This is a genomic window from Hymenobacter sp. UV11 (assembly GCF_004684095.1).
Taxonomy (GTDB): domain Bacteria; phylum Bacteroidota; class Bacteroidia; order Cytophagales; family Hymenobacteraceae; genus Hymenobacter.
In genome coordinates, this window is sequence record NZ_SRII01000015.1 from 1 (window position 1) to 98,880 (window position 98,880).

Annotated in this window: 74 protein-coding genes, 3 pseudogenes and 1 CRISPR repeat array; of the genes and pseudogenes, 28 read left to right on the top strand and 49 right to left on the bottom strand. The window is 58.6% G+C overall.

What is annotated here, in order from left to right; translation table 11 throughout:
• The first annotated feature begins 1,212 nt into the window (after nt 1-1,212).
• Together E4631_RS22005 and E4631_RS22010 are read left to right on the top strand one after the other, a co-directional pair.
• Nucleotides 1,213-1,755, top strand: coding sequence for a hypothetical protein (locus E4631_RS22005; protein WP_133657192.1), 543 nt, complete (start codon nt 1,213-1,215; stop codon nt 1,753-1,755).
• Nucleotides 1,756-1,952: 197 nt separating this feature from the next.
• Complete coding sequence (locus E4631_RS22010; RefSeq protein WP_133657191.1) at nt 1,953-2,294, top strand: hypothetical protein; 342 nt, start codon at nt 1,953-1,955, stop codon at nt 2,292-2,294.
• 304 nt (nt 2,295-2,598) lie between these two features.
• On the opposite strand, the gene E4631_RS22015 is transcribed toward E4631_RS22010, so the two are convergent.
• The gene (locus tag E4631_RS22015) at nt 2,599-2,925 is read right to left on the bottom strand and encodes a hypothetical protein (RefSeq protein ID WP_133657190.1); all 327 of its coding nucleotides are present in this window, start codon (nt 2,923-2,925) and stop codon (nt 2,599-2,601) included.
• Between the two features lie 84 nt (nt 2,926-3,009).
• Here E4631_RS22015 and E4631_RS22020 point away from each other — a divergent pair, with 84 nt between their 5' ends.
• The 4 genes from E4631_RS22020 (at nt 3,010) to E4631_RS26320 (ending at nt 5,182) form a co-directional block, all read left to right on the top strand.
• The gene (locus E4631_RS22020; RefSeq protein ID WP_133657189.1) at nt 3,010-3,591 is read left to right on the top strand and encodes a recombinase family protein; all 582 of its coding nucleotides are present in this window, start codon (nt 3,010-3,012) and stop codon (nt 3,589-3,591) included.
• Between the two features lie 159 nt (nt 3,592-3,750).
• Nucleotides 3,751-4,221: a helix-turn-helix domain-containing protein gene (locus E4631_RS22025; RefSeq protein WP_133657188.1), complete on the top strand. Its 471-nt coding sequence runs from the start codon at nt 3,751-3,753 to the stop codon at nt 4,219-4,221.
• On the top strand, nt 4,218-4,916 hold the full coding sequence (locus tag E4631_RS22030) for an IS630 family transposase (protein WP_240735165.1): 699 nt from the start codon (nt 4,218-4,220) through the stop codon (nt 4,914-4,916). The genes E4631_RS22025 and E4631_RS22030 overlap by 4 nt, the downstream gene beginning before the upstream one ends.
• Complete coding sequence (locus E4631_RS26320) at nt 4,913-5,182, top strand: DUF5713 family protein (RefSeq protein ID WP_133657186.1); 270 nt, start codon at nt 4,913-4,915, stop codon at nt 5,180-5,182. Before E4631_RS22030 ends, E4631_RS26320 begins: the two co-directional genes overlap by 4 nt.
• 226 nt (nt 5,183-5,408) lie before the next feature.
• Here the strand turns inward: E4631_RS26320 and E4631_RS22040 are convergent, their stop codons facing one another.
• Complete coding sequence (locus E4631_RS22040) at nt 5,409-6,158, bottom strand: LytTR family DNA-binding domain-containing protein (protein ID WP_133657185.1); 750 nt, start codon at nt 6,156-6,158, stop codon at nt 5,409-5,411.
• On the bottom strand, nt 6,155-7,174 hold the full coding sequence (locus tag E4631_RS22045) for a sensor histidine kinase (protein WP_133657184.1): 1,020 nt from the start codon (nt 7,172-7,174) through the stop codon (nt 6,155-6,157). The genes E4631_RS22040 and E4631_RS22045 overlap by 4 nt, the downstream gene beginning before the upstream one ends.
• A gap of 311 nt (nt 7,175-7,485) precedes the next feature.
• On the opposite strand from E4631_RS22045, the gene E4631_RS22050 reads away from it, so the two are divergent.
• From E4631_RS22050 to E4631_RS22060, 3 genes are read left to right on the top strand one after another with little or no spacing between them, the layout of a single operon-like run.
• Nucleotides 7,486-8,454, top strand: coding sequence for a radical SAM protein (locus E4631_RS22050; protein ID WP_133657183.1), 969 nt, complete (start codon nt 7,486-7,488; stop codon nt 8,452-8,454).
• A complete protein-coding gene (locus E4631_RS22055; protein WP_166648046.1) occupies nt 8,454-9,179 on the top strand; it encodes a dolichyl-phosphate beta-glucosyltransferase in 726 nt (241 codons plus the stop codon). Before E4631_RS22050 ends, E4631_RS22055 begins: the two co-directional genes overlap by 1 nt.
• Nucleotides 9,180-9,232: 53 nt before the next feature.
• Nucleotides 9,233-14,371, top strand: coding sequence for a hypothetical protein (locus E4631_RS22060; protein ID WP_133657181.1), 5,139 nt, complete (start codon nt 9,233-9,235; stop codon nt 14,369-14,371).
• A 621-nt stretch (nt 14,372-14,992) separates the two neighbouring features.
• Here E4631_RS22060 and E4631_RS22065 read toward each other — a convergent pair.
• Complete coding sequence (locus tag E4631_RS22065; protein WP_133657180.1) at nt 14,993-15,436, bottom strand: IS1 family transposase; 444 nt, start codon at nt 15,434-15,436, stop codon at nt 14,993-14,995.
• Entirely contained in the window at nt 15,384-15,716 is a 333-nt protein-coding gene (locus E4631_RS26055) for an IS1 family transposase (RefSeq protein ID WP_133657179.1), read from the bottom strand. Before E4631_RS26055 ends, E4631_RS22065 begins: the two co-directional genes overlap by 53 nt.
• A gap of 294 nt (nt 15,717-16,010) precedes the next feature.
• Between E4631_RS26055 and E4631_RS22070 the strand changes: the two genes are divergently transcribed.
• Entirely contained in the window at nt 16,011-16,886 is an 876-nt protein-coding gene (locus E4631_RS22070) for a hypothetical protein (RefSeq protein WP_133657178.1), read from the top strand.
• 236 nt (nt 16,887-17,122) lie between these two features.
• On the opposite strand, the gene E4631_RS22075 is transcribed toward E4631_RS22070, so the two are convergent.
• From E4631_RS22075 to E4631_RS22105, 7 genes are all read right to left on the bottom strand, one after another.
• Nucleotides 17,123-18,004 (bottom strand): alpha/beta fold hydrolase, encoded by an 882-nt coding sequence (locus E4631_RS22075; protein ID WP_133657177.1) that lies wholly within the window; start codon nt 18,002-18,004, stop codon nt 17,123-17,125.
• A gap of 70 nt (nt 18,005-18,074) precedes the next feature.
• Nucleotides 18,075-18,647, bottom strand: coding sequence for a Crp/Fnr family transcriptional regulator (locus E4631_RS22080; protein ID WP_133657176.1), 573 nt, complete (start codon nt 18,645-18,647; stop codon nt 18,075-18,077).
• Between the two features lie 99 nt (nt 18,648-18,746).
• Complete coding sequence (locus E4631_RS22085; RefSeq protein WP_133657175.1) at nt 18,747-19,280, bottom strand: GNAT family N-acetyltransferase; 534 nt, start codon at nt 19,278-19,280, stop codon at nt 18,747-18,749.
• A gap of 463 nt (nt 19,281-19,743) precedes the next feature.
• The gene (locus tag E4631_RS22090; protein WP_133657174.1) at nt 19,744-20,445 is read right to left on the bottom strand and encodes a LytTR family DNA-binding domain-containing protein; all 702 of its coding nucleotides are present in this window, start codon (nt 20,443-20,445) and stop codon (nt 19,744-19,746) included.
• A complete protein-coding gene (locus tag E4631_RS22095) occupies nt 20,442-21,506 on the bottom strand; it encodes a sensor histidine kinase (protein WP_133657173.1) in 1,065 nt (354 codons plus the stop codon). The genes E4631_RS22090 and E4631_RS22095 overlap by 4 nt, the downstream gene beginning before the upstream one ends.
• On the bottom strand, nt 21,503-22,606 hold the full coding sequence (locus E4631_RS22100; RefSeq protein WP_133657172.1) for a DUF4932 domain-containing protein: 1,104 nt from the start codon (nt 22,604-22,606) through the stop codon (nt 21,503-21,505). The genes E4631_RS22095 and E4631_RS22100 overlap by 4 nt, the downstream gene beginning before the upstream one ends.
• 224 nt (nt 22,607-22,830) lie before the next feature.
• On the bottom strand, nt 22,831-23,520 hold the full coding sequence (locus E4631_RS22105; RefSeq protein WP_240735167.1) for a recombinase family protein: 690 nt from the start codon (nt 23,518-23,520) through the stop codon (nt 22,831-22,833).
• 98 nt (nt 23,521-23,618) lie between these two features.
• Between E4631_RS22105 and E4631_RS26655 the strand changes: the two are divergent.
• Nucleotides 23,619-23,975 (top strand): annotated as a pseudogene (locus E4631_RS26655) (recombinase family protein); the annotation flags it as partial.
• Nucleotides 23,976-24,278: 303 nt separating this feature from the next.
• Nucleotides 24,279-30,437: a CRISPR direct-repeat array (repeat unit 29 nt; unit sequence ATTTCAATTCCACCTGGTCCGATTGAAGC).
• Between the two features lie 204 nt (nt 30,438-30,641).
• Here the strand turns inward: E4631_RS26655 and cas2 are convergent.
• The 11 genes from cas2 to E4631_RS22165 form a co-directional block, all read right to left on the bottom strand.
• Nucleotides 30,642-30,902 carry a CRISPR-associated endonuclease Cas2 gene (gene cas2, locus E4631_RS22115; protein WP_133657195.1) on the bottom strand — a complete coding sequence of 87 codons (261 nt, stop codon included), beginning with the start codon at nt 30,900-30,902 and terminating at the stop codon, nt 30,642-30,644.
• Nucleotides 30,902-31,912, bottom strand: a complete 1,011-nt coding sequence (gene cas1b, locus E4631_RS22120; protein WP_133657196.1) for a type I-B CRISPR-associated endonuclease Cas1b — start codon at nt 31,910-31,912, stop codon at nt 30,902-30,904. The genes cas2 and cas1b overlap by 1 nt, the downstream gene beginning before the upstream one ends.
• A 75-nt stretch (nt 31,913-31,987) precedes the next feature.
• Complete coding sequence (gene cas4 / locus E4631_RS22125) at nt 31,988-32,533, bottom strand: CRISPR-associated protein Cas4 (protein ID WP_240735169.1); 546 nt, start codon at nt 32,531-32,533, stop codon at nt 31,988-31,990.
• Between the two features lie 28 nt (nt 32,534-32,561).
• Nucleotides 32,562-33,653, bottom strand: coding sequence for a CRISPR-associated protein Cas7 (locus E4631_RS22130; RefSeq protein ID WP_133657198.1), 1,092 nt, complete (start codon nt 33,651-33,653; stop codon nt 32,562-32,564).
• A 19-nt stretch (nt 33,654-33,672) separates the two neighbouring features.
• A complete protein-coding gene (locus E4631_RS22135; protein ID WP_133657199.1) occupies nt 33,673-35,109 on the bottom strand; it encodes a hypothetical protein in 1,437 nt (478 codons plus the stop codon).
• A 15-nt stretch (nt 35,110-35,124) separates the two neighbouring features.
• Nucleotides 35,125-37,287 (bottom strand): CRISPR-associated helicase Cas3', encoded by a 2,163-nt coding sequence (cas3, locus tag E4631_RS22140; RefSeq protein ID WP_133657200.1) that lies wholly within the window; start codon nt 37,285-37,287, stop codon nt 35,125-35,127.
• Nucleotides 37,284-37,850: a hypothetical protein gene (locus E4631_RS22145; protein ID WP_133657201.1), complete on the bottom strand. Its 567-nt coding sequence runs from the start codon at nt 37,848-37,850 to the stop codon at nt 37,284-37,286. Before E4631_RS22145 ends, cas3 begins: the two co-directional genes overlap by 4 nt.
• 312 nt (nt 37,851-38,162) lie before the next feature.
• Nucleotides 38,163-38,717, bottom strand: a complete 555-nt coding sequence (locus E4631_RS22150; protein ID WP_166648048.1) for a CRISPR-associated endoribonuclease Cas6 — start codon at nt 38,715-38,717, stop codon at nt 38,163-38,165.
• A 790-nt stretch (nt 38,718-39,507) separates the two neighbouring features.
• A complete protein-coding gene (locus E4631_RS22155; protein WP_133657203.1) occupies nt 39,508-40,482 on the bottom strand; it encodes a nucleotidyl transferase AbiEii/AbiGii toxin family protein in 975 nt (324 codons plus the stop codon).
• Nucleotides 40,479-41,222, bottom strand: a complete 744-nt coding sequence (locus E4631_RS22160; RefSeq protein WP_133657204.1) for a DUF6088 family protein — start codon at nt 41,220-41,222, stop codon at nt 40,479-40,481. Before E4631_RS22160 ends, E4631_RS22155 begins: the two co-directional genes overlap by 4 nt.
• 323 nt (nt 41,223-41,545) lie before the next feature.
• Nucleotides 41,546-42,136 carry a recombinase family protein gene (locus E4631_RS22165; protein WP_133657205.1) on the bottom strand — a complete coding sequence of 197 codons (591 nt, stop codon included), beginning with the start codon at nt 42,134-42,136 and terminating at the stop codon, nt 41,546-41,548.
• A gap of 289 nt (nt 42,137-42,425) precedes the next feature.
• On the opposite strand from E4631_RS22165, the gene E4631_RS22170 reads away from it, so the two are divergent.
• The 5 genes from E4631_RS22170 to E4631_RS22190 all read left to right on the top strand — a co-directional run bounded on the left by E4631_RS22170 (nt 42,426) and on the right by E4631_RS22190 (nt 47,297).
• A complete protein-coding gene (locus E4631_RS22170) occupies nt 42,426-43,040 on the top strand; it encodes an RNA polymerase sigma factor (protein ID WP_133657206.1) in 615 nt (204 codons plus the stop codon).
• On the top strand, nt 43,037-43,477 hold the full coding sequence (locus E4631_RS22175) for a hypothetical protein (RefSeq protein WP_133657207.1): 441 nt from the start codon (nt 43,037-43,039) through the stop codon (nt 43,475-43,477). The genes E4631_RS22170 and E4631_RS22175 overlap by 4 nt, the downstream gene beginning before the upstream one ends.
• Before the next feature lie 58 nt (nt 43,478-43,535).
• Nucleotides 43,536-43,967, top strand: coding sequence for a hypothetical protein (locus E4631_RS22180; protein ID WP_133657208.1), 432 nt, complete (start codon nt 43,536-43,538; stop codon nt 43,965-43,967).
• A gap of 221 nt (nt 43,968-44,188) precedes the next feature.
• Nucleotides 44,189-46,630 (top strand): TonB-dependent receptor, encoded by a 2,442-nt coding sequence (locus E4631_RS22185; protein ID WP_166648049.1) that lies wholly within the window; start codon nt 44,189-44,191, stop codon nt 46,628-46,630.
• A 235-nt stretch (nt 46,631-46,865) separates the two neighbouring features.
• The gene (locus tag E4631_RS22190; protein WP_133657210.1) at nt 46,866-47,297 is read left to right on the top strand and encodes a hypothetical protein; all 432 of its coding nucleotides are present in this window, start codon (nt 46,866-46,868) and stop codon (nt 47,295-47,297) included.
• Nucleotides 47,298-47,316: 19 nt separating this feature from the next.
• On the opposite strand, the gene E4631_RS22195 is transcribed toward E4631_RS22190, so the two are convergent.
• From E4631_RS22195 to E4631_RS22210, 4 genes are all read right to left on the bottom strand, one after another.
• Nucleotides 47,317-48,018, bottom strand: coding sequence for a LytTR family DNA-binding domain-containing protein (locus tag E4631_RS22195; RefSeq protein WP_133657211.1), 702 nt, complete (start codon nt 48,016-48,018; stop codon nt 47,317-47,319).
• On the bottom strand, nt 48,015-49,082 hold the full coding sequence (locus E4631_RS22200) for a sensor histidine kinase (RefSeq protein ID WP_133657212.1): 1,068 nt from the start codon (nt 49,080-49,082) through the stop codon (nt 48,015-48,017). The genes E4631_RS22195 and E4631_RS22200 overlap by 4 nt, the downstream gene beginning before the upstream one ends.
• Nucleotides 49,079-50,176 (bottom strand): DUF4932 domain-containing protein, encoded by a 1,098-nt coding sequence (locus E4631_RS22205; RefSeq protein ID WP_133657213.1) that lies wholly within the window; start codon nt 50,174-50,176, stop codon nt 49,079-49,081. Before E4631_RS22205 ends, E4631_RS22200 begins: the two co-directional genes overlap by 4 nt.
• Before the next feature lie 188 nt (nt 50,177-50,364).
• The gene (locus tag E4631_RS22210) at nt 50,365-50,862 is read right to left on the bottom strand and encodes a hypothetical protein (protein ID WP_133657214.1); all 498 of its coding nucleotides are present in this window, start codon (nt 50,860-50,862) and stop codon (nt 50,365-50,367) included.
• Between the two features lie 422 nt (nt 50,863-51,284).
• Here E4631_RS22210 and E4631_RS22215 point away from each other — a divergent pair, with 422 nt between their 5' ends.
• Together E4631_RS22215 and E4631_RS22220 are read left to right on the top strand one after the other, a co-directional pair.
• The gene (locus E4631_RS22215; RefSeq protein WP_133657215.1) at nt 51,285-52,868 is read left to right on the top strand and encodes a hypothetical protein; all 1,584 of its coding nucleotides are present in this window, start codon (nt 51,285-51,287) and stop codon (nt 52,866-52,868) included.
• Nucleotides 52,869-57,212 carry an ATP-binding protein gene (locus E4631_RS22220; protein ID WP_133657216.1) on the top strand — a complete coding sequence of 1,448 codons (4,344 nt, stop codon included), beginning with the start codon at nt 52,869-52,871 and terminating at the stop codon, nt 57,210-57,212.
• A gap of 108 nt (nt 57,213-57,320) precedes the next feature.
• Here E4631_RS22220 and E4631_RS22225 read toward each other — a convergent pair whose 3' ends face one another.
• From E4631_RS22225 to E4631_RS22255, 9 genes and pseudogenes are all read right to left on the bottom strand, one after another.
• On the bottom strand, nt 57,321-60,527 hold the full coding sequence (locus E4631_RS22225; RefSeq protein WP_166648050.1) for a T9SS type A sorting domain-containing protein: 3,207 nt from the start codon (nt 60,525-60,527) through the stop codon (nt 57,321-57,323).
• Nucleotides 60,528-60,875: 348 nt separating this feature from the next.
• On the bottom strand, nt 60,876-62,705 hold the full coding sequence (locus E4631_RS22230) for an SLATT domain-containing protein (RefSeq protein WP_133657218.1): 1,830 nt from the start codon (nt 62,703-62,705) through the stop codon (nt 60,876-60,878).
• Between the two features lie 349 nt (nt 62,706-63,054).
• Nucleotides 63,055-63,171 (bottom strand): annotated as a pseudogene (locus tag E4631_RS27095) (hypothetical protein); the annotation flags it as partial.
• A 607-nt stretch (nt 63,172-63,778) separates the two neighbouring features.
• Nucleotides 63,779-66,277, bottom strand: a complete 2,499-nt coding sequence (locus E4631_RS22235; protein ID WP_133657219.1) for an ATP-dependent Clp protease ATP-binding subunit — start codon at nt 66,275-66,277, stop codon at nt 63,779-63,781.
• A 48-nt stretch (nt 66,278-66,325) separates the two neighbouring features.
• Nucleotides 66,326-68,635: a type VI secretion system protein TssR domain-containing protein gene (gene tssR / locus E4631_RS22240; protein WP_317129143.1), complete on the bottom strand. Its 2,310-nt coding sequence runs from the start codon at nt 68,633-68,635 to the stop codon at nt 66,326-66,328.
• A complete protein-coding gene (locus E4631_RS26660; RefSeq protein ID WP_240735172.1) occupies nt 68,632-69,018 on the bottom strand; it encodes a hypothetical protein in 387 nt (128 codons plus the stop codon). Before E4631_RS26660 ends, tssR begins: the two co-directional genes overlap by 4 nt.
• 225 nt (nt 69,019-69,243) lie before the next feature.
• Nucleotides 69,244-69,558: pseudogene (locus E4631_RS27100) on the bottom strand (PKD domain-containing protein); the annotation flags it as partial.
• Nucleotides 69,558-70,037 carry a type VI secretion system TssO gene (tssO, locus tag E4631_RS22250; protein ID WP_133657222.1) on the bottom strand — a complete coding sequence of 160 codons (480 nt, stop codon included), beginning with the start codon at nt 70,035-70,037 and terminating at the stop codon, nt 69,558-69,560. The gene tssO and the pseudogene E4631_RS27100, both read right to left, overlap by 1 nt.
• A gap of 37 nt (nt 70,038-70,074) precedes the next feature.
• Nucleotides 70,075-70,533, bottom strand: coding sequence for a hypothetical protein (locus E4631_RS22255; RefSeq protein WP_133657223.1), 459 nt, complete (start codon nt 70,531-70,533; stop codon nt 70,075-70,077).
• A gap of 100 nt (nt 70,534-70,633) precedes the next feature.
• Here E4631_RS22255 and E4631_RS22260 point away from each other — a divergent pair, with 100 nt between their 5' ends.
• The gene (locus tag E4631_RS22260) at nt 70,634-71,563 is read left to right on the top strand and encodes a type VI secretion system baseplate subunit TssG (RefSeq protein ID WP_135318640.1); all 930 of its coding nucleotides are present in this window, start codon (nt 70,634-70,636) and stop codon (nt 71,561-71,563) included.
• Nucleotides 71,564-71,608: 45 nt separating this feature from the next.
• Here E4631_RS22260 and E4631_RS22265 read toward each other — a convergent pair whose 3' ends face one another.
• From E4631_RS22265 to E4631_RS22295, 7 genes are all read right to left on the bottom strand, one after another.
• The gene (locus tag E4631_RS22265; RefSeq protein WP_133657225.1) at nt 71,609-73,534 is read right to left on the bottom strand and encodes a hypothetical protein; all 1,926 of its coding nucleotides are present in this window, start codon (nt 73,532-73,534) and stop codon (nt 71,609-71,611) included.
• Between the two features lie 32 nt (nt 73,535-73,566).
• Nucleotides 73,567-74,016 (bottom strand): GPW/gp25 family protein, encoded by a 450-nt coding sequence (locus tag E4631_RS22270; protein WP_133657226.1) that lies wholly within the window; start codon nt 74,014-74,016, stop codon nt 73,567-73,569.
• Nucleotides 74,017-74,028: 12 nt separating this feature from the next.
• Nucleotides 74,029-75,309, bottom strand: coding sequence for a type VI secretion system baseplate subunit TssK (gene tssK / locus E4631_RS22275; RefSeq protein ID WP_133657227.1), 1,281 nt, complete (start codon nt 75,307-75,309; stop codon nt 74,029-74,031).
• Between the two features lie 12 nt (nt 75,310-75,321).
• Nucleotides 75,322-76,176 (bottom strand): TssN family type VI secretion system protein, encoded by an 855-nt coding sequence (locus tag E4631_RS22280; RefSeq protein ID WP_166648051.1) that lies wholly within the window; start codon nt 76,174-76,176, stop codon nt 75,322-75,324.
• A gap of 118 nt (nt 76,177-76,294) precedes the next feature.
• Nucleotides 76,295-76,597 (bottom strand): PAAR domain-containing protein, encoded by a 303-nt coding sequence (locus E4631_RS22285; RefSeq protein ID WP_133657229.1) that lies wholly within the window; start codon nt 76,595-76,597, stop codon nt 76,295-76,297.
• A gap of 52 nt (nt 76,598-76,649) precedes the next feature.
• Nucleotides 76,650-77,756: a hypothetical protein gene (locus E4631_RS22290; protein ID WP_133657230.1), complete on the bottom strand. Its 1,107-nt coding sequence runs from the start codon at nt 77,754-77,756 to the stop codon at nt 76,650-76,652.
• A 1-nt stretch (nt 77,757) separates the two neighbouring features.
• Nucleotides 77,758-79,458, bottom strand: a complete 1,701-nt coding sequence (locus E4631_RS22295; protein WP_133657231.1) for a type VI secretion system Vgr family protein — start codon at nt 79,456-79,458, stop codon at nt 77,758-77,760.
• Nucleotides 79,459-79,773: 315 nt separating this feature from the next.
• Here E4631_RS22295 and E4631_RS22300 point away from each other — a divergent pair, with 315 nt between their 5' ends.
• The 4 genes from E4631_RS22300 to E4631_RS22315 all read left to right on the top strand — a co-directional run bounded on the left by E4631_RS22300 (nt 79,774) and on the right by E4631_RS22315 (nt 82,013).
• Complete coding sequence (locus E4631_RS22300) at nt 79,774-80,190, top strand: DUF4157 domain-containing protein (protein WP_205704295.1); 417 nt, start codon at nt 79,774-79,776, stop codon at nt 80,188-80,190.
• Between the two features lie 109 nt (nt 80,191-80,299).
• Nucleotides 80,300-81,055: a hypothetical protein gene (locus E4631_RS22305; RefSeq protein ID WP_133657232.1), complete on the top strand. Its 756-nt coding sequence runs from the start codon at nt 80,300-80,302 to the stop codon at nt 81,053-81,055.
• An 86-nt stretch (nt 81,056-81,141) separates the two neighbouring features.
• Complete coding sequence (locus E4631_RS22310) at nt 81,142-81,555, top strand: HNH endonuclease (RefSeq protein WP_133657233.1); 414 nt, start codon at nt 81,142-81,144, stop codon at nt 81,553-81,555.
• 11 nt (nt 81,556-81,566) lie between these two features.
• Nucleotides 81,567-82,013 carry an SMI1/KNR4 family protein gene (locus E4631_RS22315; RefSeq protein ID WP_166648052.1) on the top strand — a complete coding sequence of 149 codons (447 nt, stop codon included), beginning with the start codon at nt 81,567-81,569 and terminating at the stop codon, nt 82,011-82,013.
• 122 nt (nt 82,014-82,135) lie between these two features.
• Here the strand turns inward: E4631_RS22315 and E4631_RS22320 are convergent, their stop codons facing one another.
• From E4631_RS22320 to E4631_RS22335, 4 genes are all read right to left on the bottom strand, one after another.
• The gene (locus tag E4631_RS22320) at nt 82,136-83,542 is read right to left on the bottom strand and encodes an ATP-binding protein (protein WP_133657235.1); all 1,407 of its coding nucleotides are present in this window, start codon (nt 83,540-83,542) and stop codon (nt 82,136-82,138) included.
• Between the two features lie 230 nt (nt 83,543-83,772).
• Complete coding sequence (gene tssD / locus E4631_RS22325; RefSeq protein WP_133657236.1) at nt 83,773-84,186, bottom strand: type VI secretion system tube protein TssD; 414 nt, start codon at nt 84,184-84,186, stop codon at nt 83,773-83,775.
• 52 nt (nt 84,187-84,238) lie between these two features.
• The gene (locus E4631_RS22330; protein ID WP_166648053.1) at nt 84,239-85,738 is read right to left on the bottom strand and encodes a type VI secretion system contractile sheath protein TssC; all 1,500 of its coding nucleotides are present in this window, start codon (nt 85,736-85,738) and stop codon (nt 84,239-84,241) included.
• Between the two features lie 56 nt (nt 85,739-85,794).
• Complete coding sequence (locus tag E4631_RS22335; RefSeq protein ID WP_133657237.1) at nt 85,795-86,262, bottom strand: hypothetical protein; 468 nt, start codon at nt 86,260-86,262, stop codon at nt 85,795-85,797.
• 1,584 nt (nt 86,263-87,846) lie between these two features.
• On the opposite strand from E4631_RS22335, the gene E4631_RS22340 reads away from it, so the two are divergent.
• The 5 genes from E4631_RS22340 to E4631_RS22360 all read left to right on the top strand — a co-directional run bounded on the left by E4631_RS22340 (nt 87,847) and on the right by E4631_RS22360 (nt 96,602).
• Entirely contained in the window at nt 87,847-88,398 is a 552-nt protein-coding gene (locus tag E4631_RS22340) for a hypothetical protein (RefSeq protein ID WP_133657238.1), read from the top strand.
• A 3,004-nt stretch (nt 88,399-91,402) separates the two neighbouring features.
• A complete protein-coding gene (locus tag E4631_RS22345) occupies nt 91,403-92,596 on the top strand; it encodes a DEAD/DEAH box helicase (protein ID WP_133657239.1) in 1,194 nt (397 codons plus the stop codon).
• A 763-nt stretch (nt 92,597-93,359) separates the two neighbouring features.
• On the top strand, nt 93,360-94,193 hold the full coding sequence (locus E4631_RS22350; protein WP_133657240.1) for a ParA family protein: 834 nt from the start codon (nt 93,360-93,362) through the stop codon (nt 94,191-94,193).
• Nucleotides 94,183-94,605: a hypothetical protein gene (locus tag E4631_RS22355; RefSeq protein WP_133657241.1), complete on the top strand. Its 423-nt coding sequence runs from the start codon at nt 94,183-94,185 to the stop codon at nt 94,603-94,605. The genes E4631_RS22350 and E4631_RS22355 overlap by 11 nt, the downstream gene beginning before the upstream one ends.
• A gap of 677 nt (nt 94,606-95,282) precedes the next feature.
• Complete coding sequence (locus tag E4631_RS22360; protein ID WP_133657242.1) at nt 95,283-96,602, top strand: replication initiation protein; 1,320 nt, start codon at nt 95,283-95,285, stop codon at nt 96,600-96,602.
• A gap of 263 nt (nt 96,603-96,865) precedes the next feature.
• On the opposite strand, the gene E4631_RS22365 is transcribed toward E4631_RS22360, so the two are convergent.
• Nucleotides 96,866-97,591 carry a hypothetical protein gene (locus E4631_RS22365; protein WP_133657243.1) on the bottom strand — a complete coding sequence of 242 codons (726 nt, stop codon included), beginning with the start codon at nt 97,589-97,591 and terminating at the stop codon, nt 96,866-96,868.
• 281 nt (nt 97,592-97,872) lie between these two features.
• Nucleotides 97,873-98,544, bottom strand: a complete 672-nt coding sequence (locus tag E4631_RS22370; RefSeq protein ID WP_133657244.1) for a carboxypeptidase-like regulatory domain-containing protein — start codon at nt 98,542-98,544, stop codon at nt 97,873-97,875.
• Nucleotides 98,545-98,880 lie beyond the last annotated feature (336 nt).

The following is a 98,880-nucleotide window of genomic DNA, read 5'->3' on the forward strand; positions in this document are numbered from 1 at the left end:
AAATGTGGCAGCGCGGGGACGTAGTAGCGGCTCGCCACTTAGAAATTAGTTATACCAGCACCGCGCCCTGCACGACGCGTGCCGTCGAGTATTTTCTAATTGAGAGTCACCGCTTGCATACTGCCTTGACCGCCTGTGAAACGCCCGGGCACTGAGGTAGCGTGCGCTTAACAGCAGGCGTGTTGCCCTGTCGGCTGCGGCCGACGCTGAGCTTCGAAGGTGGTATTTTTCCAGTGCCGGCTGCAGCGAGCAATTGAGGATGTTGAGCAAGAGCTTAGTTAAAAAATGAAGCCTGCCGGCTCAACAAGGGGCACCTTATTGACGCATCCTTTTTCGACTTCTTAAACCCCCGCCACGAGCCAGAAGCGCACTTGTTGCTGATTTTCTGAGCCACGATCATAGGGAGGGGCTTTCTGAGCTACCCTGATACCTCACGCTGCTACGCTACCTAACTAGCCAGTTCAGGGAAAGCACCGTTTTTATGAATGTCCTTAGCTTGTGGAATGAAAAGGAAGTACTTCACCTGGCTTGGGCTCTTGGCAGGGTTGAATGCCTGCACGCCAGCACCAGAGTCAGGTACCCACCCCGTTCGCTTAGAGGGCGTATGGGAAGGTCAAAACTGCTATAGCGTGGAAACCAATGGGGCGGGGCGGCGCGTGTTTGCTCGAACCGATCGTTACCTGGTTGGGCAACTGGTGTGTGAGATTACGCCCACCGAAGTGCGTCACTACCAAGATGGGCGGGCACAAGTGCGGGCCCGCTACACCCGCACGCCTGGTGGGTTTTGGCTGGCACAGGGGCGAGGAATGGGCGCGATTCAGGTCCCTGGCGACAGCGTGGAAGTGGTCATTGAGGAATTGACCGCCACGCGTTTAGTAGTGCAGCAGGCGCTGCCTTCCTCTGATACCACCACTCTAACCACGACGATTACCTATACGAGGAAGGCAATACCCTAAACACTAGAACTCTCGTTCTTCGAAGGCTTGAAAGCATTCGAAAAACCCTCTGGTAAAACAGCCCCAAAAACGTGGTTTTCGGGGCCATTGGTGGGGGTAGGATTGGCATTCGAAAAACAGTAGGTTTCGGAACAAGGCGATAGCAGTTCAGTTAGACGACCGTTTGGGTGAACCTATTGGCAGGTCATTTTTTCGTGTCGTCTGCTTACTTCGTGGTGCATAGTCAACTTCTGAACGCTGGCCCCATTCTTACCCCATGGACAGTCCTTTCTACCGCACTGAATTGAATGGGGAACGTGTGGGCGTGGAGTTTGCCGAAATTCATGCCTTACGCAAGGATATCCTGCTTTACTTCGATGACAACCTCGAAGAGGACATCTCCGTGCTGATGCCGGACGGGCAGTACCAGCTGGCTTATTGGCAGTACCTCTCCGTGTCATTCGAGCAGGAATGGGCCGAATCAGTTCGCTACCAAAAGCTGGTCGAAGAGGGGTGTTTGGCCTTGTTGAACGGCATCGCCATGGAACTGCTGGACCAGCCCATCACCTGCCTGCGCCCGGAATGGCCCGGCGTTAGTGTGTCCCAGTTGTTGGCGTATCTGCATCAGTATCGGCCCTCCTCGCCGCGGTTGGCGACCGGCAAGGGCCACCTGGTGCGAACCTACTTATTTATCGAGTCCCTCTCTCCGCAGGAAGTAGACGCCGATGGTATGCTCACCCGCTTTAACCTCGTGCTCGGTGGAGAATGGTTTAAGCAAGAGATTGTACGCGCTTATTTTCACTGGCAGAGCAGTCACTAAAAACCCTCGTTTTGCTGAACGACCACTTGCCGGAGAACTTCGCTCCCTCCAAAAATAGACCGTATAATGGAGAGCTAAATACTTGCCAGATGTGCTTTTAAACACGTTTTGTAACCTCCTGCTGCTCTACTGGGCTATTAAGTGATTGTTCAGCAAAACGCCCCTTTTGGTGAACAGTTTTTCAGACAACTAGAGCAATGCAACGCTTGACCGATTCATTTCTAATGCAGTGCCGGGAGAACTTTTTCCGAGGCATTACTCCCGCCGGCCCCGGCGCAGAAACCGCGAAACAAGCCCTTATGGAATTATTTCGCGGCCTCACTGCGGCCAACCAAATGGAAGCATTTATCGGCTTTTTACAAGAAGGCCATTATTACATCAATCTATGGGCCGCTCATCTGCTCGTTGAGCACTATCGCCCTGATGGGCCAACCAGGCAGCTGTGTATGGAAACGATTGAGAGCCATGCTAGGAGCACGATAAATCCAAAGGTCGCACAGGAGGAGCTAGAGTGGTTGAGGGGTCAGGCCCAATTTTAAACGCTCCTTTCGGTGAATGCCTGGCAGTTGGCCAGCACCAGGTGCCAGCGGGACGCTGCCTGTCCGGGGGAGTTTAAAAAACTTGTCTACGAATCAACGTTCGCAAAATATCCAATGGGAATGCGTTTCATAAGTTCTGGACCCTTCCAAAAGACGCCCGTTTCCTTGACTACTTTTCAAAGTGCTCCAACGGCTCGGAAACGCCAGTTTTTAGGTCACTTTTTCGACACCCTTTTTTGGATGGTGAAAATGCCTGCCGGAAGAGCTTTGCTGCCCGGCTTATCGAGCAGCATAGACTAACGGGTCACGCATCATAGATGGCATACTCCACGATTCGGTTGGCTTGCTCGAGCTTAGTCACCACGCCGGGCTCAGAAGCCCTCAGCAAGTCGATGGCTAAGTCTACTTCCAGCACATAGACGTAGTTAACCCCGGCCAGTTGAATGTTAATACGACCTTCGGTCTCTTCGAAGCTCAGTAAGCGAATGTCCGCGTCTAGCGTAATCGTGGAGCCCACCAGATAGATGGTGAGTCCCTCCTCCACAGCTGCTGGACTGAAGCCCTGTTGGCGATAGAAGTCGGCTAATTTAACCGGGTCCAGCAGGTAATCGACAAAGTCAAGCAGGTTCATGCGGGCAGCGGGGTTGGTAAGTGATGGAGGCCGCAATGATACTTACTGGGAAGGCGTGTGGCGGTCAAGCGCGTATTTTGGGGCATGAGAGTCGCCATTTATGCGCGCGTGTCGACCAAAGACAAGGGCCAGGACACGGAGAACCAGCTGCACCAGCTACGCGAGTTTGCCGAGCGGCACGGCACGATTTACCAGGTGTTCACCGACCAGGAGTCGGGAGGGAAGGCCGACCGCGCCGCATTCAAGCACCTGCTACTCGAAGCCTACCAGCAGAAGTTCGACCTGGTGGTATTCTGGCGCCTGGACCGCTTCAGCCGCGAGGGGGCCCTGGCCACGTTGCGCTACCTGAAGGAGCTAAAAGACCACGGGGTGCACTATAAGTCCTTCACCGAACCTTACCTCGACTCGCTGGGGCCCTTCGGCGACGTAATTGTCTCGATGCTGGCCACCATCGCCGCCCAGGACCTGATTAAGATTTCGGAAAACACCAAGGCCGCGCTAGCTAAGAAAAAGGCCGCTGGCGTCAAACTCGGTACGCCCGGCAAAAGCCAGGAGCAAATTGCGCAGATTCGCCGGCTCAAGGGCGGCGGCCTATCGAATTACGCCATTGGCAAGAGCATGGGTATTTCGGCCAGTACGGTGGCTAAATACCTAGCACAAGTGTAGCTTAGGTGCCCAAACATCTCTCGGATTACTCATGGATACACTAAAGCTTCCCAGTGACTTTGACTTTCTGCCCGATATGTATGCAGATTCATACTTTCCTGCTAGTGCTCAGTCAGGGAAGTTGACTAACAGAATGGAGGCGATTTAGGTTAGGCTGGTATGGCCCGACCAATCACCCTTTTTGCCCTACCGGCCGCCGACCAGGCCGCCCTGGAAAACTTCACCCGCACGGGCTGCCGCCCGGTGCGGGCCGTGCGCCGCGCCCAGGCCCTGCTGGCCTTGGCTACGGGCCTCGGCCAACAAGCGGCCGGTGAGACCGTCGGCCTGAGCCGGCAGACGGTCAGTGAGCTGCGCCGCCGTTACGAAGCCGGCGGCTGGCAGTTCGCCCTGACGGAGGCCCCGCGCAGCGGCACGCCGCCGCGTTTCGACGGCCCCCAGCGGGCGGCCCTCACCGCCCTGGCCTGTACGCCCGCCCCCACCGGGCACAGCCGCTGGCCCCTGCGCCTACTGGCCGATAAAGCCGTGGAACTGTGCCTGGTGGATACTATTTCCCACGAAACAGTGGCGCAGGTGCTTAAAAAAACGAACTGCACCCCCACCGCCAGCAGCATTGGTGCCTGGGGGCAGTGAACGCGGCCTTCGTAGCGCGGATGGAAGACGTGCTGGCCGTCTACGAGCGGCCTTACCACCCGCTTTTTCCCGTCGTCTGCTTCGATGAGCGGCCCTGCGTGCTCCACGGCCAGCCCACGCAGCCCCTACCGCCCGTGCCGGCCCAGCCGGCCATGGACGACCAACCGGCCAAGGCCGGGCGGCCCCGCCGCGAGAGCAGTACCTACGTGCGCCAGGGCACGGCCTGTCTGCTGGTAGCCTTCGAGCCGGGCCTGGGCCAGCGCCTGGTCGAGGTCTCGGCCCGCCGCACCGGGGCCGACTACTGCCGCTTTCTGCAGCAACTGAGTGCTGCCTACCCGCAGGCCGAGAAAATCGTGCTCGTGCAGGACAACCTCAACACGCATACCGACGCCGTTTTTTATCAACATCTGCCGGCGGCCGAGGCCCGCGCCCTGGCCGCCCGCTTCGAGCTGCATTACACGCCCAAAAATGCCTCCTGGCTCAACCTGGTCGAACTCGAACGCTCGGCCATCGCCCGCCAATGCCTGCACCAGCGCATCCCCACCCTGGACGAACTCACGGCCCACGTCGCCGCTTGCGTAGCCGAGCGCAATGCGGCGCGGGCTACCGTACACTGGCAGTTTACCCTGGAAAAAGCGCGCGTCAAATTCGACCGCCACTATCAGAAAATTAGGGCAACTAATTTGCCTGACTGAGCACTAGTGAAGTAGATAAGGTCAAGGCCGCTATTCAAAGAGTAGTTACCTACTTAGAGAAGGGCCCCGCGAGCACTAAAAAAGTCCAGAAGAAACTTGATGACATGACGATGACCATTAATGAGTTGCAAAATGATTTTGCCGACCACGATAGCGAAATCGAGACGGGCGCCCGCGAGTCAATAGCTGAAACGGTAGAACGTATTCTTACGCACTTCAAGGTGGACATTGATATTGAGGAGGCATTGAGAGAGCGAGACTGGTAGGTCATTATTAACGGAAGATTTGCGTCAATTCACGGCCGTTCTCTAGTTCATGTGCCACCCTTTTTGCCGCCTTTTTTAGAAAAAGTGCCTCTATTCGCTCAAAACGCTACTTATGTTCTCGCCGGGTGGCGCGACGCATTGTAAAAAATGCAGTCCGTGCGCTACACACAGGAAAGCCTGCTAGCCAAACAGGGTCCAAAACCGCGACTTTCAGCCTTCATAGTGATTAGTGGTCCAGCCAGTGCTTAAAGGCCGGGGCGCGGCCGGCGCTGACGACCAGGGCCTCCTCCGCTACCGGGGGCGCTACCTGTAGCACCAGGCGGCCCTTGAAGTACGGCCGGATTTCCCGCACCGCGCCGATACTCAGGATGAACTGGCGGTTGATGCGGAAGAAGTTCTGGGCGTCTAACTGGTCTTCCAACTGGTCGAGCGTCTCGGCAATGATAAATCGTTTGCCTAGGTGCGTGACGAGGAATACCACACCCTCTTCGGCCAAAAAATACGCCACCTGGTCCACCGGCACGGCTTTTAACGCCTGCCCGTGCTTTACCAGAAAGCGCGCGCGGGGCGTAGTGTGGACCAGGCGCTGCACGTTCTCCACGGCGGCAGGCAGCGTCGCGGGGTGCCGGGTTTCGTACTTCTGTAAGGCGCGTTCCACCTCCGCGGCTTGCAGGGGCTTGAGCAGGTAGTCTACACTGTTTACCTGAAAGGCCTGGATGGCGTACGCGTCGTAGGCGGTGGTAAAAATGACGGGCGCGGCCACCGCCACTTGCCGGAAGATGTCGAAGCTGTTGCCGTCCGACAAGTGGATGTCGCAGAAGAGCACGTCGGGGGCTGGCTGCGCGCGCAGCCACTCCACGGCTTCTTCCACCGAGCCTAGGGACGCCAGGATGCGCGTGGCGGGCCGCAGGCGGGTGAGCAGGGCGGCCAGCGCCTGGGCGGCCAGAGGCTCGTCTTCGATGACAACGACTCTCATAGGGTGGGGACGGTCAGCAGGGGTAGGCGGACGATGAAGGCCGCCGGCGTGGGCACAATTTCGACGGGGCGGGCCGTCAGGTGCTGGTAGCGGCGCTGGATGTTTTGCAGGCCTAGGTGGGTGGAGGCTACCGCGTCGGTGCGGGGTTGCCGGTTATTTTCAACCACCAGCAGGCCATCGGCGGCCGATACTTTGATGCATAAGGGCTTGCGGGTGGTAGAGCCGTTGTGCTTGATGGCGTTTTCCAGCAGCATTTGCACGGCGGTGGGGGGCACCAGGGCCTGCTCCCACGTCGGGGCCACGTCCCATTCCACGCGTAAAGCGTCGCCAAAGCGGGTTTCCATCAGGCTAGCGTAGGCGCGCACCAATTCCATTTCGGTGCGCAGCGGCACCAGCGGTTGCGCGCCAGAATCGAGCAAGGCGCGGTAGACGTTCGAGAGCTGGCCTAGAAACTGCACGGCCCGGTCGGCGTCGAGGTGAATCAGCGAGCCCAGCACATTGAGGCTGTTGAAGAGGAAATGGGGGTCCACCTGATTTTTCAGCGCTTCCAGCTGCGCCTGAAACGTTTCTTTTTGGAGTTGCGCCACCCGGTACCCTTCCTGCTGCAGCTTTTGGCGACTGTGCTCGCGCTCCACGAAGTAGTAGAAGAACAGGGAAAGCACCGCGCTCACCGCCAGCGAGAGACGCAGCGTCCGGGGCGTAATTTCCGCGGTGGGTACCAGGTAGTGCTGCGGGAAGGTGAAGAATACCAGCCAGAAAGCCACACTGACCAGCACCACGCACTGCCCTTCCAGCAGGGCTTTGACCGTGGCGGAAAAGTTGGCCAGACGGTCAGGACCAAAGAGGCGGGCAATGGGCGCATGAATTAAGAAGGTGGGCAGCAAAAAGGCAAACACCAGCAGCAGCTCCTGGTAGCCGGCCAGCGCGCCCACCCACAAGGTGCCATACTGGATAAACACCGCCACGTGGAACACCGCTGTGGCGGCCAGGGCCGCCAACGCAATTTTTCGAATCATGGGGCTTGGTTGAAGCGACGAATTGCGCAAAGGCAACGGTCGCGGAAAGAAGAAAGCGGAGGCAGCTGCCCCCTTCGTTGCCCTCGGGGCCTGATTACCAAACCCGAACGACCAGACAAAAATACCAGGCAGCCCGGCGAAAAGCCGACTTCGGCCGGCCAATTCACCCGGCTCCTGTCCCGATTCAGTGCCCCGGAATCCGCCATCGGCAGAAATCACTTTCGGACGGGCGAAAAGCGCGGGAGTATTGTCCCATCCTTCCCGCAGCCGGATGCTGCATTGGCCTCTTTTCACCCTCAACCCCCGTCCCCATGCGTTTATCCTCCTTTGATTCCTCGCTTCGCATTTCCCGACCCCGTGTCTTGTGGAAACTGGCCAAGGCTGCCCTAGACCAGGACCGGCCGGTGCTGGTGCAAATCGTGGTGACCCGCCGCTGCAACCTGGCTTGTGGCTATTGCTACGAGTACGACAAGGTGTCGAAGCCCGTCCCCCTACAGGAACTCAAAGCGCGAGTGGACGCCCTGCGGAAGCTGAAAGCCGTGTTTGTGACACTCAACGGGGGCGAACCCTTGCTCCATCCACACATCGCCGAGCTGGTCCGCTACATCACGGAAGCCGGCATGGTGCCGATGATAAACACCAACGGCCACGTGCTGAAAGCGCCCCTTATCCGGAGTTTGAACGAGGCCGGCTTGTTTGGGATGCAACTGAGTTGCGACAGCCTGGAAGACAACGAGGTAACCGAAAAAAGCATGCGCCGGCTGCGCCCCAAACTGGAATTGCTGCGCGAAAACGCGAAGTTCATGGTGCGGGTCAACGGGGTGCTCGGGTCCGGCAACCCGGCCGAAATGGAGGAAGTGGCCAAAGCGGTGGTCGGCTTCGGCTTCGGGTTCCAGTGCTCGCTGATGCGCGACAGCCAGGGGCAGGCACTGCCCTTGAGCGAGGAAGCCCTGCAATCCTACCTGCGCATTCGGGCCCTGAAAGGCCGCCTGCCGCAGATACTCAACGATAACTTCCAGCTGCCCCTGGCCCGCGGCGAACGCAAGCCCTGGAAATGCCGGGCAGGCGCCCGCCACTTCGAGGTCGACGGGGCGGGCCTGGTGCACCTGTGCCAGCCCAAAACCGGCACGCCAGCCAAGCCCCTAGCCGAGTACTCGGTGGAAGATATTCGGCGGCAGTTCGACTGTGGCAAATCGTGCTCGGCCCGCTGTCCCATTGCCTATGCCCACCTCGGCAGCCGGCTCGACGGCTTCCGGCGCCAGCAAAGCGCCCAAGCCTAATGGAGCTGAGCCTGATTATTCCCGCCTTCAACGAAGCGCAGCGCATCGGCCTCACGTTGCGGCGCGCGCATCGGTTTCTAGCCGCACGCCCGGCCAGCTTTGAAATCCTCGTGGTCGACGACGGGTCGACGGACGACACGGTAGCGCTGGTGACGGCACTGGCCTGCAAGCTGCCCGGCCTGCGCGTGCTGTGCTCCCCGGCCAATCGGGGCAAAGGCCATGCCGTGCGCCTGGGCATGCGGGCGGCCACGGGGGGCATCCGGCTATTCTCCGACGCAGACGGCTCCACCCCCATCGACGAGCTGGACCCGCTGCTTCAAGCACTGGCGGAGGGCGCGGACATTGCCATTGGCTCCCGCTACCTGGCCAGCTCCCAAATCACGCGGCCCCAGCCCTGGTTCCGCTGGGTCTGGAGCCGGCTCGTCAACCGGGTGGTGCAGCGCGTGCTGCTGCCCGGCATCGTGGACACCCATTGCGGCTTTAAGGCGTTCACGGCCGCGGCAGCCGCGCGCACCTTCGCGGCCTGCACCGTGGATGGCTGGTCGTTTGACCTGGAGGTACTGGCCCGTGCTCGCGGCCACGGGTTCAGCATCCGGGAAGTGCCCGTGCGCTGGGAAAATGACGAGCGCAGCAAAGCCCGCCTCCGGCAGCTCCCCCGGGAATTTCGGTACGTGTACTGCCTCCGACAGCAGCTTCGGCAAGTAGAGAAGAAACCAGCTAGTTAGCCAAGGGCGCAGCATCGCCTGAAATTGAATTACTTAACCTAATGCCCTCCCGCATGGATGCTTTCGTTTTAGCTTTAATTATTGCTGTAGTAGCTGCCTGGCGGGTGTGGGGCCTGCCCAAGCGTTTGCTGGAGCTGCAGGATGAGTTAAAAATTCACAAAGCGGAGCACAGCAAGCAGCAGGCTGAGCTGCAAACGGAGCTGCTGCGCCTGCGCGAACAGCTGGCCAGTCTGCTCGAAGTGGGTACGCTGCCCAAAGCGGCCCTGTCGGTGGTGCCCCTGGTGCGGCCGGGTGCCCTTGATATGTCCGCTCTCATGCCGGCCATTTCCTCAAAAACGAAAGCAGCTCCGGCGCTTTCGCCAGACGTCGCGCCGGTAACCCCGATGCCGGTGGCCGTGCCAGTTACCTCCGCACCTGCTCCAGTTAGGCCGGCGGTTGCGGAGCCCGTCGTGACCGTGCCAGTTCCGCCGCATAGGCCGGCTGAATCACCGTTTTTACCAGCGGCCCCGGCGGTTCCGGCTGCTCCGATCCCTGCGCCTACACCCGCGCCGGTTTCTCTTCCACCAGTCTCAGTATCCGCGCCCGTACTGCCAGCGCCATCGGTGGCGGTGCCCGTTCCATCGCCGGTTTTCACCCCGGCCCCGGTAGCTATTCCGGCCTCCATTCCAGCGGCAAGGCCCACGTCGGACCCTAGGCCCGTGGATGCGCCCGAGCCCGTATTGGCGGCGACCCCAGCTCCACCGCCCGCGCCACCAGTCCCGCCAAAGCCGCCCCAGCCGCGGCGCCCGCCCCCCCCGCCGGAGCCCACCGGGCCCACCTGGTGGGAGCGGGCTTCCACCCTTATCCTCGAAAACTGGACCGGTATTCTCGGGGCCGTGGTGCTGGTTACGGGCGTTGGCTTCCTGGGAATCTACGCGGCCCTGCGTGTGAGTCCACCGGTGCGGTTCCTGCTGATTTGCGCGTTCGCGGCCGGCCTGCTGGGGGTGCGGTTCGCGCTCCGCCAGAAAGGCTTTGCGCGGCAGCTCAACAGCTGGCTGCTGAGTAGCGCGGAGGCCATCTTTCTGTTTGCCTGCGTGGCGGCCGTGAGCATCGAGGGCCTGCGCTGGGCCACCCCACCCTGGGACTACCTGCTGCTGCTGGCCGGCGTGGGAGCCAACCTGCTGCTGGCCTGGCGCGCCCCCCGCGAGGAAGTGGCGACGCTGCACGGCGTGCTGAGCCTGGTGGCCCTGGCGGTGCTGCCGCCCTCGGTCCTTACGCTGGGCACGGCGGCCGCGGTCACGGCGTTCACCATTGCCATTACCTACCGCCAGCGGTGGAAGTACCAGCTGCTGCTCAGCATCGCCAGCTTCTTTGCCTTCCACCTCTACTGGCATCAGCAGCTGGCGGACATTCCCAACTCCCTACGCCTAACGGCCATGGGGCTGGTGGGCCTAGTAGGCGTGGCCGCGGCCGTGGTGCAGTATCGTCGCGTGTACGCCCAACGGCGGTTCGAACCGCTGCTTTTTACCGCCCACCTCCTCAACTGGACTTGCCTGGGCATCAATCTGTATCTGTACAGTACGGGCTCTATCTGGAAAACCATTCCCCTGGGCCTGGGCGCGCTGCTCACCTTCTGGGCCGGGCGACAAGCCAAAAAGCTTGGCATCGGCTGGCTGTTCCAGACCGACACCATCCTCTCGCTTATCCTGGCGCTGGCCACGGCCCTGTCGCTGCAGGGCTGGCACGCCACCAACTCGGTTATTCTGCTGTTCATGCTGCTCGAAGCGCTGCTGGTCGCCCTGGTAATGGCCCGGCAACGCGAAGCGCTCGTGTATCGGGTGGCGCTCTCCGGGGCCTGCCTGGCGGGGGGAGGCCTGCTGTTGTTCGCGGCTTTGAAAGCCGATTCCAGCCTGCCCCAGGCGCTGTACCGCGATGCCTTCGTACTGGCCCTGGCCGGCTGCGCGGGTCTGGCGTTCGCCCGGCTTACATATCAGCAGCCCCTGCTGCGAGCCGACGACGACGACGCGGAGGCCTGGTTTAGGGCTAACGCCACTGCCGCGTCCGCCCGCAACCTGCTGGCCGGCTTTGCCGTGCTGGCCGGGCTGTTGCAGGCCGGGGCTGGGCTGCTGCTGGCGTGGGTGCTGTTTAGTTGGCCGGATGCGCCGGTGATACTACTGGTGGGTGCCCTATTGGTCCTGGGCGGCTGTGCCCTGGCCCTGGCGGCCTGGGTACGCACGGCATCCCAAACCCCGGGCTGGGTGCGGCAGCAGCAACTGCTACTGGCGCAATTCTTTGCGGTGCTGGCCGGGCTGGGCCTGCACGAGCTGGGCCTGAGCTGGCCGGTGGTACTGGGCATCCTCTACGCCGAGAACGTGGCCGTGGCTTTGCTGGCCGCTCGGCGGCGCGAGCCTCTACTATACCACATTACCCAAGCCGGAGCCTTCCTGGCCGGTGGCGGCCTGTTGCTGACCGCCTGGGCTAAGGTAGACAGTGCCCTGCCCCGTGAACTTTACCGCGACGCCCTAGTGCTGACTCTGATCGGCTGGTTAAGTCTGGCATTCCTCCGCCTGGCTTTCCGGCAGCTCTTGGCTCATGTCTCACCGGACGCACCCACCGGGATTTCCGAAACCGACCAACGCCTGCTTAGTGGCTTTGCGGGGCTGGCCGCGCTGCTGCAAGCCAGCACGGGCTTACTACTGGCGCGCGTGCTGTTTGGCTGGCAGGATGCGCCGGCAACCGTGCTGCTGGCGGCGCTCCTGGTGATGGGCGGCGCAGCGCTGGGACTGGCCGCCTGGGTTCGCGCCGAGCTCCGGCTACCCGCCTGGGTGCGGCCGCTGCAGTTGTTGCTGGCTCAGTCATTTGCCATGCTCACCGTAGTCGGATTGCACGAGCTGGGAGTGCGCTGGCCGGTGGTGCTGGGGCTGCTTTTTGCCGAAAACCTGGCCGTGCTCCTGATTGCCGCCCGCAAGCGGGAGGTGTTCATCTACCGGGTTGCCTTGGGCGGCGCCTTTTCCGCTGGTTTAAGTTTGCTCCTAACGGCCGTAAATAACACCGGCCATAGCCTACCGCCTACGCTTTACCGCGACGCCTTGGTACTGGCATTGGCCGGCTGGGCTGGAATCATATTGGCGAATCTAACCCATAGGCAGTTGCTGCCCGTGCGGCATGCCGATGGGCTGGATACCGCCCAGACAGACCGCGACTTGTTGGGGGGCATCACCGGGCTGGCGGGCCTGCTGCAGGCTGGCAGCGGTCTGCTGCTGGGTCGGGCGCAGTTCGGCTGGCCCGGGGCGCCGGTGGCCCTGTTGCTGGTTGCGCTCCTGGGCATGGGGTTCATCGCGCTGGGACTGGCCGCGTGGGTGCACGCGCAGGGCCTGCTGCCCCTGTGGGTGCGGCGCCAGCAGCTCGTGTTGGGGCAGGCGTTTGTGGTGCTGGCCGTGTTTGGCTTGCACGAGGCGGGCCTGAGCTGGCCCGGAGTCATGCTGGTTTTGTATGCTGAGAATCTGGTGGCCGCCCTGCTGGTAAGTGGTCGCGACGAAGACGACCTGTTGCACCTGCAGACTTACCTGCTGCTGGTGCTGGCGGCCCTGTTGCCGCTGCTAGTGCGCTACACTTCGCCGGGAACCTTCGGGGCCGAGGTACGGGCGGCGTTGCTCGTCGGGGCAGCCCTGCTCACGGTAGGCTACCAGCTGAAGCACCGGTTGCTGTCGAAAGCGGGCGGGGAATACGCGGTGCTCGCGCTCGGCGGCACCCTGCGGCTGCCGGTCCTGGGGCTGGCCGTGGGCTGGCTGCTGCTCAGTGGCGGCGCGCTGGTGTACGACCGGGCCTGGGCCGCCTGGGCTATGGTAGGCTTGCTGGGCGGGCTGCTGTACCTGCAGTACCGAGTAGCGGCGCCGGGCGTTTGGGCGGGGCTGCTGCTCGCGGCCGTGGGCTACCTGGGTCTGCAGTGGAGCTACGCACTGTGGCCACCGGCCGGGCAGCTGGCCAGCGCGGGCGCCGTGCTACTTTACCTGCTGCCCACGCTGGCCGTGCCGCTGGTAGGCGCCCGGGTTTCGTGGTGGCCGCCGTCCCAACGGTTCATACGTGGGCCGTGGATGTACCTGCTTGGGCTGCACCTGGTGGTGACGCTGGTGGCCGCCGTGCCGGCGGGCCACCTGGCCTACCTCTCGCTGGGCTTTAGCGGGCTGGCAGGGGCAGCATTCGCCGCGGCTCAGGGGTGGCGCCGCCGCTTGCCCGACGAGCCGGCCGTGCAGCGAGACGGCCAGCCCGACCGCTACCTGCTGCACCTCAGCTACGGCCTATTGATTGCAGACCTGTTCACACATTTGCGGCTCCTTACGCTCGATGAGCGGTTCTTCGGCCAGCCCGCCGAATACACGACGGCGGCGCTGCTCTTCGCCACGCTGGCGGCCCTGGCTTTGGCGGCCCCGCCCACTACGGCCCCGGTGTACAATTCCTGGCGCCGGCTGCACCCCTGGCTACCCGAGGCGGCGTTGCTCTTTGGCACCGCCACGCTGGGCCACCACGTGCGCACGCCCTGGCTGCCACTGCTGTGGGCGGCCGCCGCGCTGGTGCTGACGTTCCTGGCCGCCAGAATCCCGGTGCGCTTCCGGCGGCTGGCCGTGTACAGCCACCTCTATTACTGGCTGGCCACCGGCACGGCCAGCCTGGCCTGCCTGCGCTACATCAGCCCAGAGCAGCTCCTCAGCCCCGAATGGTGGGGAATTACGGCGGCCGTGGCATTGCTATTTGCCTACGTGGCCCTGGCGCTGCAAGCTGGCAAGGCGCCTAATACCGGCCTCGCGCCCGCCTGGGACCGACTGGCCCGCCCGCCCCGCCGCTTGCTCGAAGCCTGGTTGCTCTACCCGGCTTTCCTAGCCCTCACACTGCTGCTCGTGCAGTCGTTTGACCGCTCGGTGCTCACCGTGCTGCTCATGTTGGAAGTGGTGGCCATTTTCAGCACCAGCCTGCTGCTGCGGCGCCAGGATTTGCGCTACCTCGCCCTGGCCGGCATGCTGGGCGCGCTGCTCCGGCTGGTGTTCTTCGACCTGAGTCGGAGCGGCACCATCACGCGGGCATTCGTCTTCATCTTCATGGGGCTGTTGCTGCTGGGCATGAACGCGCTTTATGCCCGCTTCAAAGCCCGCTTCGCTCCGGAGGAATCGGTGGAAGACGACGTAGCACCGGAAGGGCTACCCGAGCCGAACGTTTAGGTTTAGTAGCCGCTGCCTGCCCGCTTGCCAAACCTTGCAGGCAGGCAGGCAGGCAGGCAGCGGCTATTCAAGCTTGCAGGTGGTAAAGTAGCTGACCAAGATTTGCCAGTCCACTTTCCTTTATTATACGGCTGTACAACCGTCAAAGGGCCCCAAACCCGAACTGTGGGCCGTCCCTTCCGTGGATACCGCCGCACGCGGCGCCGCTCGGGCGCACCAAGCTGCCGAGCAGCAAAGCCACGCTCTTCCCCGCGTGCTGGGACAAGCGCCGGTCTCATCGCCTACGTTGTTCAACCGGGAGATGGCGGTCCAGAAAAAGGGCCATCTCTGGCTCGATTATACCCGCCGCCGAACGACGGTGGACACTGTGGCCAACGCACGCAGCTCGCCGGTAGCCTTGCTTTTTTGGCGGAACAAAATCATCGCCGGCAGCGATTGCGGGGACGGGTAAATCGTGCAGGAACACGGGCAACCCTTTTCCTGGTCCCGGTCCCCTGCTTGGCGCACGCGCTTTTGCTTTGGCAACGAGTACGTGGCCGATTCGATGCAGTACGCGAACGACGACTGCCTTTTGTTTGCCGTTCACAGCGACGGGTACTTAAAACAGAATAGGGCGGTGGTCTATTTGAGGGTGAGGTTGTAATTATCAATGACGAGTTTAATGCGCGCCATGTGCATGGCGAGCGACTTGCTAAAGGAACAGGACTTTCGCACCAGTACGCCACAGCGCTGGCGGAGCGAACAGTTGATGGCTTCCACGATGCTGGTCTGCCCTTGGCCTTTTGGGCAAGGTCGGTGCTGCCAGCGGGGTAAGACCTTAGCGTAAGCTTTCCAGAGGTCCGTGAAGTACCAGCAGTGGCGGCGGTAGCGCCGCGGTAAGGTTAACCACAAGCGTCGCAAGGGGGCTTCGCCTCGGCTACCCAACGTCCAGCCGACAATACGCCGACTGGCACGCTCCACGACCAGCCCGCGCCAGACTTTCCGCTTCTTACGCCCCACAAACGTCCACATCTCATCCAATTCCAGTGCCTCCCACCGCTTTTTTTGCGCCTTTTTGGGGCGCAAGCGGGGTAGTGGCGGTGGCGGCAGAGCCGCTTTTTTTTATACGCTTGGCAATGGTCATGCGCGCTACGCCGGTTACCCGCGCAATGCTCCGTTGCGAATTGCGCTCCAGCAGAAGGGCATCGACCTGGGCATATTGGGCGGTTTTGCGAACTGCAGCCGGCACGAACAACCCCTGGTAGCCGCAGGCTTTGCACTGATATTTCGGTTGCCCTTGCTTGCTGCCATTACGGCGAAGCTGGTCGCTGGTGCATTTTGCACAATAGTGAATTGTTGTGACCATCAACCCTGTACGAGAAACACCCTATAATAGACCACCGCCAATTGGTTGTATACTTGCCGAAACAAGTTATGATAATGTTTACTTAGCACAAGTTATTATTAATCAACAAAATAACCCGAATAAGCGGTGCTTTGAGAACCATGCGGGGCCGCATCTAGCCTAAACTGCCAAGTAGATTGACTCCAAAAAACATTCCCTTTTAAAGCTGCGCTGCTTCCGACAAGGGTACCTTAGCCTACCCTCCACTACCCGCCGCTGGCTGGAAATGGCTTTCGGTCAAGGCGAGTTTATGTTATGAACGCTCTTCCTCCTGCCGGTTCCGCCTGGGCCGCTGAGTTGCTCCCCCACAATACCGCGTCGCTAGCAGACTTCTGCGGGCTGAGCCCGGCCCAGATGCACGCGCTGCTTTACCAGCCGCTGGAACCGACTAGCGTGGTGCGGCTGCGCGCCGAGGTTCCGAACGACGTGCTGGACCACGTCCCTTTTCTGCGCCTGACGGAGGCCTTTCTGCACCTACTGGACCGAGAAGGGCAGCTGCGGCTTACCCCGCTGGGCGCGCTGCCGCGCAAATACCTGCGCGAACTCTATGCGCACGGCTTTATTCGGGAAGACGGGCTGGAAACGGGGCTGTTCACCCTGAGCCGGGAAATCGACTCGCTCGCCATTACGACCCTGCACCAGACCACCCGGCTGGCAGGCCTGGCCCGCCTGGTCCGGGGCCAGTTGCTACTGACCAAAAAAGGCCGGCAACTGCTCGACCCAGTCCAGCGCCCGGCCCTTTGGTCACTCGTCGTGCACACCTTTACCAGCCGCTTTGTCTGGGCCTCGCACGACGGCTACCCCGCGCCGGCGGTGGGGCAGACTGGCTGGGCCTATTCGGTGTATTTGCTGACTCGTTTTGGCCAGCAGCCCCGCCCGGCTTCCTTTTATGCCGACTACTACCAGCGCGCGTTTCCCTTCGTGCTGGCGGAGTTCACGGACCCGGCCTACCGGACGCCCCAGGCGCAATTCACGTCCTGCTATGTAGTGCGCACCTTCGAGCGGAGCCTGAACTGGCTGGGCCTCGTGGAAGCGGTTGCCCCACCCGCACGAGTGGCCCACGCTGACCAGCAGGTGCTCGCCTCTGCTTTGCTGGCCCAGCTAGTCGAGGTGAAGCAAGGACCCGCGTAAGTAGCCCGCCTTCCTGGCAACTGAATCTTCGGTGGTCTACCTGGCTCATCCGGAAACGGGCGGTTACCTAAAAATTTGCTTGGTCCCGCAGCGTGCCCCTCACTTGATAAGGACTGATAACACCCTATTATCAGCATTGGGTTTGACAACCCGCCGCCGAAGACTTTAGGTACGATAAGTAAGCAGAATCGTACCTACCCTCAATTTTGGCCTTGGTTAAAAGTTGGGGCCACATGTTACATCGTTTTTTCCACTAGAAACTGCCCCAGGTGTTGTAAGACCGCCGCCGCTTCCTCCTCTTGCGGCACATGGCCGCAGGTCTGGAACTCTACCACCTGGGCTTGGTGGAACGCTTGGGTAAAGCGATGCAAATAAGCGGGCGGGCAGAATTTGTCACGCATCCCCCAGAGCAGTAGCACCGGGTGGTCCTGCACGTGGGGAAGCTGTTGCGCCAGGGTGCCAAACCAAGGCTGCTCGTGGAGCAGCGCCCGCGCAAAGCCGACCGCCCCGTTTCGCTCCTTGGCGTTCTTGAACGGCGCGGTGTACTGCCGCCGCACGGCCGGGGCCAATGAGCGAGCGCCGAACGAGCCCGGCAGCAACACCCGTGGCGAGAAATTCAACCACCGGTAAACCCAGGGCAGGAGGGGGCTGGCTAGCACCGGCCGCAGTTTGACAAAGGCGGGTTCGTGCGAGGTGTCCCACAACCAGGAGTTGAGAATGACTAGGCGGCGCACGTTCGCGGCGTGCTGCAGGGCGTAGGATAGCCCAATCGGTCCCCCAAAATCGTGGACAATAAGGGTGAGGTCCTGCAAGTTCAGGTGCGCAATCAGGTGTTCGAGGTTGCGGGCGTGTTGTTGCGGCCGGTAGTCGTAGTGTTCGGGTTTGTCGGAAAGACCAAAGCCTACATGGTCCAGGGCTACGCACCTAAAAGAAGGAGATAACCCCTGGATTTGCTGCCGAAAATCAAATGACCACGCGGGGGTGCCGTGGACAAACAGCAGCACAGGCCCCTGGCCTTCATCCACGTAGTGCAACTGGGTCCCGTCGGGCAGCGACAGGTAATGGGGCGCGAATGGATACGCGTGCGTATCTAACCAGGGGAAGGCAGTAGGAGCCATTGAGCAGCAAGAGAGTACAGCTGCAAAAGTGGGGCGGGTGGATTCGCCCGATGTTGGTCTAAACCAACTTTTACCAACTCCCGGCGTTGTAGAGCTTGCTGAAATTGGTGGGACTAATATGCAGATAACTAGCCAGATATTTATGCGGCACAAGTTGGAACAAGTGGGGGCTGCGCTGGGCGAAGACCCGCAAACGTTCGGCAATCGGGAGGGTACGCAATTCCAGATGCCGGGCGATAATGCCGGCTAGCAAATGCTCCGTCAGCTTCCGAAAGGCCCGTTCCAGGGCCTGGCTTTCGTCGAGCAATGCCATCACTTCTGCGTACGGAACGGCTAGGAGCCGACTTTCGGTGAGCGCTTGCAGGTGATAGCGGGAAGGCTCCTGCAAGCAAAAGGATTCGGGAATGCCGCTCAGCGAGGGCGGGTAGGTAAAGGCGATGACGTGCGGGGTGCCGTCGTGGTCGAGGTAGGACATCTGGACTCCGGTTTCCACGAGCAGCAAGTCCCGCTGTACCTGCCCTTCGCGGGTAATCAGTTCGCCCCGGCTCACCACGCGTTTACGCCCGGCCTGCACCAGCCGCTCCATAATTCCACGTGGTACAGGACTAACCGCATTGAAGAAGGTGAAGTAATCAACAGTCATGCAGTTAAAAGTAGGTTGGGCGTGCGAATAGTAGAGGCAAGCAGGTCTGTTGATAACAGGGAGGCTGAGCGATGACCAGGTAACATCCGTACCAAACTTTTACTCAAGGCCTAACCCTTGCGCCAGCCATTCTGCTTTCAATATGGACATCACCAGTTTATCGTGAAAAATGCCTTGCCAACAAGCTGCCTGTCGTAGACGCCCTTCCAAGGTGAAGCCCGCTTTCGTGTAGGCTTTCAAACCGCCCGTGTTCAATTCAGAGACCGTGAGCATAATCCGATTGAGCTGGTGGCTGGTAAAACCCAAGTGGACGATTTGCTTTGTTACCGCCGTCCCGACGCCCTTGCCCCATGCTGCTTTCTCACCGATAAAGATGAAGTATTCGCCCGACTGGTTCGGGACGGAAATGCTCGAGAGGCCGGCGTAGCCAATCAACGCGTTGGTTTCCGCCCAATAGATACCTACGTTCAAGGTGTTGGCCTGCGCTAAAGTGGCGGCAAACCACTGGTCAATTTGCTGCATGGTCTTCATACTTTGGAAAGCCGAGAGCGAATACGCGATGACTTCGGGGTCGCGAAGCCACGTGTAAAAGTGCACCACGTGTTCTGGGTGCAAAGGAGCGAGCTTCACCATGTTCGTATTCTAGCAGTTACCTGCCAGGGAGTAGGCAGGCGCTAAAAGTAAGCAGGCGATAATCCCAGCGTTGGCTTTTGAACCTAAGAACCGATTTTAGCGGGTGGCTGCCTTATTTAGCAGCTGCTCGCTTAGCTGCTGTACCAACCTCTTAATCGAGACTAATTTTAGTAGGAGGAAAAACAAGTTCTGATAACCTCTACCCAGTGGATGCAGCTTTATGCAGCCCTGGCTAAATAAGTTTAGGTATCATAACTCTTACAAACGATACTTAAAGTAGCGGGTTTCGCTCGGTCCAGATAGGTAGCGATAAGGAAACGACGTTGCTACCTATGAGCAATGACCGATGATAAGGACCGATCACCCCGCTTTTTCAATACACTACCCAGATCCCACTTATCAGCGCTATGCTGAGCACGATAACAATAGCAGCGGGCGCCGTCGCTGCTATTGTTATCGTGCGCTATAACCGGCCATAAAAAGCGCTGCGATACGCCTCGCCCACCGGAATACTGAAGGGAACTCCGGCGGGTCCCTGGAGGAAAATGCGGCTGCGCTCTACGGCGTGAATGTGGGCCAGTGCCACGATGAACGACTTGTGCACGCGCGCGAAGGCAGCTGCCGGCAGGCTCGCTTCTAGGCTGCTGAGCGTTTGCCGGGCGATGATTTTTTCGCTCGTCGTGTGAATGACGACGTAGTTCTGTAGGCCTTCCAGGTAGCGGACCTCCGCCAGGTCCACCCGCTGCAGCCGGTGTTCCGTCTTGACAAACAGATAGGGGCGAGCGGTATCCCCGGAGGCTGGCCGCAGCCGCCGGTGCGCCTTTTGCACCGCCTGGTAGAAGCGCTCGAAGGCGATGGGCTTCAGCAGATAATCCACCACGTCGTGCTCGAAGCCGGTGAGCGCATACTCGGGATAGGCCGTTGTCAGCACCACCTGCGCCCGGCGGTCCAGGGCCTGCATAAACTGCAGGCCCGTGAGCTGCGGCATCTGGATATCTAGAAAAATCAGCTCGACGCGCCGCTCGCCGACCCAGCCCAGGGCCTCCACCGGGTTTTCACTGCGGCCCACCAGTTGCAGCGCCGACACCTGTGTTACGTAGGCAGTCAGCAGGTCGAGGGCCAGCGGCTTGTCGTCCACCAGCAGGCAAGCAATCGGGTCACTCATAGTCTTAGGTGCAGCGTCACCTGAAACTCGGTGGGCGATTCGGCCACGGTCAGCGTGTGCCGTTCCGGATAGAGCAGGGCCAGCCGCCGCCGCACGTTGGCGAGGCCAATGCCGCCGCGCTGGTCTTTCTGCTGCGCCGCTTTGGCGTTGTGAACGCACAGGTGCAGACTCGTGGCCGTCACGTTCAACTGTAAGGTCACCGGCCGCGTTTCATCACTCAGCACCCCGTGCTTGAAGGCGTTCTCCAGAAACGGGACCAGCAGCAGCGGGGCCACCACCTGCTTGCTTAATGCGCCGTGCAGTTGATAGTCCAGGTGCAGGTTACCCTTGGTACCCAGGCGCTGCAGCGCGATTAAGTCCTGTAGGTAATCCAGTTCGCGGCGCAGCGGCACCCACTCGTGCTGGGTATCGTGCAGCATGTAGCGCAGCAGTTCCGCCAGTTTCAGCAAGGCGCCCGGCGCCGCGTCCGACTTTTGGTAGACCAGGGCGTAGATATCGTTGAGGGTGTTGAAGAGAAAATGCGGATTCAACTGCGAGCGTAGAAACGCCAACTCGGCAGCGGTGTTCGCCTGCTGGGTTTCACGCCGCTGCCGCTCGGCTAGCAGGTGCTGGCGGACCGCGGCGTAGAGTAGTCCATAGAGCACGTAGTCGAAATAAAAGCGCACGCTGTTTTCCACAAACCACTGCGTCGTGAAGGCGGAATTGCGGCTATAGTTGTCGAAGCCGAGCAGGGGCTTAAACACGTAGAATTCCAGCCCGTAGCGTACCCCCGTAATGAACAGCAAACTCAGTAGCAGCCCCCCGGCGGCCCGGGCTACCCGCCCGGCACCCGCCTCGTCCGTCAGCAGCGGCCGGGCCACCAGCCGCACGGGCAAGTAGAAGGCCGTCGCGTTGATGAGCAAGTAGCCCAGGGCCAGCAGCCACGCGGTAACAGTCGTCGTGCCGGGCGCCTGGAAGGCGGGCGTGCCACGCATCGACACGCCTTCTTTGACGAGCAGCAGGGCCCAGACTAGCAGGTGGACGGGCCATTCGGGGAAGGCGCGCGGCCGGGCAGCAGTCATCGCAGGGTGGAGTCGACAGTAGGATACTTCTGAGCCAGGTAGGCCAGAATCTCGGGGAAGAACTGCGCAAAGTTCGGCGCGGTAGGCTGACCCAGGTACTTGGTCGTAATCACGTCGGCAATATCGCCCGCGTACTGGAAGTCCCCGACTAGTTCTTGCGCGGCTTGCTTGCGGGCTTCTTTGGGCGGCTGATGCTGACGAAACAAGGCAATGACGATACCGCGGACCAAGTTCTCATCGAAGCAGTGGGCCCAGTCCGTGATGTTGTTGCGCTGCATGCCCGCGTCGGCCTGATTAAACAGGTAGGCGAGCTGCATGATGGCGGCGTGGTGCTGCTGCTGCACCGCATGGGTATAGATATGGCTGCCCTCGTGCCAGACCAGCCGCGACGCTTCGGCCCCGAGACTGAAGCTGGGCACGCTTGCCTCGGTCGACTCCCGGTTGAAGAAGCCCACGGTGTACACGACCTGGTCAGCGGCGCTTGGATTGAGCGCGCTGGCCATAATAGCGTGCGCCCCCCAGCTGTTGAGCGGGTCCAGCAGGATGGTCCAGTGGGCGGCGGGGGCGCGGAACCGGTAAAACGAGTCGAGCTTGGCCACGAGACCCTCGCGCACCAGGCGGGCGTGCACGGGCTGCGCCCAGGCGGCGTAGTCCGCTTGGTGCTGCTGATAAAACGACCAGAAATGGCTGTCGGCCGCAAACCGCTGGCAGAGCCGCAGGTAGGCCTGGATCGTGTCCTGCCCATTGAGCGTGTACCAGTTCGTTTGGGCCGGGTAGTGCAAGCGCACCGCCGGAAAGTTGTCGAAGCAGTAGCCCAGCTCGGGCAGGTCGGTGTACACCTTGGGTAGGCGCCGGGCCAGCTGCACGGCGGGGTGGTTAGCAAAGGGGGTGAAGTAGGCCTCGGTGGCTTTCGCGTAGCCCGACTGGTTGGGCGGTGGGTACTTGCCGGCCAACAGCTGCACAATCGTGAGCAGCTCCACGCCGGGGTGCACCGTGACCGTAATCCGGTCGGTGGTCGTAGAGACACTACTAGCGTGCGGTTGGGCCCGCAAGACCGGGGCGGTTAGCAGCAGGAGTAAAAGAATACCGAGCGTTTTCATGGGGGGCGTTTCCTGGAGTGGCTAAGGAGTTGCGAATCCAAAAGAAGTCGCTGCCCTCCCCTCCTTTGCTTCCGAGTGACGAACCCCCTTTTTTCGGTGACGAACGCGTGCGGTAGTGCGTGGCTCATACGGGGCGTAAGCTGACAGACCTCCTTGATATGGTGGTCTGCTAGCGACGCTGGCTACCTATAAGTGGCCCCTGCAGCCTACTCCTTATTATAAGGTTACTTGCTAGCCGCTACCTGACCGCGTTCATGGAGGCGCTGCACCTGCTTTTGATTGAAGGTCCCCCCGCGCGGGGCGGTAAAACCGAGCGCATTCAACTCCCCTGCCAGCTGACGAAAGCTCACCCCCTGCGCCCGACGGGACGCAATAAAGGCTGCCGTTTGCCGCAGGCCAGAGTGCTGCTGCAGGCGGGCGCGCCGCACGAGCAGACTCTGTTCCCGCGCCGCCGCCGTGAGGTTGGCCGGCGTGCCTAGCTGGGTGCCCCGCGCCTTCTTGGCCGCGAGCGCCTCCTTGGTGCGCTGGGAGATGGTTTCGCGCTCGTGCTGGGCGAGCACGGCGAAGAGGCCTACGGTAAGGGTGTTCGCATCGGGCATGTCGCAGCAGACAAAATCCACCCCCGAGTCGCGCAGCGTGAAGATGAAACTCGCGTTCCTACTGAGCCGGTCAAGCTTGGCAATCAGGAGCACCCCACCCGCCGCGCGGGCCGCCGCCATCGCGGCGAGTAGTTGGGGTCGTTGATTCTTCTTGCCACTCTCCACTTCGACGTACTCCCCCTGCGGCTGGCCACCTTTCAGGAAGCTGACCACGGCGGCCTGCTGGGCTTCGAGGCCAAGACCGGAGGCACCTTGCTTCTGAGTAGAGACGCGGTAGTAGGCAAAATAGGCGGGCATGAGCGAACGACTTCCCAATTAGGAGTGATTTTAGGTAAAGATACCTGCTATAGTCATTTATTAAACGTCCGTTTAACTTTTGTGACAAAACCTAAAACCGAGGTAGTTTTGTACCAATGACCACCTTTGTCGCCTACTTTCGCGTCAGTACCGTCCGCCAAGGGCAGTCCGGGCTCGGGCTCGAAGCCCAACAGGCGGCCGTGCAAAATTTCCTGCGTGGGGATGCGACGCTCGTGGCCACTTTCCTCGAAATCGAGAGTGGGAAGAAAAACGAGCGGCCGCAACTGCAGGCGGCTATTGCTCGGGCCCGGCAAGAAGACGCCGTGCTGCTCGTGGCCAAGTTGGACCGACTCGCGCGTAATGTGGCCTTCTTGGCCACGCTGATGGAAAGTCGGGTGCGCTTCCAAGCGGTTGACTTACCCGCCGCCGATGAGTTTACTTTGCACATCATGGCGGCCGTGGCTCAGAAAGAAGCTTCGGCAATTTCTACCCGCACCCGCGATGCATTAGCGGCCAAGAAAGCCCGGGGTGCTCAGTTAGGCACTCCAGCTAATCTGACCCAAGCCGCGCGAGAGAAATCCTGGGTGGCGATGACCCACAACGCGCAAGTCAATCTGAGTAATCGGCAGGCGGCGCAGCTAGCCGTTCTGTTACGGGCCACGGGGGCGACGTTGCGGGCGATTGCGGACCGACTCAATCAATCTGGGTACCACACCCGGCATGGGAAGGCTTTTCATCCCATGGGCGTGCAACGCTTATTACTTAAGTCACTGCAATAAGTCATCCCACTTGGTCCGATTGAAGTGCCTTGCTGCTGGCCTGGCTGTGCGACACGAAGAAAATTTCAATTCCACCTGGTCCGATTGAAGCCAACGAAGCGGAGCGCACGCGCCTGTTTGCGACCCTATTTCAATTCCACCTGGTCCGATTGAAGCGGTAGCCAAAGGCGGTAGTAGTAGCCGAATAGGGCATATTTCAATTCCACCTGGTCCGATTGAAGCAATACCCCGCACCAAGAGGGTTTGGTTGCCAAATGCGATTTCAATTCCACCTGGTCCGATTGAAGCAAACGATTGCCAGCGGCGCGCAGCGCGTGACCCGCTATTTCAATTCCACCTGGTCCGATTGAAGCCCTATGCTCCAGGGTGTCGCTGTCAACGCTCGAAAATTTCAATTCCACCTGGTCCGATTGAAGCGTGCGTAGAACAGATGCACCTTAGCCGGCTTTAAGTATTTCAATTCCACCTGGTCCGATTGAAGCACTCTTTAAGCCGCAGCTCGCCCAGCTGGTGGAGTCAATTTCAATTCCACCTGGTCCAATTGAAGCCAGAAAGGCATGCCCCGTATTGGTTACCCCACTGTTATTTCAATTCCACCTGGTCCGATTGAAGCCTGCTCAGGGGGTAGGGGGTTTGGGGTGGCGTTCATAATTTCAATTCCACCTGGTCCGATTGAAGCGCCCTCGCCCGGTAGCCTACGGCCGGCGCCTTCCTTATTTCAATTCCACCTGGTCCGATTGAAGCGCGCAAGTCGCAAGTGCAGGGCTTCATTGACACACTATTTCAATTCCACCTGGTCCGATTGAAGCTAACGGCAACCGAGGCACTTGGCTTTGCTGGCTTTTATTTCAATTCCACCTGGTCCGATTGAAGCACTACCTCCACAGTGCCTAGCTTATTGGCGACTACGTATTTCAATTCCACCTGGTCCGATTGAAGCCGGCGCCTCGTGCTAGGCCCTAACTGGGACTGCCAACCATTTCAATTCCACCTGGTCCGATTGAAGCAAGCCAGTTAGCGTCCGTTGCCTTGGGTAAGTCGGCATTTCAATTCCACCTGGTCCGATTGAAGCGGCATCAGGCCGGGGTCGTATGCTCCCTCCACCAATATTTCAATTCCACCTGGTCCGATTGAAGCTGCACGTCGGGCGCCACCACGAGTTCGCTCACCTCATTTCAATTCCACCTGGTCCGATTGAAGCCATTGAAAAGGCCAGCCTCGAAGCCCGTCGGGCGTTATTTCAATTCCACCTGGTCCGATTGAAGCCTGGCGTTGCGGTTGCCGGCCGCGTAGGCTTTGACGCATTTCAATTCCACCTGGTCCGATTGAAGCGGTAGAACTCAATCTCATGAAAGGTTTCATCTACAAAATTTCAATTCCACCTGGTCCGATTGAAGCGCCAGCCCGGCCGGGCACTGCTGCCTACCTTCTGCGAATTTCAATTCCACCTGGTCCGATTGAAGCTTCAGGCCGTCTTCGGTCTGGGCCTCGCTCGACATATTTCAATTCCACCTGGTCCGATTGAAGCGGAGCTGGCGGGCAGTGCAGAGAAAGCGGGTAAGTAATTTCAATTCCACCTGGTCCGATTGAAGCATGGCTGGAGATTTATAACCTCGGCACCACCGCACAATTTCAATTCCACCTGGTCCGATTGAAGCAATCAAGGCGGCCCCAATTGCGTTACGGGTGGCCTCATTTCAATTCCACCTGGTCCGATTGAAGCGTGCAGGGCAATGCTTTGACGCTTGGCCTCATCACCATTTCAATTCCACCTGGTCCGATTGAAGCCGCCCACGAAGGCATCGGGCTGGCTGCGGCTGGGTAATTTCAATTCCACCTGGTCCGATTGAAGCCACTGACGACGCACCCGAATGCGGCTACGTGCCGCTATTTCAATTCCACCTGGTCCGATTGAAGCGCCTACTGGGTCGCTACGACGCGCGCCGCATCTACCAATTTCAATTCCACCTGGTCCGATTGAAGCCGTGCGGCGGGTATTGGTGCCCTCGAGGCTAGCCAATTTCAATTCCACCTGGTCCGATTGAAGCGGCCTAGCGGGGCGCGGGGGGTGGGCTTTTTCATTATTTCAATTCCACCTGGTCCGATTGAAGCGCCCACGGGTTGGTAGCGCCGTCGCTGATTCTATCAAATTTCAATTCCACCTGGTCCGATTGAAGCCTTGGTGACGACGGTAAGCTGGCCGCGGCCATTGGCATTTCAATTCCACCTGGTCCGATTGAAGCCAACCAGACGGTTATTCTCAGAGTACAGCTTGATGAATTTCAATTCCACCTGGTCCGATTGAAGCCACGCTGATTCTGGCCGTGCTGGCGGACCTCTACGAATTTCAATTCCACCTGGTCCGATTGAAGCGATGGCGATAGCCTTCCATGCCCAATGCGGCCACGTCATTTCAATTCCACCTGGTCCGATTGAAGCGCCTACTACATGGTGCCCAAGGCGGCCCCTGCTACCATTTCAATTCCACCTGGTCCGATTGAAGCTCCGTGGCCTGGCCGAAGCTGATGATGTCCAGTGACATTTCAATTCCACCTGGTCCGATTGAAGCTTGGTCGCCTGAATGTTGCCGCTGCCTACTGTGTTATTTCAATTCCACCTGGTCCGATTGAAGCCAGGCAAGGTGAAGTCGGGCAGGATGCGGGCCAACTCATTTCAATTCCACCTGGTCCGATTGAAGCAGCGCGGCCGACGTACCCACGCTGCTTAAGATGCTATTTCAATTCCACCTGGTCCGATTGAAGCCCTGACCGGGCAGGCTGTCATTACAGCCCCAAAATGTATTTCAATTCCACCTGGTCCGATTGAAGCTCCTTTGTGCGCGGCTACGGTGTAGGCCCACCGCGCTATTTCAATTCCACATGGTCCGATTGAAGCTCGACCTGGCCAAGTACTACGGCGACCCGATTCCGCATTTCAATTCCACCTGGTCCGATTGAAGCGTACGAGGCTGCGGTGCAGGCGGGAGGGAATGGCACCATTTCAATTCCACCTGGTCCGATTGAAGCATGGCACCGACATGGGGGTTTTCGTCCCGCGCCAGTATTTCAATTCCACCTGGTCCGATTGAAGCACTGTGAGGCACGCGAGGCGCGAGAGGAATTGCTACATTTCAATTCCACCTGGTCCGATTGAAGCGTTGTCCCGCCCGGCCTAGATGGTCCCGACAGGCTAATTTCAATTCCACCTGGTCCGATTGAAGCCGCTACCCAAAGCGTACTACAAGCGCGCCTCTGAGTATTTCAATTCCACCTGGTCCGATTGAAGCTTCAGATGGCGACTCCTGCAAGGTAGACCTAGACTTAATTTCAATTCCACCTGGTCCGATTGAAGCAAGCCACCTTCGACGCGAGAGAGACCGAGCTACGGCATTTCAATTCCACCTGGTCCGATTGAAGCCAGGCCATCGCAGAGTAGCCCACCCACCCCCAGCGACATTTCAATTCCACCTGGTCCGATTGAAGCTACCCCCCGTAGTGCCGACTCGCACGGGAGAGGCGCATTTCAATTCCACCTGGTCCGATTGAAGCTGGTAACGCTGTCCCTTATGGTGGAACTATCATCACATTTCAATTCCACCTGGTCCGATTGAAGCGCTACTATTCACGTCGCCAATGCGGGCGTGATAAAGTATTTCAATTCCACCTGGTCCGATTGAAGCAGCGTTACAGGAACGTCAGCTAGAGCAGGCAGTCTTAATTTCAATTCCACCTGGTCCGATTGAAGCGCAGGACCCCACGATTAACGTGATTTGTTCCGGGTTATTTCAATTCCACCTGGTCCGATTGAAGCGATGCTGGCACTGGTGTAAGTGGTTCGGATGGTACCATTTCAATTCCACCTGGTCCGATTGAAGCGCCGATGCGCAGAACGGGCGAGGCGGCCGCAGAGGTATTTCAATTCCACCTGGTCCGATTGAAGCCCACCGGGCGCTACCGCCTCAGTATTCTGGTAGCCTATTTCAATTCCACCTGGTCCGATTGAAGCCTCACCCTCGCCGGCCACGGGGCCGCTGGGCTGCTGTATTTCAATTCCACCTGGTCCGATTGAAGCAAAGCTCACCAATAGCGAGAGCGGCAAGAAGTCGATATTTCAATTCCACCTGGTCCGATTGAAGCCGGCCGTGATGTAGCGCACGGGGCCACGCTGCACATATTTCAATTCCACCTGGTCCGATTGAAGCTCTTGCGCGGCTCGGTGCTCAGCCAGCACTAAATCGATTTCAATTCCACCTGGTCCGATTGAAGCGTTGGTGTTGGCCGCCTTGCTGTAGTTGCCTACGATATTTCAATTCCACCTGGTCCGATTGAAGCTCCTTCCTGCGACCAGCGCGTGGCGTCGTACTTCAATTTCAATTCCACCTGGTCCGATTGAAGCTCATCACCAGGCGGGCAATGGGGTTGGGCTTGCCGTCATTTCAATTCCACCTGGTCCGATTGAAGCAAGGGGAAAACCGCAGCTTGACCGCGGAAGAAAAAAATTTCAATTCCACCTGGTCCGATTGAAGCCCGTGGCGGCGCGCCGCTCCAACACTTCCATCTGCGTATTTCAATTCCACCTGGTCCGATTGAAGCCCCGTCACCACTTCGTTCGTGGCAATGGCGAATTTATTTCAATTCCACCTGGTCCGATTGAAGCCCTGCCCGATGGTGACGCCTGGACAGTATGTTACACCATTTCAATTCCACCTGGTCCGATTGAAGCACTTTTAATGTGAGCTATTTGGGTTCGACTCCCAAATTTCAATTCCACCTGGTCCGATTGAAGCCTTGTCGAGCCAGACCGTATCTAAGCAGCGCTGTGACATTTCAATTCCACCTGGTCCGATTGAAGCATGAGGCCGGGGGAGAGGGAGGGCGTTTGTTCCATCATTTCAATTCCACCTGGTCCGATTGAAGCGCGGGGGGCATCGCGCACGGGGTCGTAGGTAGTCGTATTTCAATTCCACCTGGTCCGATTGAAGCTCTGCGACTACTTCGCAGCCGAGGGCAACTTCACCATTTCAATTCCACCTGGTCCGATTGAAGCCTCCAGTGGTCTATGTAGATGCCACCCCCCGTTTCGAATTTCAATTCCACCTGGTCCGATTGAAGCCCGGCGGGTGCTGCGGGCAATGGTAGAGGCCCTGGAAATTTCAATTCCACCTGGTCCGATTGAAGCTGTTAGCTCCACCTCACGCCAGTCGGCCGGGTACCAAATTTCAATTCCACCTGGTCCGATTGAAGCCGTAGTCCAGGCTGGCCTTGCCGAAGTAGGCATTATATTTCAATTCCACCTGGTCCGATTGAAGCGCCGTTCGGCCACCGGATAACGTAGCCGTTGCCAAAATTTCAATTCCACCTGGTCCGATTGAAGCGGCGAATGCGAACAGCCTCGGTACCTGCTCCATCTCATTTCAATTCCACCTGGTCCGATTGAAGCCCTCTGTTTGCGGAGCCTGAGCGTTGGCTTTTAGCTATTTCAATTCCACCTGGTCCGATTGAAGCCCTGATGCGCACGGTCAGGCCCGAGGGGCATTCATCATTTCAATTCCACCTGGTCCGATTGAAGCCACAACGGCGCGCCCTACCCCTGCTTACCCTTATTCATTTCAATTCCACCTGGTCCGATTGAAGCTGCTGGCCCGCCCGGCCCAGATGGTCCCGGCAGGCTAATTTCAATTCCACCTGGTCCGATTGAAGCGCGAAGACTGTCGCGACAACGACTACGGCGAAGACTATTTCAATTCCACCTGGTCCGATTGAAGCTTGAGCGTTACGACGCCGCCAACCATGGACACGTCATTTCAATTCCACCTGGTCCGATTGAAGCACCGACACGGCCAACGTGTTCAACATCACGCTCAAATTTCAATTCCACCTGGTCCGATTGAAGCCTCGGCAAGAATACCTCACTTACACCGCCCGCAAATTATTTCAATTCCACCTGGTCCGATTGAAGCCGCCGGCGTGAAAATGGCCGTGGAGCGCATTCGCCTATTTCAATTCCACCTGGTCCGATTGAAGCGCCTATGAGGACTGGCGGCAGCTCACCATGCGTACCAATTTCAATTCCACCTGGTCCGATTGAAGCCCTTCGCGCTGAGCGCGGCCGCGCTGGGCTTGCTGCTATTTCAATTCCACCTGGTCCGATTGAAGCCCCGTGAATTCTATCACAATTATAGGCTCTGCAACGCAGGGAAAGCCTGTTTGCCCTCTCGCAAAATAGCTGAAAGTCGTCGGTGAGGCAAAGTATGATTTGAGTGGGGGTTAGACGACCTTGCCAGTCAATGTGTTACGCGATAAAGCAAGGTAAAATCCCGCTATTGCTTACCCAATTCATTTCACCGACGACGAGCCAGCCCTATAAGATGGTATCCAGTGTACTGCGCTCGCGGCCTACTACCTGCTTTTCCAGCCACTGCTGGGTGCGGCTTTTAAAGAGGATGAGGCTATCCTCCTCGTCCATAATGGTACGCGCTTTGGCCAGCAACTCAGCTAACTTCACCTCGCTGATTTCGCCTTCAAAAACAGAATTTTGAATCCAGTGCAGGTAACGGCGACACAGCTTTAACATCCGGCTCACGCGCTGCTGTTTCATGTCATATACCAAGATAATGTACATTACCACCAGGCTTTAAAGGGTTGGTATTCTTCCATATTCAGCAGGTGCTTGGTCAGCTTGTAGCACTCCAGCTTAATGAGGTGCTGGTAGCTCACACTGCGGTTGAGGCGACGGTGCTGAATGGTTTCTTTCAGGCGCTCCTCAAACACGCGCACGAAGGTTTTACGACCGGCTTCCTTGAGCAGGCAGCCGTCGAGCTCACGCACGAAGTCACGGGGCTGAATCTCTTTCTTGTTGAGCAGGCGGAAGATGGTGCGGTCTACGAGCAGGGGCTTGAAAATCTCGGCCATGTCCAGGGCCAGCGAAAAGCGCCGACTACCCGGCTCGTGCAAAAAGGAGATGGTGGGATTGAGCTGGGTGTGGTAAATCTGGGAGAGGCAGACCGCGTAGCAGAGCATGTTACCGAAGGAAATAAGCGCGTTTAGCTCATTTTGGGGCGGTTGGGTGCTGCGCGAGCCGAAGGTGAAGCCCGGCACGTTTACCAGCTGCTCAAAGCAGCGGTAGTACGTCTGGCGGATGTTACCCTCATAACCCATTATTTCGGCCACGCTGGTGGCATGGGGCAAGGCCGATACGTAGAGCTCAATCTGCGCAATTTCTTCGCCTACCACCCGGCCCCGACTCTGGTAATAGCGCAGGTTTTTGAGTAGGTTGAAGGCCGCGCCCTCTACCAGCTTGCGGGCCAGCACCAGACGCTTTTTGAGGCTGGTGTAGTGGCCCGTCTGAGCTACTTGCAGGCGGCCGGCCAGCAGGTATTCCTTGGCCATAAACGAGCCCGTGTAGTGCTCATAGTAGTCGAAGAAATGCACCGACACGCCGTGCTTACCCAGGAAATTATACAGCGCCGAATTGGCATCAAGCGAGCCAAATACGTAGAGGTCGGCCACGTCCTCAATGGGTAGGAAGCGCGTCTGGCCCTCTGCTCCGGCCTCATCGTAGGCCGTGTATTTGAGGGTATTGTCCTGGCGTGAGAGACGGCCGGGGTTGAATAGGTAGAAGGTCTTCTTCACCGCAGATTCAAATGGAGTAAACGGATTTCGCAGATATGCCCGGTTGCGCCGGGCTGGGTGGGTGGGCTGGAGGCTTTATTCGCCGGAGTAGCAGAAATCGTAGTAGCTGCAATTTTTGCAGAATGGCTTGTTGATGACGGGCGGACACGTTTCCTGCGTCACCAGCTGCTCGATGGCAATTTCCCATTCGACAATGGCCCCGCGGTCGGCGTCCGTTAGCACGACTTTTTTTACGCGACGGATTTTGGGGTACTCCAGCAGGCCGGTGGGCCCGTCCACGCCGTGACGTTCCAGCGTCAGTAGGTAAAACTGTAGCTGGGCCACGCTGGCTTCCTCCATTTTGGTGCTGCGCTTGATTTCGTGCACCACCCGCTCGTGGGGGTCGTAAAAATCGATTTTAATGCCCTCAATCTGGATTTCGCGGTACCGCTGGGCACGTTGAGGGTAAGCCGTTTGGTGCAGCAAGGTGCCATCGGCCACGTTGTCGTGGGTCTGCTGGAAGCTAATGCCGTGATGAAACAGCCACAGCTTGCGGTGGCAGATGTGGTAGTAGTTGATGTGCTTGCCAGTGATGCGCATGGTTGGCCGACGGTTGGGGCGATACCAACGAGAAAGAGCCACCTCGTGTAAAGTGGCTCTTTCTCATTGCCTATCTGGTAATAGCCGGTACAATCTGGTTTTCGTAGTCAAACTCGCGCAAGCGCTGGGCAATGTCCTGTTCGGCTTGCTCCAGGGCGTTGGGCGCGCCGTAGGCCCCGGCGATATAGCCCGAGGCGGGCAGCAAAATGTATAATTTGGCCCCAGCGGTTTCGTCCAGCATGGGCTTCGCGGCGGGGCGCTCGGTATCTTCGCGCAGCTGACCCCGGATAGCCCCAGCCAACTGGTTGGCGTTGTCACTAATGGCCACCGCCAGCGTTTCCATCAAACTAAAGGTGCGGGCCTGGTTGCTGGTGATGCGCCAGTTGAGTAGGGCGTGGGCCAGGGCCGGAATAGTAGCTTCGCGCACTGCCTGAGGAGCTAGTAGACAGGGGCCGAATACGTTACGATTTTCGGTCCAGCCCTGGGCCTTTAACTCGGCTACTTTGGTGGGGTGCAATTCGGGTTCCAGGGTGTTGGTCGATACGCAGAACAACGTGCGTAAATCCACGGCTACGTCGTACACAAACAGGCCTGACGCGCGGCTGTGGTCGGGTATCCAGATGCGGTTGGGGAGGTTGCGTTTGGTGCTCAGCAGCAAGGCGTCGACCTCTTCCTTGCTCAGCTCATTGCCTTTTTCGTCGCGCACCCGCACCGGGTGGTTGGCGGGGTGCGAGGTACGGTCGAAGGTCAGGTTTTCGCGCTCCCGCTCCAAGCCGCCGAGCAGCGGGTGCAGCGGGCGCATGGCCGAAATAGACAGCGGCGAGCGGCGCTTGATGGTAAACTCGCCGGTTTCGGCCCGCATATAGCCGCCTAGCAGCTGGTCGACGTGGGTAGGGTCGCAGGGCGACCACGGCTCCTTTTGCTCAAACTGCGTCTCGTTGTTCTTGCCCTTTTTAGTTTGCCAGTTGAAGGTGATGGGCGCAGGGGCCACGTTCAGGCCCGTCGTCAGCGCATCCATAATACTACGCTTCACCTGCTGCCCGCTCGAATAAGCCTGGCGCACATTAAACTGTGGGTCGGTGTAGTACTTCTGGCCGTCTTGCACGGCAAAAACGGTGTGCTCGGCATGGCGTAGGCCGCGCAGGTAAAGGTAGGGGCTCATGGGCTGGAAATTGGGGAGACTATTGAAGATGGAGTTGGGTTTGCTCGGCCGCAAGATGCGCTTTTGACGTCTCCAGGGTCGAGCTTTCTTCCTCAGTGCCGGCTGCGGCTCCCTCGTTTTGCCGGGCGATGTAGCGGAAGCGGGTGAGAATGATGAAGAGCGGAAAATTGTCAACCGGCATCAGCATGACCTGGCGCACCGCCTCGTCAAAGGCATCACGGTAGAGCGGGGCCGCATGCACGGCATCCAGCATATCGCTTAGTTTTTCAATAAAAAGCGGCCGGTGCTTAACAAATACCTGTTCAACTTGCTGGTTGACATTGGTTTTGCCTCGGCCGGTATTTTTGTTGATGTCGCGGATGGCAAACTGATGCAGCGCGCCAGCCAGCCGGTCGGCAGTGTCGTAGAGTTCCTGGTTGTTGAGCATGGCGAGAATCCAGAGTTGGTGAAAGGCAAATTGAATGGCGGCGGCCTCCGTCTTGACGCTCGGAGGCTTAGCCGGGCCGTAGGCGCTGGGCAGGTAGTCGCGCAGCTTGGCCGGCTCGATGGCGGCCAAGCCAATGGCCCCCAGCTGGCAGGCGCGGGCAAACCCGTACTGCACTGAATAGAGCCGCAGCAAGTCATCTTTTCCGGCGCTTTGCACGGCCGCCGGAAATAGAAAAAGCTTGTCCGTGAGGTCGTAGACTTTGTTGATGCCCCGTAGCTGCAGCGGTACAAAGCCGATGGTGCGGTTGGTTTGGGCCAGGCTGTACACGTAGGCCATCAGGTCGCGGGCCGGGTAGTGGCGCGTGAGGGCGAACAGCACTTGTACCCACTCGCGGGTTGGCATGGAGAGGGTGCCGGCCGTATCGGTCAAGTCAATTTTCAGGTCGTCCAGCGGGTAGCCGGGGTCAAACTCCGGACTAAAAGCGTGGGCTAGCCAGTGGCCGTTCCAGGTTTCAATCTGGTTACCTTTCATAGTGGGACGCTGGTTGAGGTAGGTGCGGTAGTGCGCCCAGCCTTCGTAGAGCGCCCACAGCACGTCGTCCTCATCGAGCAGCAGCGACAGGCCGCCGCTCACGCCCACGCCCAGCGCCCCGCCAATCCAGGAGCAATAAATTTCGTTCGTGCCTACCTGGGGCCCTACCCCCGATACCTGCCCCGAGGTGGTGCCCTCTACGCCCGCCGCCGGGAAGCCGATAACGAAGCTGGCATCAGGGCTAACCCCACCGTTAATTTTCTCGTGGAGCTTGCCTAGCTTTATTTCATAAGGATTATGACCAGCTGCTACTTGAGCCTTTTCCTCCTTATTTAAATCCTGAGCAAATGGCGAGCTCGGTACCCATTGCAAATAGCGCTTGTGGGCGTAAAACAATGGGTATAACCGCTGCTCAAAAAACTGCCGGGCCGACAGTTCTTCGCCGGTGCGCTGGTGGTAGAGGCCGAGCAAGCGGCGACCGATGTGGCTGGTGTACATAAGCGGGGGCGGGGGCTAGTTTTCCAGAAAAATGTCGTGCTCTTCGAATTGCAGGCCCAATTCGTCGTATTCTTTATTACCGGGCACCACGAAGGGCATCAGGCCCACGTCGAGGCGCTCATAGCTCTTTTTGCGGGCGTACATGCTACGCCAACTCACCGGAATTTCCAACTGGGTGCGGGCTTCCCAGCGGCCTTCCAGGTAGGCGGTGCGGTCGGCAGCCAGGATGCAGGCCGTCGATTCAATTTCCAGGGTTTCGACCAGCACCGCCCGCTGGTTATTGCAGAGCTCGCGCAGCTTGCAGCGCTCCCCGTCCCAGATAACGTGGGTGCTGATATCCCAGGTGGGCAGGGCCGGGTACACGGCGTCAATCTTGGTCTGGGCATCGCGCTCGCGCAGCACCTGCCCGCTGTCGGGCAGCTGGGCAAAGCTGGCCTCGATTACCTCCCGGTCGTAGGGAAGGCAGCTCGGACCGGGCGCCAGCACGTGCACCGGCTTGAGCTTACCGATGGTGTCGGGGGTGCGGCGCCGGTTCACGCGCCCGAAGCGCTGCACCAGCGCATCGAGCGGGGCGGCCTCGGTCAGCATCCGGTCGAAGCTGATGTCAAGGCTCACTTCCACTACCTGCGTCGACACGACGAGGCACGGCCCCGGCACATCGGGGCTATTGAAGTCGTCTTCCAGCCGCCGCTCGCGCTCGGCCCGGTCGCCGCGCTTAAACCGACTGTGTAGCAGCAGCATTTTAACTGCGGGAAACTGCTCGCGCAGTTCTTTGTAGCGCTCCTGCGCGCCCTGCACGGTATTGCAGATAACCAGGACTTTTTCGCCGGCCGCCATTGCCGCTGCCAGCACAGCCGCCGCCGCCGCGGGCCAGGCTTTGGGATTATCCGCATCGCGGGCCATTTTGTACACTGCGTGCCGGTCAAAGTCGTCCAGCTCTGCTGCAGGCAGCGCCACTTCGGCCACGGCCGCCGGGCCGCCCAGCCGGCGCAGCAGCTCTGCATACAGTACCGTGGGCATCGTGGCCGTGCCGATGTGCAGCCGGCAGCCCAGCCGCCGCAGCGCATCCACGATTTCCAGGACCATGCTTTGGGCCTGCGCCGAGTAGGTATGCACCTCATCCAGAATGATATCGGCCCCGCGCACGTCCAGCATCACGGCCTCGTAGCCGGGTGTGCCAAATACTACGGCGGCCAACTGATGGGGCGTGAGCACTTTAGCCGAAGCGCCAACCAGTGATTGCAGTTGCTTCTCCACCACGCCCCGGTTTTCGACCAACTGCGACGTAGCATGTTGCAGCCGTACGTGGCCGCCGGTTTTGGCGGCCAGTATCCGGCGATACATTGAGTTGATGCTAGCTTGGAAAGGGAGGGTATAAAACACCCGGCCCCGGCAGCGCCGCAGCAAGTAATCAGTTTTGCCCGCGCCCGTGGGGGCTACTACCAAGCTGTGCGCCTGTGGCTGGTCGGCTGCCAGCAGCGAGAGCGGGTAGAGCGGGGCCGTCCGGTTGAAATAGCTCAAATCGGGCTTCGCAAACAGGTTATGCAGTTGCCCGGCCGCCTCGTGTTGCAGTGCCGAGGCGAAGTGGTCAGCCGCTTGCAGCAAGCCCCGCCACTGCGACCAATTCTTGCGCTTGGCCCCGCAATGTGCTACCGCGAATTGCAGGGCTTCCTCCGCTTCGGCTCGGCTCACGGGGCGCACTGCAAGGTCCAGCTCTAAGGCTTCCAACACGGCCAGCGCCCCCGGCGACCAGTCTTCCCAGCCGGCCAGGTGGTCGGCCTGCCAGGTGCGGCTGCGGTTGTCCAGGTCTAGAATGCCCTTGGCCAGCATATCTTCCTTTTGCTGCATAGGCTTGTGGTGGGCCACTACCATATCAATAACCGCTGGCCAGTCGCCCCGCGGCACCAGCGACAGAAACCCCAGCGACGACAGCTCATGCCGGTGCGTAATCGGGTTGGGGTCGGCCTGGCCCACTTTCAGCCTCAGCTTGCGCTGAAAGGCAGGATGGGCCTTGCCCAGGTCGTGCAGCGCCGCGCCCAGCCGCGCCAGCCGCGTATCGGAGCCAGTGGCGCGGGCCACCGCTTCGGCCACGGCCATTACGTGCTGCGTGTGGGCTAGCAGGCTTAATTCGCCACCGTGGCTGGCGCTTTTTGCCAGTAGTTCTGGGTGGGTGCTCATGCTGACAATCCCACCGGGCGAATAGGGTTACCCACAATTTCCAACCGTCCGTGCATGGGCGCACCCGCTTCAAAACGGTTGAAGCCGACCAAAAACGACCCTGGCTCGGTGGCCGCCGTCGGCCGCAGCTCAAACCCCGGCAGCGCGTCAAAATCGGCTTCGCTAAGTGTCATTTGGGCCACAGGCAACACAATGTCCTCGTTGCGACACAGACATAGGTGCTGGCTGGCCGCTACGTCGGCCGCCGCCGCAGTAGCGAAGGCCAGATGCAGCTCAGGAGCTAACAGCACACCGCGAACCAGAATAGCGCGGGGCCGGCTCATAATGCCTTTCTTCTTTTCGTGCGTCCACCCACGTGGCTGCGTCTGCTCCTGTTGCATGCTCAACCCCGTGTAAGTCAGCTTATGCCGCAGTATCTGCGCTACCCCCAGTTTCTGTCGCATCCCTTCCATAACGGAGGGCGTGAGGAACTGCTGCGAGTAGGTTTCCCCGTCGCGAACAGCTGTCCACGGCTTGAGGTAGCCGAAGGGGCCGGTATAAGTGACAACGTGAAAATCAGCCATATCCTTAATTTATTCAGTTGTTTTTCAATATCTTTGCCACATAGCGACGACGAAACGCTCACTGTTCACGACGTTGCTATTGCCGATGAATTCCAAGTCCAAGAACTTTACTGCGGCCGGACCGCAGGCTGAGTCGCCGGTTACTTTTGGCCTCACCCGTAAGGAGGCTTAGGACTAGCTTATCGCTACCCGCCGGCCAGTGAGCAAAGAGGAAGTGTCGCAACGCATGAGAGAGAACGCAGCCAAAAAGCAGTGAGTATTTCAATCTGAAGTTCTGAAAATGTCGCCCGTCGCGGCTTTTTCAGAACTACGCTACACCAGCGCCCCGCACCCAATGCCCGTCGAGTGGCCTACCCCCACTTCCCAGGCAAACTGAATCTGTTCGGCGCTGCCGCTCACCAGCACCGGGCAGATGCTGCCGCGGCACTGCACCTGCTTGTAGCGGAAGAGTTTGCTTTTGGCCGAAGCAATAAACGCTGGGTCGAAGCGCACGGCGGCCCCGGCATCAGCCAGCCCAGCCTGGCGGAGCTTGTGGCGCAGGGTGACGGTGAGCAGCTCGTCGGCCAGCTCGTGACCGGGCAGCAGGTGGTCAGCGGGCTTGCCTTTTTCTACTTCGTGCTGGATGAACACGGGGCTGGCCACACGGAAGGGCTGCTCGCCGGCGGCAAACTCGGGGGCTCGTTGCAGGCGCACGTCACGCACCGTTAGCCCCAGGTCTAGAATTGGGGCCCGCACCACGCCACCTACCAATTCGTGAATCAGCGCTTCATCAGGGGCAGAAATAAACCAACTGGCTCCTTCCGCGAAGCGGATGCCATTACGCCCGGCCCGGCCGCCATGCAGCCAGCCATACGAATAAAGCGACAAGCCCGCGTGTAAGGCTTCATTGTGCCCTGCCCAGCGATGAAAAGCGCTTTTCAATGCAGGCAAATAGTCAAAAGGAACCGCCTGAGGGGCGTCGAGATACAGGTGCAGTCGCAAGGCAGGCAGCTAAATACAATAGGAAATCAAACGAGGCGCTTTGCCAATTATGTTAGCGCAAGGTAGCAGCTAATTCTTTAGATTTCCTATGAGTAGGCCGTAAAATATGTTGCCTCAGCTTCAAACGATGTCAATTGACCAGTATTTAGCCTGACGTAGCTGCTAGTGCTGGCTAACTCGGAGGAGAGGGTGGGGCTCAGGGGCGTTTCACCTGACAATCCCTAGTGGAGTTCCTTTTCCTTCGGCTGTTCGCCCCCAATGCTCGCACTGCTGGTGCGAGCATTGGGGGCAGCTTCCGGGTGACCATTCTGAAGAAAAATCAGTTGTTCCTGGTTCAGGGGTTCTCGTTACAACGGGGCGTAAAATTACGGTAAGCTCCAAAACGTTGGCTGTCAACGCAATTTGCGGCCATCTCATTAAACGCTCGTTTTACGAGGCGGGCGAACACCCGCTAAAAACTAGCCTTTGTTACCCGGTTACGTGCCTTTTATAACCGTCTCACGAATCAATGTGTCACTCTGCAGCTGCCTCGTGAAATAATGGGACCCTTACCGTAATTTCTCGCCCCGTTGTAACGAGAACCCCGTTCAGCCCACTGGTACTTCTAAACGGAGGATGCGCTAGCCTCCTATCTCCGGACGCAGGCTGGTCAAAACACGCTGACGGCGCCGCACGATTAGTTGTCAAACGCCTCTAAGCGCGTGGCAATCCGCTGCATCGTTTCTACAATGAGGGGAAATGCGGGCGCGGGCGAATGAAGCAGCCCCGGTAGGTCCCGCTCATAAGCTTGGCGCGCCTGCTGCAGATTAGCGGCCGCGTCGCGATAGGCCCAGCAGGTGCTCAGCGGCAACGTCTTCCATTCCCTGGTCGGCCCTTTCACCCCCGCCAGCGCGTCGTCGGCCTGCACCGCCCGCAATAGCGTAAATAACTCATCATTTTCTAACAGGGCTGCTACCTCAGGGTGCGCTACCAAGTGGTGCAGGTCATAGAGGTGACGCACCTTGCTCGCTACCTCCACCGCGGGGTCCGGCTGGTAAGAGGCGCGCACGAGGGCCATAATTTTTTCGGCAAAGGTTCGCCCCACGCTAAGAATATTAAAGTCAAAGGGTTGTAACCCAAATTCTGCTACTTCCCCTCCCAATCCCTGCTGCGCAAATACTTCGCCGATATAGGAGACGAGTGGCAGCCGCACCACGGGGTGCGGCTGCCCAAAGGCCGTAATTTCCAGTAGAATATCCTCCGTCACATCCGCTGTGGTTTGCTTAAACAGCTGGGGGTAGCGATGATGCACGCGCCGAATCTGGCCCCGCTTACCAGTGCCGGGTACCTCCGGCAGGGCCTGCGCCGTGCCCCCGGCGACCGCTGCCTGATGCACGTCGCGGAGCAGGCTTTTAACCGCCGAGGGCGTACGGCCAGCTAACAGCACGGCCAGGTCGACGTCCTCCGAAAAGCGGTCCACCAGGCGGTACGCCTTGGAAAGCGAGGTGCCCCCCTTGAACACGACCTGCGAGGCGAGGGCGGAATCGGCCAGATTGCGCAACACCCAGGTGACCCAATAGTCTTTTTCAATCAGGCTCTGGCTAAGTCCCCGCGCCGTGGCGGTGAGCAGGATGGCGCTCCGAAACAGGTCCGGGGTGCCGTGTAAGGTCATCGGATTCGCCACTGGTCACGATTAGGTAAGGCCGCGGCCGATAAGCCGAGGCGGTAACTGGTTAAGGGATTGAGCGACTCCTGTAGCCGCCGGGATAATGGCAGTTCCTCCAACTGTTCCAGCAACGCGCCGAGCAGGGCCCGCGTACCCGGACTGTACGTCAGCGCGAGCTGCACCAACTGTGCCTTGTCAGCGGCAACCAAGGCCTGGATGCGGGCGCGCAGGAGCCCGACTACTTTGGCTGGCATCGTCGCGGGTATGCGCTTGATGCGTCGCAGCGCGTCGAGCAACTGGCGCATTTCCACCTCCTCCCCATCGGCCGCCCCCACGTTGCGCACGTAGCGCAAGCGTAGGGTGCCGAGCTGCCGTGGGGGCTTCGGCCAGGGCGTGGCAATTTCGATAACCCGCGGTACCTGCGTCGTCAGGCCCAGCCGATTGAACGCCACCGCCCCGGTTGGGTACTCCAGCCGGCCGGTAGCATCGCGCTGCAGAACGGAGGCCAGAAGTTGTTGCTCCGAGGCAGGTACGGGGCCAAAACGACTTTGGGGCACCACCCGATACCGTCCCTTCGCTACCCGCTGAACTTGGTCAGTTTTGGTTAGGCGATTCAGGGCCGAAGCAACCGCTAACGGCGTCAAGCCTAATGCTTCCAGTTCCGCCACGCGGACGACTTGGCCAGGCGTCTGCTTCAGACGCTGCAACACCTGCTGCTGCGTTGGGGAAGTCCGAAAGCGTGCCATAGTAGAAGCGATAAGTAATTCGCAAAGATAAGCCAAGCTAGTTAAACGCAAAGTTTTTAAGCTTAAAAACTTTGCGTTTAACTCCGATAGAAGCAGGTGCCTCCAGTTGCCCGTCATCAGGTTGGTGGCTGCTAAAGGGCTCACGATGGGCTCAGTCAGAAGTTTCTTAACAGCATAAAAGCGCGTTTGTAGTCCGTAAGTAGAGTTTTTTGTTGCTTACGGCTAGGCTATGAAGGGTTCACTATGGGCTCAACACGACTAGTAAGAAGCTAAAAGCTCTGCTAAGCAGCGTGGTAAGCACGAGTGAGGTAAAATCGTCTTTGTCAATCTTTGGGTAGGACATATTTGGCTACAGTGCTGGCTGATAGACCGAGTCTTTTACTGATGGCATAATTGGAAAGCCCACACCTCTTTAGTTCACGTATTTGCTCGACAACGATAGCACTTTTTGCGGGCGGGCCTATTTGTGCACCCTCTGCCCTACGCCGAGCCATCCCGGCCTTCGTACGCTCACTTAGGCGCACGCGCTCCTGTTTAGCCAGCGTAGCTAGAATGGAGATAATAGCTTCTTGAAAGAGCCCGACCGAATCCAGATACTGCTCCGTGAGTGACTTGTAGCCCACTCCCCAGCCTTGCAGTTGATTCAAATACTGTAGGGTGGGCAATGCTCCCTCCCGGCTGAAGCGGTCCAAGCTCCAGAACAGCACCATATCAAAACGCCGCAGGTGGGCATCGGCAAACAGGGCCTGAAACTCGGAGCGCTTGCCCGTCCCGCCCGACTCCTGTTCCACGTATACTTTGTAGACAGTATAGCCGTGGGCCTGGGCAAAGCGCCGCAGTTCGGGCAGCTGGTTTTCGGTGCTTTGACCTTTATCCTTGGTCGAGACACGAGCGTAGAGGGCGACTATTGTCATGCCCTGAAGGTACTCCAATAAGGGTCAGCGAGAAACGCCTGAAAAAAGTGCCTCCACACGCCGGAATCGCCCTTAATAAAACCATCCAATAAGGGCCCGTGGCTGTTGCAGAACGCGCTAGGCAACTCAAAAACATCTGGACTAGCTCCTAAGTAGAAGTAAAAGGCTCGTTTGATAGCCTTACCAGCTTAGTTCAGCCCGGAGAACCGTTGCTCAGAGGAGGTCGGCCGAGTTCTGCAACAGCCACTACCCTTGCAACATCATTCTGACTGGCCGGTCTCATGCCTTGATGCGCAACCTGCCCACCTCCCTCGCGACCGACCAGCAACTGGTGGCACAGGTGCTGGGCGGCAGTACGGCAGCGTTTGGGCACCTCGTGCAGCGCACGGAAGGGCTGGTCACGCAATTGGTATTCAAGATGATTCGGCACCCAGCCGACCGCCCGGATGTCGCGCAGGACGTGTACCTGAAGGTATTCAAGAATTTAGCCGGCTTTAAGTTTCAGGCCAAACTCTCCACCTGGGTCGGCCAAATCACCTACAACACCTGCCTGCACTACCTAGAAAAAAAGCAGTTGGTGCTGGTGGACCCCTCGGAACCAGCGCCGGACGACGCGGTGGCGGCAGGCCGCCGGCCCCTACCCCCCCTAGTAGCCGGCCCCGACTCTGACCCCGAAGCAGCTTTGTTCGGCCAGGACCTGGCCGGGGTTTTAAGTGCGGCCATTGAGCAGCTGCCCCCACTCTACCGCACCTTAATTGGCTTATATCACCAGCAGGAACTGAGCTACGAGGAAATCGCCCAGATAACCTCCCTGCCGGACGGCACGGTGAAGAACTATCTCTTTCGGGCGCGCAAACTACTGAAGCAACATCTATTAACCACCTATCAACGCGACGATTTATGATTGGGCTCCACCTCTCCGAGCGCGTCCTCCAGGAGGCCGCCGAACCTACCGCGCAACTGCCGGCTGCCGAGGCAGCCCATCTGCACGGCTGCCGCCTGTGCCAGGGCCGGGTCGCTACCTACCAGCAACTGACCACGGCCGTGGCCAATCTCCCGCCGCCGGCGTTTGCGTTTGATCTGGCGGCGGCTGTCCTAGCCCAGCTACCCCGGCCGAAACCGGCTTTCCCCTGGGTGCTCGTGCTGGCGGCGGCTCCCGTGCTGGGGGTAGTCGCCACGTTTCTGGTGCTATTTGGCGGTGTACTGGCGCAAGCGTTTCAGGGCTTATTCACGCTGCTGGGGGCCGGGCTGGTGGCGGTGGCCAGCTTGCTAGTGGCCGGGCAGGGCCTGGAGCTGCTGGTCCAGCACCGCCGGCAACTGCGCCTACTTACTTTTTCCTAATTTTTTGCAACACGACGGGCAGTGGCCGGTCTCATGCACTATTACCCCCGCCCGCCATATGAAAAGGTCTTTGCTGCTCCTGCTTTGCTGCCTGACTACCTGGGGTGCTTCAGCACAAAGCGCCCTGGTGCCCGCCCTTGATGCGAACACCCTGGAAATAGCCCGGCGGGTCGTTTTTCCGGCCTTCGCGCTGTTTCTGCTCGGCTACTTCGTGCTGGCCGCTATCAGAATGGTCTTGAACTACTTGTTGAAGCGGCAGATACTAGCGTCGGTCGTTTCGGAAAGCGTGGTCGAGCGCCTGCTGCCCGGTCCGCAGAGCGAGCAGAATCAGGTGGTGAAGTGGGTCGCGCTCCTCCTGAGCACGGGGGCGGGGCTCACGGCCTGTAGCTTATACCTGCCCCTGGGGCTGCATTCCGTTATCATCTTGATTTTCAGCACGGCCCTCGGCTTTTTGGCCTATTACCTCTTCCTGCGTCAGCAAGTGAAGTAGTCCCGCGCCCTGCTTTTGCCTTGCCCCCCCGGCAACTCGCGGCATCCTCGGCCGCCAGGGTAGCTATGGCCGGAAGACGCCAAAACGCCGCCCACTTTTTCATCGATTTTCTCCTTCTCCCCATGAATCAGCCGGTTTTCTCAGCTCAATTTACTATGCATTGCCTAGTAACTTGCATTGCAATTAACATTGTTAACCAATTACTTGCTGAGATTAGCCAAGTGATTATTCGCCCAGGCCGGCAGCTACTTGGGTGGCTCCTGCTGCTGGCGCTTGGCCTACTGCCCGGTGCGCTAGCCGCGCAAACGCCGGGCACCGTGGCCGGCACGCTGCTGGACCAGCGCACGCGCCAGCCGCTGCCCTTTGCCAACGTGCTGCTGCTGCGCTTGCCCGACTCGACCGTGGTGGGCAATGCCCAAACACTTGAAAACGGCAGCTTTACGCTGGCTGGCGTCAAGCAAGGCCGCTACCTGCTGCGGGCCGAGGTGCTGGGCTACCAGCCCGCCCGCCGGCTTATGGCGCTAGACGCGGCTACCCCGGCGGTGCGCCTGGGCGAGTGGCTGGTGGCCCCGGCGGCCGTGCAGCTCGGCGGCGTGGTGGTGCAGGGCGAAAAGGCGGCAGTGGTCACCGAGCTGGGCAAAACCGTGCTCAACGTGGATAAAGACCTGAATAGCGCGGGCGGCACGGTGGCCGACATGCTGCAAAAAGTGCCCGCCGTGGCCGTGGATGAGAACGGGCAAGTCAGCCTGCGGGGCAATGCGAGCGTCACGCTCTACCTCGACGGTAAGCCTGCGCCCAGCAACCTGCGCCTCGACCAGTTGCCCGCCAGCCGCCTCGAAACCATTGAGGTTATCACCAATCCGGGGGCCCAATACTCGGCCCAGGGCACGGGTGGCATCATCAACCTGGTGCAGAAAAAACAAGTCCAGACCGGCTGGAACGGCGATGCGCTGGCCACAGTGGGCACCCGCGACAAATACACCGCGTCGCTCAATCTCAACCGGCAGGTGGGCAAATTCAACTTTTTTGGCAGTGCCGATGGGCTGAATAATTGGTTCCAGGGCAGCTCGGCCTTGCAGCAGGTGGCCACGGTGGACGGCTACACCACCCGCACCGACCAGACGGGCCAAAGTGCGCGCCACCAAATCAACTACAACCTGCGCCTAGGCGCGGACTACGCCTTCAGCGACGAGCAACGCCTAACCCTGACGGTGCAGGGCAACAAGCAGGATTTCCGCACCACGCAGGACTTCGCCACGCTGCTCACGCACGCTACCGCCCCCCCCATCGGCCTGCAAAACCAGAATCTGGAGGTTGATAACCTCTACACCGGCCGCATCGCGGGCAACTACCGGCGCACCTGGGTGGCGCACCCCGGCCGCGAGCTGACCGCCAGCGCCACCTACATCTTGGATGGCGGCACCGTCACGACTCAGCAGCGCGTGCTGGACGGCTCCGCTAATTATTCGCGCCAGGCCCGCCAGCAGCTGCTCGACGTGACCATTCACCTGCCCTCGGCGCAAGTGGACTACGTCCAGCCGCTGGACGACAAGCGCCGCTGGGGCGCGGGGCTGAAAACCGACCTGCTCGTAACGCCCGGCTCGGAGGAGTTGGCGGTGCAGCCGATGGCCGGGGCTGACTTCGTGCGGCAGGAAGCGGGCTCCTACCACTACCACTACCGGCAGTTCATTCCGCAGGCCTACGGCTCTTATCAGCAAAAGGCGGGGGCGTGGGAGTACCAGGCCGGGCTGCGGGCCGAATACACGGGGCTGCAAGCCCAGGTGTTGCCCACGGGATCCGCCAACCAGCGCATTTTCAACCTATTCCCCTCGGCCACGGTGGCCCGCACGCTGCCCCACGAGCAGCGCCTGCAGCTCGGCTATTCGCGCCGGCTCAACCGGCCCAACTTTCTGCAAATCATTGCCCTGCCCATCTATTCCGACGCCCGCAACTACGTGGTCGGCAACCCCGACCTGCGCCCCGAGTACACGCACACCGTGGAGCTGGGCCACCAGGTAGCATGGAAAGCCACCACGCTTAATACCACGCTTTTCGGGCGCTTTGCCAGCCAGTCCATCCAGAGCCTGCGCACGATTGATACGGTGGCCACCCGCCTCAGTGGCCAGCCTGATTTCATCACCCGCACCAGCTACGCCAATTTCGGAAACACGGCCAGCTACGGGCTGGAACTGTCGCTGACGCAAACCCTGACGACGTGGTGGAAGCTCACGGCCAACGGCTCATTCTACCACAACCAAGTGGCCAGCTACACGGGCGATGGCACCCGCGCCAACTTCACCGGCACGGCGTATTTGCTCAGCAGCTTCAGCCCCACCAAGACGCTGGCCGTGCAAGCTAGCGGCAACTACCGCGCCCCGCTCGTGGTGCCGCAGGGTCGCCTGCTGGCCGTGTACGGGGTGGATGTGGCCCTGCGCCAGCGGTTATTCCACGACCGGGCGGCCCTCACGCTGCGCGTTAGCGACGTGTTCAACACGCGCCGCCAGTACACCCAGCTCGCGGCCGAAGGCCTCAGCACCAACCTGCAAACCAAGTACGAAACGCGCGTGAGCTACCTGGGCTTCACCTGGTTTCTAGGCACCCACAAGCCCGCCGGCAGCATTGAAAACCAGCCTGCAGGCGACGCCGGCGGCTTCGGCGGCTAGCGACAAGCCGGCGCTTCGCTCCGCCGCCCGTCTGCCCGCTACCGGCCGGGCTTGCGCTGGCGGTACGCTGTACTATTGCTTGCAGGGCTTGGCGAAGGCATTGACTAAGGCCTGCCCCCCACGCTTAGCCAACTGGCCGCCTAGGGCAGTACCGCTTGCCGAGAACAGCCACTACTCCTCATATATATCTACTGGCCAAATCTTTATAATCTTAGCTAACTAACATTTTACTGCCATGACAACCGCCTTTTTCTTGTCTGTGCGCCGCGTGAGTGCTCTCACCCTCCTCGCCCTCGGGCTAACTGCTTCCCACCCCGGCGATGCCCGCCCGCTCACCCGGCCCGCTACGCCGCCGACCGTGGGGCTGCGGGTTATCATCACGCCGCTGCCCGGCTCGGCGGTGCTGCGGGTGCGCTACGAAAGTGACGACTGCGCCGCGGTACGCCTGCGCGTGCGCGATGCCCAGGGCCAGGTGCTGTACTCGGAGCTGAAGCAGCAGGCCCGCTTCGCCGGCGACTACATCCTGACTGCCTTCCCGGCGGGCACCTACACGCTGGAGCTGCAAACGCCCGGTGCCTGCTACTCCCAAACAGTGCGTCTTTACCAACGCAACTCACTGGTTGCCACGCTCACCAACCGGCCGCGGATGTCTGCCCCCGTACTGTAGCCAATGCGGGCCACTGGCACTACAGTCGGCCGTAGAAGGCGCTGCGGTACGCGTCTCCGACGGGAATTATCCGGGGCTCACCCGCGGCTACCCGAATAAAAATCCGGCTGCGTTCCACAATGTGGATGTGGGCCAACGCCACGATAAACGACTTATGCACCCGTACAAACCCCGCGACGGGCAGGCTCGCTTCCAGGCTGCTGATGGTTTGTCGGGCCAGCAGCTTCTCCGTGGCCGTGTGGATGAGCACGTAGTTCTGCAAGCCTTCCAGGTAGAGCACCTCGGCCAAATTGACCCGCTGCATGCGGTGCTCGGTTTTGATGAATAGGTAGGGGCGGGACGTTTCGGCGGGTGTGGGGCGCAACCGCCGCTGGGCTTTCTCCACGGCCTGATAGAAGCGCTCGAAGGGAATGGGCTTAAGCAGGTAGTCAATAACGTCGTGCTCGAAGCCCGTGAGCGCGTGCTCGGCATAGGCGGTGGTCAGCACCACCTGGGCGCGCCGGTTCAGGGCCTGCAAGAACTGAAGCCCCGTGAGTTGCGGCATCTGGATGTCGAGGAAAATCAACTCAATGCGCCGCTCTTCCACCCAGTTCAGAGCCTCCACCGGGTTTTGGCTGCTGCCCGCCAAGTGCAGGGCCGGAACCTGGGCCACGTAGTCAGCTAGAATGTCGAGGGCCAGCGGCTTATCATCCACCAGCAGGCACTGAATCGGGTTGGTCATAGGGCGAGGTGGAGCGTAACTTGAAAGGCAGTAAGGGTATCGGCCACGGTTAGCGTGTGCCGGGCGGGGTAGAGCAGCGCCAGCCGCCGCCGCACGTTGGCCAGCCCGATGCCGCCGAGCTGGTCTTGCTGCTGCGGCGCCTGCTTAGCGTTGCGCAAGTAAAAGTCCAGGCTCGTCGCCGTCAGCGCGAGGTGGAGCGTCACGGGCCGTGCGGCATCGGTCAGCACCCCGTGCTTGAAGGCGTTTTCCACGAACGACACCAACAGCAGCGGCGCGATAGTTTGCCCATCGAGCGGCCCCAGTAGCTGGTAGTCCAAGTGAAGGCTGCCCTTCATCCCGAGGCGCTGCAAGTCAATTAGCCCGTCCAGGTAGGCCAGCTCGCGGGCTAGTGGCACCCGGTCGTGGGGGGCTTCGTGCAGCATGTAGCGCAGCAGCTCTGAGAGCCTCAGCAAAGCCCCCGGCGCGGCATCCGACTTCTGGTAGACCAGCGCGTAAATGTCGTTGAGGGTGTTAAACAGGAAGTGCGGATTGAGCTGCGAGCGCAGAAAGGTCAGCTCGGCCGTGGTGTTAGCCTGTTCGGTTTCGCGCCGCCGCCGCTCCGCTCGCAAGCTGTGCCGAATGACGGCGTAGAGCAGTCCATATAGCACGTAGTCGAAATAAAACCGGACGCTGTTCTCCACAAACCAGCGGGCCGTGAAGGCGCGGTTCATCTGGTAGTTGTCGAAGCCGAGCAGGGGTTTGAACACCTGAAACTCCAGCCCGTAGCGCACCGCCGTGATGAGCAGCAGGCTCAGCAGCAGCCCCCCACCCGCCCGGGCAAACGGCCGCCACTCGCGCCCGCCAGCCAGCAAGGGCCGGGCTACCAGCCCTACGGGCAGGTAAAACGCCGTCGCGTTGATGAGCAGGTAGCCTAGTGCCAGCAGCCAATACGTACCTGCGGCCGTTTTGGGCACCTGGTAGGTGGGCGAGCCATACGTCGCCACTACGTCCTTGACGAGCAGCAGCGTCCAGACCAGCAGATGAACGGGCCACTCGGACCAGGCGCGGGGGCGGGCAGCAATCATTGAGTAGCCGAGGCGGCGGTGGGGTACTTCCGGGCCAGGTAGGCGAGGACTTCGGGAAAGAACTGCTTGAAGTTCTGGTCGGTGCGCTGGCCAAGATACCGGGCCGAAATCACGTCGGCAATCGCGCCGGCGTATTGGAAATCCTCCACTACTTCCCGGGCCGCCTGCTTGCGGGCCTCCTTCGGCGGCTGGTACTGCCGAAACAGGGCAATGACGATACCGCGCACCAGGTTCTCGTCGAAGCAGTGCGCCCAGTTGTCGATGTTATTGTGCTTCATGCCCGGGTCAGCCTGGTTAAGCAGGTACGCCAGCTTCCCGATGTCGGCCTTGTATCGCTGCTGCAAGGCTGCGGTGTAGATGTGGCTTCCCTCGTGCCACACCAGCATTATCGCCTCCGCACCGAGGGAGAAGGTGGGCACACCGCTGGCAGTCAACTTATTGGTGAGAAAACCTACGTTGTAAACCACCTGGTCGGCGTAGCGTGGGTTGAGGTTTTTGGCCATAATGGCGTGCGCTCCCCAGCTGTTGAGGGGGTCTAGCAAGATGGTCCAGTGGGCAGCCTGGGTGCGAAAGCGATAGAAAGAATCGAGCTTGCTGATAAGGCCCTGGCTGGTGAGCTGGGCTTGTACAGGCTGGGCCCAAGCGGCGTAATCGACCTGGTGCCGCTGGTAAAAAGCCCAGAAATGACTATCCTCAAAAAACTGCTGGCAGAGCCGCATATAGGTCTGGATAGTGTCTTCGCCGTTCAGGGCGTACCAGTTCGTGTGCGCCGGGTAGTGAATGCGCACGGCGGGAAAGTTGTCGAAGCAATACCCCAGTTCGGGCAGGTCGGTGTACACCTTGGGCAGCCGCCGGGCCTGCCGCACGGCCGGGTGGTTGGCAAAGGGGGTGAAATATGCCTCTACTTCCGCGGTGTAGGCCGACTTATTAGGCAGCGGGTACTTGCCCGCCAGCAGCTGCACAATCGTGAACAGCTCGATGCCGGGGTGGGCCGTCACCGTCAGCTGGTTAGCCGGGGCGGTAGCGACGTGGGGTTGGGCCACCAGCACCTGAACGGTCAAAAGGGCCAGTAGTAGCGTAAACAGGGGCTTCATAGGTACGGCTGATGAGTTAGTTGCTCGAAGGAAACCACCAGCCGCCGGCCACTAAACTCCAAGTGACAACCTCCCTTTTTTCGTTGACCAACGCTTAATTAGCGGGCCAATTAACGCTACCAGTTGCAACAGGTCCAGTGTAGGACCTAGGAAAACCAATTGGTGTCTGGCGTGGTCGCTGACGGCCGTTAATGAGAAGCCGCCCATTGCCGGGCCAGTTCAACCCGAAAGGCCTGCTCGCAATCAGTTACGTAAGTCTGGTAGCCGGCGGGGTCGATAAACGGATTGGGGCTGCCAGGCTGAAGGCGCTGGTATTTCGCCAGCAGGCCGAAGTACACGCCATGCGCCCCGAGGAAGATGTCGCACGGCAGGGCGCGGGCCGTTTGGAAGGTCCGCTCAAAATCGGCGGCCTGCTGGGGGTAGTAGGCATCGTTGACCAGATTATCACCCGGGTTGACCCCGGCTCCTCCGAAGATAACGACGTGGTAGGTATGGCCGGCTTCGGGTACGTCCAGCGTCCAGGTGGTATCGCCCAGTGTGTGGCCCGCCGTGAGGTGGGCCATCGGGGTGGTCGCCCCAAGGCGCACTTGGTCGCCGTCATGCAGGGTGCGGTCTACGCGTGCAGGCGGAAAATGCGCAGTGGAATCGTTGAAATAAAAGAAATCGATGCGCCCGCCTGATTCCACAGAGGCAGCTACCGACTTATGCAATTCAAATAATGGCTAGTTAGTAATAATTGATAATAAGCACAGTTAACGTTTACTAATTGGTCCCAGCTTACTGAGATAATCACAAGAGAACTCTATTAGACAGGCGCAATCTTGTAAGCTACTGACTATTAATACTAAATAGTCCAATAAGGGCCCCAACAGTTCCTTCTTTGCGTCTCCCACCCCATACCTGAAATGCACTGTCAAAGCTGAGAAACGGCCGGCTTGCCCTTAGTAACATTTAAGCTTGGGAAGCATAGCAGGGACGTTGAAAGTTCGAAAATCGATAAGTAAATCTGCTGGACTAGAAATGAAGACCCTGGCCCTTCGTCCAAAATGCTTGTAAATTTGGGCAAAGCCTTTTTTCCTCGCTGGTCGCTTTTTATAAATAGTTATTCATGTCTGCCTTATTCCCTGAATTTGAACACGATATATTTATCAGTTACCGGCACAATGACAACTTGTTTGATGGTTGGGTAACCGAATTCGTAGCTCGCCTACAGGAAGAATTGGCTGCTACCATTAAGGAGCGCCTGACTATATATTTTGACAAGGATCGCAAGGAAGGCTTGGGAGACAGCCATCAGGTTGGGCAGAGTCTGGCCCACCGCCTGCGCTCATTTATTTTAATTCCGCTCATTTCGCAGACGTACTGCGACACCGAGCGTTTTTCTTGGCAGCACGAATTTCTGCCTTTTCTACAGCAGGCCAGCGCTGACCGGCTAGGTCTGTCGCTACGCCTGCCCAACGGCAACTTCGGCAGCCGGATTCTGCCCGTGCGCATCCACAACCTGGACGCGGATGATGTGAAATTGCTTGAACGCAGCCTCAACGGACAGCTGCGCACCATCGACTTTGTCTACCAGGACCTGGGGGTGAACCGGCCGCTGCGGCCCAAGGACGACGAACTGCCCCGCCCTGCCGATGGACTGCTATACCGCAACCAAATCAATAAAGTCGCCAACGCTATCAAGGAGCTGGTCGCAGCTAGCAAGCTGTTGGTGCACTCGCCTGCGGCAGGCGCGCGCCTGCCGCAGGCGAGTGCACCAGACCCTTCCCCTAAACCGGACCCGGGCCCAGCGACCGGGACGAACCCAACACAACCGGTGGTATTTTTGGCCTGGGCCTCCAAGGAACTGGCGGCCCGGCGCGAAGAGTTGGCCTTGGTATGTGCCAAGGCTGGCATGCATGTGGTGCCAACGACCGACTGCCCTTTGAGCGAAGATGAGTTTCGCACCCGGACGCGGGAGGCACTTGCGGCCGCAACCTGCGCGTTGCATCTGCTAGGCAATGAGTTTGGACGCCGGTTTGAGGACGACGAAGACTGCTCCTTCCCCATGTTTGCCTACCAGGAAGCCCGCCGCGAGGCGGCCGACGCGCCAGCTTTTCGCCAGTTTGTGTGGTACTGCCCCGACGAGGCCCTGGCGGTGAAGCCTGCTCAAAAAGATTTTGTCAACACTATCCGCAACGAGCTGACGGAGCGCTGCATCTTTACCAATGCTCCCAACGCCATGCAACTGGTAGAAGACATGCGCAGCACACTCGGCCGGGTAGCACCCTCGGTGCAAACGGCGGAAAAAGAAACCGATATCTTCTTTGTCTTCAATGAACTGGACAGCGAAGAAGCCAACCAAATCACCGACCGCTTAAGCGAGGAATTCCCTCTGGAGATGCTCACCATTGAGCCCGATAGCGAAGACCTCTATAAGGACATCACGGTGCGCAGCATCCCCAAAAGCAAGTTGGCGGTGGTATACTTCAAGCACGGGGGCGACTGGGCGCTGCCCTTCGTCAAGCAGGTCTGGCGATTGGTGGGGGGCGCCGGCTCAACCACGCCAATCCTGTTTGTGGGCGAAGACGAGCCGGTGCAGAACCGGATGCGTGGTTTTAAGGCCCCGCGGGTTATTTCTTGTATTAAGTCACATCTGGGGGTGAGTGCCGAAGTGCGGCGCGTACTCGAACATATTAATACAAACGCGTAAATGGCCGCTTTTTCTACCCCGCCATCCTCGCTGTTTGGGGCTGAAGAGCCGATTTGTCCCTACACTGGCCTGCGCACCTTTACAGAAGACGAAGCTATTTACTTCCGGGGCCGCGAGAGCCACGTGGCCAAATGCCTGGCCCTGTTAGCCGAGCGGCGCTTTATAATGATAACCGGTGCCTCGGGCGATGGCAAGTCATCGCTGGTATTTGCTGGCCTGCTGCCCGAGGTGCGGGCCGGCTTCCTGCGCGGGCGCTATAGCAACTGGGCGGTGGCCACGTTTCGGCCCGAGCGCAGCCCGCTGCGCAACCTGGCAAAGGCTCTAGCCGGGGCCCTGCAGTTGGAAAGCAGCGCCGCCATCGAAACGGAATTAGAACAGGGGTTTTCGACGCTGGTGCAGCTCTACCAGGCCTCGCCGCTACACCCACCCGCCGAGCTATCGGAAGGCCTCACGCCCGCGGAGCATCGCCGCCACCAACTCAAGGCAAGCAACCTGCTGCTGGTGGTCGACCAATTCGAGGAATTTTTCACCAACCCGGAAAATTATACTAAAGAGGGTCCCAATGCGGCAGCCCAAACCGTGGTGAACCTACTGCTGGAAACCACGCGCCTGGCCGAATCCCAGAACCTGCCCATATACATCGTGTGCACCATGCGCTCGGACTTTGTGGGGCAGTGCGCCGAATTCCGGGGGTTGATTGAACAGATTGGTGCGAGCCAATACTTTGTGCCGCGGCTGCTACGCCACGAATTTGTCGAAGTCATCAAGGAGCCGGCCCTGCTCAGCGGCAACCGCATCAGCGAGCGACTGGTGCAGCGCTTACTCTACGACATTCGCATCGGGCAGGACCAGTTGCCGGTGCTACAGCACGCGCTGCGCCGCATCTGGCTGGCTGCCGACCAGGGCCGCGAGGAACTGGACCTCATCCATTACGCCATGGTGGGCGGCATGAGCGACGAATTGCCCTCAACCGAGCAGGCCCGCTTCGCGCGCTGGCGCGCCGCGCTGTCGGGGCCGGAGCAGCAGTTTTTATTAGCCAATGCTTCGCTACGCAACGTGCTGGATGCCCACGCCAATCAACTCTACTTCGACGCCACCGCCCTGTACAACAAGGCATTCGAGCCTGCCCTGCCGCCGGGCACCGCCGAACGAGTAATTGAGCAGACGTTTCGGGTGCTCACCCGCACCGACGGGCAGCGCGTGGTGCGCAACCGCCTAACCGGTGCCGAAATCACCGAGGTTATCAACGAGGAGGCGCTGCCGTGGGCCGTGGTGTGCCGCATTCTGCGGCCTTTCCGGCAGCCCGGCACCACGTTCTTGTCGCCCTTCTTAGGCGAGGACGAAGACGGCACAACGGGGCTGCCGCCCGACGCGGTGCTAGACATTACCCACGAGAGCCTTATTCGGAACTGGGACCACCTCAGCCAGTGGGCGAGGGCAGAAGCCGAAGACGTGCGGGTGGCAGCGGACTTTATGCAGCAAGCTAACCGCTGGCAGGATAATCACGAAAACACGGGCTTCCTGCTGCCGATTGGCGCTTACACCTACTTCTCGGAGTGGAGCCGCCGCAAAAAAAGCCTGACTAACTGGCTAGCGCATTACGTAGGTACCAGCAACCGCATCACCGGCCCCGAAGCCGGTACCAGCCAAGCGCCGGCCGCAGCCCAAGCCTCGGTGCTCGCACGCTTTCTAATAGCCAGCCGCCGGCGCTTGCGCTTTCAACTCTTGGCCGCGCGCTACGGCGTCGGCCGTCTGGCAGCAGTAGTGCTGCTGCCTGTGCTGCTTGTGGCCCTGGGCTGGTGGGCTTGGTCGGCGCGCCAACAGCAGAGCGACTACGTGGCATACTCTATCATTACGGAGCGCACGCCTTATCTAAAATCGCCTTATGTGGCGGTGGACGACAAAGCCCGGTTTCTGTTGCATACTGACCGGTTGAAAAACATGGTGTATCGGCCCTGGCTCGGCGGCCACCCGGCGGCAGAATATGCCTTTCCCCACCTACTCGACGCGGTAGACGATGACAGCCTAGCGCTGGACATTGAACTAAGCATGTATGCGTGGGCAAACAACATAGATTACGATTCCGTCGAGCGGGAAAACCCCTACCTGCAGCCGCTTCTCTTCGATTTGGACCGTCGCCTTGACCAGGCCGCACACCGTGCTCGGTTTCCCAACGCCCCGTTGGGAAAAGGCCAGCAGCGCGCCCAGGCCGTATACACGGCGCTCGGCGTGATGGCCATTACCCATTATTTGCTGAGCGCCGAGCAGCAAAAAGCCGTGGTCGTTCAGCCGGTGCGGGTGCGGCAGGCCGCGTTTCAGCGCCTAGCAGCCAGCAAGCAAAAATTGTTGCTTTACTTATACCGCTACGTTCAACTGGAAGTGCGGCAAACGGCAGGTTCCGCGCCTAGCCCTGTCGACTTTGGCCTATGTCTACGGGTATTGCTGGGGCAAGGAAATTACCAGCCGGCCGAGCTAGCTTTTCTGGAAGGCCTGAACCCGTTTGGTTCGCCAGCGGCCCGCCAGCAATTCAAGCGCCTGTTCCCGCCCCAGCTACTGCTACTAGCCGATGAAGGGGTGAGCAGTACGGCCCACAGCGGCGGCTATCTCAGCAGTGCTATTATTTTTGCGGCCCGTCGGCAACCGGCGCGGGTAGCCCAATGCCTGGACTCCTTGAGCACTAAAGCCAACAAACCCAACACCCGCGACGGAGGCATTGCCGTGCTGCCCTACTTGGTAAAATACGAGCTTTTAACGCCGGAAAATACGCTCAATTTGCTGCGGCGTTGCAGCCGGGTGGGCGGCGAAACGTTTAATAAAACGTACGCCGCGGCTGTGTATAGCTTGCTAAGCGTGAGCCCCTCTTACGTCGTTTATGATGTGAATCCGTCTTTTGGTAAGGCCTACGCCGCGGACGAGGCGCGCGCCGGAGCGGTCAACCCCGACTACCTTAATTCCGACCGCGTGAGTTTTTCGGTGCCTCTTGCCACGCGCGACAAAGCCTGGCAGATGCTGTGGCAAGCGGCCCCGCAGGTCGCAGCCGGCGAGCCACTGTTCATCGAACAGAACGAGCGGACATTTTACGCACACCCGATTACTGCCGCCAAGTACCGGCGCAACAGCCTTTTCCTACAAGCCTTTTTGGCCAAGATGCACGGCATCTACCTGCAAGAGCTAAAGCACCAGCCCGCGGCGGCGGCGCGGTCGTTTTCACAGTATAGTGCCAGATTGGTAGAGTTGAAGCAGGCCATGCAGCCGGGCGAAGAGGTGAGCCTCATAGATTGGAATTTGGGCGTGGCGGAGAACGGGGCCAACGGCTATACCAACGGCCAGAGTCCGGTAACCTTCCTGCAAGCGCCAGGCCGCCCCAAAACCCTGCTCTTCGAGTCGTACTACACCTGCTCTTTCAATGCAGTATTTACCCATCAACTGCACCACGAGGCGGCTCAGCCCGTGCCCGACGCAGGCGTGGTGCGGATGCTGGACAGTGTTGCCTTTGTGGAGGCGGCCTTTCCCGACCGGTACTCGGGCACCCGCAGCTCCTCCGTTCGGACGGCGGCGCTGTCCCGGCTCCGCCAAGACTTGCCCAATTTGGTCTGGATGAAGGCCTTGGTCCAGGTGCCACTGCCAAGTACGGCGGCGCGCCAACGGCGTAATGCCATGCTGCTTACCGTTTCGACTGCCTTACAAAACCCCAACCGGCTGCAACAACTGGCCATTACGCCAGCGTTGTTGTCATTCGTCAAGCAACTGCCCGGCCAGCCGATATTCAGCCGCGAACCGTTGCAGATTGTATTTTCTGATTTAGCCACTGGGCTCGCCCACGAGGGGCGGATACGGGAGGCGTTTACGCTGGCCAATACTTTGGGCGAGCCAATGGCTACCATTACGAAAATCCGCATTAGCGAGCAAGCCATTCTGACGAATAACCAAGGGAACCAAGCTTTACTGGACGGTTTTTTAGGGCATTATAAGCAGCAAATCAGCGCCAAGCCCTTGAGCGCCGCAGCCAGTATTATCAGCGTGCTGTACTGGCGCCCCTATGCCGACAAAGGCAGGAACCTGGACTTCTACCGGTTTGCCAGTTTTCTTATTAAAGAAGGAAACAGCCGGCTGAATGACAACGGCCAATTGGCCATGTGCAAAGGCCGCAGCTTTGCCGACCACGGATACGAAGCCGTGCGCGACATTCCATCCTATACATCGGAACGGTTCCGCCAGCCCTACTTCAATGCCGTTCTGCTGGGCTTAGCGCATCTTAAAACCACTACCCCGGGGGACGGCTGGCGCGAATACGACGAAGTGCAACTCGTGTACCCCAAGGATTACGACGGGCCAGTGAACTGAGCCCCATCTTAAGCAGGAAGCCAGCCGGTGGGCCAAGCAAAAGTCACCGGATCGCATTCACTGCTCGTGGCTGCAATCCAGGAACTTTTGCTTGGCCCACCGGCTGACTTATTCTAGCACTAGCCGCCGAAACACGGTGAAACCGCCCAGCTGCAGGCGGACAGTATATACGCCGGGGACTAGGCCCTGCACGTTCAGCGGCAAGCGGCTGCCTGCTACCGCCAAGGGGGCATCCTGTTGGCGCACGGCCTGGCCCAGTTCGTTGAAGAGTGAGACCTGCACCTGGGCAGCGCCCGGCACCGCCGGAATGTGCACCGTAACCTGCTGATGCGCCGGGTTGGGGTAGAGGGCAACGCCCTGCGTGGCCGCCTGAGCACCGGCAGCAGCAAGCACCTTAGGTCCAAAGCGAAGTACGAAACGGCCCGTGATGGGCAGGTTGACCTGGGCGGCGGTGATGGCGAAGGAGTAGGCGGCCCCACCAGCGGACGGGCTACTCAAGTTCACGGAAATACCCTTCACGTTGTCGTCCAGGAAGGCCGATACCCCAGCCGGCAGGTTCTGCACCGTTATAGCTTGCAACGTGTACGTGTCGGGCTGCGACACCCGGACGGTTAGGGGAATTAGCATGCCGGTAGTTAGCGCCGAATACGCTTTGATAGAAAGTTCATCAGCTTGGGTGGGTGCACTAATGCTCAGGTCAACCCCGCTCGTACTCGGAATTCGATACGCATCGGTGCTAGGGTTGAATCCTTGACTCTGAGCGGAATTATCGGCGTAAGCGACCGTTGGTGGCTTGCCCCCGCCGCCAGTACCGCCACTACCGCTCGACAATGACAAGGCTACCCCCGTCCCCCCCGCAGCGACTCGGTTGAACGATGCCGGGGTTCCGTAGCTGGTAACGCGCTGGCTGTTTCGAAAGATTAAGCTGGGGACACCTCCCGTGTTGTCGGTGGCCCGCACGAAGAAGGACTGCCCCATTGCAATAATGGGGGTGTCGCCCCACCCGTTCACATAGGTGGTGTAGAATCCGGAAGTGAGGCCGGTACTCACGTAGGTATAGATAGCAGCGTCCACATTGGGCCGGTCCGCTGCGGTCACCAAGCTCCAGTCGAGCGGCGCCGGGTACGGATTGCCCACCAGGTTCCAGCCGGCGTTGGCGGCCCGGGGCCCGGTGGTACGGGTAAGGTTCAGGCTCTGGCTTCCCGTGGTAAGCGAGCCCGTGAAATTGACCTTGTCCTTAGCCGACAGATTAACGGCGTAACCCTTGCCCACTACCAGCTGGGCGTCGAGGTCGGTAACCGGCACCAGCCCGCTACTAATGGAAGACGACGGGGTAGTTAGCTGATTAGGGTCATAGCTGAATATGTTAGGAGGGCTGAGCGTGGGGACAAAGCCTCCCGCAGCTAAAGACCTGAAGGTGGTCCCAGCCACGGGTGGGCTGTAGTAGCGGGCGCCGACGCCGGTATTAAAAGCGGGGTCAATGTAGCGCTGCACCGTGGCCGTGCCCCCCGTCACCCGTCCCGTGGGGCTATTTACGACCAGGGCCGTGCCGCTGGCCGAGGAGAGCAGGGTGAGCGGTTGGCTGTTGAGGTTGAAATCGTCGGCGCTGGCCAGGGTAAGCACCTGGCTCACGGAAGTTGGCGCGCTCAGGGCAAGAGTAGCTCCGGCTTGCATCGTGCTATCGGTCAAATTGCGCACCTGCGTGGGCAGGCCGTTGCCCGTGACCTGGCTGGCAGCGCCCGTGTAGATATAGTTGGCATCCGGCGCGAAGCTTCGGGTCGTGGTTTGCACGGCGCCGCCGCCTGGGCCCCCGGCAGTCGTCGTAATGCCGGCCGGGTCGCCCACGCTCAAGGTTGCGCCGGGCTCTACTCGGAAGCTGCTGGCAATGCCGACAAGGTTAGTTACTATGTGGTATGTTCCTAAGCGCAAGGTTCCCCCCGCCTTCACCACCACGCTATCCAGCGTCGTGACGTCACCCGTCAGCTTGCCGATACCCCCTGCCTGAACGATTATCTTGTTGTAGCTGCCGGCCGCAAGGGCAGTAGCCGCGAGTGGATTGGATGCCCCGGGAATAACCACACTGGGGGCAATAATAACCTGCACGGCATTGGAGGTAGCCGAGAGGGCTCCCACGGTGGCGGTGGCCGTGTAAATGCCGCTAGTATTTACCGTTAGCGTATTGTTGTTGGGGCTATTGGGCGGGTATGCGGGGCTCCAGCTGTAGGAAACAGGAACGTCTCTCGGGAATGGCGCGGCGGTGTCATCTGGACCACCATCCCTCGTGAGCCGGGCGATGTAATTGCGCGTGGTGCTGTTGTAAGTCGTGAAGCTGCCGCCCGCTACTATTTTGCCATCGCTCTGCACCGCTAAAGCATTTACAGAATTGTTCAGTGAAGGCGCGAAGCTGGCGTCCCGTACGCCGTTGAAGACGCGAATAATCTGGGAGGGTGAAGCGGGACCCCAAACCCCGGCGTAAACATCGGCGCCATCCACGCCAATTGCTAAAACCCCGACATTCAGATCGGTGATGCCGGAATTGAAGCCGAAATCAGCAATGCCCGCTGTAGAAAGCCGAACCAGGACGCTGGAATTGCCGGATGCAAAGGCCAAGTTGCCTCCCACCAGTATTTTGCCGTCGGCCTGAATGGCGAGGCTTTGCACAGTAGAGTGTCCTTGTCCGTTGTCGTTAGGAGGCGTGAAGCCGGTATCGAGGGCGCCGGTCCCGAGTAGCCGGGCGATGCCGTCGCGATAGGTCGTATCATAAGTAGTAAAATTTCCGCCTATCACTACCTTGCCATCACTTTGGATGACAACTGCATACACCGCATTATCTAGCCCCATACCAGTCAGGGCAAAGGAGGTATCAAGGCTGCCATCGGGGCCAAGGCGAGCCACGTGCCTGCTGGCCACGCCATTATAGGTAGTGAAGCTCCCCCCTACCACTATCTTGCCATCGCTCTGGATGGCCAACGCATTTACAGCCGCACTCAGCCCGGTGCCGGTAGGGGAAAAGCTTGCGTCCAAGCTGCCATCGAGGTTAAGCCGGGCAATGCGGTTGCGCGCCACGCCGTTGTAAGTCGTGAAGCTCCCCCCCACTACTATCTTGCCATCACTCTGGATAGTCAACGCATTGACAGCCGCGCTCAGCCCGGTACTGGTAGGGGCAAAGCTTGCATCCAGGCTGCCATCGAGGTTAAGCCGGGCAATGCGGTTGCGCGCCACGCCGTTGTAAGCCGTGAAGCTCCCCCCCACTACTATCTTGCCATCGGCCTGAATAACAGTTGATGTAACGGCGCCGTTGAACCCTGTTCCCACGGCAAAGGCGGGGTAAGAGGTGCTTGCAGTTAGTGTTACCCTGCTGCCAGGTGGTTGGTTAAGCGGCCCGGCTGGGGTCACGCTTACTTGAAAAGCCGGTTGCGCGTGGGCGGGCGGCAGGCCAGCCAGGCTGAGCAAAAACCCCAGCAACCAAGCGCTTATACGCATGTATTGCTGGCTGGGGACGGCAGAAAGGGTAAAAGAAGATGGCATTGAACGAGGAGGAATAGAAACGAGATGAAAGAGCGAAAGAAAGCCCAGGCGTTAAGTCCTACAACAAAACTGAAGTATCAGCGAGAAAGGATAGAGCCTGGCAGCCGAAAGAACAAGCAAGCGGGCCCCATGCTTCTAAGACAATTGCTTAATTCTGTTGCCAATGGTAACGGAGAATTCCTCATCCTCCGCTTGCTTCGGAGAAAGCGGAAGTTTTTTATGCAGGTTGTCCAGCGCATTTTGCATGTGTTGTTCCCAGCCGTCTAGCTCCGCCTGCAGGGTGTGCTCGGTGTGCTCGACCAACAAGTCGATGGTGGCTGGCAAAACCTGCTGCGCTGGAGGCAGAGCATACCACCACGCCCGGATGTTGGATAGGTCGGTGGCCGCTTGGTTGTACTTAGTGAGGTTGTGTTCCGTTTGGCGGTATCCCAGATAGCTGCCTATCGCGGCCACCAGGGCAGTGCTCAAGGCAATCCACAACTGCTGGCCCACGGCTGCCAAGTAGGTTCCCACCCCGCCCACAATATAGGTTAACCAAGACAAAACGTTTAGTTGAGACTCCATGCGCACCGCTTTGCGGCGGAAATACGCCAGTTGGTTGTCTAGCCGCACTTCTACGTACTGGCCGGGGGACAGAAATCCCAGCCCATTATCACGCGGCTCTGCCGCTCCGAGTTGAGGCGCCGCTCCCCATCGTTTGTCTCGGGTCGCCAAGGACGAGGTATTTGCTTCGGTGCGCATCGTGCGCCGCGTTATTTCTTCGATCCGCAAGGCTAACTGCTGCTCCGCATCCTCCTGATAACCCTTAGATCGGGTGCGGTACCGGTAAATTTCGCGCTTGATGGCTTCGGCTCCGGCGCGCAGCAGCAGCCACTTTGAGCCCTGCTTAAGCCTACCCGTGGCAGTGACGAGCACTGTAAGCGCAATGGGCAGTAGGATGAGGGCGTGGTGGAGCAGCCACCACCCCGTTTGGTTGGCTTCGAGCAAAGCTGAAGCGTCCAGCAAGGTTGTTTTTCCCGGCTCCTTGGGGGCGTAGAGTTGCTGGCCAATGGCCAAAGCCGTGCCCAATAGCCCCAGCAGAATAACGGCTTGCTGCTGATGATTAAATTTTTGTTGCTGCACTATGGCATTAGTGTCGTAATCGACGAAGGTTTCCCAGGCTTGCAGCAAGACTTGCTCCCCTCCTAACTCGCGAATCAAAAGTCTTTTCAGCCCTTGCACCGAGCCGCCCAGGGGGTAGATACTCAGTATTCCATCGGCTAATATTTCGGCCAGTTTGGCATCGTCCGTCGCGATATCGCGGTTTGGCCAAGCCGCGGCTAAAATGTCGGCCAGTCCACCGCTGCCCTCAAGCACGATAATGAGGTGGTGCTGCCGCACGGCTTCCACAATTTCATTGAGCGCGATGGCCCCGCCTCCTACCAGAAAAACGACGGTCGGCACGTTGCCTCTCTTAGCCGCCGCCCTGGGATTAGCCGGCGGCGAACCAGATCCTTCTCTGGCTGCCAATGTAGCCACTAGCTGGTACATTGTCTTCGTCTCACTGCCCCATTCGGCGCCGTCTACTAACACAAAGTGAGAATGGTTAGGCTCTAAAACCACCCCGGTGACTGGGCCACCAGGGTAGGTAACTAGCCCGGCTGGCGCAACGCCCAATAAAGTAGAGCGAAATCCCTGGCTGGCCACGCTTTCGCCCATAAGAGCCATTACGCCCGCATGGGTCCCGCCGTCTATAATAATTGCTCCTGCCTCAGCCGCCGCACTAGCAAGGGCCTTTTTGAATATCAGAGTAAGGTTGGAAATAAGGGCATTGTCTAAGTTTTTTGCCCCCCCGGCCAGCACCAGAATCGATTTGTAAGGGGTAATACCTAATGTACTTATAATATTTTCAACCGACTCGTGGGCCAAAGGAAAAACTGCGACAGCAGGCGTCCTTGCTAGAGTTGCAATAACTAAGACTTCCATGAATGAAATGAGTCAGGGAATACTTTTATTTTAAATATTCACGCCTTATATCTTACTAATGCCATAATACCACTTCATTGTAAGTAGTGACGCGGGGCGGTGTTTATTCAATTAAGATACTTATAACCAAAGAGATATTTTAATTCAACTAAATGTTAGCGATTAAATCCGAATTCGTCGATTTAAGTTACCTGCCGCCAAAGACGAAGGTACATGAATCTTGAGGTTTTTTATTGCAATAAAAAGAGGGGGGATGGTCCAATAAAACCGGACAATGAGCTAAGCTGAAATGTGTTTAAAAGCAAGAATTCAGGCCAAATTACTAGCAACATCAGCTTGGTAAGGCAGCTCAACGCCCGCAAGCGCGGCGACGTAGCCAAGTGCGCAGCGCGTAACGCCCAACCGCATACCCTTCGGCGCGCAATTCTGCCCGTAGGCGTGGGGTGCCATAGCGCTGAGTATGGCGCGAAAAGGTGGCGGTGGCCGCAGGCTGCTACGCAGGCATGGGTCGGCCTACCCGCCCCAGCCACTAGTAGTAGCCGGCAGGGCTGGCGTGTAGCACGCGGCAGAGTACCTGCACGGGCTCGGTAATCGCCACCTGCTCGATAAGCTTGTAACGGCTCATGATTGAGGCGGCTGCGCAAAGATGGTCACAACTTTTTTAGACTATCCCGCTTCTGCCCAACGCTCATCTCTTCGCGCTCCGCGCAGCTAGGCACGGTCTCGGCCAACGCTTGACGCTGCCAGGGACCAAGCAGGGCAGGCGACAGGCCCTCAGTACGGACCACGCGTCCGCTTGCCGGACCCAGGTGGTCATCTGGCGCATGCACTCGGCTTTAAAGACAGGCGTATATTTCTTGCGGGTCAGCGGCGGGGCGCTTGAAAGAAGTTTGTCGGGCGTGGGCAGTGGAAGACAAGACTTGCTACTGTCTGTTTTTACTGGACCACCTCATTAGCACTGAATTAAGCTATTAGGGGTATGCAGCAGGTTAGCGCGATGCCCAACTGAAGCACACTTAGCCGCTCGCTAGTAATTATTTACGTCATGCAGCTAGCTGCGAGTTCTGCCAGCATTAATTACTCTCCTTTTCCGTAGTAATACTCCAGGTTACACTATCGGGAAACTTCCAATCGACGCCTAATACATCGCCGGCCGTCAGCTCCCCGGCGATAATCATCTTCGAGATGGGTCGACGCAGGCGATTGCGAATTACCCCCGCCAGTGGTCGCGCGCCGTACTGCGGAGAGTAGCCACTACGAGCCAGCTGCTGCCGAACTGCCGCGGTGGCATCCAGCCGGATACCTTGGTGGTGCAGACTCTCAATAAGCTGCTGCAGCTGGATGTCGAAGATGCGCTCTACATGCTGCGCGCTAATGGGACTGAAGGGCACTATCTCCGTAATGCGCGCCAGGAACTCCGGCCGAAACGTGTTACTCATCCGCTCGAGCAACTGCTGGGAATCTGGCGCTTGTCCCTGCCTGAACTTTTCGCTAATCCACTCGCTACCCAGGTTAGACGTAAAAATGAGTAGCGCATTAGTAAAGTCACCCTCCTTGCCTAGTTTATCGTGCAAGCGTCCTTCATCCATAATTTGAAGAAATACATCGAAGATGGAAGTATGCGCTTTCTCAATCTCGTCGAAGAGCACTACGGCGTAAGGCTGCTGGCGAATACGGTTGACAAGCAGCCCTCCCTCCTCGTAGCCTACGTAGCCCGGCGGCGCCCCGTAAAGCAGCGCCGCCGCATGTTCCTCTTTAAACTCCGACATATCGAAGCGAATCAGGGCTTGCTCGTCATTAAACAGAAAGTCAGCTAGTGACTTCGATAGCTCCGTTTTGCCCGTGCCAGTAGGCCCCAACAGGAAAAAAGTACCAATTGGCTGGCCCGCTTTCTGTAGCCCGCTACGGGACTCCAGGATGGCATCAGAAAGCGCTTTTAGGGCATGATCCTGGCCCACTACGCGTTGGCGGAGGTGGTCTTCCATAGCGAGTAGCTTCTCTTTTTCGCGCTCCTGTACCCGGCCCATGGGAATGCCGGTTTTATAGGCAACTACGGCTGCTAAATCCGTGCGCGTGACATGCTTCTGGCGCAACGTGGCCAGTTCATGCAAAAAATTAAGCTTTTCACTCAGATAAGCTAAGAAGTTTTCCGGGGTGGTCAACTCATCGGCATCCACCATGGACTGCCACTGCCCCATCAGCACGGGACTGGTCTGCTGTTGCAGCTGTTGGTCCAGCCAGCGGTACTCCTGCAGTCGCTCGGCTGGGGTTAGCTCAGCCATCACGCACTCGTCTAGGGTCGTGCGGAAAGACACGATGTCGGCACTGGCAATCTCGGTCACGGTTCGAATGGCGGCCATGGTGCGGTCCAGCAAGTCGAGCGCGGCATCGGGCAGGCGACGGTCCTTGATGTAGCGCTTGGCTAAGCGCACGCACTCTGGTACCACGTCCTCCGCTACGGTGAGTTGATGGTGGTTTTCGTACGCGGGCACCAAGCCGTGCAGCATCCGCTCGGCAACACTGACGGTGGGCTCCTCTACGTTGAGCAGCTCAAAGCGGCGGCTTAAGGCCTGGTCGGGCTCAATAAATCTGCGATACTCATCGCGGGTAGTGGCCCCGAGCAGGATGAGTTCGCCGCGGGCTAGCTCTGGCTTGAGCAAGTTGGCCGCGCCATTACCGGCCGCGCCCTTGGGGTCAAATAAGACGTGGATTTCGTCGATAAATAGAATGCACCGCTCCAACTGCTTGCTTTCCTTGAGCACATTTTTGAGTCGCTCTTCGACCTCGCCCTTGTACGAGGCACCCGCCAGCAGCGCTCCGGGGTCTAGCTCAAGTAACACGGCTCCTTTCAGCCAGTAAGGAACTGGCCCGGTGACCAGCTGCTGGGCTAAGCCGTCAATAAGCGCCGTTTTCCCTACTCCTGGCTCGCCAGTGAGCAGCACGTTGGGCTTGCTGCGCCGACCCAGGATTTCCATAATTAAGCGCAGTTCCCGCTCGCGCCCGATAACGGGGTCGAATAGCCCCCGTCGCGCCTGGTCGGTTTTGTCGCGGCAATACGCGCGAAGGGCCCCACCCATGGCTCCAACTGGCAACGAGGGGTCACTACTATGCGCCATGGGTAGGTCGGCCGCAGCCAGTGGCTCCTTGATAAACTGGGCCAACAGGTCGCGCTCCTGCAAGGGCAGCGAGCGCAGCTGCTGGGGTGAAAAGCCCACATGGGGCTTGGTCAGCGCCGCTAGTACGCACACCAGATGGGCTTGATCGAGGCCCAGACGCTGCCGGATAGCGTCGGCCTCCTCCATCACGCGCACTAAGGCAGCATCGCCCACCATTTCAGCCGGAGGCGGCGCAACGCGGGGCATATCTTCCAGCCGCACGTCAGCCCAGTCGCGCAAGTAAGCTACATCTTTATGCAGGGTGGCAAGGAAGGCAGCCCCGGGGGAGTTAGGCTGCAGCAGGGCGCGGAGTAGATGCGCGGCCGAGTAGCGCTCATGGCTTTGCTCCCGAGCCAACGCCCGGGCCACGCGCAGGGCATCCTCAATGCTATCAGGAAGCGGAATGGACGGGGACATCGGATTTAGGAGAAAGACTCAGAAATAAGAAAAGAAGGAAAAGCGCTGCTACTGAAACAAGTCCTCCCGAAGCCAATAGTACGTTTGGCCATTGGAGGTAAAGCGCTGACTAGGAATTGTGGGCACTAGATAGTAGGCAGCCCGCTGCGCGCGTAAGACGGCCAACAGCTGCTGCCACGTGTCAGCGGACAAGCTAGTCGGAGAGCGCAAGGTTTTCAGGGATAACTGGCGCAGTAAAGGATGCTTTACCGGTAGCCCAACGATCGCACTCACTACCTGAGCCAGCGAGGAGGTATCAGCTAACGCGCGGCCCCTCGTATCTTTTAATTGCTTGAAAAAGCTCGCCAGTCGCTGCCGATCGACCGGTTTTGTAGGCTCCACGTCGTCAGCGGCTAATTTATCCAGCCATTGTCCAATGACGGCATGGGTGTCGGGCGTGACGCAACGGACCTGCCTAAAAGCCGCCAAGCTATCCAGTGGACGTGTATAAACAGACGAATAGAATGGGTACTGGCGCAAGGCTACCAGCGCCGGCGTGGGGCCCCTTGCCGCCTGTTCGCCCTGGGCCGTGAGCACTTGACTTACCCGTGCGTGAAATTGACCACCCAGCGGGAGCATTGCCAGAAAAGCATGGTCGATAGCATCTTGCGTTTGCTGCACATCCGCGCGCATCTGAGCCAGTAAGCTATCAGTAGCTGATTGAAGCAGGCTAAAAGGCAAGTATTGATTCTTGGCCGGAAATAACACCCAGCCAGGTACCATGCTTTGCTTGGGAAAGGCTAGCTGATACACATTGTAGGGCACAGGCCCGGGACCTAGCAAAACGGGCGGCCCCACAACCAGGGACTCGGGACTAACCAGCCGGGACTGCTTCGTAACGCTACCCGCCTCAGCCGACTGGCTTAACAGTACTTGGGACTGAAGGACAAAATTGTTGGCGACCAGATCTAAGGGCGCTTTGGCCTGAACCTGAAAAGAGAGAAAGCGAGCGCCCGTAGCCTGCAGCAGGCTGTTGGATATACCTGCTGCCAAGTCCCTGTCGGAAGTATCCCCATTAATACCGACTATTATGACCACGTTATTTTCCCCCTCGTGACCGCAGAATATAGTCAACGCCTGCGCAATAGCTTGCCTTAAGGAGCGGCCGGTAGCCGCCTGGCGTGATTGATGCTGAATAACTTGATTGATAAGCAGCCTCGGCTGAGTAGTCAGCGGTAAGCTATCTTGGGTGGAGCGGGCCTGGTGGTAGAAGACTGCCCCTAGGCGCAGTGGGTCAAACTCGGGGGTTATGTGCCACCGGCTGGCAGTAGTCTGCATGGTATTGACTAATTCCCCCCAGAACGGTCTCATTTCCGCCCCCCCCTCTATTACATACACTAGGTTGAACCGGCGGGCTTGCTGGCGGTAGGCAGTAGCTTGCGCCACCGTGAGTAGCCCCCCGTTTACTGTTCGCACCGAATTTTTTTCGGATAGCAGCTCCGTTAACACCCCCAAGTGCCACCCCGCAGAGTTACCTACCCGTTGCTCGCCGCTAAGGATAGGCAACCTTGGTAGCGTGCTGCTCCAGGCAACGGTGGAGAAGGCCCGCAGCCGTTCCAAGGAATTTGCCTGCTTTGCCAGCACCTGCTGCGCAGGGCCATAAAGCGGCGGGGAGTCGAAGCCAGCGGCCTGCTCTTTCTGCTCCAGAAATTGTCCCTGGCCAAGAGACTGCACCGCCACCAGGGGTGCCCAGCCCAGTAAGTGGTGCTGAGCGCTATCGGCAGGAAACCAGTCGGCTCTTCCCAGCAGTACCGACTGGCCGGAATCGGAGCGTTTATAGATGTAGACCAAGTCGTAGAGCTTCACCTTGGCCGTCGTAGCGCCCGTAAAGTCGGGGCTAGCGGCTAGCTTTAGGCTGTCATGCCGGAGCATCTGCGCGGAGTCGCGGAGCATGCTCCAGTTAGCTAGCGCCGCGCAATAGAGAGTAGGGGCTACCCGATTATCCAGCAGGAGCCGACTTTTGGGGACCCAGCCGTAGTACACGGCGGCTTTGCGATTTTTTAGCAGCCGGCGTGCGTAAAACGGGCCCGGGCCTAGGGTGGGGTCGTAGCGTATCAGCTCGAGAAATCCTTGCCGCTCAGCCAGGACGTAAAATGCCTCCCGAAAGCGCATCTGCTTGAAGCGCTCGTCCAGCCCAGGCCGCTGGTAGGTAGGATTATTGGCGCGGTCAGAATACACAATCCACGGCGTGTGGCCGTTCTGGGCCCTGCCTGCGGGTTGGGATTGGATGGTGGCAAATAAGGGCAGTTGGGCCCTGGCAGCACACGCCATGCCCACTAGAAGCCACACGAGCAAGCAAGTTCGCTCCGCTATCCTCATGGCGCCTGGTGCTGCACGACACTCAGCTTCGTTACCCTGCCAGTATTCGGCTTGCGACTTACCGCAACGGAATCTATTTGCCAGCCCTTGACTAGGTGCAGGCCCATGCAATACGAATAAAAATCCCGCTGGGGCATCCCGTTGGCCAATACGGCTGACGGTGGCTGCTGGGCTAGGTACTTCGTGAGCAGGTAGCGATAGGGCGCATTGAAGGGGTAGCCATTGGCCAGGCGCTGCAGCTGACGCTGAAAATCACTGACTATCGACAGGGAGTCTGCGCGCGCGCGTGCCGTCGTTTGGCGCTGCGCGACCCAAATCGGTGCTTTTACTTGTATTTGCTGCGTGAGCGAATCCCAACGTAGTGGCTGGGATCCCTGCTGCATTACGTGTAAGGTAACTGTATATCTGCCCGGTACCTTATACGAAAAAATGGCCACTGGCTCATTGCGTACAATGCGCGCGCCAGCAGTAGTATTGCCGGGGTCCCACCGAAATTGGACGGGCCGGCCGCCCGTTGTGCGGAAAACCACCTGCTCCTCTTGGTAGCAGGTATCTGGTCCAACTATTCGCAGGCTGGGAAGAGGAGGGTTTGACCGCACCTGCACTTGGAATGTGCGGGAGTAGTGTCGGCTATCTTTAGTAGTGGCCGTAAGGCGAACGAGGTATATTCCGGGGCTTGAGTAGGCATACTTACCCCGCGCAGCAGTTTCCCGGTGTTTGTTACCAAACTCCCACCGCCAGTTTACTGCATCAGCCGTGCTGTCCACAAAGGCCACTGGCTCGCCCACTTTCACCCCCAGCGGGTAGAGACTAGCGGCAACGGTAGGCTGGGCAGCATAATAGCGCGGCAGGACAAGTAGCCCCGCCAAGACGCTAAACGTGGCGAATGCCAATAGCCATTTGCTGGAAATAAAGTCGAGCATTAGCGCCGTGGTAAGGGCTTTATCAGCGGGCCTTTTGCACCGGAGAGCGGTGCATACACTTCCATGCCTTGCTTGAGCAACTCATTGCTTTTATTTCGCGCCTGCAAAATCTTTTTATCATCATACAGCATTTGGTAGAACTTCGCCGCTAGGTCAAATACTCGAAATATCCGGATCCTGTTATCCGAGGTTTCTTTCCACATCATGCTGACCGCAGTAATTCGGTTGTGAATGTCCGTTTCTACAAAGTCGGCTTGCCTATCTGGTTTATAGGATTTAATAAGGCAATAGGCCGAATCCAACAAATGCAGGGAGTCGCGTTCGATTTTTAGCAGCGCCTGGCCTTGGCGAATATTCACTGCGTGAACGTTAGCTGGTTTAGCGGAACCAAAGAGTGGATACACGGCCCAAGCAGCTATGCCCGTTAAAAGAAGGCTAGCCGTCAGCAAATAGCCGAATAATGTCCGGTTTTTATTCACGTAAAAAATGCGGTTACTATTTTAGCTAGGCGGCTGCCTACTTCTTACTAAAGCGCAGTTCCTCTTGCATGTACGCCCGCCGCTCGTTGGCTTTGTAGACTGAATCTTTGAGGGCAATTACTTCGTGCAGCTGGCTCAGGAGCTCGGAATGCACGACGTAGGCAGCGGGACCATGCTCTTTCGACATTTTTTTAAGCAGCGCATCCAGCTCACTTTTCGCAGTGGCAATTCCCTTGGTCTGCGTCTCATTCGATAAGGCGTTCATATCCAATTTATTTAAGCTCAGGTACAATTCGTCTATTTTTTGATTGAGCGCCCGCTGGTCCACGAAAATGGCTTCTAGCTGTTGTTGTTTGTAGGCTAAATCCTGAGTTTGCAAGCTACGCGTATGAAAAAAACTAAGTACCAGTAAAATCAGACTCAGGAGTAAAAAAAGAAAGCTGCGCAGAAAACGTGCGTAGGCCTTCCTAATGGCCTGACCGTTGAGTAGCTTCATAGCTTAAGCATAGGGGCGCTGAGAATTTTGGCCCTAAGTTATCCTTTTCTTTCCTTAAATTATAGTATTATTTATTATTTCCGTGCCATCACCCTCCTCCTTGCCAGCTTCTCCTTCCGCCACCGCCGGGCAGCTCTTACTTCCAGCCTACCGCGCCGAACTAGTAGCCACGCTACTACTAGCTGGCGAGCTGACTTTGGAGGCGGGTATGCCCCAAGCGCCCGTTCCGCTTGAACAAGTTATTTTCCATCCTACGGGTCTTCACTCCCGGGCCTATGCCTCGGACGCCGCGCTAGCTTGGCTAGGGGACCCTGCTTACTACCAGTTCAGTGCCCCCCGCGAAGGACTCTACGACCAATTGCCTTCCCTACTGTTTCACGAGCTACCGCCGGCCCATTCGGCCGACTCAAGCCCCGAGGCGGTGAAAGCGACGTTTCGCCTGGCCCAGGCGGAACGGGAAGCAGCCCGACGCTTTTTCCAGCCCTTTGATACCGAGCTCTTCTACCTGCGCCTACTGCCGTACCAGCAGCAGCTGACAAGTAGCGAAAATCTGCTGACGGAATTCGAGGGCCTCCTGCCCATTATTCGGATTCTGCCCCCCCCCTTAGCCGCCCTTTTCGCGCAGCTCCTGCCCTTCATCAGCCGGATTGCCCGTGATTTAAGCCAGGTCAGCCAGCTACTAACCACCTTTGTAGAGGCCCCAGTAACGCTGCGCATCCGCCCCCCCGTTTTGCAGGAGGCTCCCAGCGCGGGACTACGTGGCCTAGGCGAAGGGCAGCTGGGCGTTGATCTTATCATTGGCAATCGCTTCCTGGATGAAAGCCAGGCCTTGGAGTTGTCCGTGGGCCCCGTGCCCGCCGGGCGGACGGCCGAGTTTCTGCCCGCCGGAACGGCCACTCAACTGCTTACGGCCCTGCTGGCGTACTTCGTGCCCGCCTCGGCGGAGGTAGTCTGGCTCATTGACATTGACCCCCTCCCCTCCCCCGCAGCGCAGCCAATCTACCTGGGCTATAACAGCTACTTAGCTTAAGTCACTGGCACGCCAGGGGAAGCGCAACGCATCCTCCCGCTTTCCTTAGCTAGAGGTCGTCGGCAAGTCCCGGGTCCACAGCACGCGGTAGGGGACGAGCGGGCCGGCGTGGCGGCGTAGCTCAGCGGCCAGGCTTTCGCACCGCATCGTCCAGGCCTGGGCGTCCAACGCGGCAGAGGCCGTGCGGAGTCCCGTAGCCGGGGAAGCGGGCGTTATGACCACTTCCACCGTCCTAAGGAGGCCCTGGCCGGGAGTCAGGCTCACCTCGTAGCCCTTGCGAATCACAATGTGCTGCGCCAAGGGGCCCAGCCGGGCCTTCACGAAGGCCTTCACATCTTCCAGCGTCACTACCCGGTTTTGACTAAGCAGCGCGTAGCGATAGGCCTCCAGCTGGTCATTGGCTTCCAAGCGGTTGCGCCCCCCCCTGGTTGGCGTGAGCAGCAGCGTGCGCTCATTGACTAGGCTAAAGATATCGTAGGATTTAAGGGGAGTGCCCGCGGCCACGTCATTGCCCAGGGCGCCGTCGCTGGCCCAGTAGCGCACTTCCAGCGCGTCGGCATCGGCGTGGGGAGCTACGATGACGTAGTGCGGTAACTCCGCCCTACTGCCTTCCTGCTGTTCCAGGAGCCGCTGCAAGTTGTCAATCTGGGCGTTCAGCCGCTGGGCTTCGAGCATCACCCGGTCCTGCCCGTAGGCCGCAAAAGCGACCGCCTCGTCGCGCACTACCTCCCTTAACGCCTGCAACTGCTCGCGCGCATCCCGCGCATCAAAGCGCTCAATCCCGCTTTGGCGCACGAAGTACGTGCCGGGCCCAGCGGCGCTGCCCGGTTGCAGGGAGCGGTTGGCCAGGATGCGCTGCTGGCTGTCGAGGAGCGTCTGCACCGCCAGAAACAGCTCCCGCGGCCCAAGGGGCAGGGGCAAGATGTTGTGCATTTCGCGCGTGCGGTAGCGGAGCCGGTGCAGCCGGCGGTTGAGCATCGGCACTACATTCAGGCGCACCTGCACCTGGTCCAGCAAGGCTTCGCTGAAGTGGGCGGCGAGCTTTACCCGTACCCACAGCAGCGGCTGCGGCTGCAGCGCTTGGGCCGCCGCGGGGGGGAACACCTGCTCAAATTCCGGCGGATAGCTTGCCGGCGGCAGCTCCATGCCGGCGGCCCACTGCAGGTGCATGAATTGGGCGTGGTAGGCCGCTTTTACGACCTGTTCCTGCTGAAAATTCTGGTCCTGGTCGCTGAGCAGCGCGTTGGTTTCCGGCGCCAGCTTATAGCCCGGCCCAGGCTGCGCGTGCAGCGGCTGACTATTGTGCGCCCAGGCCCACTCGCTAAACTCCAGCAGGGAATAGTAGTCGGGGTGGTGGTCCAGGGCCGGCGGCAGCTCGAAATGAAAGCTCAGGCGGTCAAGCGAGACGAGCGCCGGATGGAGTTCCAGCCCAAGCCAGATGTGATAGGCGGGCAGCGCCCGGCCCGGCTCCGTACGGAAGGCGGGGCTCCCGGCCTTGGCGCTGCCGGGGGACGGGTCGCCAGCGTACAGGCGCTGGCCCGCCGCCAGCCAGGCAATCCGCCCGTCAAAGAGCTTGACCGTATCTACTGCGCTCAGAAAGGTATTGTGGTTGACATCCAGCTCCCCATAGGGCTTGGAGGCCACCCGGCGATACGCGAACAGACTTTCGGTCGGGCTCAGGTAGGCCGTAGGCGTCGCGGGATGCACCTGCACCAGCGCATGCGCTGGCTGGGGGGCCGCTAAGGGCACGGGCGTCAACAAGGCGGCCAGGCGCCGCAGCAGCCCCGTTTCGGCCGTGATAAACTTATCGCCGATGTCGTGCAGCTCCCGGGCCAGGGCCTGCACCATGAGCCGCACGAAGGGGTCGAGCTCCTCCAGCGCGTTGACGCCCCAGAGCTGCTGCACGTGGGCCCGCATGCGGCGCTCGATGGCGGCTTGGGTAAACTCGTGGCGCTGGTCGCTAAAGGGCATGAGCCGTGGAGGGAACGAAGGTGGGCGAATAGTTACGTGGCCAGCGGGCCGATGTGCAGCTCAGTAGCGTACGCGAAGGCTTCCTGGGTAGAGCCCAGGATTCCCCGAATGCGGATGCGCGCCCGCCACCGGGCCATGACTGGCGCAGGGCTCCCCCCCTGGGCAGCGGGAGCCGTCAGCTCCACTTCCACGCTGGGCGCGTGGAGGCGGGGCTCGTACCGCTGTACGGCGGCTACGAGCGAATCCGTCAGCGTACTTTCCCACTGCAGCCGATTCACCGCGTGGTCAAACTCCAGCTCCCACACGGCGCAGCCAAAATCGGGCGCGCTCCGCAGCTGACCCAGGCGGGTATGCAGCAGCAGGTGCAAGAGCTGCTTGACGGAAGTACCCAGGTCGCCCGTAGGGTGAGCGGCGGCCCCGAGGGGCTGCATGAGCAGGCTCACCTTCAGGGGGTAGCGGTAAAAGCGGGAGGCATGGCTCATGGGTATGGGGACTTATTTGCGACCAAAGAGCAGACTTATTATGCCGCCGGAGGTGCTGGCCTCGTCGGGGTCGCCGGGCAGCTGCTGGACCAGGAAAGGCATGTTGACGGGGCGGCCTACGGAGTCGGCCTTGTTGAGCCTATCCCAGATGGTGCTAAGCACCACTAGGAACCGGTCCGCTAATTCCATGGACTTGCTAATCTCCTGGTGGTTGTAATCCAGCGCAACCAACTGCTCCAGCATGGCCTCCAGCTCCAGCGCTCCCACTCGCTTCGGGGTAGACACCTGGTCGGCCAGGTGCCCATACTGGCTCTGGTACGCAAACTCTGTTAAGTCGGAGAAGTAGTCGAGCACCGCCTGTTTTTCGCTTCCTACCAGGCAGTACAAGCTGGTTTGCAGCAGGCTAGCCAGGTTATTGAAGTGGTCCAGCATAGTCACTGGCGGCTGGTAGCGGTCTTGGTTGCGAAAATTGAACAGCACCTGGCCCAGGTATTCGAGCAGCTTGATGGACATAAACTCGATGTTGCGCGCCAAGGGCCACGTTTGCTGTCCTTGCCGAATGGCCGCTACCAGGGCCAGCGAGTCGTTGCGCAGCTTGTCGAGCATGTGCTCAAAGCGCTTGTGGTAGTACACGAGCCGGGGGTGGCTCATCATGGAAGCGGACGGGGGAATAAACGTCTCGTCAATCTGGTACTGCCCGCCCTGCTGCTGCACGCGCCCCACAACCAGCTCGAAGCCGCCCAATTGCTCGGGCACGAGGCTACCCGCCCCGGCAGCCTGCCCCGGATCCGACGCGCGGGCAACGAACAGCTCGTAGCGCGCTTCCGTGTAGGGATGGCGCAGCGGGGACTCTTCCAGGTCCGGCACCCCGATGGCGACCTGCTGAAAAGGATTTACCCGCAACACGACATGGTACGTGAGCGCAGTCGACGAAGCCGCCTCGTCCGGCACTGCCCCTTCTTCTTGCACGTGCAGCTTCTGGGTTAGCACGTGGCCACTGCGCGCCGCGGACTCGGCATCAATGCTAATCCGGCACCCACCCGCCGTGACGGCGTTGCAGCGCTGCACGCGCACGAGCAGAACGCCCCCGGGCTCCTGCTCCAGGGAGATATCCAGGGAAGAGCCAGCCCCCGGGAAAGGGGGCAGCAAGCCAAAATTATAGGAAGTCAGGCTCAACGAGAGCGCGTCCCGGACCATATCCTGCAGGTGCAGGTCCGCGTCCAGCAAGTGGCGCTCGGTAAGCTTCATGCCGTGAACCCAGTTCACGGCGAAGTACTTTCTTGGAATCAGCATGAGGGGGCAGCGTTAGGAGAAGGGTTGGCGCGTAGCCACGATGGTGGAGCGCTCACTGAGCTGATTGCGGGCAACGGTCAGGGCCGTGTCGATGGGGCGCCGGCGCCGCAGCCACCCGCGCCTGGCGACGTAAAACCGCCAGGCGCAGGGCTGCCCGTTCAGGGGGCCCGTATAAATAGGCGCTTCCGGGAAATTGTGGTTATAGTCGTTTAGAAAGCTTTGAAACCAGTCGCCAAACAGCATATCCGGGGCAATTCTAGCCTTCGCCTTCAGCCGCGAATGCGGAGCGCCGGGCTGCCGCTCGAGCTCCACTCCTACAATGAGCAGGCGAAAGGCGTTGCTGTGGTCCAGGCTCAGGCTCGGCCGCTGCGGTGAGTAGTACCACTCCTGCCGCACCTCGTCGGGAATGGCCAGCAGGCGGGCGTAGGCTTGGGCAAAGAGCAGGGGCACGTAGAACGGCAGCAGGCACGTAGCGGCCCAGAGGCCATAGTTTAACTCACTGCAGTAGTCAAATACGACGCTGAACAGAAAGCAGCCCAGGCTTAAAATAAGACCCGTTAAGGCGTAAGCAAAGGGGCTTAGCTGCTCCGCTTCCCCCAGCACTTGGCGTAAATGCCACAGAAACACGCCGCCACCAAGCAGCAAGAGCAGCTGCGCTAGCCAGTAGAGCCAGGGCATAAAGCGTAGCTGCTGTGACCCTAATAGACCCGCTAAAGCCATAGGCAGGCAGCACGCTATCACTAGCAGCCCCAACTGCCTATTGCTGAGCAAGCCCCGGCGGTGGTTCAGGACCAGCACGATCACCGCTAGCACCATGGCTAGCAGGGGCAGCAGGAGGTACTGGTAAAAAAAAGCGGCAGATAACATCCCGGATTCGGGTTAGCTCGGTAGAAGTGGAAAGCTACGGGTAGTCGGAGATAGTACTTCACCCCTGGGTGGGTATTGGGCCGGATAGGCGTGCGCAAAGTAATCGATACGTTTCAGCCTACCCCCCAATCATGACCGTGGGGCAGCCCGGGCCCATCAGCGTGCCGCCGTGCGCGGTCAGGTCGCCTAAGCGGGCGGCGGGCACCCCGCCAATCAGCACTGTTGCCGACCCCTTGACAATCGTGTCGGGCGGGCCCACGCAGGTAGCTAAATCGCCCACCCGGGCGGCGGGCATGCTGCCAATAAGTACCGTGGGGCAGCCCGGCCCCGTTACGGGGCCACCCACGTGGGGGATGGGTGGCACGCCCGGCGTAAGCATGGGGCACACGTGCATGTCGGTCAGGCGAATGGCGGGAGGCATGGGCAGCTACTATATGAGCTAGCAAATAAAGGCATGTAATGGCCGTTGCCCGCTACGCCAGCGCCCCAAGCTGCGCCAGGCGCTGGCGCACGGCCTGCCGGGCCAGGGCTGTATCGGCCAACCGGAGGCAGGCTTCGCCCACGGCTTGGGTCGAGGCGGGCGGATGGTCAGGGCCCAGCTGCTCGGCCATTGTCAAGGCGCGCTGGTAGGCCTGCTGCGCCGCCTTGGCCGGGCCCGCCCGGCGCAACGCGTCGCCCAGTTGGCGACCGGCTTCTACGCCCAGCGGCTCGGCCGTGAGGTGCTCGGCCAGCGCCATTGCCTGCTGCAGCACGCCCAGCGCTTCGCGGCGCGGCCGAGCGGCGGCTTCCGCTAGCCACAGCTGGATGCGCAGCCGACCAATGGCCCGGCAGCTGGCCTCGTAAACTGCCTCGTCCTGGTGTTGGGCTACCGTGACGTCTTTCTCTGCCCGCGCTAAAGACTGTTGGGCGGCCAGCAGGTGCGCCAGCGCGACGCCGGGCTGCTTGCGGGCCTGGTAGTAGGCCGCCAAACTCTGGCGCACCGTGACCTCGGCCGCCGGGCCGGCCAGGGGACCGCCGGTGAGCTCGGGACACGTACACAAGCAGGTAGCGGCGGCCGTGGCTATGGCTGACTCATCCGCCGCGGCAATAGCCTCGCCAAGTTGGCGAAACTGCCGCTGAAAGCGGCTTTCCGGTTGGTCATCGGTCCCAGCATTGGCGACATAGAGCAATAGGCGGCGCATCGACACATCGGGGGCCACGGTTAATATCTGAGACGGGAACCAACGGGGTAGCTGATTTAGTGGTTGCTGGGCTACGTCTTCCAGCGCGATGAACCGATGCGGGCCCTGCTCAGCTAGCTGTGTCCGCAGCCAGGACGCCGCATCGGGCCGCGTGGGGTCCAGCCAGATAATTTTGACTTGGTCGTCAGGAGCCGTGGGCAGCCGGGTACTGCCCGCTTCGGGCCATATTAGTGCTTGAGGACCGGCGCACTTCCCTAGCAAGTAGTCGCGCAGCAGCGGGCGGTCCGCTTCGCTACTCAGCCAGCGGGCGAGGCGCAGGGTAGGCGCGGCGTAGAAGGCGTCCCAGTGGGCGGCTAGCACCTGCTGCTCGAGCACGATGGGTTGCGGGGCGGGCTGCATCTTAGTTAATCATCACGATGGCGCCCTTCACGACCGTTATGCCGGAGCTTTCCATGCTGGTCTGGGCCTTGCCCGCTACTTTCACCATGGTTCCTTCAGCTTTTAACTCGGCATCGGCCTTGATTTCCACGGCCGCGCCGGCAATGGCCGTCTTGGCCGAGCCCGTGATGGTGACGTTGGTACCGGTAAGCTTGATAGTGGGGGCGTCGAGCGTGATTTCCTGGGTGGCTTTCAGCACGATGCTTTTGCTGGCGGCCAGTGTGATGGTGCCCTGACCACTATCCACTACCAGCGTAATCAGGTTTTTATCATCTACCTGCAGGTGCAGCTCGTGCTTGGTGTCGGTATCCAAGAAGGTGATGGTGGTGCCGCTGTTCACACTGATATGGTGCTCCTTGCTCACGGGCTCGGCCACTGCCACGTTCAGGCCGTGGGGCATGCTGCCGAACACGAACGGCCGCTCGGGGTCGCCGTCCTGAAAGCCCACCATGACCTGGTCCTTTACCTCGGGCACGAACAGAAAACCCCGGTTTTTGGCTTGTTTGGAGTCGAGGCCGAAGTGGGGTGTGAGCACGCGCAGCCAGGGGCTTTTATCGGTCGCGCTCATCCAAAGCAGCCGCACCTGCACCCGGCCCAGCTTCCGGGGGTCCTTGTTATCGGTGACTTCGGCTAACTGAGGCTCGGCCCGGGGCCGGGTCAACGCCCCCCCCATGGGCATGGCCTTCATGGCCGCCGGGATGGCTCGAAACGCGTTGCGATAAGCCTCTTTAGGGTGGATGTGGTGGGTAATTTCCACCACGTTGAAGTCGCCCAGCGCGCCCTCGCCCTCGGGGTTGCTGATGCGCACGGTGGTGCCGATGCTAATGCCCGGCACCTCGGCCTCGCCGGTCACGTAACTGCTGTCGGCCCCGTAGCTATTGCCGCGGTTGACTACGAACTCGCCCACATCGGCGGCGGTCAGGGCCTGGCGGGGGCCGGGCAGCGCGTTTTCGGTGACGGCCGCAAAGAACGTCGCGTTGGCCGGACTCTTCGACGCGGCCTCGGTGCCATCGAGCGGGAAATAGTCGAGTTGGCTCACAAACTTCGGCGCCCCGCGTTTGCCCACCCGCAGCCGGTTCAAGTTCAGGCCGTAGGTTAGCTCCACGGGTGAACTGCCGGGGGTGGCCGTGAAGTGCAGTTTTAGCCCATCGTAGTAGAGCCAGGCGCCGTAGTCGTAGGCCAGCCGGCGCAGGAAGTTCCAGTACGTTTCCTGGTAGCGCACCGCGAAGGGCAGCACGTGCGCGGGGCCGGCCGGCGGGCTCACGTCCTTGGGGCCGGTGTACGCTCCCAGGCACTTGGTTACGATATCGCTGGCGCTCATCTCGGCGTAGGTGCTGACGCCCGGCACGCTGTCCAGCTCGTAGGGGCGGCCGTAGCCGCGCAGCACCGCCGCCGGCGCCCGCAGGTTACGCTGCACTAGCTCCGCCTCTGCCACGATGCCGTTGAATTCAAACGGGGTGCCCTTGCCGTCATCTTCCGCCACGGTTACGCGCAGGGGCTTGCCCACCAGGGCGGTGCAGTCGGCGACCTGCTTGGCTAAAAATATTAAGTCAAATTCGTGGTAGGTGTGTAGCGACTGGCTGATGGTCAGGCCCTCAAAGTCGGCAATGGCCTTGCCTTCAATCGCGATGGTCGTTTTTTTAGTGAAGCTGGAGGAGGCCATTGGTTGGGGCGTTGGAGGGGGATATTACACCTGCGGTAGCATGGTGCTGGGTGGCACGCTTAGCCACTCGTGAGGCTGCGAAACAGGCCGGTACGGATTCTACTTAGGTAACACCGCGTTTCGTGCTTTTCGGAAAATGGCTTTACAGCAACCTGGCAGGAATTTGCTAAAGAGCTTGCAGCTTGCCTGAGGTTGCTAAGCTAATCTGCACACCATCAGCTTCTCTATGTATGTACTAAAAAAACTTATTTGTATTACAATCTTACATATTTTGATTAAAACTCCGTACCTTTCCAGTGCCTTCTGTAAACTGCTATGCGTCAGTCTGCCAGTCGTTCTGCTTCCATTGCCGCCAGCCGGGGCAGCGCGGCTCGTTCCGGCCATGATAGCGTGGCCAGCGTCTTGCAGGCGCGGCTCGACCAGAGCCTCCGTCAGGTGAGCCAATTCCGGCAAGCGGCGCAGTTGCAGGCAGCGGTAGTGCAACGCAAGGGGGGCCTACCTGACAAGCTGCACGCCGCGATGGAAAAGATGTCCGGCCTTTCGCTCGATGGTGTGCGAGTACACTATAACTCCCGCAAGCCGGTGCAAGTAAACGCCCACGTCTACGCCCAGGGCACCGACATCTACCTGGAACCCGGCCAGGAGCGGCGCTTGGCGCATGAAGCCTGGCACGTGGTACAGCAAAAGCAGGGCCGGGTGCGGCCCACCCTGCAGGTAAACGCATGTCTATGAACGACGACCGCAGCCTAGAGCGCGAAGCCGACCTCTTGGGCATGCGAGCCAGCCGTTAACCCCACCCCGTATCGGGCCCACTTTCTACCCTAGCTCACCCATGCCTCCGATGAAAAAGCAAATGTCGCCCGTTCCTACTGCCCGCGCCGTCGCGCTGTCACAGTCGGCCAGCCGGTATGCGGCGGGGTCTGCTTCTGCCTGGCAAAACATTGTCGGCAACAGCGCCCGCTTGGCCGATGCCAACCGCCCCGGCCGTGCGCCCCTGGCTCACGGGCAGGCAACCCCGCCCGATGATATCCACGGTCGTCTCACTGCCCCCATCTTGGCCCTTGGGCAGCAGCCCGAGCCACAAGGAACCATACAGCAAGTAGGCTGGCGCCAAGTAGAGCAGGCGGTCAGCGTGAGCACCAAACGCAAGTATAATTTCCTCGGCATCGAGTTTGGGCCGAAAATTTCTGTTTTTGGGACTGAGATAGTAAATCTGCCTGTTTACCAGGAAACCGACCGAAACAAGTGTTATTACGCTGCTGTGAAGCAAGATGACGTTGCGCAGATTAAGCATGAAGGTTTTAAGGCTGAATTTGGCGACACTGATAAGGTGATAGCCTTAAAGACAGTCAAGCAATTCAATTCGCATGGGAACATTTTCTTCTTTAATAGTGAGACAAACGCTCGAGATTATGCACGAAATATAATTGATGGAAAATCTGCAATTGTAGAGTTTGTAATGCCCGAATATCACGATTTTATTCCTTTCTCAGACACTGAATACAAGTTTGCTAAAAGTATCAGCCAAATAGAGCTATGCACAACACAAACAATTCCCGCTATGCATATCAAACATATAAAGAAGATTAACATATAAATAATTTATTTTACTTATAAAGAAAGGCATTTTATGGATTAAGATTTTAATCTTCAAGTTTTTTAACAACTATATAGTATATCCAAATGTCTAAACCAGTAAGAAACAGCGCACGAATAGCCGATATGGAAATGGCTGCAGCTGTAGCAGACCGTCCTAATAGAATAGGTAGGGGCCAGCCACCTGAAAGGTTTGTTCCAGGTGCAGCAGATACAACAAGCTTGGTATATGATGCGACTCTTGGCAAACAGGTACTGCATTGTCCTGCAACTTGCTGTCTCAGTATTGTAAGGGGATTTGTCTATCGCGGCACGAGAAACTTGGATTTTGCTGCTCTTGGAGCTGCTCCTGCAGGACAAGTTTGGCATCATCACCATGATTATGACCATACAACTAATAAGGGTTCAATGTATCTTATTCGGGTTGAACATCATCTGGCAGGACATCATGGAGGCGTTTACCAATGGAAACAAAGTCATCCTGGTATGGATTACGTTTAAAACCTAAAGACATGAAGCCGAAAATTAAAAATATATATGCTCTAATTAATTCGTCTCAAGTAATTGCGGTTGAAAATAATTTAGGTATAACTTTGCCGGTAGATTATAAGCATTTCTTGATTGAAACAAACGGAGGGGAACCGTTGTATCATCTCGTAAAAACAATTAGTGGTGGAGAAGAGGCAGTAGGATGGTTTTTGGGCATACATGGCGCATCTGGCAGTCTGCTTTCTATATATCAACAGTATTCACGACACCTTCCAAAAGGAGCTTTGCCTATTGCTGTTGACCCTTTCGGAAATTTATTTTGCATTGCTACTGATAAGTTTAATTATGGAAAGATATTCTTCTGGCAGCATGAGAGCACACCTCAGACACATCTTTCAATAAAAGATTCTAATTGCGTTTTAGTAGCTCCTGATTTTGAATACTTCGTTAATTCATTCATTGAGAATTAGTTTGATATGCTAATTTATTGGCATAAACGACAGCCATATGAATAAGGTTAGTGTGCTTAAATTTCAAGCTAAAGTCGGAAAATCCGTTTCAAAACAATTAACGATAAATAACTTAGCCATCATCACTTCCGTTTGTCTGTTTCCTTTTCTATCTCCTCTAACGTCTTGCCATCCTTATAAAACTCTTTTTTTAATCCCGTTAAAATATCATCTTGCCGAATAGCTCGTTTATTCTGCGCTGATAATAATACACAGAACCGCAGCACGTTAATGATGGCCCCGCCCGCGATGCTGTATTTCTCAGCTAATACATCAAGATTCACATCTTTTGCTAATTCATAAGGCCCGTTAAAGGCTTGCTTCCATAACCGGGCGCGGCGGGTAGCATTAGGAGCTGGGAAATGGATGATAGACTGAAACCGACGGGCAAAGGCGGCGTCGATGTTATCTTTTAAGTTGGTGGCTAGAATGATGACACCAGGGAAATCCTCGATGCGCTGGAGCAGGTAGGCTACTTCCTGGTTGGCGTAGCGGTCGTTGGAGGAGTTGGTTTCGGAGCGCTTACCAAATAAGGCGTCAGCCTCGTCGAAGAAGAGTATCCAGCGGCGGTTCTGGGCCATGTCGAACACCCGGCCCAGGTTCTTTTCCGTCTCGCCGATGTACTTCGATATCACCATCGAGAGGTCAATCTTGTACACGTCGAGGCCGGTGGAGTGGCCCAGCAAGCCGGCCGTGAGAGATTTGCCCGTGCCAGGCGGGCCGTAGAATAGGGCGCGGTAGCCGGGCTTGAGGTACTTTTTGAGGTGGGCATCGCCCAGGATAGTATCGCCGTGTTCAATCCAGGCCTTTATTTCCATGATTTCGTTCATAATCTGGAAATCCACCACCAGGTCGTCCCACTGCATGGTGGTACGCACCAAGCTGGCCGGGAAGTCGGGGCTAAAGTTGGGCTTGCTCTGCTCGCCGGTGGTGAGGTAAGCCACATAGTCGGGCGTGAGGGCCAGTGGGCCGCTGAGGGCAGGCTCTTCGGCCTCGGCCACGCCTAGCTGCAGAATGTTGCGCCGGAACAGGGCCGAATCGTGTAGCAGGTGGGTCTGGAGGTTAATGCGCCGGGGCAGGTACTCGCCGGCTAGCAGGAACAGGGCCGTTTCGCCGGTGGGCAGAAAGCCGCCGTGGTTCTTGCCTTTCACGCCCCCAAATTCAGTAAAGCCCCGGTCGTAGGCGGTGTTGCGCACGAAAAAACAGTCCAGCAGTTGTGGCCGCACGTGGGGCACCAACGCCAGTATCATTACCAGTCGGTCGGTCGGGTTCAAGTTGTGTTCGCGCACCAGTTGGGCGTAGGGGGAGGTATCCGCGCTCAGGTCGGGTAGGGGCACGGCCTCGATGGTCTCATAGTCGCAATTCGTCTGGAAGTATAACTTGAGACGGGTATCTATGATAAGCTCCAGCCAGGTCAGTTCGGTGTGAATTGTTTGGCTGCAAGCCTGGATAGCCGACGTTTGGTTTGGCAAAAGAGTAAGTGCATGCATAGCAAGGAGCCACAGGGTTTACCACTGTTGAGGATAGTAGTGAGCAGTAAAGTGAATAAGCTTTATCGGACGTATCTTCTTAATCAAGAAGGCCCCCAGTAGCATTGCTAATGAGGGCCTTTTTGTTAGCTAAGAGGTTATAGGCAATTTAATGATAGCTTCCGCTCTCGCAGCAAAAAACCAATTATTGGAGACCAGTAATTCACTGTTTGCGCAAGCTTAGCTAGCCTCTAGCTCTTAGTAGGCCATTTGTTGTCAAGTTTGGCTTTCCCCACGGTTATCGTTTCGGCCGATATGTTGAACGAGCATGAAAACTCACTGCCCCCCGTCATGTCAAAGGCTTCCTGGTAGCTGGTAATGTAAGCGTTCGTAAACTCGATGGTCCGGTAAATACCTTCATTTTGGGCGGTGGTAATATCAATTTTACCGCTGGCAATGGGCTTATTTTGCGCGTTAATCATGGCCTCAACCAACTTTGATTCGGCCGTCGTAAGGGCCGAGAGCGCGATGCTGCCTCCGTAAACCATGGAAGATGGCCGGCCGTCGGAACCCGTGTCGCGCTGAAATGAAACGCTGCACGAAGTGACTTGATAAGGCCCCCCGTCAGGGCCAGTTAGGACAGCTTGAAATTTTTCCTGTGCCATGAGCTAATTTTTGAATAAGGTGGGTGAAGGGAATCTCTAGGGAAGATGACTATTAAGCTTCGCTGTAATCAGAAGCCCAAGCGGGATTTTCCACATCATCCCCCTTGCGCCCATCCAGCCGAATCACAAAGCTCTTGGCGGGGAAATAAGGCGTGAGCCGGATATCGAGGTAAATCTGGTCCTTGATTTTGTCGTCGCGCTCGAAGCGCACAATCTTAAACTTCTCAATCAACTTATTAGGGCCTTTGATGCTGTCCAGAAAATTTACAATCTGTCCCCGCAAATCTGCTTCAATCTGCGAGTTCCAGTTTTCGAAAGCGCGGCGGTTGAGAAAATCAAATAGCACTTTCACCACGTAGTCAAACACGCGCACTACCGAGTAGGTCTTCAGCCCGAGGTTATCGCCGTTGAAAAGTGTTTTACCGGAGAAGGCCATTACCTGGCCGTATTCACTCACCATGGGCACCAGTCCCAAGCGTTCCAGCGTAGACAGCTCGCTTTTCAGCAGTGGATACCGCGTAGCGTCGACTTCATTGAGCATGCCGTGCTTCTTGCCCGCCGTCACTTGCGACATCGTCGTGTAATAGATTTTGCCAGCCAGCGCCGCTGACGGTGGCACGAACAAGTCCTGCGCTTCCACGCTCTGCGTGTCGTCGACTTCCACGCCTAGCGCGTTGTTTTTCTTGCCCACCACGATTTGCGTTTTGCCCCGGCCCACCAACCAGTTGCAAGTCATAATGACGTTGGAGCGAAACAGATCGCCGCCCGTCAGGTTAGACGTGGCAAATAGCTCAGCGGTATCCTCCCCGCTCTCCTGGTTATCGAAATCGGTCAGCAGCATCACCTTGTTAGTGTGCGCCATTTTGGCCCATTTGCTCAGCACGGAATTTTTGCCCAGGTAGCCCGGCATCACCAGCAGCGAGTAGTTCTCGCGCAAATCCAGGCGGTCGTATTTCTGCTTGAACTCAGCCGCGATAGCGTCGAATACCAGTGGATTATCAAGGTCCGCGAGCTGCTCGATGGAGGCATTCAGCACCGTAACGTTCGGCACCTTGTCTAGCTCCGTGTTTTTATAAAAGAGTGACATCGCCCGGTAGTTTGCTTCCAGCGGGTTCGACTTTTCCATGGCGGCGGCCAAGTTGTCGCGGTAGAGGTTGTTTTCACCCTGCGCCTTCTGCTCGTACTCAGTTTGCAGCTCTTCTACCGTTTTATCCGATTCGAGCAGCGCAATCCAAGTAGCTAGCCGCTGGGCCAGCATTTTCTTGTCGGCTAGTTTGCCTTCTGTCTGAAAAATCTTTTTACGGGCCTCCCGCTCGGGGCTGATATTGCGGATATCGTCGATAACGCGCTCCACGAAGGAGTACCCCCCGTAGCGCTTGAGTTCCTTCAAGGTTTTGACGGCTTGCACCTGCTCGGCGGGTTCGGCAGTGGCCGCGCCAGCACCGGTGGCAGATGAGGTGGCTGCGCCGGCTGCGGCGCCCTTTCGAGGCTCGGCCGCGTTGTTATCGGGTAGCTGGTCGTTGGACTCAGGACTTGTCTGAGGGCTGGGCATGATGGCAGATGAGCTAGGCTAAGTTTGAAAGGATTACCAGATAGATTCTCGATTTGCTACTCAGCCACTTGGTCCTGAGTAATGGTGAGCTGCAACTCCGCGTGCAGCGCTCGGAGTAAGACCAGCATCTCTGCCTTGGCCTTGGTATCTCCCAAGACTTTCTGCAGGGTTTTGTCCGTTTTCAGCTGCACCTCGATTTTTTTGTATTCCTCCCGGTTCACCGACATCCGGCCCAGAAAGTCACTGTTCTTAGCCAGGGTAACGGCTTGAAAGTCGCCCAGATTGGCAAACTTCAATACCTCCGTCGTGGTGCTCTCATCGGCGGCCGTGAATTTCACTTCCACGCTAGGCTGGAACCGCTTAAATACATCATCCACTGTTTTGAGCCCGTACACCAATTCTGGGGTGTCGGCTGGCTCAGCTGTTAGTCCCAGCGCCAGCAGGGAGCGATTGTTCGGAATAAGACTGATTCCTTCGGATGCCTCAGGCGGAATTTCATTGCCGCCAATTTCGAACTCGAACATAACGTGAAGTGGATGAGAGGATGAACGCTTAAATGTGCGGGCAATAATAACTGTTGTAAGGCTATAAAAATAAGAGACTTGCCCATTTTATCTTGTTATTACAATATTTACTGAAAAATTCTTTATAAAACAATAGTATAGTGTCGGGTGCTGTCTAAATAGCCACTCTGCCTCTACTGGTATGGGTAGGTATACTTGCATTATTATTTCAGTGATCCTTCATCTGCCGTGTACCGCATTGCGTTGACACGGAACTTGAAGCTGAATTTCGAAGATATTCTGCGTGTGGTAGCCAAGCGCAGAATACTGGCGCACAGCATTGTGCTAAGCGACGTGGCAGCTGATTTCGAGCTTAGATTCAGCTAGACTAGGAAAGCTGCCTCCATAGTGTATTTCCACTTTGAAGTGACTCGAAAATGATTCCACGTGGACGTTATCGTAGTCGTTGATATGCCTGTTTATGCTTAGTAGCGCGTCGTATTGGGTAACAGTAATTCCGTGTACACTTTCCGGCCCCATTTGTATGAAACCAGACAGATAGTGTTCTGCAGAGAAAGGAATGTAACCGTTGCAGAAGGGTGAATGACATGCCCCCTTTTGCTATAAACTCCATGAATCCCTCTGTAAATTATTGATTACTATTAGAATTTAGTCCAATAAAGGCCCCATCACTAACATAGAAGCCAGCAGTATTTACATCAAAAGCTCAGCGATTAGCTGAGCTTTTGATGTAAATACTGCTGGCTTCTATGTTAAAGCGAGTCGACGAGCTTCGTCTAGCTACTATACTATGGGTCGTTGAAGTCGTGTGCAAGATACAGCTATTCTAGGGCTAATGCTACCACTGCCTGCTATAAACTATGCTGGCCCCTCAGCCTCCCCTCAGCTGCCGCCCCTCAGCCACAATCAGCCTCACCACGGCCCTAACTCAGGCGGCCACTTCCTACCCGCCCCCGACCTGTGCTAGCTTCTCTGTGGCTCTGTATCGAGCGCGCCCTTGCCTCTGCTACCCGACCGACTAGCCGACTACTTCACCGACTAGCTTGCAGAAAATTCCTTTCTGCCGCTACCGGATTCCGCGCCCACCTACCGATTAGCTTTTAGAATTTTCTCTTTACCGCCGGTCCTGCATTGCGCGCTTCCTGGTGCCGGCTCTCCCTTGCAACTGGTGCTGCTCTTGTGCCGGACTACGCCAGCTGCTACCGAGTCGGGCCTACACTTTCTGCCGGCCCTCCCTCCTCAGCTGCCACCTGAACTTGGGGCATCTTAGCTGTTGTGGCCCGTGACTTTTCCTGGCCGCTACGAGTTTCCCAGGCCCGGATGAGCTGCTCCTACCCCGGCCGCTTTCGCTTCCGTGGCTGCTCTTTTTTTTCGGCAGCTCCTCGGATTCTGTTCCGTGGCTGCTCTCAGATTTTGGGACAAGCTACTCCAGGTATCCCGGCAACTTCTGTCGCGCCCGGTTCTTTTTTTTCAGCGGTTCCTCCCTCTGCGCGCGCTCTCCCTCGCCGGTAAAAATAACGCGGACCCTTCCTGGTTTTGCTCGCAGCAACTTCTCCCCTGGCCGTCGATTTCTCTCAGCCACCCGTGAAAAATTATCACCCCCAGCCGCGAAAAATCCTGGCCACCTGCTGCAAAATCCGCCAGCTATCCCCCTTCTTTTTCGCCAGCCACCTCCGCCTCCTCACTACTCTTTTTTACGCCGACCCTTTAGAAAATCCGCCTGCCCTTCCGCAAATTTTCTCCTGGCCCACGCTTCCTTTTTTCAGCCATCATCGCCTCCACGCTGCTGCCCGATTCGACACTCCCCCTTGCTTTTTCCTCCGCCTCTCCCCGGAAAAGTATCTGGGCCTTCCACAAGTTTTCCTCCATCCCCCCACAAGTTTTCTTTGGGCCTGCTCTTACAATCGGCTGCTCTTTTTTCCGCCGGCCTCCTCGGAAACTCATCCGGGCCTTGCGCTCTTTTCCACCAACTCGCCTCCCCTTCACCCCACTTTTTATTCTCGCCTGGCTACTCTTTTTGGTGCTCAACCCCCGCAACTTTCCCTACTGCTCGCTTCTCTTTCCTATCCGCACTCCCGCTACTTTATCTCCGGTGCTTCTTTAGCCACTGCTGAAATTTTGGCTCCCGACTTCTAAAATTCTGCGCCTCCTGCTTCTCCTTTTTGCAAACCTCCAGTGCACGCAACCTACTGACCGAACCGCTCCCCCTGGCCCGCCAAATTCGCCGGCCGCTCCCTTCACCTCGGCAGATTTTTTTAGCCGCCGGCCGCTCCTTTTCTCCCGCCCTGCTCGATTTCTTAGCTGGCCTCTCCTCACTTTTCGCTGCGGCCTACCCCCTACCTGAATCCCATCGTGCACTAAAAATTCCACGTGCCCCTCCCCTGTTTTTTCCTCCGTGCCTTCCCCAGCTCCGCCAATCCTGCCTACAATTCCTCGCCCCACTCCTCTACGCCGCTCTCCACTTTTCTTCTCTGGACTACGATTTTCTTTTCGCCGCTCCACTGCTTTTCTCGCCTATCTTCCTCGTATTTCTTTCCACCTCTCCCGATGTTTTCCGTGCTCCTCTCCGCGGGTGGCCTTTCTATTTTCGACTGCCGCCCTTCCAAAACTTAGTAGTCACCCCTCCCGATTTTTTCCGCGCTTCCCTCTCGCCGGCCCTCCCCCAGTCCTGTGATTTTAGACTCGGGCCGTTGCCGGCTGCCGCTGGACTTTCTCCGTTCGTGCGGCTGCTTCTATTTTCGATGGCGCCAACTTTCCCCCGGCCCTGAGCCCATACCCCCCCCGAAAATTTCTGCGCATTCGCTTATTTTTTTCTGCGACTCGCCCGCCCTGATTAGAAAACTTCCCGCGGCATCTTGTCAACTTTTCCCCGGCGCTCTGCTCCTTTCTCGTCCCGGTTCCCCTTGCTTGCCCCCACAAATTTTAGTCACCTGGTCCCCGACTACTTCCCTGGCCGCTGTTTTTTTTTAATCGAACCGCCGCGCCACTTTCCAAAGCTCATCCCGGCCCAGTCTTATTTTCTACCCCGGTGTTCCCTACTGCTCGCTCCTGTTTCTTGTCCGCCCTGCCGCTGCTTTTCCCTGAGGCTTCTCCAGTAGCTGCTGAAATTTCGGCTACCGACTTCGAAAATTCGGCGCCTTCTACTTTCCTCTTTTAGCCATCCAGGGCGCGCAACCTACTGCCCGAACCCCTCCCCCGGGCCCGCTAAATTCGCCGGCCTTTCCCTTCACCTCAGCAGAGTTGTTTAGCTGCTGGCCGCTGTTTTTCTTCCGCCCTGCTCCAGTTCTTAGCTGGCTCCTCCCCACTTTTCGCTACGGCCTACCCCCTACCTGCCGCCCCTCGGGCGCTCAAAATTCCGCGTGACCCGCGCCTGTTTTTTCTTCCGTGCCTCCCCCCCCCAGCTCAGCCAACTTTCCCTGCGTTTCCTCGCCCTCCTCCCCTCCGCTGCGCTCACCTTTTTCTTCCGCGGCTCCGGTTTTCTTTCCGCCTCTGCCCGGCTTTTCGCTCCTCCCTCCCGCGTCTTTCCGCCCCAGCGCACCCCGTCTCCCCCCAGTGCCGGCCGCTGGCCGCTGCTCTTTTCGCCTCTGCCGCGCCCAAAATACAGTGGCCGATTCGCCGATCTGCTCCCCCCAGTCTGCCCGGCGCTGCGGCGCCGTTCGCGCCGCCCCACTCCCCACCTGCTTGCCAGGTTTCTGCGCTGGTGCGGCGGATTTTCTGCTCGCTGGCGCCGGCTGCTCCCCCTGGGTCTGCGCCGGTTTCTGGCCGAAGATTCTGGCCCGGGCGCGGTGGATTGCGGCTGATTTGCCCTGCTGGTGCCGCGGATCCTACGCGCGACTTCCTGGCCACCGGGCGAAAAATTTCCCGGGCCGCCCCCCTCTTTTTCAGCAGCTCGCCTTCCTCGCGGCTACCCCGGCCAGGCACCGACTCGATTTTTCTCTCGCTCGGCCCACTCCTTTTTTACCGCCGCTCCCTACCTTTTCTTGGCTCGACTCTGCGCGGCGCGCGCTACCAACCAGGCCCGGCCTGCTGGCTTATTTGCTGGCCCTGCCGCCAAGCCGCCCGGTACTTTTTACGCTACTCCGGCCGCTGGTTGTTGGCCGCGCTCCTGCTTTTTTCCTGGCGCTACCGGCGGCTATCCGCCCCGCCCGCTCGTTCCCCGTTGCCTGGCCCGCTGGCGGCGCCGCGCAGCCCTGGCGCCCGCGCTCCCCCGGCCCCTGGTCTTCGTTCAGGCCGCCTTCCCGTTTTTCACCTGCCTCCCGGCTGAGTGGCGGCATTGGCTGGCGGGGTTCCGCTGGACTACCCCGGCAGCGCCCGGCCAGCTGGCGAGCTCCCCAAGGAGCCCCAGGCGCTAAAAAATCCCTGCCGCTCCCGCCCCTTGACCCAGAGCCCGCGTGCTTTCTGTCCCGGCTGGCTTGCTTTTTTTCCCCAGGCCGTTTCTCCCCCCGCAACTGCTTCCGGACTCCCCCGGCTCGCCGCCCGCTCAGGTTCCAGCGGCCCGCTCCCTGTGCTACCCCCGCCCCTTCCGTAGCCGTAGCTACCCGGCTACCCGGCTCCGGCGGCAACTACCTGGTCCCCTCGCGGCCGCGTCCCGCTCCTTACTTGTTCAGGCGCCGGCCCGTTGCCCCTCCCCCTCTCCGCGGTGCCCCCCCGCCTAGTGCGCGGCTAAACCAGCCCGGAGCCGGGCCCCACTGCTGAGCGGGACGGGCGGGGCGCTCAGGGCGACGATGCAGCTACCCTCCTCGCCCCCGGCGGGCTTGACCGGCGGCCCTCTCCCGGCGGCGTACCCGGGGGGCACGCCTGCGCAACCGGCTCCCGGCCTTTCGCCGCCGGGCCCCGCGCCCCGACCAGCCGCCGATCCGCTTGCCCGGCTTTTGCCGCGCCGTGCTTTGCGGGAAACCCAGCGAGTGCGCCGGCCCTGGCGACCGTGGCTGCCCGCCCTGCGCGCCGGCGGTGGACTGTTCTGCAGTAGAGTGGCGGGGTGGGGCGCTGCGGCTGGCCCCGGTTCAACCGGCAAACTCCTGGGGGGGCATCCCCCGGTTGGCGCTCGCTTTGCCCCGCCCCCCCGGTAGCCTTCCCGCCCACGCCTACCTTCGCCGCCGCAGACCCCCACCCGCTGCCCCGGCTTGCCGACTTCGCTGCTATGCGCACCCCGCCTCCCGTCCCCGGCCCCGCGGCCGCCCGCAAACAGGCCCTGCAGGCGCAGGTGTTGGCCACCCTGCAGGGCCGGCGCCTGGCCGGCATCGCCCTGACCATGGGCCTGGGCAAAACCCTGATCGGCCTGCGCGACATGGCTCAGCTGCTCGCTGCCGGGCCCCTCTCCCAGCCGGGGGCCGCCGGCACGCCCTTCCTGGTAGCGGCCCCCACTCAGGCCATCCTCGATTCCTGGCCCCAGGAGGCGCACAAGTTTGGCCTGGCCCACCTGCTCGACCAGATTACGTTCACCACCTACCGCTCGCTGGCCAAGACGCTGGCGGCCGGCTCGTTTCACAAGCTCTACCTCGACGAGTGCCACGCCCTGAAGGACTCGCACGAGCCGGGCCTGAAAGCCCACGCGGCCAGCAAGGGGAGCATCCTGGGGCTAACGGGCACCCCGCCCGCGCAGGCGCATTCCGAGAAGGGTCGGCTGGTGGCCACCTACTGCCCCATCGTGGTGGACTACACCACCGACGAGGCCGTGCTGGCGGGCCTGCTCAACGACTACCGCCTGGTGGTGCACCGCCTGCCGCTGCGCACTGCACGTGACTACGTGTTCACCACCAAGGCCGGCAGCCAGTTCACGACCAGCGAGCGGGAGCACTACGCCTACTGGAGCAAACGCCTGGCCAACGCCTCCCAGGATCCGCTGCCGGTCGAGACGCTACGCATCCTGCGCATGCAGGCCCTGATGAGCTACCCCGGCAAAGGCCATTACATGCGCTGGCTGGCCGACCAGCAGACGGAGAAGGTCTTGCTCTTCACTTGTAATCAGCAGCAGGCCGAAGCACAAGCCACCCACACCTATCACTCCAAGAACAAGCATAGTCAAGCCAATCTGGCCCTGTTCAACGCGGGCGACATCCAGCGTCTGGCCTGCGTGGCCCAGCTCTCGGAGGGCGTCAGCATTGCTAACCTGCGGGTGGGTATCATCTGGCACGCCTTCGGCAACGAGCGCAAGGCGGCTCAGCGCATCGGCCGGCTGCTGCGCCTCAATCTCGACCAAACGGCCACGGTGCACCTGCTCGCCTACCAGGACACGGTCGATGAGCACTGGGTGGCCCAGGCCCTGGAGTCCTTCGACCCCGCCAAAATTAGCTACGTCGATGCCACAGACTACGACCTGCTCATTGCCCCATAGACGTAGCAGGAGTGTACAGGGAAAACACCCAACTCGTAAGTTAAACAGACTGCATGTTAGCGGAGGCACTAATATATCGAAAGGAACTAGCGAAAACGAGTACTAAAGCCCTCGCTTCATCCATATGCTGAATGTATTACTAAGCAGAACATTAAAGACTAAAGTCTAGAAAGTGTGCGTCTGAGTCTGGGGGCCCCCTCTCTGCTTACCAACACCCCATGGATAGTACGGGCCCTGGCCCATTCATCTCCAAATAGCGAGCAATTACCCAGCCTACTTTAACCGGATGCACAGGGCATCCGGCTCGAATACCGCGTTGTATTTACGCCGTTTTTCAACTCTTGCCAAGTTGGTAAGCGACTTTCAAAATACACAAGCAACAAAGCGTTATACGTACCATAATTATAATACTTACAGGCCGTGTGATAAGTATGCGAAGCGCCCCACTGCCTATGAAGCTTACTATACGTATGGTGCATACAACATTAAGTTCTGAATAAGCGATTTGTATCGTAGGCGTGATACTTAAGTCTTTACTAAATAGCATTACACAGATTATCAATATGTTGTGCGAGCAAATTTTTTTGAATTTTTGCAAAATTTGCTGTTAGAAAACACTCGTATTTGCTGTGTGATGCATACGTCATCCGTATCGAACTTATAATAAGTTTGATACGTACCATATTTCTCATACTTTTAATAAGGATAAAAAATATGGTACGTATGTCCTACATTTGGTCCAGCAACAGTATTCTTATCTTCTATGCATATCATCACGTTTGCCAACCGCAAGGGCGGCGTGGGCAAAACCACTTCTGCCCTTGCCATTGCCCACCGGCTGGCGCAGCTTGGATACCAGACCTTGCTGATAGATGCCGACCCCCAAGGCAATGCCAGTTCCACCATTGCGGAGTTGCCGGCCGTGCCGGGGTCGCTAGCGGCCGCCCTGGACACTGGGGGCGGCCTGCGCTCACAGCTCAACAGCGCCGCGCCTAACCTATACTGCATTACGGCGGGCGAAGACCTTACGAGGCAAGAAAAGCTGCTGGGACAGGAAATGGACTACGGGTGGTTTTTTCGCAATATTCTGCAGGACCTTGCCGCCGCGCTGGCCGGCAGTCCGGGTCCCGCGGCCGGGCTGCCGGCCTTGCCCGCCCAGCTTGATTTTGTGCTTATCGATACCTCGCCCTACCTGGGCACGCTGGCTGTGTCGGCGATGGTGGCCAGCGAGGCGGTGTTTATTCCGTTGCAGCCCAATTTTTTTAACAGCGAGGGGCTAACCAAAGTAGTGGAGATGGTCGGGGTTATCCGCCGCAATTTCAACCCAAACCTGCGCATCGGGGGCATCTTTTTTACGAAGTATGCCCGCACGTACCGCAAGGCGCTGCACCACCAATACGCCCGCGCGCTCGAAGCTGACCCGGTGCTCGGCAAGCTGGTGATGCAGCAGACTATCCGGGAAAACGTGGCGCTGGACGAATCGCAGGCCGGCCAGCAGGCTATCTACGACTGGGCACCCAGCTCCAACGGGGCCACCGACTACCGAGCGCTTACGGACGAATTTCTAACCCGCCTCCACATACCCGATGCCACCTAAGAAAATGCCCCCAGTGCGGCTGGCTTCGCCCGCGGCCAGCCACGACGATATTCTGCATCCCTCCGTAGTGCGGGCGCATGCTCCCGTGCAACCTGCGCCACAGAATGCTGATGCCAGTACAATACGTACCGAAAGTATCGTAAGTATCGTACGTATAGAAGAGATAAGCGTTGAGGAGAAGCCACTGCGTATTCCGTTTACCAACAACTTGCCGCCCAACGTATTCCGCGAATGGTTTACGTATGCGTACATGGCCCGACTGCCGCTGCAGGAGGTACTGGAACGTGCGCTAGTGGCCTACCTGCAGGATAAAGAGCAGGCGCGCGAGCCTCTGCCCCTGGAACAGGAAGCTATTTTGGCGGCCAAGGAGGAAGCCGAACTTAGCCGTCGCCAGAAACGCCGCACCAAGTAGCCCAGCCGAGCCAGAGTAGGGGAGGGGTTGCTGGGGGAAAAACTACGCAGGTTACCTAGTTGCACCCGGTTGCCTATCTGACTATCTAGGTAGTGAGTGACGCGCATGGGCATTGAGCGGCCCTATTACCTCGTTTGCCGCACGCTGGAGCACTGCTGTAGGACGGGTGCCATTTGGCTGCTGATGGTGGTTTATTGGGCCGGTTTTGACGTAATTGCTTGGGATGGGTGAAAACGAACGGCTGTGCCCCGTTTGTGTAGCTGGTTGGGAGGTGTCTGAACGTCCGGCGCAGTATGGTAGGGTAAGCAGTAGCAGGGGGACCAGCACTCACGGGAGTAGCTGTGACTTAATGGCGAGAAGATATCGGCGGTAGGGAGGCTGCGAAAAAGGAGGGGTGAAAAAAGCAAAACTCATGTACATACACGAATCGGTCACCTTGCGCAGCTTTCTCCTGCGCCGTCCGGGCTGTTTGCTTGTGGTTGATCTCCTAAATGCCTTTAAAAGAAAGAAAAAAATTCGATTCGCCTTGTTTTGAAAATTTTTAAAGATTCTTTAAATGTTCTTTATTCTTTAGGGGCTCATAACGTATTGATTAATAGTTTTTTGTGGAGGTTGAACCGGAAAATCGGCCGTTGTGAACCGGAAAATCGGCCGTTCAAACCGGAAAATCGGCCGTTGTGAACCGGAAGATTGGCCGTTCAAACCGGAAGATCGGCCGTTCAAACCGGAAGACATGCGTACCTTTTCCGGTATCAACGGCCAATCTTCCGGTTTACCCCATGAACGGACCCCTAAACGGACTGCAAACCAAGCTTCACGAGGTTGCCTTTTTGAGCAATACCTTCGTACGCTCTCCCTTGGCACTCAGTAATGTAGAGGCCCGCATTTTTGCCCTGGCCCTGGGCTGCCTGCATCAGAAACAGGATACGCTGTCGTTCCGCATTCATTTCAATGACATCACGCGGGGCGGCAACACGGGGGGCAAGCAGTATACAGAACTTGCTGCTGCTCAGACGCGCCTGACTCAGCCCATCATCAATACGTCGCTTAAAAATGGTAAGAAGCGTCGCGACGCGATTTCGTTGTTCAACATCCTCAGCCTCGATGAGGGTACCAACCTGATAACTGGGGAGTTTAATCCCCGACTGAAGGAGCACCTGCTGGACTTGACAGGAAAATTTACGACCGTGGAGTTGGAGTCGTTGCTCACGCTCAAAAACGCGCATAGCCAGCGGCTGTTCTGGATTATGCGCAGCTACCACAACCAGACTTGGGAGGAGCCGCTGCCTTTTGACACGCTGCGGGAGTGGCTTTTTGGCGAAAACTCGGATCAATATACCGACTGGACTGACTTTAACCGGTACGTGCTTAAGCCCGCGATTGAGGAGTTTCGGGTCATCGGCTGGGAGGTAGCCGTGACCTTGCAGCGGCGTGGCCGGCGAGTGGAGGCGCTGGTGTTCAAGATGACCAGCACCCAGGAGCCGCTACTGCCAGTGGTGAAGGCTAAGAAGGTGTTGACCCTGACGGAGATTGAGGAGTTTCGCCGGATGCTGGAGGCGACCTACCGGGAGTTACCAGCGCTATATGACCGGCTGCGGCTTGATTTTGAGCTTAAGGAATACCAGGCACGCGAAGTGTTGCAGAACGTTAAGGATTTGACTGCCTATCAGGCCGTTACCAAAGTTCTACACGACGTGCGGCTTGCCTTGGCCAGCCGCAAGCCGATTAAGTCGTTGCCTGCTTATACGCTCAGCCAGCTTAAAGCTGTGCTCCCCGTATACCAGTTGTTAGGGGCCGCGCTCAGTACCCCACCTAAAAGCGCGGTCTCGCGGGCAGTTGCAGCCACTTCACAGGCGCAGATTCGGGAAGCGCAGGAGCGTCTGAAGTTTGTGCAGGAAGAAGCGCCGACTAATTTGTTTTCTGAGCAAGAAAAAGCGTCACGTACTGCTACTATTGAAGCTGAAATTGCGGTACTAACCCAAGGGCTTGTCAGTTAATGCAAGGTCCTGTAAAAGGGAGATTGGTTGAGCGAAAAGTTGCGTTCAGGATAGCAGTCCTAATTAAAAACTAAGTATAAAATTTGCGTTTGATGCGTTGGGTTCTATAAGATAACAGGCAACTTAGTAAAAAAAAGTATTACGCCTATTATTAGCATTTATACCATTATAAACTACTTAACAATCAGTAAGTTAAGGCAGCTGTTTTACATAAAAAACGTTCTCGGACAGCTGTTTTTCATAGCCATTTAGCCAACACTGTATTACTGATTTTCTCGCTTCGAAAAAACGAAGCCGTACAGGTAGTTGCCTTGTAGCGTTGTGGTAGGTAGTAGCGCAAAAGTGAAATCAGTGCTTTGCTTCTCTCTCACCAATACGCCTGCTAAGCGGACAAACTCCATAGTGCCACTCTTGGCTAAATTTTGGTGCGAAATCGCAAAGCCCTGCAAGCTAAATGCCTGCACTCGGCCATATTCTTTATCGATAGCTGTAAAAAGAGACTTCGCTTTTTGCCACTCTTGGGCAGAAGTTGCCAAGAGGCTACCTTTTGCTACAACGTGCGCATAGTCACCTGTGCGCATATAGTTTAACAAGTTATCCGCCTGGAGCATCGCTCGTTCGGCTTTCGCTAAATCTTGGATGGGGAACTCGTACGTATCGTTCGACGCTGTTTCCGCTATGGTGATTCGGATGAAGGAATAGCGTGTTTTCTCTTCAGGGGAAAGGGCGTGGTAAAACAGATAGGCACAATTCGAGGCGGGCAACTGCAACGAAGCGAAGTACTGCTTCATTTTAGGCGCGACCCCGCTGAGCTTCAATTCATAAAAACGCCCTTGTAACTCATCCGCTGTGGAGGCTACCACCCCACTAGAATAAACCACCTTTCCCCCATAGAAGGAGAGGACAGCATCGATGCCGGTTGACTCGGTAGTAGAAGTGCAGCTAGAAAAACTGAGCGCTAGCAGTAGCAAAGCGAAAAGACTCCGCATAGAGGGAAGGCAAATAGGTAGGCTAGCTTGAGCTACAGCATCATAGCAGACCCAAAAGTAGTCTCGAAGCAAGGGCCCCTTAATCCCCTTAATAATACTTGGCCTGCTTTAAAAGAACAGGCAAGGTGGCCGAAAAGCCGCTCTCGCAAAAGCCAGTTTGCTGAGCTTGATTGAGGTGAAAGAGCTTTGTCACATTTTTTAAACGAACCCCCAGAAAGCGTGACAAGCGAAAGCCTTAGCCCCGGCAGACAGGTGGGCATCATTGGCTACACGCCTAGTCGTTAGTCCGCTGGGGTAAACCAGCGTTGGAAACGCCACTGCACGCGCGTTAGGAGCGAGGGCTTGCGCACGTAAAAAGCTTGTACCTCCCGGGCATCGAGTACAAGCTGCGCATTCTGCTCTACCACGCCCGTGGGGGTAAGGGGAAGCGGGACGTGCTGGGTCACAAAGCCCAGGGCACTGAAGCCCAGCCGTACGGTGTCGGCCCGCTCAGCGATGGGCACTGTCAGGGCGTAGTGCCCTTGCATATCGGTCGATGTACCCAGGGTAGAGCCCAGCAGCAATACGGTAACGCCGGGCACGGGCTCCGGTTTACCCGTTTGGGCTGAGACCATCGTGACCGTACCCCGCAGGTGGATTGCCGCAGGACCGGGGGTTGCCGGGCTCAGCGTTTGGGCCGGCGCGGGCACCGCCGCAAGGGCCAGCGCCAAGGCAGTGGCCGCCGCCAGGGGCGCACAGGCCCTGGGTGGAACGTGTCCCCAGTGGGCTAACTGCGCGTCGGAGTAGAGGCCACACAAGCGATTGCCATGAGCGGCTTGGGTTTGCACAATCTGCGGCCAGGACAGGGCCGAAAAGTCGTAAATCTCGCGTTCACATTGTCCGCAGAGCCGGCCCCTGGCGGTGGGCGGCATCGCGAGCCAGTTCTGGTCACAGAGTTGGGGTTTGGGAAGCATCGACAGGGGAAAAGAGCAGTGTGAACGTACGAACAGCCGGGCCCAAGCAGGCTACCCTTTCTCAAAGATGCCAGGCACGTCGGAACTGCACATTGGGGCTACTGTAGTCACCTAATTTTCGACAGGATAAGGCAGCGCCATAGGACTAGGAGCGAAGCGGCCTTATCAGGTCCCGTCCCGTTTGCTTGCCGCTTCTACGAGCCAGTTGGTCACCACGGGAGACGAAAAGACATTTTAACAACGACCGTTTAAGTAATGTCTTTTTGCTTAATTTCGCCTGAAACTACCCCTTTTTACCCCCGTGCCCGCCTACTTCGCCTACTACCGCGTCTCTAC

Coding starts and splice junctions, on each gene's coding strand:
- E4631_RS22005 (WP_133657192.1), top strand. CDS start 1,213: ATGGACAGTCCTTTCTACCGCACTGAATTGAATGGGGAACGTGTGGGC.
- E4631_RS22010 (WP_133657191.1), top strand. CDS start 1,953: ATGCAACGCTTGACCGATTCATTTCTAATGCAGTGCCGGGAGAACTTT.
- E4631_RS22015 (WP_133657190.1), bottom strand. CDS start 2,925: ATGAACCTGCTTGACTTTGTCGATTACCTGCTGGACCCGGTTAAATTA.
- E4631_RS22020 (WP_133657189.1), top strand. CDS start 3,010: ATGAGAGTCGCCATTTATGCGCGCGTGTCGACCAAAGACAAGGGCCAG.
- E4631_RS22025 (WP_133657188.1), top strand. CDS start 3,751: ATGGCCCGACCAATCACCCTTTTTGCCCTACCGGCCGCCGACCAGGCC.
- E4631_RS22040 (WP_133657185.1), bottom strand. CDS start 6,158: ATGAGAGTCGTTGTCATCGAAGACGAGCCTCTGGCCGCCCAGGCGCTG.
- E4631_RS22045 (WP_133657184.1), bottom strand. CDS start 7,174: ATGATTCGAAAAATTGCGTTGGCGGCCCTGGCCGCCACAGCGGTGTTC.
- E4631_RS22050 (WP_133657183.1), top strand. CDS start 7,486: ATGCGTTTATCCTCCTTTGATTCCTCGCTTCGCATTTCCCGACCCCGT.
- E4631_RS22055 (WP_166648046.1), top strand. CDS start 8,454: ATGGAGCTGAGCCTGATTATTCCCGCCTTCAACGAAGCGCAGCGCATC.
- E4631_RS22060 (WP_133657181.1), top strand. CDS start 9,233: ATGGATGCTTTCGTTTTAGCTTTAATTATTGCTGTAGTAGCTGCCTGG.
- E4631_RS26055 (WP_133657179.1), bottom strand. CDS start 15,716: ATGGTCACAACAATTCACTATTGTGCAAAATGCACCAGCGACCAGCTT.
- E4631_RS22070 (WP_133657178.1), top strand. CDS start 16,011: ATGAACGCTCTTCCTCCTGCCGGTTCCGCCTGGGCCGCTGAGTTGCTC.
- E4631_RS22075 (WP_133657177.1), bottom strand. CDS start 18,004: ATGGCTCCTACTGCCTTCCCCTGGTTAGATACGCACGCGTATCCATTC.
- E4631_RS22080 (WP_133657176.1), bottom strand. CDS start 18,647: ATGACTGTTGATTACTTCACCTTCTTCAATGCGGTTAGTCCTGTACCA.
- E4631_RS22085 (WP_133657175.1), bottom strand. CDS start 19,280: ATGGTGAAGCTCGCTCCTTTGCACCCAGAACACGTGGTGCACTTTTAC.
- E4631_RS22090 (WP_133657174.1), bottom strand. CDS start 20,445: ATGAGTGACCCGATTGCTTGCCTGCTGGTGGACGACAAGCCGCTGGCC.
- E4631_RS22095 (WP_133657173.1), bottom strand. CDS start 21,506: ATGACTGCTGCCCGGCCGCGCGCCTTCCCCGAATGGCCCGTCCACCTG.
- E4631_RS22100 (WP_133657172.1), bottom strand. CDS start 22,606: ATGAAAACGCTCGGTATTCTTTTACTCCTGCTGCTAACCGCCCCGGTC.
- cas2 (WP_133657195.1), bottom strand. CDS start 30,902: ATGTACATTATCTTGGTATATGACATGAAACAGCAGCGCGTGAGCCGG.
- E4631_RS22130 (WP_133657198.1), bottom strand. CDS start 33,653: ATGAGCCCCTACCTTTACCTGCGCGGCCTACGCCATGCCGAGCACACC.
- E4631_RS22135 (WP_133657199.1), bottom strand. CDS start 35,109: ATGTACACCAGCCACATCGGTCGCCGCTTGCTCGGCCTCTACCACCAG.
- cas3 (WP_133657200.1), bottom strand. CDS start 37,287: ATGAGCACCCACCCAGAACTACTGGCAAAAAGCGCCAGCCACGGTGGC.
- E4631_RS22145 (WP_133657201.1), bottom strand. CDS start 37,850: ATGGCTGATTTTCACGTTGTCACTTATACCGGCCCCTTCGGCTACCTC.
- E4631_RS22155 (WP_133657203.1), bottom strand. CDS start 40,482: ATGACCTTACACGGCACCCCGGACCTGTTTCGGAGCGCCATCCTGCTC.
- E4631_RS22160 (WP_133657204.1), bottom strand. CDS start 41,222: ATGGCACGCTTTCGGACTTCCCCAACGCAGCAGCAGGTGTTGCAGCGT.
- E4631_RS22165 (WP_133657205.1), bottom strand. CDS start 42,136: ATGACAATAGTCGCCCTCTACGCTCGTGTCTCGACCAAGGATAAAGGT.
- E4631_RS22170 (WP_133657206.1), top strand. CDS start 42,426: ATGCGCAACCTGCCCACCTCCCTCGCGACCGACCAGCAACTGGTGGCA.
- E4631_RS22175 (WP_133657207.1), top strand. CDS start 43,037: ATGATTGGGCTCCACCTCTCCGAGCGCGTCCTCCAGGAGGCCGCCGAA.
- E4631_RS22180 (WP_133657208.1), top strand. CDS start 43,536: ATGAAAAGGTCTTTGCTGCTCCTGCTTTGCTGCCTGACTACCTGGGGT.
- E4631_RS22190 (WP_133657210.1), top strand. CDS start 46,866: ATGACAACCGCCTTTTTCTTGTCTGTGCGCCGCGTGAGTGCTCTCACC.
- E4631_RS22195 (WP_133657211.1), bottom strand. CDS start 48,018: ATGACCAACCCGATTCAGTGCCTGCTGGTGGATGATAAGCCGCTGGCC.
- E4631_RS22200 (WP_133657212.1), bottom strand. CDS start 49,082: ATGATTGCTGCCCGCCCCCGCGCCTGGTCCGAGTGGCCCGTTCATCTG.
- E4631_RS22205 (WP_133657213.1), bottom strand. CDS start 50,176: ATGAAGCCCCTGTTTACGCTACTACTGGCCCTTTTGACCGTTCAGGTG.
- E4631_RS22215 (WP_133657215.1), top strand. CDS start 51,285: ATGTCTGCCTTATTCCCTGAATTTGAACACGATATATTTATCAGTTAC.
- E4631_RS22220 (WP_133657216.1), top strand. CDS start 52,869: ATGGCCGCTTTTTCTACCCCGCCATCCTCGCTGTTTGGGGCTGAAGAG.
- E4631_RS22230 (WP_133657218.1), bottom strand. CDS start 62,705: ATGGAAGTCTTAGTTATTGCAACTCTAGCAAGGACGCCTGCTGTCGCA.
- E4631_RS22235 (WP_133657219.1), bottom strand. CDS start 66,277: ATGTCCCCGTCCATTCCGCTTCCTGATAGCATTGAGGATGCCCTGCGC.
- tssR (WP_317129143.1), bottom strand. CDS start 68,635: ATGAGGATAGCGGAGCGAACTTGCTTGCTCGTGTGGCTTCTAGTGGGC.
- E4631_RS26660 (WP_240735172.1), bottom strand. CDS start 69,018: ATGCAGCAGGGATCCCAGCCACTACGTTGGGATTCGCTCACGCAGCAA.
- E4631_RS22255 (WP_133657223.1), bottom strand. CDS start 70,533: ATGAAGCTACTCAACGGTCAGGCCATTAGGAAGGCCTACGCACGTTTT.
- E4631_RS22265 (WP_133657225.1), bottom strand. CDS start 73,534: ATGCCCTTTAGCGACCAGCGCCACGAGTTTACCCAAGCCGCCATCGAG.
- E4631_RS22270 (WP_133657226.1), bottom strand. CDS start 74,016: ATGAGCCATGCCTCCCGCTTTTACCGCTACCCCCTGAAGGTGAGCCTG.
- tssK (WP_133657227.1), bottom strand. CDS start 75,309: ATGCTGATTCCAAGAAAGTACTTCGCCGTGAACTGGGTTCACGGCATG.
- E4631_RS22280 (WP_166648051.1), bottom strand. CDS start 76,176: ATGTTATCTGCCGCTTTTTTTTACCAGTACCTCCTGCTGCCCCTGCTA.
- E4631_RS22285 (WP_133657229.1), bottom strand. CDS start 76,597: ATGCCTCCCGCCATTCGCCTGACCGACATGCACGTGTGCCCCATGCTT.
- E4631_RS22290 (WP_133657230.1), bottom strand. CDS start 77,756: ATGCAGCCCGCCCCGCAACCCATCGTGCTCGAGCAGCAGGTGCTAGCC.
- E4631_RS22295 (WP_133657231.1), bottom strand. CDS start 79,458: ATGGCCTCCTCCAGCTTCACTAAAAAAACGACCATCGCGATTGAAGGC.
- E4631_RS22300 (WP_205704295.1), top strand. CDS start 79,774: ATGCGTCAGTCTGCCAGTCGTTCTGCTTCCATTGCCGCCAGCCGGGGC.
- E4631_RS22305 (WP_133657232.1), top strand. CDS start 80,300: ATGAAAAAGCAAATGTCGCCCGTTCCTACTGCCCGCGCCGTCGCGCTG.
- E4631_RS22310 (WP_133657233.1), top strand. CDS start 81,142: ATGTCTAAACCAGTAAGAAACAGCGCACGAATAGCCGATATGGAAATG.
- E4631_RS22315 (WP_166648052.1), top strand. CDS start 81,567: ATGAAGCCGAAAATTAAAAATATATATGCTCTAATTAATTCGTCTCAA.
- E4631_RS22320 (WP_133657235.1), bottom strand. CDS start 83,542: ATGCATGCACTTACTCTTTTGCCAAACCAAACGTCGGCTATCCAGGCT.
- tssD (WP_133657236.1), bottom strand. CDS start 84,186: ATGGCACAGGAAAAATTTCAAGCTGTCCTAACTGGCCCTGACGGGGGG.
- E4631_RS22330 (WP_166648053.1), bottom strand. CDS start 85,738: ATGCCCAGCCCTCAGACAAGTCCTGAGTCCAACGACCAGCTACCCGAT.
- E4631_RS22335 (WP_133657237.1), bottom strand. CDS start 86,262: ATGTTCGAGTTCGAAATTGGCGGCAATGAAATTCCGCCTGAGGCATCC.
- E4631_RS22345 (WP_133657239.1), top strand. CDS start 91,403: ATGCGCACCCCGCCTCCCGTCCCCGGCCCCGCGGCCGCCCGCAAACAG.
- E4631_RS22350 (WP_133657240.1), top strand. CDS start 93,360: ATGCATATCATCACGTTTGCCAACCGCAAGGGCGGCGTGGGCAAAACC.
- E4631_RS22355 (WP_133657241.1), top strand. CDS start 94,183: ATGCCACCTAAGAAAATGCCCCCAGTGCGGCTGGCTTCGCCCGCGGCC.
- E4631_RS22365 (WP_133657243.1), bottom strand. CDS start 97,591: ATGCGGAGTCTTTTCGCTTTGCTACTGCTAGCGCTCAGTTTTTCTAGC.
- E4631_RS22370 (WP_133657244.1), bottom strand. CDS start 98,544: ATGCTTCCCAAACCCCAACTCTGTGACCAGAACTGGCTCGCGATGCCG.